Origin of the sequence: Campylobacter concisus, assembly GCF_003048675.2 — a bacterium.
Taxonomy (GTDB): domain Bacteria; phylum Campylobacterota; class Campylobacteria; order Campylobacterales; family Campylobacteraceae; genus Campylobacter_A; species Campylobacter_A concisus_F.
Genome location: NZ_CP060707.1, coordinates 980418 through 1095760, shown reverse-complemented (window position 1 = coordinate 1095760; position 115343 = coordinate 980418). Strand labels below are relative to the sequence as shown.

103 protein-coding genes, 3 tRNA genes and 3 rRNA genes (2 of these 109 cut by a window edge) are annotated in these 115343 nt (G+C 40.6%); 63 read left to right on the top strand and 46 right to left on the bottom strand.

What is annotated here, in order from left to right; all coding sequences use genetic code 11:
• Positions 1-195 carry the beginning of a Cys-tRNA(Pro) deacylase gene (gene ybaK, locus CVT00_RS05485; protein ID WP_103609568.1) on the bottom strand. Its footprint begins 288 nt before the window's first position, so the window shows 195 of its 483 coding nt (coding positions 1-195); its start codon is at positions 193-195; the stop codon falls past the left edge of the window.
• A gap of 58 nt (positions 196-253) precedes the next feature.
• On the opposite strand from ybaK, the gene fliL reads away from it, so the two are divergent.
• The 7 genes from fliL (at position 254) to CVT00_RS05450 (ending at position 3745) form a co-directional block, all read left to right on the top strand.
• Complete coding sequence (gene fliL, locus CVT00_RS05480; protein WP_002942267.1) at positions 254-790, top strand: flagellar basal body-associated protein FliL; 537 nt, start codon at positions 254-256, stop codon at positions 788-790.
• Positions 787-1131, top strand: a complete 345-nt coding sequence (acpS, locus tag CVT00_RS05475; protein ID WP_107915788.1) for a holo-ACP synthase — start codon at positions 787-789, stop codon at positions 1129-1131. The genes fliL and acpS overlap by 4 nt, the downstream gene beginning before the upstream one ends.
• Positions 1132-1277: 146 nt before the next feature.
• Positions 1278-1679 carry a hypothetical protein gene (locus CVT00_RS05470; protein ID WP_103558469.1) on the top strand — a complete coding sequence of 134 codons (402 nt, stop codon included), beginning with the start codon at positions 1278-1280 and terminating at the stop codon, positions 1677-1679.
• A gap of 122 nt (positions 1680-1801) precedes the next feature.
• On the top strand, positions 1802-2197 hold the full coding sequence (locus CVT00_RS05465; RefSeq protein ID WP_103558470.1) for a DUF6984 family protein: 396 nt from the start codon (positions 1802-1804) through the stop codon (positions 2195-2197).
• 583 nt (positions 2198-2780) lie between these two features.
• Positions 2781-2954, top strand: a complete 174-nt coding sequence (locus CVT00_RS05460; RefSeq protein WP_196376834.1) for a polymorphic toxin type 30 domain-containing protein — start codon at positions 2781-2783, stop codon at positions 2952-2954.
• A gap of 65 nt (positions 2955-3019) precedes the next feature.
• A complete protein-coding gene (locus tag CVT00_RS05455; protein WP_103559162.1) occupies positions 3020-3403 on the top strand; it encodes a hypothetical protein in 384 nt (127 codons plus the stop codon).
• Positions 3404-3607: 204 nt separating this feature from the next.
• Positions 3608-3745, top strand: coding sequence for a hypothetical protein (locus CVT00_RS05450; protein WP_181000526.1), 138 nt, complete (start codon positions 3608-3610; stop codon positions 3743-3745).
• Positions 3746-3767: 22 nt separating this feature from the next.
• On the opposite strand, the gene CVT00_RS05445 is transcribed toward CVT00_RS05450, so the two are convergent.
• The 5 genes from CVT00_RS05445 to CVT00_RS05425 form a co-directional block, all read right to left on the bottom strand.
• Complete coding sequence (locus CVT00_RS05445; RefSeq protein WP_196376833.1) at positions 3768-4055, bottom strand: hypothetical protein; 288 nt, start codon at positions 4053-4055, stop codon at positions 3768-3770.
• Between the two features lie 116 nt (positions 4056-4171).
• Entirely contained in the window at positions 4172-5512 is a 1341-nt protein-coding gene (gene radA, locus CVT00_RS05440; RefSeq protein WP_103559160.1) for a DNA repair protein RadA, read from the bottom strand.
• A complete protein-coding gene (locus CVT00_RS05435) occupies positions 5487-5849 on the bottom strand; it encodes a VanZ family protein (RefSeq protein WP_103559159.1) in 363 nt (120 codons plus the stop codon). Before CVT00_RS05435 ends, radA begins: the two co-directional genes overlap by 26 nt.
• Positions 5842-6708: a signal recognition particle-docking protein FtsY gene (ftsY, locus tag CVT00_RS05430; RefSeq protein ID WP_107916061.1), complete on the bottom strand. Its 867-nt coding sequence runs from the start codon at positions 6706-6708 to the stop codon at positions 5842-5844. The genes CVT00_RS05435 and ftsY overlap by 8 nt, the downstream gene beginning before the upstream one ends.
• Positions 6708-7343: a TlpA family protein disulfide reductase gene (locus CVT00_RS05425; RefSeq protein WP_107916059.1), complete on the bottom strand. Its 636-nt coding sequence runs from the start codon at positions 7341-7343 to the stop codon at positions 6708-6710. The genes ftsY and CVT00_RS05425 overlap by 1 nt, the downstream gene beginning before the upstream one ends.
• A 49-nt stretch (positions 7344-7392) precedes the next feature.
• On the opposite strand from CVT00_RS05425, the gene CVT00_RS05420 reads away from it, so the two are divergent.
• From CVT00_RS05420 to CVT00_RS05360, 13 genes are all read left to right on the top strand, one after another.
• Positions 7393-8037 (top strand): 5-formyltetrahydrofolate cyclo-ligase, encoded by a 645-nt coding sequence (locus tag CVT00_RS05420; protein ID WP_107916057.1) that lies wholly within the window; start codon positions 7393-7395, stop codon positions 8035-8037.
• Positions 7958-9511 carry a ribonuclease Y gene (gene rny, locus CVT00_RS05415; protein WP_034901872.1) on the top strand — a complete coding sequence of 518 codons (1554 nt, stop codon included), beginning with the start codon at positions 7958-7960 and terminating at the stop codon, positions 9509-9511. Before CVT00_RS05420 ends, rny begins: the two co-directional genes overlap by 80 nt.
• Positions 9512-9520: 9 nt before the next feature.
• A complete protein-coding gene (locus CVT00_RS05410; protein WP_107848356.1) occupies positions 9521-10117 on the top strand; it encodes a YSC84-related protein in 597 nt (198 codons plus the stop codon).
• The gene (locus tag CVT00_RS05405) at positions 10117-10683 is read left to right on the top strand and encodes a DedA family protein (protein ID WP_021085261.1); all 567 of its coding nucleotides are present in this window, start codon (positions 10117-10119) and stop codon (positions 10681-10683) included. The genes CVT00_RS05410 and CVT00_RS05405 overlap by 1 nt, the downstream gene beginning before the upstream one ends.
• Positions 10680-12020, top strand: coding sequence for a DUF945 family protein (locus CVT00_RS05400; RefSeq protein ID WP_012001843.1), 1341 nt, complete (start codon positions 10680-10682; stop codon positions 12018-12020). The genes CVT00_RS05405 and CVT00_RS05400 overlap by 4 nt, the downstream gene beginning before the upstream one ends.
• Positions 12021-12353: 333 nt before the next feature.
• Positions 12354-13864, top strand: a 16S ribosomal RNA gene (locus tag CVT00_RS05395).
• 94 nt (positions 13865-13958) lie between these two features.
• Positions 13959-14035 (top strand) — tRNA-Ile (locus CVT00_RS05390).
• A 12-nt stretch (positions 14036-14047) separates the two neighbouring features.
• Positions 14048-14123 (top strand) — tRNA-Ala (locus tag CVT00_RS05385).
• Positions 14124-14557: 434 nt separating this feature from the next.
• A 23S ribosomal RNA gene (locus CVT00_RS05380) occupies positions 14558-17463 on the top strand.
• Between the two features lie 133 nt (positions 17464-17596).
• Positions 17597-17715: ribosomal RNA gene (gene rrf, locus CVT00_RS05375) — 5S ribosomal RNA — on the top strand.
• The 16S, 23S and 5S rRNA genes sit together here with 2 tRNA genes alongside, the layout of an rRNA operon.
• A gap of 527 nt (positions 17716-18242) precedes the next feature.
• Positions 18243-18425, top strand: coding sequence for a hypothetical protein (locus CVT00_RS05370; RefSeq protein ID WP_141090396.1), 183 nt, complete (start codon positions 18243-18245; stop codon positions 18423-18425).
• Positions 18426-18516: 91 nt separating this feature from the next.
• A complete protein-coding gene (locus CVT00_RS05365) occupies positions 18517-19698 on the top strand; it encodes a Cj0814 family flagellar-dependent secreted protein (protein WP_107915711.1) in 1182 nt (393 codons plus the stop codon).
• 12 nt (positions 19699-19710) lie between these two features.
• A complete protein-coding gene (locus tag CVT00_RS05360; protein ID WP_103558008.1) occupies positions 19711-20502 on the top strand; it encodes a cell surface protein in 792 nt (263 codons plus the stop codon).
• A gap of 81 nt (positions 20503-20583) precedes the next feature.
• Here CVT00_RS05360 and CVT00_RS05355 read toward each other — a convergent pair whose 3' ends face one another.
• The 15 genes from CVT00_RS05355 to murJ form a co-directional block, all read right to left on the bottom strand.
• Positions 20584-20979 (bottom strand): hypothetical protein, encoded by a 396-nt coding sequence (locus CVT00_RS05355; RefSeq protein ID WP_181000474.1) that lies wholly within the window; start codon positions 20977-20979, stop codon positions 20584-20586.
• 285 nt (positions 20980-21264) lie between these two features.
• Positions 21265-21420 (bottom strand): hypothetical protein, encoded by a 156-nt coding sequence (locus tag CVT00_RS05350; RefSeq protein ID WP_181000473.1) that lies wholly within the window; start codon positions 21418-21420, stop codon positions 21265-21267.
• Between the two features lie 116 nt (positions 21421-21536).
• Positions 21537-22643: a Cj0814 family flagellar-dependent secreted protein gene (locus CVT00_RS05345; RefSeq protein WP_230853722.1), complete on the bottom strand. Its 1107-nt coding sequence runs from the start codon at positions 22641-22643 to the stop codon at positions 21537-21539.
• A gap of 103 nt (positions 22644-22746) precedes the next feature.
• A complete protein-coding gene (locus CVT00_RS05340) occupies positions 22747-23289 on the bottom strand; it encodes a tetratricopeptide repeat protein (protein ID WP_107915709.1) in 543 nt (180 codons plus the stop codon).
• A gap of 111 nt (positions 23290-23400) precedes the next feature.
• Positions 23401-24039, bottom strand: a complete 639-nt coding sequence (locus CVT00_RS05335; RefSeq protein ID WP_181000472.1) for a YggS family pyridoxal phosphate-dependent enzyme — start codon at positions 24037-24039, stop codon at positions 23401-23403.
• Positions 24036-25145: an RIP metalloprotease RseP gene (gene rseP / locus CVT00_RS05330; RefSeq protein ID WP_103558006.1), complete on the bottom strand. Its 1110-nt coding sequence runs from the start codon at positions 25143-25145 to the stop codon at positions 24036-24038. Before rseP ends, CVT00_RS05335 begins: the two co-directional genes overlap by 4 nt.
• 76 nt (positions 25146-25221) lie before the next feature.
• Complete coding sequence (locus tag CVT00_RS05325; RefSeq protein WP_103558005.1) at positions 25222-26118, bottom strand: hypothetical protein; 897 nt, start codon at positions 26116-26118, stop codon at positions 25222-25224.
• Between the two features lie 2 nt (positions 26119-26120).
• On the bottom strand, positions 26121-26666 hold the full coding sequence (pgsA, locus tag CVT00_RS05320) for a CDP-diacylglycerol--glycerol-3-phosphate 3-phosphatidyltransferase (RefSeq protein WP_103558011.1): 546 nt from the start codon (positions 26664-26666) through the stop codon (positions 26121-26123).
• Between the two features lie 34 nt (positions 26667-26700).
• Positions 26701-27489 carry an enoyl-ACP reductase gene (locus tag CVT00_RS05315; protein ID WP_103558004.1) on the bottom strand — a complete coding sequence of 263 codons (789 nt, stop codon included), beginning with the start codon at positions 27487-27489 and terminating at the stop codon, positions 26701-26703.
• Positions 27489-28358: a 4-hydroxy-tetrahydrodipicolinate synthase gene (gene dapA, locus CVT00_RS05310; protein ID WP_430516359.1), complete on the bottom strand. Its 870-nt coding sequence runs from the start codon at positions 28356-28358 to the stop codon at positions 27489-27491. Before dapA ends, CVT00_RS05315 begins: the two co-directional genes overlap by 1 nt.
• A 26-nt stretch (positions 28359-28384) precedes the next feature.
• A complete protein-coding gene (locus tag CVT00_RS05305) occupies positions 28385-29626 on the bottom strand; it encodes a M16 family metallopeptidase (RefSeq protein WP_103558002.1) in 1242 nt (413 codons plus the stop codon).
• 11 nt (positions 29627-29637) lie between these two features.
• On the bottom strand, positions 29638-30711 hold the full coding sequence (locus tag CVT00_RS05300; protein ID WP_103558001.1) for a quinone-dependent dihydroorotate dehydrogenase: 1074 nt from the start codon (positions 30709-30711) through the stop codon (positions 29638-29640).
• Between the two features lie 53 nt (positions 30712-30764).
• Positions 30765-32489, bottom strand: a complete 1725-nt coding sequence (locus CVT00_RS05295; protein WP_103558000.1) for an ABC transporter ATP-binding protein — start codon at positions 32487-32489, stop codon at positions 30765-30767.
• On the bottom strand, positions 32482-33876 hold the full coding sequence (gene cysS / locus CVT00_RS05290) for a cysteine--tRNA ligase (RefSeq protein ID WP_107915705.1): 1395 nt from the start codon (positions 33874-33876) through the stop codon (positions 32482-32484). Before cysS ends, CVT00_RS05295 begins: the two co-directional genes overlap by 8 nt.
• Positions 33863-35263, bottom strand: a complete 1401-nt coding sequence (gene murJ / locus CVT00_RS05285; protein WP_107915703.1) for a murein biosynthesis integral membrane protein MurJ — start codon at positions 35261-35263, stop codon at positions 33863-33865. Before murJ ends, cysS begins: the two co-directional genes overlap by 14 nt.
• A 122-nt stretch (positions 35264-35385) precedes the next feature.
• On the opposite strand from murJ, the gene CVT00_RS05280 reads away from it, so the two are divergent.
• The 7 genes from CVT00_RS05280 (at position 35386) to CVT00_RS05250 (ending at position 41855) form a co-directional block, all read left to right on the top strand.
• Positions 35386-37317 (top strand): flagellar assembly protein A, encoded by a 1932-nt coding sequence (locus CVT00_RS05280; RefSeq protein ID WP_107915701.1) that lies wholly within the window; start codon positions 35386-35388, stop codon positions 37315-37317.
• Positions 37317-37871, top strand: a complete 555-nt coding sequence (ruvA, locus tag CVT00_RS05275; RefSeq protein ID WP_021085097.1) for a Holliday junction branch migration protein RuvA — start codon at positions 37317-37319, stop codon at positions 37869-37871. The genes CVT00_RS05280 and ruvA overlap by 1 nt, the downstream gene beginning before the upstream one ends.
• Before the next feature lie 11 nt (positions 37872-37882).
• Positions 37883-38923 (top strand): D-alanine--D-alanine ligase, encoded by a 1041-nt coding sequence (locus CVT00_RS05270; protein WP_103557996.1) that lies wholly within the window; start codon positions 37883-37885, stop codon positions 38921-38923.
• 62 nt (positions 38924-38985) lie between these two features.
• On the top strand, positions 38986-39216 hold the full coding sequence (locus CVT00_RS05265; RefSeq protein WP_002942153.1) for a type II toxin-antitoxin system Phd/YefM family antitoxin: 231 nt from the start codon (positions 38986-38988) through the stop codon (positions 39214-39216).
• The gene (locus CVT00_RS05260; RefSeq protein ID WP_103557995.1) at positions 39206-39991 is read left to right on the top strand and encodes an alpha/beta fold hydrolase; all 786 of its coding nucleotides are present in this window, start codon (positions 39206-39208) and stop codon (positions 39989-39991) included. Before CVT00_RS05265 ends, CVT00_RS05260 begins: the two co-directional genes overlap by 11 nt.
• Positions 39988-41412 (top strand): Mur ligase family protein, encoded by a 1425-nt coding sequence (locus tag CVT00_RS05255; protein WP_107915699.1) that lies wholly within the window; start codon positions 39988-39990, stop codon positions 41410-41412. Before CVT00_RS05260 ends, CVT00_RS05255 begins: the two co-directional genes overlap by 4 nt.
• Complete coding sequence (locus tag CVT00_RS05250; protein WP_107915697.1) at positions 41409-41855, top strand: hypothetical protein; 447 nt, start codon at positions 41409-41411, stop codon at positions 41853-41855. The genes CVT00_RS05255 and CVT00_RS05250 overlap by 4 nt, the downstream gene beginning before the upstream one ends.
• Before the next feature lie 207 nt (positions 41856-42062).
• Here the strand turns inward: CVT00_RS05250 and CVT00_RS05245 are convergent, their stop codons facing one another.
• The 4 genes from CVT00_RS05245 to pta are packed head-to-tail and all read right to left on the bottom strand — an operon-like array spanning position 42063 to position 46199.
• Complete coding sequence (locus tag CVT00_RS05245; RefSeq protein WP_103557992.1) at positions 42063-42548, bottom strand: TM2 domain-containing protein; 486 nt, start codon at positions 42546-42548, stop codon at positions 42063-42065.
• Positions 42549-42569: 21 nt separating this feature from the next.
• Positions 42570-43634 carry a tyrosine-type recombinase/integrase gene (locus CVT00_RS05240; RefSeq protein ID WP_103557991.1) on the bottom strand — a complete coding sequence of 355 codons (1065 nt, stop codon included), beginning with the start codon at positions 43632-43634 and terminating at the stop codon, positions 42570-42572.
• Between the two features lie 2 nt (positions 43635-43636).
• The gene (locus tag CVT00_RS05235; RefSeq protein WP_103557990.1) at positions 43637-44830 is read right to left on the bottom strand and encodes an acetate kinase; all 1194 of its coding nucleotides are present in this window, start codon (positions 44828-44830) and stop codon (positions 43637-43639) included.
• A gap of 1 nt (position 44831) precedes the next feature.
• On the bottom strand, positions 44832-46199 hold the full coding sequence (gene pta / locus CVT00_RS05230; protein ID WP_103557989.1) for a phosphate acetyltransferase: 1368 nt from the start codon (positions 46197-46199) through the stop codon (positions 44832-44834).
• Between the two features lie 66 nt (positions 46200-46265).
• On the opposite strand from pta, the gene flgH reads away from it, so the two are divergent.
• The 16 genes from flgH to CVT00_RS05150 all read left to right on the top strand — a co-directional run bounded on the left by flgH (position 46266) and on the right by CVT00_RS05150 (position 62025).
• Positions 46266-46973, top strand: a complete 708-nt coding sequence (flgH, locus tag CVT00_RS05225; protein ID WP_087580128.1) for a flagellar basal body L-ring protein FlgH — start codon at positions 46266-46268, stop codon at positions 46971-46973.
• 340 nt (positions 46974-47313) lie between these two features.
• Complete coding sequence (locus CVT00_RS05220) at positions 47314-48459, top strand: hydrogenase small subunit (protein WP_107915695.1); 1146 nt, start codon at positions 47314-47316, stop codon at positions 48457-48459.
• Positions 48460-48468: 9 nt separating this feature from the next.
• Entirely contained in the window at positions 48469-50187 is a 1719-nt protein-coding gene (locus tag CVT00_RS05215) for a nickel-dependent hydrogenase large subunit (protein WP_107915694.1), read from the top strand.
• Between the two features lie 9 nt (positions 50188-50196).
• Entirely contained in the window at positions 50197-50877 is a 681-nt protein-coding gene (gene cybH / locus CVT00_RS05210) for a Ni/Fe-hydrogenase, b-type cytochrome subunit (protein ID WP_107915692.1), read from the top strand.
• On the top strand, positions 50877-51419 hold the full coding sequence (locus CVT00_RS05205) for a HyaD/HybD family hydrogenase maturation endopeptidase (RefSeq protein ID WP_012001820.1): 543 nt from the start codon (positions 50877-50879) through the stop codon (positions 51417-51419). Before cybH ends, CVT00_RS05205 begins: the two co-directional genes overlap by 1 nt.
• Positions 51416-52888 (top strand): hypothetical protein, encoded by a 1473-nt coding sequence (locus tag CVT00_RS05200; RefSeq protein WP_107915690.1) that lies wholly within the window; start codon positions 51416-51418, stop codon positions 52886-52888. Before CVT00_RS05205 ends, CVT00_RS05200 begins: the two co-directional genes overlap by 4 nt.
• Positions 52872-55097 (top strand): carbamoyltransferase HypF, encoded by a 2226-nt coding sequence (gene hypF, locus CVT00_RS05195; RefSeq protein ID WP_107915688.1) that lies wholly within the window; start codon positions 52872-52874, stop codon positions 55095-55097. Before CVT00_RS05200 ends, hypF begins: the two co-directional genes overlap by 17 nt.
• Positions 55098-55142: 45 nt before the next feature.
• Positions 55143-55556, top strand: coding sequence for a nickel-responsive transcriptional regulator NikR (gene nikR / locus CVT00_RS05190; protein ID WP_107849568.1), 414 nt, complete (start codon positions 55143-55145; stop codon positions 55554-55556).
• A gap of 366 nt (positions 55557-55922) precedes the next feature.
• Positions 55923-57185, top strand: a complete 1263-nt coding sequence (locus CVT00_RS05185) for a DUF2157 domain-containing protein (RefSeq protein WP_107915686.1) — start codon at positions 55923-55925, stop codon at positions 57183-57185.
• Positions 57182-57814, top strand: coding sequence for a GDYXXLXY domain-containing protein (locus CVT00_RS05180; RefSeq protein WP_107915685.1), 633 nt, complete (start codon positions 57182-57184; stop codon positions 57812-57814). The genes CVT00_RS05185 and CVT00_RS05180 overlap by 4 nt, the downstream gene beginning before the upstream one ends.
• 123 nt (positions 57815-57937) lie before the next feature.
• Positions 57938-58750, top strand: coding sequence for a hydrogenase nickel incorporation protein HypB (gene hypB, locus CVT00_RS05175; RefSeq protein WP_107915683.1), 813 nt, complete (start codon positions 57938-57940; stop codon positions 58748-58750).
• Positions 58750-58989, top strand: coding sequence for a HypC/HybG/HupF family hydrogenase formation chaperone (locus tag CVT00_RS05170; protein ID WP_103558480.1), 240 nt, complete (start codon positions 58750-58752; stop codon positions 58987-58989). The genes hypB and CVT00_RS05170 overlap by 1 nt, the downstream gene beginning before the upstream one ends.
• Complete coding sequence (hypD, locus tag CVT00_RS05165) at positions 58989-60077, top strand: hydrogenase formation protein HypD (RefSeq protein ID WP_103558481.1); 1089 nt, start codon at positions 58989-58991, stop codon at positions 60075-60077. The genes CVT00_RS05170 and hypD overlap by 1 nt, the downstream gene beginning before the upstream one ends.
• A gap of 8 nt (positions 60078-60085) precedes the next feature.
• A complete protein-coding gene (gene hypE, locus CVT00_RS05160; protein ID WP_103558482.1) occupies positions 60086-61078 on the top strand; it encodes a hydrogenase expression/formation protein HypE in 993 nt (330 codons plus the stop codon).
• Positions 61078-61419: a hydrogenase maturation nickel metallochaperone HypA gene (gene hypA, locus CVT00_RS05155; RefSeq protein ID WP_012001811.1), complete on the top strand. Its 342-nt coding sequence runs from the start codon at positions 61078-61080 to the stop codon at positions 61417-61419. The genes hypE and hypA overlap by 1 nt, the downstream gene beginning before the upstream one ends.
• Positions 61420-61611: 192 nt before the next feature.
• Positions 61612-62025, top strand: coding sequence for a hypothetical protein (locus tag CVT00_RS05150; protein WP_012001810.1), 414 nt, complete (start codon positions 61612-61614; stop codon positions 62023-62025).
• Positions 62026-62094: 69 nt separating this feature from the next.
• On the opposite strand, the gene CVT00_RS05145 is transcribed toward CVT00_RS05150, so the two are convergent.
• Positions 62095-64560 (bottom strand): AsmA-like C-terminal domain-containing protein, encoded by a 2466-nt coding sequence (locus CVT00_RS05145; RefSeq protein ID WP_103558490.1) that lies wholly within the window; start codon positions 64558-64560, stop codon positions 62095-62097.
• Positions 64561-64633: 73 nt separating this feature from the next.
• On the opposite strand from CVT00_RS05145, the gene mltG reads away from it, so the two are divergent.
• The 12 genes from mltG (at position 64634) to CVT00_RS05085 (ending at position 81168) form a co-directional block, all read left to right on the top strand.
• Positions 64634-65578, top strand: coding sequence for an endolytic transglycosylase MltG (gene mltG, locus CVT00_RS05140; protein WP_103558483.1), 945 nt, complete (start codon positions 64634-64636; stop codon positions 65576-65578).
• Positions 65579-65641: 63 nt separating this feature from the next.
• Positions 65642-67816, top strand: a complete 2175-nt coding sequence (locus CVT00_RS05135; RefSeq protein ID WP_103558484.1) for an NADP-dependent isocitrate dehydrogenase — start codon at positions 65642-65644, stop codon at positions 67814-67816.
• A gap of 3 nt (positions 67817-67819) precedes the next feature.
• Positions 67820-68713, top strand: coding sequence for a lactate/malate family dehydrogenase (locus CVT00_RS05130; RefSeq protein ID WP_103558485.1), 894 nt, complete (start codon positions 67820-67822; stop codon positions 68711-68713).
• A gap of 8 nt (positions 68714-68721) precedes the next feature.
• Positions 68722-69033, top strand: coding sequence for a 4Fe-4S dicluster domain-containing protein (locus tag CVT00_RS05125; RefSeq protein ID WP_009293870.1), 312 nt, complete (start codon positions 68722-68724; stop codon positions 69031-69033).
• The gene (locus CVT00_RS05120; protein ID WP_103558486.1) at positions 69030-70160 is read left to right on the top strand and encodes a 2-oxoglutarate synthase subunit alpha; all 1131 of its coding nucleotides are present in this window, start codon (positions 69030-69032) and stop codon (positions 70158-70160) included. The genes CVT00_RS05125 and CVT00_RS05120 overlap by 4 nt, the downstream gene beginning before the upstream one ends.
• Positions 70150-70995, top strand: coding sequence for a 2-oxoglutarate ferredoxin oxidoreductase subunit beta (locus CVT00_RS05115; protein ID WP_103558487.1), 846 nt, complete (start codon positions 70150-70152; stop codon positions 70993-70995). Before CVT00_RS05120 ends, CVT00_RS05115 begins: the two co-directional genes overlap by 11 nt.
• On the top strand, positions 70992-71543 hold the full coding sequence (locus CVT00_RS05110; protein ID WP_103558488.1) for a 2-oxoacid:acceptor oxidoreductase family protein: 552 nt from the start codon (positions 70992-70994) through the stop codon (positions 71541-71543). The genes CVT00_RS05115 and CVT00_RS05110 overlap by 4 nt, the downstream gene beginning before the upstream one ends.
• An 87-nt stretch (positions 71544-71630) precedes the next feature.
• Positions 71631-72005 carry a heat-shock protein gene (locus CVT00_RS05105; RefSeq protein ID WP_230853721.1) on the top strand — a complete coding sequence of 125 codons (375 nt, stop codon included), beginning with the start codon at positions 71631-71633 and terminating at the stop codon, positions 72003-72005.
• A gap of 441 nt (positions 72006-72446) precedes the next feature.
• Entirely contained in the window at positions 72447-74309 is a 1863-nt protein-coding gene (gene sdhA / locus CVT00_RS05100; protein ID WP_107915309.1) for an 8-methylmenaquinol:fumarate reductase flavoprotein subunit, read from the top strand.
• 9 nt (positions 74310-74318) lie between these two features.
• On the top strand, positions 74319-75284 hold the full coding sequence (sdhB, locus tag CVT00_RS05095; protein ID WP_107915307.1) for an 8-methylmenaquinol:fumarate reductase iron-sulfur subunit: 966 nt from the start codon (positions 74319-74321) through the stop codon (positions 75282-75284).
• 2 nt (positions 75285-75286) lie between these two features.
• Positions 75287-76144 carry an 8-methylmenaquinol:fumarate reductase membrane anchor subunit gene (gene sdhE / locus CVT00_RS05090; protein WP_103558032.1) on the top strand — a complete coding sequence of 286 codons (858 nt, stop codon included), beginning with the start codon at positions 75287-75289 and terminating at the stop codon, positions 76142-76144.
• Between the two features lie 320 nt (positions 76145-76464).
• Positions 76465-81168: a hypothetical protein gene (locus tag CVT00_RS05085; protein WP_107915305.1), complete on the top strand. Its 4704-nt coding sequence runs from the start codon at positions 76465-76467 to the stop codon at positions 81166-81168.
• Positions 81169-81269: 101 nt separating this feature from the next.
• Here CVT00_RS05085 and CVT00_RS05080 read toward each other — a convergent pair whose 3' ends face one another.
• The 15 genes from CVT00_RS05080 to murA all read right to left on the bottom strand — a co-directional run bounded on the left by CVT00_RS05080 (position 81270) and on the right by murA (position 94167).
• Complete coding sequence (locus tag CVT00_RS05080; RefSeq protein WP_103558034.1) at positions 81270-81884, bottom strand: thiamine phosphate synthase; 615 nt, start codon at positions 81882-81884, stop codon at positions 81270-81272.
• Positions 81877-83031 (bottom strand): 2-iminoacetate synthase ThiH, encoded by a 1155-nt coding sequence (thiH, locus tag CVT00_RS05075; RefSeq protein WP_107915303.1) that lies wholly within the window; start codon positions 83029-83031, stop codon positions 81877-81879. Before thiH ends, CVT00_RS05080 begins: the two co-directional genes overlap by 8 nt.
• Complete coding sequence (locus CVT00_RS05070) at positions 83031-83795, bottom strand: thiazole synthase (protein WP_085657385.1); 765 nt, start codon at positions 83793-83795, stop codon at positions 83031-83033. The genes thiH and CVT00_RS05070 overlap by 1 nt, the downstream gene beginning before the upstream one ends.
• On the bottom strand, positions 83796-84647 hold the full coding sequence (gene thiF, locus CVT00_RS05065) for a sulfur carrier protein ThiS adenylyltransferase ThiF (RefSeq protein WP_107915302.1): 852 nt from the start codon (positions 84645-84647) through the stop codon (positions 83796-83798).
• Positions 84648-84654: 7 nt separating this feature from the next.
• Positions 84655-84858, bottom strand: a complete 204-nt coding sequence (thiS, locus tag CVT00_RS05060; protein WP_087578788.1) for a sulfur carrier protein ThiS — start codon at positions 84856-84858, stop codon at positions 84655-84657.
• Positions 84858-86036, bottom strand: coding sequence for a pyridoxal phosphate-dependent aminotransferase (locus CVT00_RS05055; RefSeq protein ID WP_107915300.1), 1179 nt, complete (start codon positions 86034-86036; stop codon positions 84858-84860). The genes thiS and CVT00_RS05055 overlap by 1 nt, the downstream gene beginning before the upstream one ends.
• An 11-nt stretch (positions 86037-86047) precedes the next feature.
• The gene (gene speA, locus CVT00_RS05050; protein WP_103558040.1) at positions 86048-87883 is read right to left on the bottom strand and encodes a biosynthetic arginine decarboxylase; all 1836 of its coding nucleotides are present in this window, start codon (positions 87881-87883) and stop codon (positions 86048-86050) included.
• Positions 87880-89106: a histidine--tRNA ligase gene (gene hisS / locus CVT00_RS05045; protein ID WP_107915298.1), complete on the bottom strand. Its 1227-nt coding sequence runs from the start codon at positions 89104-89106 to the stop codon at positions 87880-87882. The genes speA and hisS overlap by 4 nt, the downstream gene beginning before the upstream one ends.
• Before the next feature lie 28 nt (positions 89107-89134).
• Complete coding sequence (gene tmk / locus CVT00_RS05040; protein WP_107915296.1) at positions 89135-89722, bottom strand: dTMP kinase; 588 nt, start codon at positions 89720-89722, stop codon at positions 89135-89137.
• Between the two features lies 1 nt (position 89723).
• Positions 89724-90194, bottom strand: a complete 471-nt coding sequence (gene coaD / locus CVT00_RS05035; protein ID WP_012001782.1) for a pantetheine-phosphate adenylyltransferase — start codon at positions 90192-90194, stop codon at positions 89724-89726.
• Positions 90191-90742: a UbiX family flavin prenyltransferase gene (locus CVT00_RS05030; protein ID WP_107915294.1), complete on the bottom strand. Its 552-nt coding sequence runs from the start codon at positions 90740-90742 to the stop codon at positions 90191-90193. Before CVT00_RS05030 ends, coaD begins: the two co-directional genes overlap by 4 nt.
• Entirely contained in the window at positions 90739-91545 is an 807-nt protein-coding gene (gene flgA / locus CVT00_RS05025; protein WP_021089076.1) for a flagellar basal body P-ring formation chaperone FlgA, read from the bottom strand. The genes CVT00_RS05030 and flgA overlap by 4 nt, the downstream gene beginning before the upstream one ends.
• A gap of 65 nt (positions 91546-91610) precedes the next feature.
• Positions 91611-91685: transfer RNA gene (locus CVT00_RS05020), tRNA-Gly, on the bottom strand.
• A 50-nt stretch (positions 91686-91735) separates the two neighbouring features.
• Positions 91736-92896 (bottom strand): molybdopterin molybdotransferase MoeA, encoded by a 1161-nt coding sequence (locus CVT00_RS05015; protein WP_107915292.1) that lies wholly within the window; start codon positions 92894-92896, stop codon positions 91736-91738.
• A gap of 2 nt (positions 92897-92898) precedes the next feature.
• Positions 92899-94167, bottom strand: a complete 1269-nt coding sequence (murA, locus tag CVT00_RS05010; protein ID WP_107915291.1) for a UDP-N-acetylglucosamine 1-carboxyvinyltransferase — start codon at positions 94165-94167, stop codon at positions 92899-92901.
• Positions 94168-94305: 138 nt separating this feature from the next.
• Between murA and CVT00_RS05005 the strand changes: the two genes are divergently transcribed.
• From CVT00_RS05005 to CVT00_RS04990, 4 genes are read left to right on the top strand one after another with little or no spacing between them, the layout of a single operon-like run.
• Positions 94306-94986 carry an NlpC/P60 family protein gene (locus CVT00_RS05005; protein ID WP_107915289.1) on the top strand — a complete coding sequence of 227 codons (681 nt, stop codon included), beginning with the start codon at positions 94306-94308 and terminating at the stop codon, positions 94984-94986.
• Positions 94970-95545 (top strand): rhomboid family intramembrane serine protease, encoded by a 576-nt coding sequence (locus tag CVT00_RS05000; protein WP_107915287.1) that lies wholly within the window; start codon positions 94970-94972, stop codon positions 95543-95545. The genes CVT00_RS05005 and CVT00_RS05000 overlap by 17 nt, the downstream gene beginning before the upstream one ends.
• Complete coding sequence (locus CVT00_RS04995) at positions 95532-96344, top strand: ferritin-like domain-containing protein (protein ID WP_107915285.1); 813 nt, start codon at positions 95532-95534, stop codon at positions 96342-96344. Before CVT00_RS05000 ends, CVT00_RS04995 begins: the two co-directional genes overlap by 14 nt.
• The gene (locus CVT00_RS04990) at positions 96341-96838 is read left to right on the top strand and encodes a SixA phosphatase family protein (RefSeq protein ID WP_107915283.1); all 498 of its coding nucleotides are present in this window, start codon (positions 96341-96343) and stop codon (positions 96836-96838) included. Before CVT00_RS04995 ends, CVT00_RS04990 begins: the two co-directional genes overlap by 4 nt.
• 749 nt (positions 96839-97587) lie before the next feature.
• Here CVT00_RS04990 and CVT00_RS04985 read toward each other — a convergent pair.
• The 5 genes from CVT00_RS04985 to CVT00_RS04965 are packed head-to-tail and all read right to left on the bottom strand — an operon-like array spanning position 97588 to position 104644.
• Positions 97588-98079, bottom strand: coding sequence for a flagellar protein (locus CVT00_RS04985; RefSeq protein ID WP_103558051.1), 492 nt, complete (start codon positions 98077-98079; stop codon positions 97588-97590).
• Positions 98080-98083: 4 nt separating this feature from the next.
• The gene (locus CVT00_RS04980; RefSeq protein WP_103558052.1) at positions 98084-99430 is read right to left on the bottom strand and encodes a TolC family protein; all 1347 of its coding nucleotides are present in this window, start codon (positions 99428-99430) and stop codon (positions 98084-98086) included.
• 1 nt (position 99431) lies between these two features.
• On the bottom strand, positions 99432-101360 hold the full coding sequence (locus tag CVT00_RS04975; protein ID WP_103558053.1) for a MacB family efflux pump subunit: 1929 nt from the start codon (positions 101358-101360) through the stop codon (positions 99432-99434).
• Complete coding sequence (locus CVT00_RS04970; protein ID WP_103558054.1) at positions 101361-102557, bottom strand: efflux RND transporter periplasmic adaptor subunit; 1197 nt, start codon at positions 102555-102557, stop codon at positions 101361-101363.
• Positions 102558-102610: 53 nt separating this feature from the next.
• On the bottom strand, positions 102611-104644 hold the full coding sequence (locus tag CVT00_RS04965; RefSeq protein WP_107915281.1) for an ATP-dependent helicase: 2034 nt from the start codon (positions 104642-104644) through the stop codon (positions 102611-102613).
• 65 nt (positions 104645-104709) lie between these two features.
• On the opposite strand from CVT00_RS04965, the gene pbpC reads away from it, so the two are divergent.
• The 4 genes from pbpC to CVT00_RS04945 form a co-directional block, all read left to right on the top strand.
• The gene (gene pbpC / locus CVT00_RS04960; RefSeq protein ID WP_107915279.1) at positions 104710-106878 is read left to right on the top strand and encodes a penicillin-binding protein 1C; all 2169 of its coding nucleotides are present in this window, start codon (positions 104710-104712) and stop codon (positions 106876-106878) included.
• A gap of 1 nt (position 106879) precedes the next feature.
• Positions 106880-112003, top strand: a complete 5124-nt coding sequence (locus CVT00_RS04955) for an alpha-2-macroglobulin family protein (RefSeq protein ID WP_107915277.1) — start codon at positions 106880-106882, stop codon at positions 112001-112003.
• A 121-nt stretch (positions 112004-112124) separates the two neighbouring features.
• A complete protein-coding gene (locus tag CVT00_RS04950) occupies positions 112125-114746 on the top strand; it encodes a valine--tRNA ligase (RefSeq protein WP_103558058.1) in 2622 nt (873 codons plus the stop codon).
• A 149-nt stretch (positions 114747-114895) separates the two neighbouring features.
• Positions 114896-115343: the beginning of a diaminopimelate dehydrogenase gene (locus CVT00_RS04945; protein WP_103558059.1), read on the top strand. 539 nt of this gene lie beyond the right edge of the window; the window shows 448 of its 987 coding nt (coding positions 1-448); the start codon lies at positions 114896-114898; its stop codon lies beyond the right edge, outside the window.

Sequence of the window (115343 nt, the reverse complement as noted above, 5' to 3'; positions counted from 1 at the left end):
TTGCAAGCAAGCAACGACAAAATTTTTAGGCTCGCACTGACAGACGATCGTCTTATAAATTTGCTTTATATCTTGCTTAGTGCTAGCTGCTACGTGAACGGCTGAAAGATCGTTTAGATTGACTTCGTATTCAAGTATATCATACTCTATTTTTAGCTTGTCTAAAAGCCTGGCGGCGTTGGTTTTATGTATCATCTTTTCTCATTTTTGTGAATTTTTTGTATAATTATAGCCAAAACTTAAAGGAGGAAAGATGGCTGAAGAAGTTGAAGAGAAAAAAGCAAAAAAAGGTGGCAATGGCGCTTTGATGATAATCATCATCGCGATATTTGTTTTATTGCTAGTTATCGGAGGGCTAGTGGCGTTTTTGATGCTTAGTTCTGACGAGCCAAAAGAGGCAAATATGGCGCAAACACCAGCTCAGACTCAAACTCAACCAGCACCCGCTCAAAACAAAGCAAAACGCGGTGGCAACGACTATTCAAACATGGGACCGATATATCCGCTCGATCAGTTTGTCGTAAATTTACTTAGTGAAAATGGATCAAGATTTCTTAAAACTAAGATAGATCTAGAGCAAAGCGACGAGCTACTAACTGCCGAGCTTGATAAGAAAAAGGCACTTTTAAGAGATATCATCATAAGAACGCTCTCTTCTAAAACTTACGAAGAAGTAAGCACTGCAAAGGGCAAAGATAGGCTAAAAGACGAGATCGTAGGCAAGCTAAATGAAGTGCTAAATGATGGCTACATCAAAAACATATTTTTTACTGATTTCGTGGTGCAATGATAGGCATCGATATCGTTAAGATAGATAGGATTTCAAGACTTAAGGCTCGTCACGGCGAGCTTTTTTTAAAGAGATTTTTAAGTGATAATGAGATCGCGCTAGCAAAAAATGATGCGACTTTGGCTGGATTTTGGGCAGCCAAAGAAGCAGCTAGCAAAGCCCTTGGTGTGGGCATCAGCAAAGAGTGTGGCTTTTTAGACATTATGCTCAGCAAAGACGCAAGAAACGCACCAAAGATAAAATTTAGCCCAAGAATTTATACAAGCTTTAATATCAAAGAAGCAAGCCTTAGCATAACTCACGACGGCGGATTTGCCGTAGCTGCAGTGATGATAGTCTGAAATTTATTTGCTTTAAGAATGATTTAATTTTATATATTTAATGGCAATATAATAAAAAGCGACAAACCGTCGGCATCTTTTGAAAGTCATATAGAATTGGAAAATTTTGACTTAAATATACTTAATAAGATTATGGAACAATAAATATGGCAGATTTAAATATTGAGAAAAAAATTTTACCATGGATTTATTATTGGATAAAAGAAGCTTCTGATATAAAACAACAAAAAATGCATTGGCTAAATGAGAACAATATTGATGGCGGAGTATCGTCTTATGTTGAATTGGTGTGCTCACTTTTTGATGATTTAAAATTTGATGACTTTGTGGAAAATACGGCATCCACTTTAGGTCTTTCAGATAAACTCATAAATTTATTGCGTGATTTTAGAGATGAACTAAGAAATTATATTGCAGAAGATGATAATGATGATGAAGCGATTATTAAAGACCCAAATTGGCAGATTGTTATTAAAAAAGCACAAAAAGTTATAGTTGCTTGGAGTAAATATAAACAAGTATCTAAAAATGACCAAAATTTACAATAACATCTTTAATATTTTTAGGAATAATAAATTTTGAAATACTTGGAGTGCGAAGCTCTTAGATGCTGGAGAACAAGATGGCACATATAATATTGGTACCATTATTGTTAAATAAAGACTGAATAATGAAAGAGATTTATGTATATAATAAAAAATTACGAGTTAGACATATAACTATGCAAATTAGACAAATGGTGGAAATTTTAATTAAAAATTCACAGAGTGAGAATAAAGAGTATAAATTTTCAGATGAAATTTTTTATTTTGAAGATGGTAAGATGGGAAGCTTTGGCTTTGTTTATGAAAGCAATGAGTATATTAGTGGCGGTAAGCATATTTCGGACGTAGAGTTTTATGATATTGATGGAATACTTTGTGTGGCTACCATGTTTGCATACGATAATAATTTTGTTGATAGTGTTGATATTTGGAAAGTTGATTTTTCTCCACTTATAAAGATACCAACAAATGAGAATGATTTTTTTATACCAAATGAAAAATCAAAAATAACTACCAGGTAAAAGATTTAGATATTTAATATTATATAAAAGAAGATGTAAATCCAAGAATATGGTGTGTGGTGTTAAAAAATATTTATCAGCTTGGTGATGTTAGAGTAGTAACTGAAAATAATGATAATATTATAATTAGTTTTATAAGAGCTAGCCAATGAAATGGATATATCCACAATTAATTGATGATTTGAAGTATTATTGTAATAGATTTATTAATGGCGATATTGATATTCAAACTATTCAAAATAAGATATATAAAACAGAAATGCAAATAGTTGCTATAGAGGAGCAATGGCTAAGAAAGATATTATCAATATAGAAAATAAAAATTGAATTATCTATGTTTACATTAGAAGATGCTGAATTAAAAAGAATGTACGTGAAAAATAGATAATTTATTAGACATATTGTATAAATTTGAAAAATGATATGAACTAGACAATATTATAAAAGGTGAAAAAAACAAATAAACCGTCTATGTATGCCCTGATAAAACAATAAATTCTTAAAGTTGGTTGGAGAATTTACAAAAACTAGAGGGAGCAACGGTAGATGAAATTATTTCAAGAGTTCCAAAAAGATTGGAAAAATGTTAGCGCAAAAAAATGGAAATGGTATAAGATTTATTGACGAGGCTGGCATTGAAAGAATTAAAGATCACGGACCTGATCCAAAAGCCCCAATTGGGACAAATTCAAATTCTAGTTGGATTTTAAGAATACAAGATAAAAATAAAAATTACTTAGATAATTTTTGGAAATAGTGGTGGCTATAAGGCCAATGAGACGCACATACCAATTTATGGAAATCCTATTTTGGAGAAATAAAATGCTAGTAGAAAAGGGATATTTTTTATTAAATTTATGCAGAATAGCTTCTTTATGGCATCAAGATAAGTATTTGGTTGATCCATCTGCGGATAAATATGAAACAGTAGAGGACTTGGTACAAGATATATATAACGCTTGCGAATATGCGTTATATCCTAGAAATAAAATATATTTTTCAAAGCGAGAGCTAGAAATCATAAGCCACTTCAAATCATTTATGGATAAGAATTTTGGAATAGATTTTTGGAATGAAATAGAAAAAATAGATAATAAAACCTTGGTTTATTCAAATAAAACTTGGATAAAAACAAGAGAATTTGCCGGTGCAATCATAAAAAGATTTGGTTTTAGTATAGAAAATTTTAATTATGAAAACTTTTAACCAGTTTTACAATAAATATTTGAAGATGATCTAAATTTTAGAGAGAAAGAGAAGAGGTATTGTTTTGCTTTTAGAAATTATCTGCTTGAATTTGCTGGTTTTATTGATTTTAAAATTTACAAAAGTGATTTTAGAAAAATCTTTAATGACTATCAAGACCCAAGTATCAAAGCTACAGGAGTAGATACACAAGCAGATGGCTATGTGGTTTGTCCGCATTGCTATAACGCTGAGCAGGTAAGCGCAGAACTAGGCGTCATAAAGTGCGAAAAATGCCACCAAGAATATAACAACCCACTTGCAAAAATTTGTCCAAGTGGGATATCTGTGCTTGATGATTAAAATTAAATGTTTTTATAAAAGCTCATATGCCCAAAAATTCTATTAGCTCATTTGCAATCAATAAAGTTTCTTTGCCAAAATACTTCTCAATTTTCTTATATTGTTCTTTGCTTGAAACATTTTGTATCGTCTCAATAAAGCCAATTAAAAATGCTGTGCTAATATAGTCATCGTTCTTAATATTTTTCTCAACTAAGTTAAAAATTTCTAGCTTATCTTGCTCACTTAGTTGATAAAAATTTTCCACCAAAATAACCGCAAAATCGACAAGCAATAGCTCTAAGCTAGGATAAAGTGGTAAATTTCGCATGAACTCTTTTTGATATTGGCTAAAAAATCTTTTATCTTTTGACACAAAATCATAAATTATCTCTTTATGGCTTTATAGTTCATTGCCATTTTGCGTAAAAATCATCTTTAAATTCTCTACATCCACTCAAGCACTTGCGTGATATCTTTGGCGTAAAAGCACTTTAGACCTTGCGTGTCAAGCGGTTTGTTTGGGATGATCGCATTTTTAAATTTCTGCGTTTTTGCCTCTTTTAGTCGCTGATCGAGGTTAAAAATTTCTCTTATCTCGCCGTTTAGGCTTAGCTCGCCGATGAAGACGCTGTCCTTGCTGATAGGGCGGTTTTTGAAGCTGCTGATTATCGCTGCGATGACGGCTAGATCGGCCGCAGTCTCGCTTATCTTAACGCCACCTGAAACATTTATGAAGACGTCGTAGTGCCCAAGTGGAATTTCAAGCTTTCGCTCAAGTAGAGCTAGCAGCATATCTAGGCGGTTTCTCTCAAAGCCAGTCGAGCTTCGCTTTGGATAGGCGCTCTCGCAAACAAGTGCTTGAATTTCGATGCTAAGTGCCCTTGAGCCTTCCATTATGATAGTGATCGCGCTACCACTCATCGCCCCGCCACGTGTGAAAAATTTACTCGATATCTCATTTGCGCTCACAAGTCCGTGCTGGCTCATCTCAAATATACCAACCTCGCTTGTCGAGCCAAAGCGGTTTTTAAACCCACGCAAAATTCTCAGCTCTCTGCTCGCATCACCTTCGAAATAAAGCACCACATCGACCATGTGCTCAAGCACTCTAGGACCTGCGATCGAGCCCTCTTTGGTGATGTGTCCGATGATGAAAACGCAGATATTTTGGCTCTTTGCAAGCCTCATAAGCTCAAATGTGATCTCGCGAACCTGCGTGATCGAGCCTGGCGCGGAGGTTATGTTTTGGCTATAAAGCGTTTGTATAGAGTCTATCACAAGCACCTTGTAGTCGCTTTTTTGCACTTCTAGCAGGATATCTTCTAGGCAAATTTCAGTTAGCAGGTATAAATTTTTATCCACCGCATTTAGCCTGTCAGCTCTCATTTTTATCTGGCTTTGGCTCTCTTCGCCGCTTACATAGAGTGTTTTTTTGCCGTCTTTTGCTAAATTTGAGCCGATTTTTAGAAGCAGGGTTGATTTGCCGATACCCGGACTGCCGCCTATAAGCACAAGTGAGCCCTCGACCACGCCACCACCAAGAACAAGGTCTAGCTCGCTATCTTTGGTGCTAAATCTCGTGAAATTTTGAATTTCAACTTCGTCTATACTTATGGCTTTGCTTGCTTTGCCGCTGCTTTTGGCTATCTCTTTACTTATCTTTATCTCTTGCTGGCTAAGCTCGACAAAGCTATCCCAAGCCCCACATTGTGGGCATTTACCCAGCCACTTTGCCTGCTGGTTTCCGCAGGCTTGACACTCAAAAACTGGCTTTGCTTTTGCCATAATATATCCTTTTTAAAATTTCAACTACCATCACTCCAAAGGCCGCTCCGATCGTATCTGCTACGATGTCAAACAGGCTAAAGCTCCTATTTGGCAAAAATGCCTGAACGAGCTCTATTTGCACTCCAAAGGCTAAAAGTAGGGCTAAATTCTTTAAAATTTTAAACTCATAGCCAAGGTAGAGCAGTATATAAAGGACGAAAAAGGCTAAAAAATGGTTTGCTTTGTCCCACGAATTTTCAATTATCGCAGGACTTTTTGGAGTAAATGCAAGAAAATCAATCGCCAAAAGAGCGACGAAAAAGCAAAATTTGGAGAGATTTTTTACCCTACTCAAAAATGGCGTCCATCAGCTCGTCTAAAAACTCGTCTGGGTTAAATTTGATGATATCGTCCATGCTCTCGCCAACGCCTATATAAAATATAGGTAGCTCAAGCTCCCTTGCCACGCCAAATAGCGCTCCGCCCTTTGCGGTGCCATCAAGCTTTGTGATGATGACGCCATCAAGCGAGACGATCTCGTTAAATGCCTTTGCCTGTGCGACACCAGCGTTGCCCTGCGTGCCATCAAGGATGAGGATCTTGCGGTGAGGCGCCTTTTCGTAGGCTTTTTTGCTGATACGAACGATCTTATCAAGCTCGTTGGCTAAATTTGTCTGGTTTTGAAGCCTGCCAGCCGTGTCTAAGATGACGCGGTCGATGCCTTTTGCAATGGCCGAGCTGATCGTGTCGTAGGCCACAGCTGAAGGGTCGTGGCCTTGCTGGGTGGCGACTATTGGCACATTTAGCCTGATTGACCACTGGCGCAGCTGCTCGATCGCTCCAGCTCTAAATGTATCACAAGCGCCTAAAATGACGCTTTTGCCGTTATTTTTATATAAATTTGCCAGCTTTGCGATGGTCGTCGTCTTTCCAGCGCCATTTACGCCAAGGATGAGATCGACAAATGGCTTGTCAGGCTCGATCACACGCTCTTTTTCGTAGATAAAATAGCTGCTCATAACGCGTCTTAGATCGGCTCTGCTCACTTCATCTTGTGGCGGCAAGTAGTATAAAATCTCCTCCACGATCTCGTAAGCCACGTCAGCCTCTAGTAAAATTTCCTCTAAACTCTCTTTGTCGATCTTTTTTGACTTCTTCGCCGAGCTTATCGCTCCAAAGGTCTTTTCAAAGCCTCTTTTTAAAAACTCAAGCATTATTTTATGGCCCTATTTATGTCAGTTTCAAGCATCTCTTCAGGCACAAGACCGATATAACCTTGAGCGTAGTCGCCATTTGCTTTAAAGAGCGCAGATGCAGGGAGTCCTTTGATGCCGCCCATCGCCTTTTCAAATAAGAAATTTCCCTCGCCAACTGCGATGTCGTATTTGATCTTATACTTTTGAGCAAATTCTTTGACTTCGTCCTCGCTCTTGTCTTCAAGCAAGATGGCAACGATGTTTAGCTCGTTTTTAAATTTCTCACTTAGGTTGTTTAAAGATGGGATCTCAGCCTTGCATGGTGGGCACCAAGTAGCGAAAAATACGTAAAGTGTCGCTTTTTTGCCATCTTTTACGTCAAAGCCGTTGCTTCTTTTTGTGATCTGCATAGTTGTGCCGTTAAGCAGTTTTAGGCTTATCTCTTTTATTTCGTCGCTTTGTGCGCTCTCATTCATTTTTGGAGTGAGCGTATCTTTGCTTAAATTTTCATCTTTGCTGGCATTTTCTTCTAAATTTTTACTTTGCACAGCTGGTTCGCTAGTGTTTTGCTCGCTCTTTTTGTTAGAGTCGTCACCGCATCCGAAAAATGCAAAAAGACAAAGTGATGTTATAATTACGCGTTTTAGTGTCATAAATTTCCTTTTGAAAAATGTTTCAGGATTATACAAGAAAGAGCATAAAATGAGCGTTAATTTAGAAAAAAATGAATTTAGAAAAAATGCAAGAGCAAATTTGATAAAGCTTACTAAATTTAGAGCAAAATGCACGCATTATAAGGCGGCAAAAACACTTTTAAATTTGATAAATTACACAAATTCTAAAAAGGTACTCTTTTACCTACCGCTTAACTACGAAGTCGATGTGCTTAAAATAAGACGAAATTTATCACATAAATGTGAAATTTTTGCCCCTTTTATGGTAGGTCTTAGCTTAGAGATGGTAAGATTGCGACTGCCATTTCTAACTTATAAATTTAATGTCAGACAGCCATCTGGCAAAAAAATGAATAATGTTAAACTCGATATGGCGGTAGTTCCAGCGATTGGGGTTGATGGAGCTATGGCAAGGATAGGGCACGGAAAAGGATTTTACGATAGATTTTTTGACACTTTGCCCATTAAGCCAAAACTGATAGTTTTCTTAGAGGTAAAAGACTTCTACACCAAAGATGTGCTCTCGCAGGCGCACGATGCGGTAGCAGACTTTTATATAACCCCAAGCAAAAATTATATAAAAAGAGGAATAAATGATAGAGGTTTTAATAGGCTTAGGGGCCGGTGTGGTGGGCGTTGGAGCAGGGTATCTCTACGCCAAAAAGATAAATGATGCAAACTACAACATATTTTTAGAGCAGGCAAAAGCAAAGGCAAAAGCTATCGAGTATGAAGCTGAGCTAACGCTTAAAAACTCTAAAATTTCAGTACAAGAGGCTGAATTTGAGGCTAAAAAAAGATACGACGACAAGACGACAAAGCTTCAAAAAGAGTATGCAAGTAAATTTGATGAGCTGACCAAAAAAGAGAAAATTTTGCTAAATGAGCAAGAGCTTTTAAACGAGAGTAAAGAGCTTTTTGAAAAAGATAAGCAAGATGCGAAGGTCACTTACGAAGAGGGTTTAAATTTAAAAGCGACTTATCAAAACAAAGTAGAAGAGGCGATAAGAGTGCTTGAACACGCTGCTGGCTTAACGGAGGAAGAGGCAAAAGAGGTCGTGCTTAAAAAGGTCGAAGAGAAGTCACGCGCCGACATCGCTCATATCGTTAGAAAATACGAAGAAGAGGCAAAAAGAGAGGCTAAAAAGAGGGTTAATTATATCTTGGCGCAGGCTACGTCAAGATTTGCCGGAGAATTTGCGGCTGAGCGACTAATAAATGTCGTAAATATCAAAAACGATGAGCTAAAAGGTAGGATCATCGGCAAAGAGGGACGTAACATCAAAACCCTTGAAATGGTGCTTGGCGTTGATATCATCATCGATGATACCCCGCATGCGATTATCTTAAGCAGCTTTAACCTTTACAGACGTGCGATCGCAACAAGAGTGATCGAGCTTTTGGTGGAGGATGGCAGAATTCAGCCAGCAAGGATAGAAGATCTTCATAAAAAAGTGACTGAAGAATTTGAGCAAAGCATACAAGAAGAGGGCGAAAACATCGTCATGGACCTTGGTTTAAATAAAATTCATCCAGAGATAGTAAAACTAATAGGCAAGCTTAAATTTAGAGCAAGCTACGGTCAAAATGCCCTTGCTCACAGCCTCGAAGTAGCTCACCTTGCTGGCATCATCGCAGCTGAGTGTGGCGGAGATGAGAAGCTAGCAAAAAGAGCTGGCATACTTCATGACATCGGCAAAGCGCTAACTCACGAGTACGAGGGCAGCCACGTCGATCTTGGAGCTGAAATTTGCAAACGCTATAAAGAGCATCCAGTCGTCATCAACGCGATCTATGCTCACCATGGCCACGAAGAGGCGACAAGTATAGAAAGTGCTGCTGTTTGCGCAGCTGATGCACTAAGCGCAGCTCGTCCAGGAGCAAGACGTGAGGTGCTTGAGAGCTTCCTAAAACGTGTCGAAGAGATCGAAAACATCGCAAAAAGCAAAGAGGGCATTAAACAAGCTTATGCGATCAACGCTGGCCGTGAGATCCGCGTCATCGCAAATGCTAAACTCATAAACGACGATGAGGCCGTGCTTGTGGCAAAAGAGATCGCTCAAGAGATCGAGAGCAAGGTGCAGTATCCTGGTGAGATCAAAGTGAGCGTCATCAGAGAAACTCGCGCTGTTGATTTTGCGAAATAACGGCAAGATATGAAATTTCTTTTATCATTAATAATATTTTTCTCGCTTGGCTTTGCCAGCGAGGAGCTCGTGCTAGACTCGGCAAATTCGTTTATAACGACGATGAGAGGCGCTAGAAACGCCCCTATAAAAGAGCTCATCGAACAGTCAAAAGCGACGATCATCTTTCCAAGTGTAAAAAAAGTCGGTTTTGTGGTCGGTGGCATGGGCGGAGATGGCATCATGGTCGTTGGCAACATCAACTCGCCAAGTGAAATTTTGCCAGTTAGTATAAGTGGCGGCAGTATCGGCATACAGCTTGGCTATGAAGATAGCTCGCTTGTGCTATTTATATTTAAAGATAGTATTATCTACGACATAAAAGACGCCAAGATCACGCTTGATACGAAGCTTTCAGTGGCATTTGGCGATATCGGGCGCAATTATAATAAAATAAGCGACTTTAAATTTTCAAGCGACATCTACGCATACGCTGCAAATGATGGATTTTTCGCAGGAGCAAGCTTTGGCGGAGCAGTGATTAGCGCAAAGGATGAAATTTTAAAACAAAGTGGCTACGCATACGAGCAACTAATATCTTCAGCTTCTAAACTTTTGGGGCAATGATGCAAGATATTATAAACTCAATTTCGACTTACGGCTACATCGTGCTATTTTTTTACAGCCTTGGTGGTGGCATGGTAGCACTTATCGCCGCTGGGATATTAAGCTTTGCAGGCAAAATGGACATCACTCTTAGCATAATCGTCGCTGCCGTGGCAAATACGATCGGCGATACTTTGATCTTTTACGTCGCAAGGTTTAATAAAAGTTCGCTTATGCCTTATGTGAAAAATCACAAAAGAAAGCTTGCCTACGCTGGAATTTTGGCAAAAAAGCATGGCGATAAGATAATATTTATCAAAAAATTTATCTACGGCGTCAAAACTTTGGTGCCTATCGCACTTGGACTTACAAAATACTCTTTTTATAAATTTAGTGTTATAAATTTGATCTCTTCAGTGCTTTGGGCAGTGATCGTCGGTCTTGCAAGCTATAAAGCAGGGGATTATTTTATGAGTGTGAGCAATTATCTTGGCGAGCATGGCTATATCATGCCACTTGCCATGGTAGGCTTGTTATTAGGTATCTGGTTATTTTTACAACACATTACAAAAAGGAGAAAAGCATGAAAAAGGTGATATCTGCTCTAATCGTAGTTATCGTGATCGTTGCAGGCGCTGTTTATTTCGCCTCAAACAAGGTCGAGGAGAACTATCAAAGGATAGTTGATAGACTAAATGATGTGAATGGCTTTAAAGTTTCAGAAAATAGCTATCAAAAAGGCTTTTTTGGCTCAAAAGGATCGTTTGATCTTATCGTTTCAAAAGATCTTTTGAAAAATTTAGCCGGCAAAGATGTAGATGAGGATCTAAATTTCAAGGTAGAAAATGAAATTTCTCACTCAGTGCTTGCATTTGTAAATGGCTTTGATATTGACTCAAAAATTTCTATACAAAATGAGGCGATAAAAAATATCGTAGCTTCATTTCTTGGGTCAAACGTCGTCGCAACGGCTAAAACAAAGGCTAGCGTGAGTGGTGATAAAGACGTAAATGTTAAATTTAGTGATATTGACTTTAGTGACAAGCAAACTATGAATGTTCATACAAAGGATGTGAAATTTGGTTTGAAACTGGACGCAAAAGATAATGTAAATAGCGCAAACTTGGGTCTTAAGAAAGTTTCATTAAAAGACCTTAATGAAGAAAATAAAGCAGAAGTTAATCTTGAAGGCGTCGATATAGATACAAGCTACACTGTGCCAGTTGAAATTTCAAAGATATTTGAGAGCAAACTAGCTCCTTACGTAGCAAAAGCTAAGATTAAAAAACTAGCATTATTAGATGAAAAAGATGGTAATGTTGCTTTAGACGATCTTGAGTATAGCTCGAAATTTGAAGTCTCAAATGATCTTGGTAGCTCAAATGACGTGGTGAAGATAGGTGCAGTTGCTGTTAATAAAGTGAAATTTACAGATTTTATCTTAGATAGCAAAATAGCAAATATCAACGTGCCAACTATAAATAATATACTTGATAGACTAAGTAATGTAAATGTTGATACAAATGAGAGTATCTTTGCTGGGTTAAATTTGGACGAAGTAATAGGTCAAATTTTAGAGAAAAATCCAAGTGTGAAAGTGGATACATTAAGCTTTAAAAATGGCAATAATGCGATAAATTTAAAATTAGATGCTGCTATCAATGGCTTTAAAAGCGGAGAAAGTCAGCTTGCGATCTTTGATAAGCTATCACTTAATGGCGAGCTAAGTGTGGATGAGACTTTGGCTAAATTTTTTGATACACTTCTCCCAGAGATGACTCTTATCGAGCCAACACTTATATCTGCTGGATATTTAAAAGAAGATGGCAAAAAAGTAGTAAGTAAATTTAAGTACGACCCAAATAAAAAAGATATTATTTTTAATGAAAAGGTTGGACTTCAAAATTTATTCATGGGCTTTTAAAAAATAGCCTGATTTTTATCTACTTTTAAGCATCACTTCTATATACTTCACTTTCTGTTTTGCAGAACGCAGAGCAGAAAGTTCTTTTAACTTACAATTGTTAAACTATTAGTCAATCTTTGAAATCTAAACAAGTGATCGATTGAGCCAGTCTATTATGATTAAATAATAGATTAGACAAACTAATATAAAAACTAAAAGTTTTTTTGATTAAAAACTTCATAATAAATACTAAAAGCAATTTTAGTAAAAACATTATTACTAGATTGCATTAGCAATCTTAGTCTTTAGTGTTGCTTCTTAGTAAAGCTCTGCTTTACGCTAAAGAATGTTAATATGGAGAGTTTGATCCTGGCTCAGAGTGAACGCTGGCGGCGTGCCTAATACATGCAAGTCGAACGGACAAGTAAGAGCTTGCTCTTATGAGTTAGTGGCGCACGGGTGAGTAATGTATAGCTAATCTGCCCTACACTAGAGGACAACAGTTGGAAACGACTGCTAATACTCTATACTCCTGTCTGACATAAGTTAGATAGGGAAAGTTTTTCGGTGTAGGATGAGGCTATATTGTATCAGCTAGTTGGTGAGGTAATGGCTCACCAAGGCTATGACGCATAACTGGTCTGAGAGGATGATCAGTCACACTGGAACTGAGACACGGTCCAGACTCCTACGGGAGGCAGCAGTAGGGAATATTGCTCAATGGGGGAAACCCTGAAGCAGCAACGCCGCGTGGAGGATGACACTTTTCGGAGCGTAAACTCCTTTTGTTAGGGAAGAACAATGACGGTACCTAACGAATAAGCACCGGCTAACTCCGTGCCAGCAGCCGCGGTAATACGGAGGGTGCAAGCGTTACTCGGAATCACTGGGCGTAAAGGACGCGTAGGCGGATTATCAAGTCTCTTGTGAAATCCTATGGCTTAACCATAGAACTGCTTGGGAAACTGATAATCTAGAGTGAGGGAGAGGCAGATGGAATTGGTGGTGTAGGGGTAAAATCCGTAGAGATCACCAGGAATACCCATTGCGAAGGCGATCTGCTGGAACTCAACTGACGCTAATGCGTGAAAGCGTGGGGAGCAAACAGGATTAGATACCCTGGTAGTCCACGCCCTAAACGATGTATACTAGTTGTTGCTAAGCTAGTCTTGGCAGTAATGCACCTAACGGATTAAGTATACCGCCTGGGGAGTACGGTCGCAAGATTAAAACTCAAAGGAATAGACGGGGACCCGCACAAGCGGTGGAGCATGTGGTTTAATTCGAAGATACGCGAAGAACCTTACCCGGACTTGATATCTAACAAATCATCTAGAGATAGAAGAGTGTCTGCTTGCAGAAATGTTAAGACAGGTGCTGCACGGCTGTCGTCAGCTCGTGTCGTGAGATGTTGGGTTAAGTCCCGCAACGAGCGCAACCCACGTCATTAGTTGCTAACAGTTCGGCTGAGCACTCTAATGAGACTGCCTTCGTAAGGAGGAGGAAGGTGTGGACGACGTCAAGTCATCATGGCCCTTATGTCCGGGGCGACACACGTGCTACAATGGCATATACAATGAGAAGCAATATCGCGAGATGGAGCAAATCTATAAAATATGTCCCAGTTCGGATTGGAGTCTGCAACTCGACTCCATGAAGCCGGAATCGCTAGTAATCGTAGATCAGCCATGCTACGGTGAATACGTTCCCGGGTCTTGTACTCACCGCCCGTCACACCATGGGAGTTGATTTCACTCGAAGCCGGAATACTAAATTAGTTACCGTCCACAGTGGAATCAGCGACTGGGGTGAAGTCGTAACAAGGTAACCGTAGGAGAACCTGCGGTTGGATCACCTCCTTTCTAGAGTACATATAGATATTCTCTCACAAGATATCTATAAGAAAGATATTCTCAATCATCCTTGTTTAGTTTTGAAAGATTGATAGACCTATAGGGGCCTATAGCTCAGCTGGTTAGAGTGCACCCCTGATAAGGGTGAGGTCACAAGTTCAAGTCTTGTTAGGCCCACCAGAGAATTTAATTGGGGAATTAGCTCAGCTGGGAGAGCGCCTGCTTTGCACGCAGGAGGTCAGCGGTTCGATCCCGCTATTCTCCACCATAAAATAGTTTAACAGTAAAAGTCTATATTAAGTGTTTTTAGAAACATTTACTTTAGACTTTTAAGCGTACTTAATCTTTATTGATGACAAAGTTGCCGAAAGCAACTTTGTGCTTTAGGGGTTTCTAAAGGGTGTAACTCTTTGGTCGTAAAGACTAGCTTGCTAGTCTGCGAAGTCTAAATGTTCTTTTAATTAATATTGTTAATAGTCACAAGCAAGTTTTAAAAACAATTTTACAGGACTTGTTAAAGATTTAAATTTCTATCATCTTTGCATTTAATGCAAAAGTTTGACATCACAATCTATTTAGGATTTAAAACTTATCTAAATAGTAGTCAATGCTTTCCGTCTTGAGAGCTAGAATTTAAATGTAGTAACATAAAGTTATCTTTAACAAGGAAGTGATGCGAATTAGAATAATCTAATATAGAAAAGGTAAGCTACAAAGAGCAAGTGGTGGATGCCTTGGCTAGTAGAGGCGATGAAAGACGTGCCAGGCTGCGATAAGTCTCGGGGAGCCGTCAAGGGGCTTTGATCCGGGAATTTCTGAATGGGGCAACCCAACTAATAGAGATATTAGTTACCGTATAACGGAGCAAACGAGGGGAATTGAAACATCTTAGTACCCTCAGGAAAAGAAATCAAAAGAGATTACGCTAGTAGCGGCGAGCGAACGCGTAAGAGGGCAAACCACTAGTTTACTAGTGGGGTTGTAGGACTGCAATATAGACTAAACTTAGCTAATAGAACGACCTGGAAAGGTTAGGCACAGAGGGTGATACCCCCGTATATGAAAGCTTTGTTTTACTTAGCAGTATCCTGAGTAGGGCGGAACACGTGATATTCTGTCTGAAGCTGGGTAGACCACTATCCAACCCTAAATACTACTACTAGACCGATAGTGCACAAGTACCGTGAGGGAAAGGTGAAAAGAACTGAGGTGATCAGAGTGAAATAGAACCTGAAACCATTTGCTTACAATCATTCAGAGCCCTATGATTTATCAGGGTGATGGACTGCCTTTTGCATAATGAGCCTGCGAGTTGTGATGTCTGGCAAGGTTAAGGAAACCCGGAGCCGTAGCGAAAGCGAGTCTTAATAGGGCGTTTAGTCAGACGTTGCAGACCCGAAACGATGTGATCTATCCATGAGCAGGTTGAAACCGGTGTAAGAGCCGGTGGAGGACCGAACCCGCTAGCGTTGAAAAGCTATGGGATGACTTGTGGATAGGGGTGAAAGGCCAATCAAACATCGTGATAGCTGGTTCTCTCCGAAATATATTTAGGTATAGCGTCATGTAGTAACACTAGGGGGTAGAGCACTGAATGGGCTAGGGCATACACCAATGTACCAAACCCTATCAAACTCCGAATACCTAGTGTGTAATCATGGCAGTCAGGCGGCGAGTGATAAAATCCGTCGTCGAGAGGGGAACAACCCAGACTAACAGCTAAGGTCCCTAAATCTCATTTAAGTGGAAAACGATGTGGAGTTACTTAAACAACCAGGAGGTTGGCTTAGAAGCAGCCATCCTTTAAAGAAAGCGTAATAGCTCACTGGTCTAGTGATTCTGCGCGGAAAATATAACGGGGCTAAAATGAGTACCGAAGCTTTAGACTTAGTTTTACTAAGTGGTAGGAGAGCGTTGTATTTGCGTTGAAGGTATACCGGTAAGGAGTGCTGGAGCGAATACAAGTGAGCATGCAGGCATGAGTAGCGATAATTGGGGTGAGAATCCCCAACGCCGTAAACCCAAGGTTTCCTACGCGATGCTCGTCATCGTAGGGTTAGCCGGGTCCTAAGCAAAGTCCGAAAGGGGTATGCGATGGAAAATTGGTTAATATTCCAATGCCAACTATAATGTGCGATGGAAGGACGCTTAGAGTTAGAGGAGCCAGCGGATGGAATAGCTGGTCTAAGAGTGTAGGTTGGAGTTCAGGCAAATCCGAATTCCTTTAAGCCGAGACTACGAAAGGTGCGTGAAGTTCTTCGGAATGAATCGTAATTCCTTAATACTGTCGAGCCAAGAAAAGTTTCTAAGTTTAGTTATAGTTGCCCGTACCGTAAACCGACACAGGTGGGTGGGATGAGTATTCTAAGGCGCGTGGAAGAACTCTCTTCAAGGAACTCTGCAAAATAGCACCGTATCTTCGGTATAAGGTGTGCCTAACTTTGTGAAGGATTTACTCCGTAAGCATTGAAGGTTACAACAAAGAGTCCCTCCCGACTGTTTACCAAAAACACAGCACTCTGCTAACTCGTAAGAGGATGTATAGGGTGTGACGCCTGCCCGGTGCTCGAAGGTTAATTGATGACGTTAGCTCTGCGAAGCGTTTGATCGAAGCCCGAGTAAACGGCGGCCGTAACTATAACGGTCCTAAGGTAGCGAAATTCCTTGTCGATTAAATATCGACCTGCATGAATGGCGTAACGAGATGGGAGCTGTCTCGAAGAGGGATCCAGTGAAATTGTAGTGGAGGTGAAAATTCCTCCTACCCGCGGCAAGACGGAAAGACCCCGTGGACCTTTACTACAGCTTGACACTGCTATTGGGATAAAAATGTGCAGGATAGGCGGGAGGCTTTGATCCATAGACGCCAGTTTATGGTGAGCCATTGTTGAGATACCGCTCTTTTTTATTCTGATAGCTAACTAGCTTGAGTTATCCTCAAGTAGGACAATGTCTGGTGGGTAGTTTGACTGGGGCGGTCGCCTCCCAAAATGTAACGGAGGCTTACAAAGGTTGGCTCAGAACGGTTGGAAATCGTTCGTAGAGTATAAAGGCATAAGCCAGCTTAACTGCGAGACATACACGTCAAGCAGAGACGAAAGTCGGTCTTAGTGATCCGGTGGTTCTGTGTGGAAGGGCCATCGCTCAAAGGATAAAAGGTACCCCGGGGATAACAGGCTGATCTCCCCCAAGAGCTCACATCGACGGGGAGGTTTGGCACCTCGATGTCGGCTCATCGCATCCTGGGGCTGGAGCAGGTCCCAAGGGTATGGCTGTTCGCCATTTAAAGCGGTACGCGAGCTGGGTTCAGAACGTCGTGAGACAGTTCGGTCCCTATCTGCCGTGGGCGTAAGAAGATTGAGGAGAGTTGACCCTAGTACGAGAGGACCGGGTCGAACCAACCACTGGTGTACGAGTTGTCCTGCCAAGGGCACCGCTCGGTAGCTATGTTGGGATGTGATAACTGCTGAAAGCATCTAAGCAGGAAGCCAACTCCAAGATGAATCTTCTTTTAAGAGCTCATATAGACTATGTGTTTGATAGGCTGGGTGTGTAATGGATGAAAGTCCTTTAGCTGACCAGTACTAATAGCTCGTCTGCTTATCTTTTAATAAGCATCACTTCCTTGTTAAGGATAAAAACTTAATAAGATATGTTTTTACAAAACTTTGTTTATGACTTTTAACTTTATTTAGTAGTGTTAAATAAGAGATTTAGCTAATATATCTTTTATTTAACACTGCCCGTGACTATACAGACGAGGAAACGCCTTGCTCCATCTCGAACCAAGAAGCTAAGCTCGTCCTGGCTGATGATACTCTCCCTTACTGGGATGTTGGAAAAGTAGGTCGTTGCGGGCTTTGTTGTTTATCTGCTTTAATTCTTATATTATTAATTCTGGTTTTTATTAGTGATACTTTCTATTTAAGTATAAAATATTGGTTTGTACTTTTTTAATTAGTTTTTATTGATTAAATGTAGTAAGGTCTTTATGTTTGTTCTTGTATTATTAGGTTATTCATTTTCATGTAGTGCTTATTTTTATAATTTTTATTTGAAATATATTATTTATCTAATGTTTACTTTATTACTTTTTAGTTGGTGTGGTTAAAAATGTAATACGTATAGTTGTTTTATAGTTTTAAATAAAAATGTATTTATTAAATAGTAAAGATATAGGTATAGTAAATTTATGCTTCAAGGTTAAAACTCTACAAAAAGCGCTATTTGATGACGCAAAATTTTAATCCAATACAAAAGACATAATAGATGCATGACTAAAAACACAAAAGCAGGTGGTGGTATAGCTATAAGTATTGGTGACAAGAGCTAGAGCGCGAGACAGCCAAAAGAGCATAAGCTTGGTATACTATCTTTAGTCTTGGCCGTGACGCCTGATGTTAAAAACCTCTCTGATAATTTTACAAGCAAATTCCTAATCGGACTTGAAAACGGCAAAAGCATCACCACCAAAGAAATTTATAACATCACCTACCTTGAAAACGACCTCAAATTTAAAGAACTATCTAGCAAAGATAGGCTTTATAAAAAGGTAGATACGAGAGTTTAGGAGTAAATTTATGCATACTAAAAACCCTTGGCAAAATAAAACTTTTCACAAAAAAGACGATATCTTTAGCATGAAGCCAAAAGGATATTAGATGATAAACGCACTTAGTAGTTACGCCTTAAATTTAGAGCAGAACATAAAGGTATCAACCAAAGTTTCTACCAACCAAACAAGCTCAGAGGTTTTAGGCTACAAGGTAGATAAAGATGGCTACTTTACAGATGAGTTTAATAAACAAGCTGGCATACCAAGTGATTATAAAATTCACTCAAGCACGCTGGAGTCATTAGTCAGGATAGAGACGCAGTCTGACTATATGCAAAGGGCTTTTGACAGCATCGATATACTAAAAACCGTAAATAATGCCTACAAAGTCCTCTCCCAAGTAGTTGGCGAAGACACACTAAACTCAAAAGATAGCTTTAGCTTAGATGAGATAAGAAATTTCCCTCAAGGCTTTTCTTATAACCGCCAAAGTATGCAAGTAACAAAAATTCATAACTCCATTCATGAATTTGGCTCGGCTGCGGCTGATTTTAACGGCAAAGAGTCAAATAAGCAGATGATAAGCACGCTTTTTTTCAACCCAAGCTTTAAAGGAGGAGACGGCAGACAGCCATTAAAACCAACAACTGATATCTTTAATAACAACAATGGCGGCAAAGAAAACACGGTCATTGGTATATTTATGGATCCGCATGGAGAGAAATACACTAATAAAGACGGCTCAATAACTAAAGGCGGACTTATAGCAGCCGTTATAAACAACAACCTTGATGTAAGAGAGGGCGAGACAACAGCACAAGGCAAAAGAGAAGGCTATGACAAAAGCATAGATAGTAAAGAATTTAATAGGGCATTTGAGCTGTTTGATCTAATGGGTGAGATGAAATTTGGACCTGGCTTTATAAATGCTACTGATAATGACATAGCTGGCATGCCTAAATATATGCAAGATCACATCAGATCTAAAAGAGACTTTGTCTATATCGACTTAGAAAGTGGCTTTGTCAGCACTCCTGAAGATAGACGTAGGGGATATGAAGAAGACGAACTCTCATTTAAAAAGATGATGGAGCATAATCTAAAAATGCTAAAGCTACTCTTTGGTGAGATAGACAAAGACGGCAAAAAAAGCAAAGACTTTATGGATAGCTTTTTAAAATTTAGCATGCCACCTTTAAATTTAGTAAAAGAGCTAAACGAAAACCCAGCTGGAAAATATCTAGTAGATATGCTTGGCATAAAAAAAGATGTTGATATAAAGGCGTAAGGGGAACTTGAAGTGATAACTAGCATAAACGGACTTAGCAATACACCAATACAAGATAACACTATCCAAAAAGAAAATATCCCTAAAGATACCAAAGATGATGAAAAGGCCAAAATAGAAGCTTTATGGTATGGTCCAGTTGGAAAGAGCATAAAAGAGATTATTGACATAGACGAAAATGAAGATAATTGGGTTGCAAAAACGATAAGCAAAATAGATAATATGCTTTCTAAGCGTTACAATACCGAACAAGATCGCAACGCCATGTCGATGAAACAGCCAAAAACTTTAGAAGAAGCAAAAGATCAAGTCCTTATAATGTATTCTGATATATTAAAGGAAAACTCTGTTGATGGCAAGCCAACCATGATGGGCAAACTAATAGGTCTTGGCACAAAAGAAGAGGAGGCTGACCTAAGAGCTTTTATGGATAGCATGTCTTCTCTTTATCCAAATGAAAACAAGGAGTCGCTTAGTCTTTTAGATAGAACCGACCTAAGCATAGATGAATTTAAAACATTATTTGCCAAAGCAAGAGAAAAAGCAACAAAGGATGTTGAAGAGCAAAGAAAGCAGATAATCAAAGAAGAACAAGAATACAATGCAAATTTTGCCAAAGAGCAAAATGAGAAGAAATTTAAACCTATGCAGGTTAAGAAGAAGTATGAGACTTATGATATAAACAAGGATCAAAAATTCCTCTATGCAAGAGAGCTTTTAAATTTCAAAGAAAAAAGAGGCATAGACGTCTTAGAGCTTATGCAAAAGATAGATAAGAAGCAAATTTTAAATAAGATGGCTTGATAAATAAAGCAGAACGAGGATCATCCTCTATCTTGTCATAGGATAACTTAGTGGCGGCTTGCGCTAAATACAAAGATAAATTTAAACCTTTTTATCGACAATTTTTTTACCATTTTCTTCAAGCTTTTGCATAATGCGAAGCACATCGATGCCTCGTTCTCTCTCAAGCTCTTGAAGCTTGAGTAAATATGAAAATTTCTCATCCTTAGTAATGTCATAAGTTTCAGTGTTTTTGCTTTCAGCTTGGATAGGAGTAAATTTTTTCTCTTTGGTGTCGTCTTTTTCTTCTTCAACGCTCTCTATATCCTGAATGCCCTTTTCATTCATCTCTTTTAGTATATTGACAGCATTTTTAGCATCTTCGCCAGATAAAGTTATATTAAACCGCTCTTTTAATGTATATTTAGCCCACTCCTCTTTAAACTCATCAACGCTCATATCGCTATCAAGCAGATCAACAGTCCTTGAGTTTTGCATAAATAGCAGCTGGCGATTGCCACGATACTCATTTAAAAATTCATTTACAGTGTATGGGGTATCTCTTAAAATTTTTGGCTTATCATTGTCTGGTTTTGCTTGCTGACCTTGTATGTATTCTACAAATAAACCTTTGCTTTCATTTATGAAATTTTTAAGATCTGATAACTGCTCGCTTGTAAAGTCAGGATCATAGCCTCTAAGCCTTCCTATGATAGTGACTTTTGCTTCATCGCCTTTTGTAAAGCCAGATAGCGGATATATGTGCCTATCATAAGCCGCAGCTTAAGCTTTTCTATCAAGCCTTGCGTATTTAGGAAAGCTCATACCATATCCCATATTGTTATCAAGGATCTCGTTTATATCGTTAAATTTAAACCCCATCTCACTAGCTATGTGCTCTCTAGACAGATAAGGATACGGCGAGCTAGAAATTTGCATTTTACTATCCTTAGTAAGTTTTAAACTACTCAACTATTTTTCAAAATTTGTTTGAGTGAAAATTTCTTAATTGGTAAATCGACCTTTTAACAATTTAGTTTATATATGACTTATCTCTACACAAAACTCTTACTAATAGAACTTATCCTCTCACTCCAAGATTTTGCTAGAGAATTTATATCCTCTCTAGTTGGCTTAAATTTCTCATATTCGTTTGAGGCAATACTTTCTGTGCTAATGTTCTTTGATCTTGCATACATTAAAAGGGTTAGCTCTTTAAGCCTTTCTTTTATGAGCGCCTTTATACTCTCATTGTCCTTACCCATTTTTTCAAAATCCACAAAGTACTCTTTATGTTCTCCAGTGCTTGAGATATTATTTAGCGCAGCGCTACTTAGCTTAGTCTTTGCACTATTATCACTAGGTAGCGGCCTAGAACTACGTAAAAATCCCATAAAAAGAGCCTCTTTACTATAACCTTCATCTAACTTATAAAAAGAGATATCAGGATTAAAACTAAACTCGTCACCTGCCTCGCTCATCGTAAAATCAATCTCTTTTACTATGAGCCTAACGCCTGTACTTGAAAGCTCTTTGCTAAGAGTTTTGGCGCTATTTAGCTCATCGGTGCTAGAGTAGATGATTGAGATAGTAGAGTTTGATAGATCTTTTAGTAAGTGTCCTTTGGCATCATAGTGAGTGCCTTTTGTGCTGTAGCCTTTTGGTAGTTTGCCTATATCTGCAAGGGTGTAGCTCTTTTTATCATCACCTAAAGCGCTAGACGTCATTTGGTCAAATAGTCTGTAGTAGTGCTTGATAGTGTCGGCCATATCGATGTTATCAAAGATCTTTATCTGCTCGTCTTTGCTCTTGATGCGGTTTAGCACATGGTTGCGCTCGGCAAATCGACTAAGCTCATCAAGTGTGCTTTTGTGGATTTTAAAGTCTTGCGGCAAGTCTGCAGCTTTGTTAAAGTCAGCTCCCATAAAGCCAGCTTTATCCACTGTGTAGCCATAAGCTTGAAGATCACTGAAATTTAAAGAGATAAGGCTGTTTTGCGAAGAAGTGGTATAAGTAAATTTAGCAGGCTCTTGGCTTGGCTTACTACTCTCTTCTTTGGTCTTTTGGTTAAAGATATCACTAAAATTTGCAGACCTGCCTTGTTTGTGTTGTTGCTTGGTGTATGAATTTACATTTGTGCTTAAGATGCTAATATCATTCATGGCTTGATCTCCTAGCTTCTTTTATAGTTTAAAGCAAAAGGTGTTCCAGTAAAATTTGAGTTTAAGAAAATGTGGGGAGATATGTCCCCACAAAAAATGTTATTTATTTTTTATCTTCGCCTACTTCTTCGCAAGCTACTTTATAGCGGTATTTGCACGCTAGCTCTAGGTAACTTTTTTGAGTGGCTGCATCGTTTTTTTCGCCGTAAAAGTCAGCTAGTTTATAGCAAGCAAGACCAAATCTTTGTTCGCATGATTTTGCAAATAGCTCATTTGCTTTGCCTTGCATTTTTGGGTCATCTTCGTAGTATTCGCCAAGTTCAAAGCAAGCTTTTGGTGTGCCAAGATCGCATGATTTGGTTAATGATTTTACGATCGTTTCATTATCTTTTTTTGAGTTGATTGATTTTGAGTTTAGTAAAACCGCAAGTCTATAGCAACCCCTTTTATCGCCTAGATCGCAAGCTTTTTGATAGTACATGACACTTTTGTTGATGTCTCTTCTGGCATATGTTTTACCAAGCTTTAAACACCAAACAGCTTCATTATTTGCACATTTTTGCTCGATCCTAGCTATCTTTTCAGCTCTACCGCAACCAGAGATAAACAAGATCGCAACAGCAGTTAGAATAAAATTTTTAAACACATTTACTCCTTTATCGTTAAAAATTTATTTAACTGCATTATAAAATCATATAACTTAGATTAAAATTTAAAAAAGGAGTAGAAGGGTAAATTTGCCCAAAAATGGACAAATTTATAGATATAGCATTGTTCCAAGGCGGATCATATTTGAGCCGCATTTTATCGCTAGTTCGAAGTCGCTACTCATGCCCATCGAGCAGATAGTTGCGCCTTTTGGCTTTAGGCTCTCATAAATTTTATATGTTAGCTCAAAGCTCTTTTGCACCTCTTTTGGCTCATCCACATGCGCTCCGATGCTCATCACGCCTTTTAAATTTATATTTTTGCACTCGCTTTGGATGCGCTCATAAATTTCAGCCGCATTTGCGACGCTCACACCTTGCTTTGTATCTTCATCGGCCGAGTTTATCTGAAGTAAAGTGTCTAGTTTGTAGCTAAGCCTTTTATCGACCTCTAGGGCTCTTTCGAAGCTATCACAGCTTTGCCAAAGCACTGGTTTTAGGCTTATCATTTGATTGATTTTATTATTTTGCAGGCGGCCGATCATGTGCCATTTGATGTCAGTGAAATCTTGCAGCTCTAGCTCTTTTTTGGCTAGCTCCTGGACTCTATTTTCACCAAAATTTCTCTGCCCTTGTGCGTAAAGCTCCCTTACTTCAGTACATGTCACATTTTTGCTAACGGCTATCAGCGTCACATCTTTGCTTAAATTTTCTATCTTTTCAAGTAGATCTTTTAAAACTATCATCATAAACCTCCGCTTAATCTCATAATGTCATTAAAGGTCGCGAGCACCATGATGCCAAGCAGCAGCGCCCAGCCGCAGTAGGTGAGTACGACAAGCACCCGCTCATTTACCTCGCGTCTAAAAATTAGTTCGTAAATGTTAAATAAAATGTGTCCGCCATCAAGCGCAGGGATCGGAAAAAGGTTTAGCACGCCTAAATTTACAGAGATGAGCGCTACGATGGTTAAAAGCACGCTAAGGCTGATCTTAGCGGCCTTTGAAGTGACATCAGCGATCTGCACGATACCGCCGACCTCTTTTAGTGGCACGGCTCCAACGACTAGCTTTTCAAAGCTTTTAAAGATGAGTTTTGAAGCCTCGATCGTCTCACTAAAGGCAAATTTTAGGCTCTCTAAACCTGTGTGATAAATTTTCACCACTTCGCCATTTGGCTGGATGCCGATCAATGGGCGCTGCACATTTTCATTAAATAAATTTACCGTTTCGCCTATCTTTGGTGTTAAATTTATAGTCATTTGCGAGCCGTTGCGGTCTATCAAAATGGCGCTAGGTTCAAGCTTTACGTTCTTGCTGATCTCATCCCACTCGTTTATTTTTACGCCATTTATCGCTAAAATTTTATCGTTTTTAACTAGTCCAGCGCTCGCAGCTGCCGAGCCCTCAGTTATGTGGCCGACACTTGGCGCAAGCCTCTCAACGCCGATAAATCCAAGCAAAAGGTATATAAAAAACGTCAAGATAAAGTTAAAAAATGGCCCTGCAAAAAGGATGTAAATGCGCTTTATGGGACTTAGCACGTTGTAGCTGTCGGCGTCGTAGTTTTTAGCCTTTGGGTCAGTGTCGTCTTGCCCTTTTAGCTGCACGTATCCGCCAAGTGGGATAGCGCTTAGGCAGTAGTCGGTGCCGCCAACGTTTTTGGTGTAAATTTTCTCGCCAAAGCCGATGCTAAAGGTATTTACCTTTACTCCAAGCGATCTTGCTGCCAAAAAGTGGCCAAGCTCGTGAAAAAATATGAGAAAACTAATGGCTAAAACGGTCACTAAAAAATAAAACGAATACGCATAGAGCCCAAGGCAAAGCAGGGCTAGCGTGAAGAGAATACCTTTCAAAACTTACCTTTTTTTGAAAAAATTGATGAGATTTTAGCCAAAGTTTATAAATTTACTCTCAAATTTGCCTTACCATTTAGGCGAAAATTTCTCTTAGCCAAGAGAGTATTTTGGCTCTATTTAGCCCTTTGCTGACGCTAAAATAACTTTTGTCTTTATCGTCTAGATCAAATTTCACATTAAAACGTGACTTCACTTGACCAACAAATGGCTGTAAATTTAGTATATCAGGGCAGGGCAAAACGTCATTTGGCAGCTCTTGCAAAAAGCTCAAGCCACCATCGTTAAAATTTATTCTAGCCTTTGGCACAGCGTCGTTTCTAAGCTCTATCTCAAATGTGTGATCATACACAAATGGTGCAAAAAGGCGAATTTCTAAGTGAAATTTGCTAGCTAGCTCCTCATCGCTTAAGCCTTGGTTGCTAAACCAGTAACCAAAATTTACAGCATTTAGCGATATATTAAAATCATAAGGATCAGCAGGGCTCACGCCTATACGGCACAAAAGCTCATATATAGGCAGTTTTGCTTGCAAGTCATCATAATAGTCATAAAGCTTTGCAAGTAGTGGATGCGAACGGCCAGCCTTCTCTTGCAAGCGTAAAATTTCAAAGATATATCTGTGGGCAAACGAGCGGTGCGATACCGAGCGAGTTGCTTGCATGCTCAGATAGTCTAAAATGTCAGGGCTTTTTGAAAAGCTCATCGCACTCCAAATGCCACGCAAAGTCTCAACGTCGTTATCAAACGTATCAAATTTATCTGCATGGGCTTTGTCGTATTCTAAAGCGCAGCTTAGTAAAAACTCATTTAGCTCAGGGCTTATCACGCTGCCGATCTTTTCTAAATTTTTGGCATTATGATAAAAAGATGTATTGATGATCTTTTGATTTAGTTTTTTGGCTTGTTTTTGCAGCGCTGGCTCTAAATTTGCAGTGCGTTTTAAAATAATCTCTTGCAGGTCACAGCTCAAATTTAACTCTTTTTCATCGCTTTTACGTAGGCAAAAATGTACTCAAACCCAGAATAAAGCGTGAGCGCAACAGCGATCCAGAGCAAAAGCTCGCCACCAGGCCAGCTCATCAGTAAAAATCCAACCGCAAACATCTGCGAAACGGTTTTAACCTTGCCAGCCATCGAAGCTGCAACCTCTACGCCGTCACTTGCCATCACGACACGAAAGCCAGTTATAAAAAACTCTCTTACCAAGATAAGATAAACAGCCCAAGCGCTCGCTCTGCCAAGCATCATGAGACCCAAAAATGCCGCAAGTATCAGCATCTTATCAGCTAGTGGGTCGAGGATAGCGCCAAGCTTGGTCTTTTGATCCCAGCACCTTGCGATATATCCGTCAAAAAAGTCAGTGACCGAGGCGATCACAAAGATGAGAGCCGCGAAGTAGTTTATCCAGCTTATATGAATTTGCGCAAAAATTTCTGGTGCATTTACGAGCATAAAAAACATAAGTGGAGCTAGCAATATCCTAAAAAATGCCAGTGTATTTGGTAAATTTAAACTCACAAATATGCCTTTATGCCTATAAATTTCAAATTTCTCATTTAAAAGTCGTGCCACCATCTATTATAAATGTATGTCCAGTCACCCAGCTAGCCTTAGACGAGCATAAAAATAGACATGCTCCTGCTAGATCAGTCGGCTGTCCCATGCGGTTTAGAGGGCTAAGCTTTGCCGTCATATCGCGTACCTCTTCGTAGTTTGTAAAGGCTCTTAGCGCGTCTGTCTCGATAGGGCCGCCACTTACGACATTGACGCGGATGTTTTTATCACCAAGCTCGGTCGCAGCGTATCTTGCCATCGCCTCAACAGCTGCTTTTGCTGTGCCGTGGCCTGCGTAGTTTTCGATATAGACCAAATTTCCAGTTGAGCTTAGGCTGATTATGCTACCGCCACCCACTTTTTCCATGCGTTTTGCAGCTTCTTGTGCGCCTACGACAAAGGCATTTACGGTTGCTGTGAAGATATTGTTTATACCTCTTGGCTTTAGCTTCATAAATTTAGTGTATCCACCAGCTACTGCGCGGCCTGAGATGATAGCATTTGAGATGAAAAAATCAACCCTGTCAAAGTCCTCATCTATCTTTAAAAATAGCTCCTTATAGGTTTCTGGCTCAAGGATGTTTAGCGCGTAGGCTCTAGCTTTTATCTTGTAAGTAGCCTCAAGCTCTTTTGCCTGCTCTTTGGCAAGCTCTTCGTTTGAGTTATAGGTAAATGCTATATTTACGCCAGCTTTTGCAAATTCTTCGACTATGGCTCTGCCGATGCCTCTAGTGCCGCCGCTAATAACTAGCGTTTTACCTTTAAATTCGTTTAGTGTGTCCTTCATTAAAATCCCTTTATTTCGTAATTTTTAATAACATCTTCGATCTTTTTGAAATTTTCTTTGCTCGGTTTGCAAAGTGGCAAGCGGTACTCCAAAGAGTCGATGAGCCCAGCTAGATACATCGCCGCTTTGATCGGTATCGGGTTGCTTTCGCAAAAGAGCGTTTTATTGATCGTGTAGAGGTTGTCATTTATCAGTTTTGCTTTTTTGTACTCTTCGTTCATCGCAAGGTGCGTAAGCTGTGAAATTTGATCTGGTAAGAGGTTTGCAGTGACTGAGATGACGCCCTTTCCGCCATTTGAGAGGATAGGGTAGTTTATAGCATCTTCGCCGCTGATGACTACTAAATCAGGCTCGTGAGCTAGTAGATCGACACATCTATCGATACTTCCTGTCGCCTCTTTGATGCCGTAAATGTTTTGGCAATATTTAAAAAGTCTAAAAACGGTCGCTGGCAAGATATCTACGCCAACTCTGCCTGGGACGTTGTAAAGAAGCACCGGAATTTCTATGCTATTTGCGATGGCCTTGTAGTGCTCGTAAAGCCCCTCTTGAGTTGGTTTGTTGTAGTAAGGAGCGACTGATAGGATGCCGTGAGCGCCGTGAGCTTGGGCAAATTTAGCGATACCTATGGCCTCGTGAGTGGCGTTGCTACCAGCTCCAGCGAGCACCTTGACATTTGTGCCTTTACATGCATCTACTGCGATCTCGATGCAAATTCTATGCTCATCATGTGTTAGTGTCGCGCTCTCGCCAGTAGTTCCCACTGGTACAACGACGTCTATGCCGTGTTTTATCTGTCTTTTTATCAGTTTTTCAAAACTGGCTTCGTCTAATTTTTGATTTTTAAATGGCGTAATTAGTGCTGTCATCGCACCTTGAAGCGAATTTTTCACGTCTATTCCTTTTTTAAGATTATTGTCGTGCTAGTTTTTTCATTGAAATATCTGTTTGCTATCTCTTTTAAAAGCTTGGCATCTATCTTATCTATGTTTTTTTCAAGCTCGTAAAGTGGCTTTATGTCGCCTCTAGCAAGGTATGAGCCGTATAAATTCGCCACCTTGCTTGCGCTCTCAAATGAGTAGATAAAATCAGTTTTTATCAAATTTTTAACTCTTAAAACATCCTCTTTGTCGATCGGCTTTCTCTTTAGATCATCTATGATCTTTAAAATTTCAGCCTCAACCGCGCTCGCCTCGACATCTGGGTTGCAAACTGCTAAAAATATAAATAAATTTTCATCAACGCAGCTCATATTGTAAGCATAAATTTGATTTACAAGCATGAGCTCATCGACAAGCCGTTGCTGTAAAATGGAGCTTTTGCCAGTGGCTAGATATTCGCTTATCGCATTTAGCCCCACTTGATCAGCATGCCTAAAGTCTGGAATTTTATAAGCGATAGCTAGCATTTGCGTTTGGCTATCTTTGTAGATGATAGCCCTTCTTGCGCCGTCTTGCTCAGGCTCTTTGCAGTGTAGTTTTGGGATAGCTCTTTTGTTTTTTACGCCGCCAAAGTTTTTCTTAGCTAGCCTAAATGCCTCGTCTTTGCCGATGTCGCCACTTATCATCAAAATGGCGTTTTTTGGCTGATAATATGTAGCGTGAAATTCTTTTATATCAGCGATCTTCCAGTTTTCGATATCTTTTATAAATCCTATCGGCGTCCAGTGGTATGGGTGGTAGATAAATGCGTGGTTGTAGAGCCTAAAGTAGAGATATCCCATAGGGTTGTTGTCTGTTCGCCACCTGCGCTCCTCATGCACCACCTCGCGCTCTGGCTGAAATTCTTTATCTTTTAGGCTTAAATTTTTCATAAGCTCGGCAAAAAGACCAAGCGTTTTGTCTAAATTTTCATTTGAGGCTTTTATGAAGTAGTGAGTGTAGTCAAAGCCCGTGCTTGCGTTATTTACGCCGCCAAAGCCCTTTACTATCTCATCAAACTCGCCTGCACGTAAATTTTTGGTTGATTTGAAATTTAGATGCTCTAGCATGTGAGCGATGCCGCTTTTACCCATCACTTCGTTTCTGGAGCCAACTTTATAAAAAACATCGACGCTTATCACCTTCGAGCCAGGATTTACTGGCACGTGATAAATTTCAAGTCCGTTGTCTAGTTTAAATTTATTAAATTTTATCAATCTCTTGCCCTCTATTTTTTAACGTTTGCGCCGACTGCTTCGCTGATAGAGGCAAAGCCATCTCTTTTTAAAAGCTCTAAAATTTCTAAATTTATATCTCTTGCGATCATCGGCCCTTTAAAGATAAAGCTTGTAAAAATTTGGACCAAATTTGCCCCCATTTTTATGCGCTCATAGGCGTCAGCTCCGCTATCTATGCCGCCACATGCGATAAGTGTCGTCTTGCCATAAAGCTCGTCTGCCACGGCTTTAAATATCTCTTTTGACTTTTGAGCGATCACCTTGCCACTTAGTCCGCCAAAATCTTTTAAATTTGACGAGTGAGAGAGTGAGTAATCAACGCTTGTATTTGAAACAAGCACGCCGCTAGCGCCGTTTTCTACCGCGCAGCTACAAAGCCTGATCGCATCTTCGTGGCTCATATCGGGAGCTATTTTAAAGATGATCGGCTTTTTAGTAAGTGGCAAAATGACGCTAAAAAGCTCTTTTATAAAGCTCTCATCTTGCAAAGCTCTTAAATTTGGCGTGTTTGGCGACGAAACATTTATGACAAATGTATCGCAAATTTCGCTAAATTCTCTTACTAAAATTTCATAGTCTTTTATCGCATCCTCATTTGGCGTAACCTTGTTTTTACCGATGTTTGCCCAGATCGGTATGGTAAAAGGATATATCTTTTTTACTCTATTTTTGATAGCTTCGCAACCTTCATTGTTAAAGCCCATTGCATTTTGAATGCTCTCTTCGTCTATGAGCCTAAAAAGCCTAGGCTTTGCGTTGCCGGGTTGTGGTTTTGGCGTAAATGTGCCAAATTCTAAATGCCCAAAGCCAAGAGCCGTTAGCGCCTCAAACATCGTGGCGTTTTTATCAAAGCCGCCAGCTATGCCAACTGGGTTGTGGTAGGTGCTTGAGAATAAATTTTGTTTTAGCGCATTGTCATCGACCACGCATTTGTGCGCTAAAAAGCTTAGCGAGCCAGGGAATATTTTATTTGCTCCGACCATCGCGACTTCAGCGATCTTGTGGGCAGTTTCAGGATCAAATTTGAAAAATATAGATTTTAAAGTATCGTAGTTTAAGCTCATTTTAACCTCTTTAAAATGCCTAAAAATTTACGCAAATCTTAGCAAAAATCGCCTTAAACTAAGGCTTTGCCCTTAAGTTTTGCATAAATTTCATTTCTCTTACTAAGCTCCTCGTCGCTTCCGCTATCAATGATCTTGCCATCACTTAAAACTGCGATTTTATCGGCATTTTCAACTGTGCTTAGGCGGTGAGCGATGACAAAGATGATCTTTTTGCTTCTAAGGTTGTTTATGGCCTTTGTGATCTCTTTTTCACTCTCGTTATCAAGTGCTGATGTAGCCTCGTCAAAGATGAGGATTTGCGGGTTTTGATAGAGTGCTCTTGCTATGGCGATACGCTGTCTTTGACCGCCTGAGAGGTTGGTGCCAAATTCATTTAAGATAGTGTTTATGCCATCATCAAGCTTGCTTACAAATTCGTAAGCATTTGCTAGTTTTAGTGCGTTTATCACGGCATCTTCATTAAATTCTCTGCCGTAAGCCACGTTTTTAGCAACTGTGTCGTTAAAGATATAGACGCGTTGGGTTACAAGTCCGATATTTTGGCGAAGTGAGTGAATTTTGATATCTTTTAAATTTGTGCCGTTTATCAAAATTTCTCCGCCATTTACATCGTAAAATCTCATAAGCAAATTCATAAGCGAGCTTTTTCCGCCACCACTTGAGCCAACAAGGGCTATAAATTCTGACTTATTTGCCTCTAAATTTATCCCTTTTAAGACCTCTTTGTCGCCGTAGCTTAGGCGGACGTCGTTAAATTTGATCAAATTTATCTCTTCGTTTAGCTCATTTTGGCCATCTTTTATCTGGCTTACCTTATCCATCAAGAAAAACGTCCTCTCGCTCGCTGCGATGGCATCTTGCATCTTATTATAGATATTTACGATGCGTTTTAGCGGGGTGTAGAGCATGAAAAGCGCTGTTAGAAATGAAAAGAATGCGCCCATGTTTATATGCCCGTCTATGACGTCTTTGCCGCCTATGATGATTACTGCTGCCACGCCTATTGAGCCTATGGTCTCCATTAGCGGGCTTACTAGCTGCTCGATCTTGACGCTTTTTAAATTTAGCCTAAAAAATTTGTTATTTTCATCAACAAAGCGTGAATGCTCGTATTCTTGGGCGTTATTTGCTTTGATTATCTCGATATTTGTAAAAATTTCACTAAGCGCAGAGGTGATGTCTGATGTTTTTTCTTGCGACTGCTTTGAAATTTTCTTCATCCTTTTAGCAAGGCGCGAGATCGGATAGATCGCCACTGGCATGACGACAAGGGCGAAAAACGCCAGCTTTGGACTTTGATAGATAACGACGCAAAGAAGCCCAATGATGGTGACTGACTCTCTTGTTAGCTCAGGTATGATGCTTGATACTATCGATCTTATGCGGTCGATGTCGTTTGTTGTTCTGCTGATTAGCTCGCCAGTTCTAAATTCATTGAAAAAATCCATATCTAAATTTAAAAGGTTTGCAACCATCTTTTCGCGAAATCTTCTAATCGTATCTTGCCCGATATATGCCGTAAAATAGGCCTGCATAAAGGTTCCGATGTTTTTTATCACGTAGATTGCGATGATGGCGCAAGGCAAGATGTAAAGTAGCTTTTCGTTTTTCTCAACGAAAATTTTATTTAGCACAGGCTCCACAAGATAGGCACTTACCGCCGTTCCGCCACTGGCAAGCCCCATGCCGATGATGGCAAAGATGAAGTGTGGGATGTAGTCTTTAAAATAAGGACCAAAGCGCTTTAGCACATCTTTTAAGCCAAAATTATTCATTATTTCTCTCCCAAACTGCGCCATTTGGCGTATCCATGATAGAGATATTCATTTTTGCTAGCTCGTCTCTTATCTCATCAGCCCTTGCGAAATTTCTCTCTTTTTTAGCTACCGCGCGCTCATCAAGAAGCCTCTTTATCTGCTCTTTTTGCTCGTCACTTACGCCAAACTGAAAATACTCCAAATAGTTTGTGACAGCAATGCCTAAAATTTCACCTATAAGACCCAAATTTGCCACCACTTCGGCCTTATATGCTTTATCTTTTGGGTTGTTATCAAGTCTTTCATTTGCCGTTTTTACAAACTCATCGACGCTTGCAAGCGCTTTTGAAGCGTTTAGATCATCGCTTAGCGCTTCAAGTAGCTCGCTTTTAAAGCTCTCATTTGCCATGCCAGCCTGCACGCCATCAACTCTTTTTTTGAGGCGATAAATTTTATCAAGTCTCTTTTTTGAAGCTACTAGATCTTCATCTGAATAGTTAAAATGAGCCCTATAATGGCTCGTAAGCAAGTAATATCTAAGCACTTCGCCATGAACGTTTTTTAGGGCATCCTTTACGAAAAAGCTGTTGTTTAGGCTCTTGCTCATCTTTTCGTTATTTACTTTTATAAATCCGTTGTGCATCCAGTATTTGCTCAAATTTTTATGATAGGCACATCTGCACTGGCTTGCCTCATTTTCGTGGTGCGGAAAGAGCAGGTCGATACCGCCAGCGTGGATGTCGATCTCAAATTCCTCGTTCTCTTTATCGCTTAAAAACTCCCTTATCATCGCCACGCACTCAGTGTGCCAGCCAGGGCGACCCTTGCCAAATGGGCTCTCGTACCATTTCTCGTCAAATTTCCAAAGCACAAAGTCTTTTTCATCTCTTTTCTCGCAAAAACATACTACGCGTGCGATTAGATCGGTGTTGTTATCCTTGCCACTAATACTAAAATAGCCACTATCCTTGCTCGTGTCAAAGTAAATTCCATCGCTCGTTTTATACGCCACACCTCTATCCATAAGCACTTTGATGTAGTTAATGATCGCCTCCAAGCACTGCGTAGCCTTTGGTTTAAAGTCTGGATCAAGCACGTTTAAAGCGCCCATGTCGCTCTCATAGTGCGCTATATATTTGTTTGTGATCTCCTCTAGGCTTTGTCCGGTTTGCGCCATTTTATTTAAAATTTTATCGTCGATGTCGGTGTAGTTTCTTGCAAATTTGACCTTGTAGCCAAGCGCTTTTAAGACCCTTCTTAAAAGATCAAAGCTAACGGCTGACTTTGCGTGCCCCAAATGCGCGTCGTCATAGACTGTTGGACCGCACAAATAGATGCTAACTTCGCCATCTTTAATAGGGCTAAACTCAACCTTTTCTCTTTTAGAAGTATCAAAAATTCGCATTAAATATATCCTTTAAAAATGTTAAACCAAAATAGAGCAAAACCGCCGCAACAGCGATAGCGGCTATAAATTTAGGCTCGATTATAGCTAAAAATCGCTTAGCTCCAAAGGCTCTTATATATAAAATAAGCTGCAAAAATCCCCCAAGCGAGCTTGCAAATGCAAGGCCAGCTGCTCCAAATTTCTGCATCAAAATGACAGCTAGGATCAAATTTATCACAAGGCAGATGATAGAAATTTTGGCTGCCTCTTTTTGCTTCATATTTGCGTAGAGCCAAAGTGAGAAAATTTTAGCCAGTCCAAATGGCGTGAGCCCCACCAAATAAGCGCTTAGCACCTTGGCGCACTCAATGGTATTTGCCTTTACGAAATTTCCTCTTTCAAACAAGAGCCAGATGATAAACTCGCTTAGCACAACGCCTACGATCGTGGCTGCTAGCAGGGCGCAAAGTAGCAGGTAAAAGCTCTTTTTTGTCCAAACTAGGGCGTTGGCTTCGTCTTTTTGCTTTAAAAGTCTGGTGATCTTTGGAAAGAGTGCCTGAGAGAGCGCGATAGCAAAGATAGCAAGTGGGAGCTGAAAAATTCTATTTGCATAAAAAAGGTAGCTTATCGAGCCACTTACCAAAAAGCTAGCTAGCCAAGTATCCATAAATGCGCTTATTTGCATCGCACTTGAGCCAAGTAAGCCATGGTAGAAATTTATAAAAAAGCCTTTGCTCTGCGCTCTTTTGCCTTTAAAATATCCGCTTAGACCACCCCAAAAAATTTTATTTAAGGCGTTAAATTTCATAGCGATTAGATGCACTAAAACCTGCAAAATGCCGCCTGCAACGACGCCAAAGCTAAGATAAAGTGCGACCACGCTCTCGCTCTTGCCACGAGCCAAAAGTAGTGAAGCTATCATGGCTAAATTTAGTAGCGCAGTAGAAAATGCAGTTGTGGCAAAGTGCCCTTTATACTGAAGTAGCGCACCCATGAAAGTTACGATATAAACAAGTGCTAGATAGTAGAAATTTATACGCACAAGTGGCACTGCGTCTGTGATATTTTGCTCGCTCAAGCCGCTTGCGATGATCTTTATAAAGTAGGGCGTAAATAAATTTACAAGAAGCGTCAAAACGCCTATAAAAAGTAGAAATTTGATAAAAATTTCAGCTTGAAAGATCGCTTTTTTCTTGTTATTTGCAAAATTTGGCAAAAACGCCTGCGTAAAAGCCCCCTCGCCAAAGATGCGGCGAAATAAATTTGGTATCTTAAATGCTATAAAAAAGAGGTCGCTAAATATGCCAGCACCAAGAATAGAAGCCGTTAAAAGATCTCTTATAAGCCCTAAAATCCTTGAAGTCATGATGCCAACTGAGTTTGAAAAAAAGCCTTTTATAAACATCGCCCACCTAGTAAATTTAAAAACGCAATAGTAACAAAAGATGCTTTAAAGCTTACATAACCCAAATTTAATAAAGTTTTAGAGATAATAAGAGCCAAAATTTTATGTGAAATGGATCAAATTTGAGCGAAAACGTGCAAGAAAACGAGAGATTTTTACCGCCAACGCAAATTCAAACTTCAACACCTTATCTATCGCTTAAAGAGCTAAGCAAACAATACAGCGTGCCGGTAGAATTTATAGATTTTAAACTCTCAAATATCTTAACTTACTATAAAAATAAAGATAACGTCGAGCCAGTTTTTGTCCCTGAAGAAAATTTAAGCTTTTTTGATGACAACACATTTTATCTTGACGAGACGCTAGAGATCGAGCAGGTCTATGACGTGGAGTTTTTTGACGTGAGGCTAAATGCCACGCCAAAGCTACCAAAGATTGATATAGGCGTAAATTCAACCATCACAAAGGTTATCGCAAAGGTTAGAGCGAGCAAAGAGTGCGAATATGAGCAGCACTACGAAGATAAGCTTTATGAATACATCGCCAAACAGCTTATGAAGGCTCAAATTTTAATAGGCATAAGGATCGGCAAGCTAAAAGAGGAGCTAAAGCAAATCGCCTCGATAATCCACGTAAAAGGCGAGCTTGACAAGGACTACACGCTAAATTTAACCCAAGGCATCAACCCTAAAAAGGCGATCGATGCTAAGATCATCTACTACTACAAAGATAAACTTGATGATATAAAAGAAGAAGATAAGGTTGATTACGCTGATAGGGGCTTTGTCTTTGGCGTGGCAAAAGATGAAGTGATAATGGAGGAGAAAAAGTCTCACGAGGGGGCAAATGGACGCGACGTAAGAGGCAAGCTCATAGAGGTGCCAAAACCACAAGAAGATAGCGGAAAAGAGATCAGTATAAGCGAAAACATAGAGCGTGTTGAAAACGACGAAAGTGTGAAATACATCGCTAAAAAAGCAGGCTACGTGGTCGAGAAAAACGGCTCTTTTGACATCGAAGAGCGCATAGAGATAAATGAAGCAAATTTTAAAACGACTGGCTCTATCCAAGCAGGCACCGACACAAACGTCACATTAGTAGTTCGTGAGACTGACACGATAAAAGACGCTATCGGCACTGGCATCATCGTTGAGGCTGATGAGATCGAAGTAAAGGGAAATGTCGGCGCAAATGCGATGGTCAAGGCAAACGATGTAAATATCGGCGGTCAAACTCACCAAAAGGCTAAAATTTACGCCAAACACGCCAAAATTTCTATCCATATAGGCAAGGTTGAGGCTGAAAGCGTCGAGATAGATAGGCTAGAAGGTGGCACGGTCATAGCAAAAAGAGTAAAGATAAATAGCGTAGTTGGTGGCTCGATAACGGCTCAAAACATCCAGATAGACACGCTTGGCTCAAACTGCACCATCACAGCCTCGCACCTAATCGACGTTAGATATCTAAAAGGCACTGATAATAAATTTATCATCGACGCTAGTAAGATGCCTGAGAGTGCGGAGGCTACGCAAGATCAGCTAAGCAAGATAGAGAGCACCAAGCTTGAACTCTCAACACTTCTTAAAAATATAGAGAGCAAGAAAAATGTCATCAACGAGAACAAAGACTCGATATATACGATAAAAGCTAAGATCGAAGAGCTCTCAAAAGCCAAAGTGATACCGCCAGTTACATTTATGAAAAAGTTAAAAGAGTATCAAGGGCTCGTTAATGAATACAACACCTTGCTTAGAATTTTTAAAGAGAAAAAAGAGCTGCTTTCTGATCTAAAAGATGAGCTTGAGATGATGCAAAATGGCATATTCTCAGCCAAAGTGATAAACAGAGGCAACTGGATCGAGCTAAATGAGATAAGATTTGTCATCGTCGATCCTCCACAAAACGTCACCTACGTCTCGAAGCAAAACGAGACCGCTCACGTCATCACGCTAGATAAATTTGATAACGGCGGCGAGGTCGAATACAAGATCAAAAAGTCAAACAAACTTGAAGACTACGCGGATATAAATTTCATGGAACAAAAGGTTAAATGATGATAAAAGCAATCGAAGGCGTCGTTACAAAAAAAGAGCCTGCATTTGCCATACTTAAGACAAATAGCGGCGTAAGTTATGGGATTTTCATCTCGCTTTTTTGCTCAGCAAAACTTAGTAAAGGCGAAAAAGTCGAGCTTGCCATAACGCAGATCATAAGAGAGGACGCAAATTTACTCTACGGCTTTTTAGACGCAAACGAGCAAAAGATGTTTGAGATGCTTATCAAGCTAAATGGGATAGGGGCTAGCACAGCGATGGCGGTTTGCTCAAGCCTTAGCTCGCAGGCATTTACAAACGCCATAATAAGCGGCGACGCAGACACTTTTAAAAGCGTGCCAGGCATCGGACCAAAGACAGCTAGGCGCATAATAGCCGAGCTAAGTGATGCAAAACTAATAAGCGACGAGAGCGTGCCAAGCTACCAAAATGAGGCACTTTTGGCACTTGAGGCGCTTGGCTTTAAGCGTGAGAAGATAGTAAAAATTTTGCCTGATTGTAAGAGTGAAAACACGAGCGATCTTATAAAAGAGGCACTTAAAAAACTAGGATAAGGATAAAAAAGATGAATTTAGGCGTGATATTTGGGGCAAAGAGTTTTGAGCATGAGATAAGCATAGTAAGCGCGATAGTTTTAAAAAACGTCCTAAAACAGGAGCTGAAATTTATATTTTGCGATGCAAACAGGGACTTTTACCTGATCGAGCAAAAAGATATGAGGGCAAATTTCTTTAGCTCTGGCAAATACAAAAGCTCAAAGAAGCTATCTTTAGCAAAGGGCGGCTTTTATGCGCACTCACTTTTTGGCGCAAATAAAGTTGAATGTGATGTCGTTATAAATTTGATCCACGGCATGGACGGAGAAGATGGCAAGATAGCGGCACTTTTTGACTTTTACGGGGTCAAATATATAGGTCCAAGGCTTGAAGCAAGCGCGCTTAGCTACAACAAAGAGCTTACTAAATTTCTAGCACAAAAGGCTGGTGTAAAGGCGCTTGACTATGAGATGCTAACTCGTCAAAGTGAGCCAAAATTTCACTATCCTATTATATTAAAGCCAGCAAGGCTAGGCAGCAGCATCGGCGTGAGCGTCGTGCATGATGATAGTGAGCTTGCCTACGCAAAAGACGTGGCGTTTGAATTTGACAAAGATGTTTTAGTAGAGCCCTTTATAAAAGGCGTCAAAGAGTATAACTTAGCTGGCTGCAGGATCGATGGAAAGATCAAATTTTCTATCGTCGAAGAGCCAAAAAAGAAAGAATTTCTTGACTACGAGCAAAAATATCTAAGTTTTTCAAATGAAAACAAGGTAAAAGAGGCAGAAATTTCTGAAGAGCTAAAACAAAAGCTTAAATTTAACTTTTCTAAAATTTATGATTGTGGATTTGACGGAGCGATCATTAGATGCGACTTTTTCGTGATAGATGACGAGGTCTATCTAAATGAGATCAATCCAAACCCAGGCAGCCTTGCAAACTATCTATTTGAGGACTTTGAGAGCACGCTAAATGCCCTTGCAAACTCACTTCCAAAAGAGCGTGAGATAAAGATTGATTATAAATTTATAAACTCTATCACTTCGGTAAAAGGTAGCGGCAAGCTCTAGTATTTAGCGATATATAAAGTAGTTTGTGATATTTTACGTAAAATTTTACATAAAGAGTGACAATGGTAACTTTTACAAAAGATGAAATTTATACAGCAACCGAGGTTGTTAGAAATTTTAGCTCAGTGCTTTCACGTGTGGGAGCTAGCGAGCTAAAGCGCGCTGTCATCGTTAAAAACAATAAATTTGAAGCAGTCCTTTTAAATATGGAGGAGTATGAGCGCCTTTGCGAAGCTGTAAGCGTGCTTGAGAGCATTTACGCTGCTAAAAAGAGAGAAAACGATGGCGAGTAGGGCAGTCAAATACGGCTCAGACGAGTACGAGATCAGCTACGAAGTAGTAAATCCAAAATGCAAAAAAGTAGTGCTCTTCTTGCACGGCTGGGGCGCAAACAAAGAGATAATGAAAAAGGCTTTTGGCTCATATCTAAGCGAGTTTTGTCACGTATATATCGACATGCCAGGCTTTGGCAAAAGCTCCATTTTTAAGCCTTTAAAAACAAGTGACTACGCAAAAATCATTGCAAATTTCTGTGACGAGCTTGGCATAAAACCAGACATCATCGCAGGACACAGCTTTGGTGGTAAGGTCGCAACACTTCTAAAACCACCATATCTAGTGCTTTTAAGCTCTGCTGGTATAGTCGTCAAAAAGCCATTTATCGTGCGAGCAAAGATAGCAATTTTTAAAATTTTAAAGATATTTGGCTTTGGTAAATTTTATAAACTCTTTGCCACAAAAGATGTGAGCGGTATGAGTAGAGTTATGTATGAAACCCTAAAAAACGTCGTTGATGAGGATTTTACAAAGCATTTTGCTGACTTTGGGGGCAGGGCTTTTATATTTTGGGGAGAAAATGACAAGGCAACGCCTGTAACAAGCGGCGAGAGCATAGATAGGCTTATCAAAAATAGCTCATTTTTCCCACTTAGTGGCGATCATTTTTTCTTTTTGCTCCACGCTAAATTTATAAGTGATGAGATAGAAAAAGGGATAAATTTTGAGCCAAATGAAGCAAAAAATGTCGTGCTAGATGACGATGAGAGCGGGATCGAGGAGATAAGATGAGTATATTTTTAAGTCTAAGCACAGTTTTATTTATCTTTGCACTTGCTTTTTATGTGATCACTTGCTTTCAGTGGTTTTCATATAGGCCTGAGCGCGTGCTCTTTCACTTCACAAAGCCCGCTTGGCATGTCTTTTTCTTCATCGTGCCGCTGGTGCTATTTTACACGACTGGCAAGTGGTTTTTTATCTACTTTTACTTTGCGCTTTTGCCAGCTCTTTATCTGTGGCATAAAAAACTTGATAAAAAGCTAGTCTTTACTGGTAGGATCAAGCACTTTTTTGTGATCCTTGCTTGCGCCATCATCTTAAATTACGCTTTAAATTTCATCATCCACAAGGCGTTTTTGGCTCCTATGCCGCTTTTTGTCTTGGTCGTGAGCCTATTTTTTAGTGAAATTTTAGAAAAAATCAAATTTCAAGGCTTTAAAAACAAGGCGCTTAAAAAACTAGGCGCAAACAAAGAGCTAAAGATCATTTTGATCACAGCAAGCTACGGCAAAACGAGCATCAAAAATTTCTTATTTGAAATTTTAAAAGATAGCTTTGCCTGTTATAAAACGCCTCGCAGCGTAAATACAATGGCTGGTATCATCAAAGATATCAATGAAAATTTAAGCGAGCAAACGCAAATTTACATCGCAGAAGCAGGCGCTAGGCTAAAGGGCGACATCCTAGAGATCACTAAATTTCTAAATCCGCAAATCGTCATCGTTGGCGAGATCGGCGCTCAGCACATAGAGTACTTTAAAACGCTTGATAATATCCGCGCGACAAAGCTCGAGGCGTTGCAAAGCGCTCGCTTACAAATGGCATTTTTACATAGCTCGACAAAAAAAGAGGCAAGCGAAAATGTGGAAATTTACGATGAAAGTCTAAAAGAAATAAATGCAAATTTAGATGGAATTTCATTTACGCTTGATGGCAAGAGCTACGCTTCGCCGCTTCTTGGCAAATTTAACGCTACAAATTTAGCCGTCTGCGTCAAAGTCGCAAGATACCTAAAAATGAGCGATGAAGCGATAAATAGTGCGCTATCTAAGATGAAAAACGTCGAGCACCGCCTAAGCAAGATCGAGGCTGGCGGCAAGCTGATAATCGATGATAGCTTTAATGGAAATTTCTCAGGAATGAGCGCAAGCTACGAGCTAGTAAGTACTTACGCTGGCAGAAAAGTGCTGCTAACGCCTGGTATCGTCGAGAGCGATGCAGAGCAAAATGCAAATTTAGCCAAGGTGATAAATGAAATTTTCGACCTTGTCATCATCACAAGCTCACTAAACGCCGAAGTCTTGTTAAAACACATCGTAAAACCAAAGATCATCATCCTAAAGGACAAGAATAAAATGCAAGAAATTTTAGCCCAAAACACGCACGCTGGCGATCTTATACTATTTTCAAATGACGCACCGAGTTTTATATGAAAAAGATAGTTTTTTTAGCTCTAATCTTAAGCTTAGCCTCAGGCTTTGACATCGACGACTATGACAGGGGCAACGAAGCCCTAAACACCGGAGACTACGCAACTGCGTATGAAATTTTTTATGATGGTTGCGAGCAAAAAGATGTTCTTTCTTGCGAGGCTTTGGGTGATATGTTTGTAAATGAAGAGATAAACGAGCAGATGGATAATGATCTAAAAAAGCACTCAAATATCGAGCTTGGAGTGAGTTATTTTATGAAAAGCTGCGATCTTGGCTATCAAAACGCCTGCGATGACGTACTAAGCCTAAAGGACGATCTAAACATCACTCTGCCTTCTGGCGTCTATGAAAATGCCAAGGCTAGATATGATGAGCTTTTTGAAGAGTTTAAAGAGCAAGAAGCGAATAAGACAGTAGAAGATGAAGAGCCAGCTAAAAAGTAAATTTGAGCTTGCGAGATTAAATTTAAACTAATTTTTTCGTGGCATAGAAATTGATCTATTTGCAATAAATTTAATCGATAAATTTACTTGAATGCTAGAGCAAAGTTATTTTGCGTTGCGAACATCTACCGCAAATTTGGCTTTGCTCTAACGATTAGTCAAACAAGCATAAAAACGAAAATTTTACTGCTTTCTTCATGATAAATTTCACTCGTCTATCGCCTTTGATATCTTTTCTAAATTTTGCTTTCTTACGCTCTTATCAGTGATAAAAAGATCGATGACCCACCATATGATTATAATAATTTCAAAAATGCTGATAATCTTAGAATATGTTTTAGCCAAATCCATTAAATATAGCATTTCTTCAGGGGTTATCCATTCGTCTACAGAAATTATTACCTTAGAAAATAAGAAAATAAAAACTATATATAAAATAAAAAGAGCAAGCTTTGCTAGACCAAGGGCAGTTTGTCCTATCATAAAGCGATTTACGCCAAGCACTCCAAAGACGAAGCTACCCACCCAAAAGACAATCGTAGGTGATTTTAAGTTAAGCTGTGGGATTTTTGAAACCAGATCATTTATTTTTGTTTCATCAAAAGAGTTGAGCTTGTCTTCTAATGTTTTTAGCTGAGCATGATTTTTTGGTAGCTTGTCTTGCAGCATTGCTATAACAGAACTTGCGTTCATTCTCTCTCTTTTTTGTAAATTTTACTCGCCAGCCAAGTCTTCAGCCACTTTTGCAGCAAGTTTTAGCTTATCACTATCAAAGTGCGTGTAAATTCTTGAGGTATTTAGGCTTGCATGTCCAAGAGCTTCTTGCACTAGCACAAGGTCTTTTTGCTTTTTATAAAGCATCGTTGCAAAGGTGTGGCGCAGCATATGAGCGCCGTTTTTCTCTTTTCTGATACCTGCTTTAAATAAAATTTGCTCCACTATGCGGCTAACATAAGCCTGCGTGAGCCTCGTGCCTTTTTTATTTATAAAAAGGTAGCCCTCTTTATTGATGTAGTTTATGGCGATTGCGTTTAGGTGAGCTTCGATTAGGTGGCGCTTTATCATAACGATGCGGTATTTGTTGCCTTTGCCACGAATTCTAATGATAAAAAGATCGCCATCTTCGGTGATATCTTTTCTCTTTAAATTTAGTGCCTCGCTCACACGAATGCCAGTAAAGATAATGACCTTGATGATGAGCTTGTTGCGGTTTGAGTTTTGCTTAAAGTCGCTCTCCTCGATTGCATCAAGAAATTTCTTAACCTCCTCTTCGCCCATAAACTCAGGCAGCTTTTGCCCTTTGTTACCACTAACGCCGCCCCAGTTTTTTAAATTTATATCAAAAACATGAGCCTTGCCGTCTTCTTCGTTTTGCTTGTCTAAAAAGGCAAAGAAATTTATCACTGAAATTCTGTAGTTTTTCTTGCTCGCATCGCTTAGTCCGCCAGTTGTGCTTGCTAAAATTTCACTTAACAGCTCTTCATCTATCTGTTTTAGGCTGCCAAGCTCATAAAATTTCATCGTCTCGTATATCTTTTTAAGCGGATTAAAGTAGGTATTTATGCCAGTTAGTCCTGCATTTCTAGCGCTTTTTACCAGCCCATCAAGCTGCTCTATGTTTTTTATCTCGCGGCTTAGGGCGAAATTTACACTTGCAAGCGCTTTTGGGTCCCTTAGCTCCTTGTTTGAAAGCGAGCTAAGCTTAAATTTGACATAGCGAGTTAGCCAAAATATAAATGAGCTCTCAAAACTATCTTTGCAGTCAAGTGGAAATTTCATGCTTAAAGCGTTCTCTCTTTTATCACTCTGGCTGTCTCTATGGCGATCTCAAGCTCTTCGTTGGTTGGGATGATGAGCGTTTTTATCTTAGCGCCTTCTTCATCTATGCACCTCTCGCCTCGCTCGTTTGAGAAATTTAGCTCGTGGTTGATGTGGATGCCAAGATGCTTTAGATCGTCACAAATTTTTTGCCTTGTATTTGGCGCATTTTCGCCGATGCCGCCAGTAAATATAAGCGCATCAACGCGCCCCAAAATGGCGTAGTATGAGCCGATATACTTTTTCACTCGGTAGCAAAACATATCAAATGCAAGCTTTGCGCGCTCGTCGTTTTGCATCTTAGCTACGACCTCTCTCATGTCGCTTGAGCCACAAATTCCAAAAAGTCCGCTCTTTTTATTTAAGAAGTTATCGATCTCGTTCCACTTTAAAACGCCGATATTTAGTAGGTAGATGACTACGGCTGGGTCCATATCGCCGCTTCTTGTGCCCATTATGAGACCTTCAAGTGGACTAAGACCCATCGAGGTGTCGATGCTTTTGCCATTTTGCACAGCACAAGCTGAGGCGCCGTTGCCTAAGTGAAGCGAGATAGCGTTAAATTTATCAAACTCTATGCCAAGCATTTTTGCCGCTTGCTTACAGACATATCTGTGCGATGTGCCGTGAAAGCCATATTTTCTGATGTGATGAGCCTTGCAAACATCGTAGGGTAGGGCGTAGCGGTAGGCGTACTCTGGCATGCTTTGATGAAAAACTGTGTCAAAAACGACCACGTGAGGGACATTTTTACTCTCTTTCATCGCATTTTTGATGCCAGCAAGGTGACCTGGGTTGTGAAGTGGGGCAAGAGGGCTTATCTCCTCGATCTTTTTGATGACGCTCTCATCAACTATCATCGAGCTAAAAAAGCTCTCGCCGCCGTGCACTATCCTGTGTCCGATGCCGTCAAGCTCACTTAGATCGTGCAAGGTGTTTGAAGTGACAAATAGCTCGTTCATCGCTTCAAGTCCGTCGTGGTGGTCTTTTATAAAGCGTTTTATCTCATAAACTTCGCCATTTGCTTTTAGCACTGCCCTTGAGCTAGAGCTGCCGATTTGCTCGACTAGACCGCTTGCTAGGCTTGTTTTTGTCTGCATTTCAAAAAGTTGAAATTTTATCGAGCTGCTACCTGAGTTTAAAACTAAAATTCTCATATCACTCTCCTGCTTGTATCGCGCTTATTAAGATGGTATTTACCACGTCTTCGACGAGACAGCCGCGGCTTAGGTCATTTACTGGTTTTTTTAGCCCTTGAAGGATTGGGCCCACAGCTAGGGCGTTTGCGCTTCGTTGGACTGCTTTGTAGCAGATGTTTCCGCAGTTTAAATTTGGAAATATAAATACATTTGCCTGCCCAGCGACATCGGAATTTGGCATCTTTTTACTAGCCACGCTTAGATCAACCGCCGCGTCAAACTGAATTGGCGCTGCGATCTTTAAATTCGCATCAAGCTCGCTCGCCTTTTTGGCAGCCTCTTTTACAAACTCCACGTCAGCCCCACTGCCACTATCAGCTGTTGAGTAGCTTAGCATAGCAATCTTTGGGCTAAGACCAAAGGCACTTGCCGTTTGAGCGCTACTTAGCGTGATGCTAGCTAGCTCATCGCTGCTTGGATTTGGCGTGACGGCGCAGTCTGCAAAGAGTAAAATCTCCTCTTCAAGCGCCATGAAAAATGCCCCGCTTACCACACTTACATTTGGCTTTGTTTTTATGATCTGAAGGGCTGGGCGGATAGTATCAGCCGTGCTCATCGTAGCGCCACTTACAAGCGCGTCTGCTATGCCTTCATGTATGAGCATAGTGCCAAAGTAAATTTTGTCTTTCGCAAGCGCGTTTGCCTTGGCTTCATCGACACCTTTATGCTTTCTTAGCTCATAAATTTTCTTTGCAAACTCTTTGTTCAGCTCATTTTGCGCAGGCTCTATCACCTTTGCTTTGCTTAAATTTAGCCCCAAAGTGGCTGCCTTTTTTGAAATTTCGCTCTCAAGCCCTAGCAAGATGATATTTGCCGCACCTTTTTCTAGCACGATGTGGGTTGCTTTTAAAATTCTCTCATCATCACTCTCTGGCAAAACGACGGTCTTGTTTGCCATTTTGGCTCTTTTTAGAAGCAAGCTTTGAAATTTAAATGGCGTGATGATCTCGTGCTCATAGCTTAAAATTTCATCAAATTTATTAGTTACTAGAAGTTTTGAGTTTAAATTTAGCGCCCTTAGCTCGTTTGCGTTTTCATCAAAGATTGGAGCGTTTAAATTTCTAGCTAGCTTTAAATTTAGCTCGCTCTTGCCAAAGACGCTAAAGCCCTCACAGCCAACGACTACGACAAAGTCGCTCTTGGCCTTTAACTCTTCAAATTTATCTATAAATTTTAAAAAAAACTCTTTTTCATTTAAATTTATTAGATTTTTTTTGTCATTTTCGTCTGGAGTTATCTTAAAGATCTCAACTTTTTTGAATTTTGTAGCTATAATTTCCTGCAAATATGCTAGATTTTTGTCTGAAAAAATGTAACAACTTTTCATTTGTGACCTTTTTGGGAACTTAAATTGCTTAATCTTAGCACAAAGATACTTATTTTAAGGCATTTTATGAACTATAAAAAGATTTGGCTCGTCACATTTGCGGGCATTTTTTACACAGGTTGCACCCCAAGTGCAGATCCTCACATCAATATGAAACCTCCAGTGTATGTCGAGCAACTCCCTTCAAAAGACAGTGGTAGCGGTCAAAGTAATGCTGGTAGCCTCTTTGGCAAGGGCGACAACCCTCTATTTTCAGATAGAAAGGCGATGAATGTAAATGACATCGTAACCATCGTCATCTCAGAAAATGCAAGTCAAATTTCAAGCGGTAGTAAAAGCACCAACAAAGATAGCACCATTTCGCTTGGTGGCGGCGTTTTCACAGCTGGAGCCGCGCCGCTCTCAACCGTGGCTGAAAATCTGAACAAATACGGCGACATCGGCTTTAAAGCAGGTGGCGGCAATAAATTTACAGGTAGTGGCACGAGCAACAGAAGCGAGAAATTTACCGCGACCATCTCAGCTAGGATCATCAAGATCCTAAATAACGGCAACTACTTCATCGAGGGCAGCCGCGAGCTACTTATAAACGGCGAAAAGCAGATCATGCAAGTAAGTGGCGTCATCAGACCTTACGACATCTCGCAAAACAACGAGATCGACTCAAAATACATAGCTGATGCCAAAATTTTGTATAAAACTGAGGGCGAGCTAGACAAATCAACCAAAAAACCTTGGGGCACAAGGCTTATGGAGGCTATCTGGCCATTTTAATGTAAATTTAAAAGCCTAAATTTAACCAATTTAGGCTTTTGTAATTTTTACCTTAAATTTCACTCTTCTTAAAAACACTAAATTATTTTTAAAATTATTAAAAATTTAATTGATATTTACTTTCAGAAAAATAGAATTTTTGCCATATCATTTCTCAAAATAGGATAAATTCTCACTAAATATTATTTTTTAACATATTTTAAGATTATTGATTTCAAGGCATTTAAAATTTTATTTTAAAATTTATTTAAATATAACTACTAATATCATAAAATAATTTTACTCTTTTTAAAACAAAGATACTATACATATAAAACAAATTTCTAACGAAGGAGCTTATATGAATAATGACTTGCGTCAAAAGATAGATAGACGCTTAAGCGAACTTAGTGCATTGCCTAAGATGAAAAATGACACTAGTATTGCGCAGCTTTTAAAAGATAAGGGCTTTACTAGGCGTGATTTTATGAAGTGGGCTGGTGCGATGACAGCCTTTATGGCATTGCCAAGTGCGATGACGCCGATAGTTGCTCGCGCTGCTGAGCTAAGCGATAGGCTCCCAGTGATATGGCTTCACATGGCAGAATGCACTGGCTGTAGCGAGGGCTTGCTAAGAACTGACGCTCCAAGCATAGATAGCCTTATATTTGACTACATAAGCCTTGAATACCACGAAACTATTATGGCGGCTGCTGGCTGGCAGGCTGAAGAAAATTTAGAGCATGCGATAGAAAAATATAAGGGCAGATACATCCTGCTAGTTGAAGGTGGCGTCCCAACGGGAGCTACTGAGCACTTTTTAACAGTAGGACCTCACGGCACAAGCGGCAAAACTCACGCCGTAAATGCCTCTGCTAACGCTGCTGCTATCTTTGCCATTGGCACCTGTTCTAGCTTTGGCGGTATCCAAGCAGCTAAGCCAAATCCAACAAATTCAGTCGGCCTTTCAAAGGTGACTGATAAGCCAGTCATAAACGTGCCAGGCTGTCCTCCAAGCGAGAAAAACATCGTTGGCAACGTGCTTCACTTCTTACTTTTTGGCACTTTGCCTGCACTTGATGTTTATAACAGACCAAAATGGGCTTATGGCTTAAGAATTCACGATCTTTGCGAGAGACGTGGTCACTTTGATGCAGGCGAGTTTGTCCAAAGCTTTGGTGACGAGGGCGCAAAAAATGGCTACTGCTTATACAAAGTAGGCTGTAAAGGTCCATATACATTTAATAACTGCTCGCGCGAGAGATTTAATCAACACACATCATGGCCAGTTCAAGCAGGTCACGGCTGTATAGGTTGCTCAGAGCCAGACTTCTGGGATACGATGGGGCCGTTTGAAGAGCCGATGGCTGATAGGCTATTTGACACTGTTTTGGGGCTTGGCGCTGATAATGTAAGTGATAAGATCGGCATTGGAATTTTAGCACTTGCTGGTGTTGGCATAGCGGCTCACGCTGCACTAGCTTGTATGAGTAAAGATAAAGAATAAGGCGAAAAAATGAGTGAAAAAAGAATAGTAATAGACCCTATAACACGTATCGAAGGGCACTTAAGAATAGAAGTCGTAGTCGATGAAAACAACGTTGTAAAAGAGGCTTACTCTGGCTCAACTCTTTGGAGGGGCTTAGAGCAGATAGTAAAAAACAGAGACCCAAGAGATGCTGGCTTTTTCATGCAAAGAATTTGTGGCGTTTGCACATACTCACACTACCGAGCAGGCATAGTCGCAGTTGAAAATGCCCTTGGTATCAAGCCTCCGCTAAATGCAGAGCTAACTAGAACGCTCATGAATGCAGCTTTATATCTTCACGATCACATCGTGCACTTTTATCAGCTTCACGGCATGGACTGGGCGGACGTCGTCTCTGCACTAAGCGCAGATGTGCATAAAGCTAGCGAAGAGGCGTTTAAATACACAAGCACGCCATTTGCAACGGGAGCTGACAAGCTAAAAGAGGTAAAAGAGAGGGTTGAAGCCTTTGTTAAAAAGGGCAACCTTGGACCATTTGCCAACGCATACTGGGGACATAGCACATATAAATTTACTCCAGAGCAAAATTTAATCGTCCTCTCACACTACTTAGAGTGCCTTAGAATCCAAAGAACAGCAGCTCAGATGATGGCTATCTTTGGCGCGAAAAACCCACATCCACAAAGCCTAACAGTTGGTGGCGTGACCTGCGTGATGGATCTTATGGATCCAGCTAGAATGGGCGAATATATGAGTAAATTTGCCGAGATAAAAGAATTTGTCGATAGAGCTTACTATCCAGATATTTTGATGGCGGCTAAAGCTTATGCAAACGAGCCAAGCGTTCTAAACGACGTTGGCGTATCAAATTTATTCTGCTACGATGAGTTTTTGATCGGCAAAAATGACCATCTATTTAAAGGTGGCATCATCTTAAATGGCGATCTTAGCAAAGTCTATGACATCGATGAAGAGAAGATCACAGAAGAGGCGACAAGATCTTGGTATAAAAATGACAAAGCGCTTCATCCATATGATGGCGAGACAGAGGCAAACTACACTGGCCTTGTTGATGGTGAGAGCATAGACGGCGAGGGCAAGCTAGCTCACAGCAAGCTTTTTGACACAAAGGGTAAATATAGCTGGATCAAAGCGCCAAGATATGATGGCATGCCTATGCAAGTAGGACCGATCGCAAGCATCGTCATAAACTACGCTAAAGGCAACGAGAGAGTTAAAAAGGTAGTCGATGAGTTTTTAGCAAAGAGTGGCTTGCCGCTAAGTGCAGTCTTTTCAACTCTAGGCAGAACCGCCGCTCGTATGCTTGAAGCAAAGGTGGTAGCAGAGCACACAATGGACGCATTTAATGCCTTGATCGAAAATTTAAAGACAGATCAAGAGACCTGCACAAAATATGTAATAGATAACAAAAAAGAATATAAAGGAAATTTTCAAGGCAACGCTCCAAGAGGCGCGCTAAGCCACTGGTGCCGCATAAAAGATGGCGTCATCTCAAACTGGCAAGCAGTCGTGCCAAGTACCTGGAATGCCTCGCCAAAAGATGCTAAAGGTCAAATGGGAAGCTATGAAGCATGTCTGGTTGGTATGAAGATAGCTGATCTTTCAAAACCACTTGAGATAATACGAAAAATTCACTCTTACGACCCTTGCATCGCGTGTGCCGTGCATGTTATGGATACGAAGGGAAATGATTTGAGTACTTATAAGATAAATCCAAATTTGTAAGGAGAAAAGATGTCACATAAAAATCCTGACAGGATCAGCGAATACGAATTCTCCATCGGCGTTAGGCTGACACACTGGATTAGATTTATAGCTATCACGCTTTTGGTTGTGAGCGGCTACTACATCTCTTATGTCTTTATGAGTCCAGAGATCACAAGCGAGCCTACAAATTTCATGCAAGCAAAGTGGCGTTTGGCGCACCAGGTCGCTGGCTTTGTGCTAATAGCGGTATTTATCTTTAAATTCTATCTATTTGTCTTTGATAAACACAGCAAAAAAGAGTGGATGAGCGTGCTTGACTTTTTAAGTCCAAAAGTTTGGATAGCGCAGATAAAATACTACATCTTTATGGGACCGCACCCGCATTTAAGGGGCGTTTATAACCCATTGCAGTTTGCCTCATACTTCTTCTTTTACGTCATCTTAGCGCTCATCTGCCTAACTGGCCTTATCCTTTACGCTCACGTTTATCACGAGGGGCTTGGCGGAGCGATCTATGAGCCAGCGAGATACTTTGAAGAGCTTATGGGCGGACTAGCAAATGTTAGAACGATACATAGAATTTGCATGTGGATCATCATTATATTTGTGCCAATTCACGTTTATATGGCGATATTTAACGCCGTTAAAGGCAAAAATGGAGCGATGGACGCCATCGTTAGTGGCTATAAATTTGTAAAAGAACATTGATGAGAGTGCTAGTTCTTGGCATCGGCAACGTTATGTTTGCTGATGAGGGCATAGGTGTTCATTTTGTAAATTTGATGGCCAAAAACTATAAATTTACAAGCTCTAAAAACGAGCTTACTCTAATGGACGGGGGCACTTTAGCCCTCGCTCTAACTCATATAATAAGCGAATTTGACTATCTTATCGTCGTTGATTGCATTAGCGCAAATGGCGCAAGCGTGGGCGATGTTTATTTTTTTGATTTTCTAAACGTGCCAAATTTTATCAGCTGGGACGGCTCGGCTCACGAGATCGAGATGCTTCAAACCCTTCATCTAATGGAGCTTGCAGGCGATAGACCGACAACCAAAATTTTAGGCATCGTGCCTAGCCGCATAGAGTCATCAAATTTTAGCCTCTCAGATGAAGTGATAAAAGCTTCTAACATCCTAGAAAAAACGCTACTTGATCACTTAAAAGAACTTGATTTTAAGTGTGAAAAGGTAGCAAATTTCACCTTAAATGACACCCTCGATGACTACGCCAAAAAAGGTTTAAAATGATACTTGCTTTTAAATTTGACTGCTTTAAAGACCCAGCATTTTTGGCGCCATTTTTACGCTCATTAGCTGGGGAGCTTAAGCACTCTATAAGCTGTAAAAATGATCAAATTTGCCTAAAAGTAAGTGGCTCAAATGGGGAGCTTAGCGCCCTAGCAGACAGAGCAAGCGCCATTTTGCCTTATAGCCTTTTTATAAAGCATAGTGAGGTTGATGTGGCAGATGAGCTTGACGAGGCAGATGAGATTAAAAAGATAAAATTTGGTACGCTTAGCCCGTCTCAAGCGGCGGCATTTTTGGCTAACGGCAAGGCTATCTTAAATGAAAATGGCGTGCTTGCTTGGAGTAAATTTGATGGCGAGATAACGCTTGAAAATTTTAATGAAAAGCTAAAAACCTGCCTAAATTTATTAAAAAACGGCAAGGGCATTTGCGTAGAGCAAGATGAAAATTTATATGATATTTCTCTTGGGGTGAAATTTGATGCAAATTTCTTGATGCCTGTAAATTTAAAACAGCTACCAAAAATTTTCATAGCCGATGATAGGGTGCAGATCGCGCTTGCTAGCTTTGAAAAGCCACTTTTGGCACTAAAGACGACAGCCATTTATAGGCAAAACCACGAGAGCGCACCGCTATTTTTTGACGTAATGGCGCCAAATGATCTTTTTCTTTACGCCCTTTGCGAGCAGCTAAACAAAGAGGACTTTAGCTTTTTAAGCGTTACTGTAAAGGAGCAAAATAGCGCCCTTTCAAGGCTAATTTTGCTTGAAAGTAGCGCACTTTTAAGCCCATTTTTTTATACAAAAGATGAGGAATTTGAGCTTGAGAGTTTGGGCGAAGTGGCTTTGGGGCTTAAATTTAGCAAATTTAGCGATGATGAAATTTGTCTGCTTTCAAAATCAAGTAAAACACAGCTTCTATTTTTGCCAAAATTTAGCAGCTTTGAAGAAATTTATGAGCTCATAAGAGCTGATGAGAGCGGCGAAAGACTACTTGAAAACTTTAGTAAAGAGCGCGCCCTGCCAAGCGGTAAATTGAGCTCAAACGCTAGCTTTTTCTCGCTATTTTGCATAGCTGGACGCTTGCTTGGCTTAAGTGATGAGTTTAAAAAAGCAGGGGAGAATTTACTCCTTATGGCAAGCGATTTTAGCGGTCAAAAGGGCGTTAGGATCGATTATAAAATGAAAGATGACTTTGGTTTAGACGGGGTTAAGTTTGTAAAAAGTATCATTTCATTTATCCTTGCTGGCGCTGGAGAGAAGAATATCAGCTTTGGTTGCACCGAGTCTTTGGCGCATTTTTTGAGCGATTTTAGCTATGAAAAACGAGATAAATTTAACATCAAAAATGTTACTTTAAGCGGGGATTTATTTTATAATAAGGTAGTTAGTAACTTGATAAAAAAGCACCTAAACCCAAATATAAAAACAAATTTTGACCCCGGATTTGGCGTTGAGATCAAGCTTTAGATATGAGATCAAAGGCTTAGTTCAAGGCGTTGGTTTTAGACCCTTTGTCTATACTTTAGCGGACAAATTTAAGCTAGTTGGTGAAATTTACAACGATGATGAGGGAGTGAAGCTAAATTTTAGCGGCGAAGAGGCCAGCTTTTTGGCTTTTGAAAAAGAGCTTTATGAGAAGCTACCAGCCCTTGCTAGGATCGATGAGCTAAAGAAGATTAAGATAGATCAAATTTATGAAAAGCTTGAGATCATCGCCTCAAAATCAGCCACCAAACAAGCGCCTATCTTGCCTGATTACGCACTTTGCGATGACTGCTTGCGTGAGTTTTATGACCCCACAAATCCACGCTACAAATACCCATTTATAAACTGCACCAACTGCGGGCCGAGATTTTCCATCATCAAAGCATTGCCCTATGACAGGGTAAATACGACGATGAGCGAGTTTAAGATGTGCGAGTTTTGTGAGAGCGAGTACAAAGACCCGCTTAATCGCCGCTACCACGCAGAGCCGATCTCTTGCCCAAACTGCGGGCCAAAACTCTATCTAAAAGATAAATTTGGCAAAGTCTTGGCTAGTAAAAATGAAGCAGCCAAAGAGGCGGCTAGGCTCATAAACGAGGGCAAAATTTTAGCCATTAAGGGGCTTGGTGGCTTTCATCTGGTTTGCGACGCGACAAATGAAGACGCAGTTTGCGAGCTAAGAGCTAGAAAACACCGCCCAAGCAAGCCCTTTGCTCTGATGAGTAAAAATTTACAAAACGCTAGAAAAATAGCACAAATTTCAGAGGCGGAGGCCAGGCTTCTTAGCTCAAATTTAAAGCCGATCGTCCTACTAGAGGCAAAAAACGGCTCAAATATCGCAAAAAGTGTCGCTCCAAATTTAAATAAGCTTGGCGTTATGCTCGCATTTAGCGGCATACATCTTTTGCTATTTGATTATTTAGAGCATGACATCATCGCAACTAGCGCAAATATCTCAGGCGAGGTTGTGATAAAGGACGAGAGCGAGCTAAGAGAGAAACTAGGTGAAGTTATAGACTTTTACCTTGATCACGACCGAGAAATTTACTCACCAAGTGACGATAGTATCGCATTTTGCGTTGGCGATGAAGTGATTTTTACAAGGACAAGCCGTGGGCTAAATCCAAATTTCATCCATACAAATTTCAAGCAAAAAGGGACGTTTTTGGCCCTTGGAGCGGAGCTAAAGAGCTCATTTTGTATCTACAAAGACGGACTTTTGATGATCAGCCCATATATCGGTGACCTAAAAAACGTGGCGACTTTTGATAGGTTTAAGGACATTTTCACCCTTTTTGAAACGACTTATGATCTAAAAATAGACAAGGTCATAGCCGATCTGCATCCAAATTTTTTAAATACAAAATGGGCGAAAGATCAGGGCTTTGAGCTAGTTCATCTGCAGCATCACTACGCGCATTTGCTAAGTGTCATCTTTGAAAATGAGCTAGCAGACAAAGAGTATCTTGGTTTTTGCTTTGACGGTACTGGATATGCAGAGGATGGCAAAATTTGGGGTGGCGAGGTTTTTAGGCTAGATAAAAAAAGCTACAAAAGAGTTTATCACTTTGATGAATTTAGCTTATTTGGCGGCGAAAATAGCATAAAAAATATCTATCTCATCGCTTATTCTATTATTTTGAAGTATGAGCTTGAGGACGAGGGGCGTAAATTTTTAGTAAATTTTGATGAAAAGGTGCTTCGAAATTTCAAGATAATGGAGCAAAAGGGGCTAAATTTAGTAAAAACTAGCTCGGTTGGTAGGATATTTGACGCATTTGGTGCGATAATATGTGGCATATCTCACTCTAGTTTTGAGGGCGAAAGCGGCATGAGGCTTGAGGCGCTTTATGATAAAAATTTAGATGCGTGTTACAAATTTAGCCTAAATGACGGAGTTATCGGCTTTAAAGAGGCCTTTAAAAGTGCTTTAAAAGATGAGCCAAGAGTGGCTGCAACGGCATTTATAAATGGCATGGCTGATATTATTTTTGAAATTTCTAAAAATGAGAAAAAAGAGATTTTGCTAAGCGGTGGAGTTTTTCAAAATAAGACTTTGCTTGAGCTTATTTACAAAAAATTTACTGAAGCAAATTTGAAATTTCATATCAATAAGAAATTCTGCAGTAACGATTCTAACGTAAATTTAGGGCAAATTTATTATTATTTATCCACATTTTCTAATAAGTGATGTATAATTATTTTAAACGGTAATCAAACGAGAAAGGAGCAAAAAATGGATAGTGTTATACGTTTTAGTGTTTCTTTGCCTAGTCAATTACTAGACGAACTGGATAGAAAAGTTAGCGAACAAGGCTACGCTTCTAGGAGTGAATTTACAAGGGATTTGATCCGTGAAAAGATCGTAAGCGACAGCTGGAAGGACGCTAACGAGGAGTTGATTGGGGTTTTGACGCTCATTTATGTGCATCATCACAACGATTTGGTGAATAAAAAAATGGATATCGAGCATGACTCTGATGTGAAGATCATCTGCACAAATCACGTCCATGTCGATCACCACAACTGCTTAGAAACAATCTCTATAAGGGGCGAAGCGGAGAAGATAGAGCGCTTTGCTGACAGGATTGCTGGCTTAAAGGGTGTTAAGTTTTCTAAACTTACAAAGGCTGCTGTGCCTAAATTTTAAGCTAAAAGCTTTTTTGGCTGTTAATTTAGGATTTTTATAAATAGCTAGCAGTGCTCTTGGCTGCGGAGCTTGTCTTATTTTGTCTTTTTGTTAGTTTTTTAGCAGTTTTTGTGATCCATTTTTGCAAATTTATAGCAGGGTTTTGCTGCATTTTTTTGCGCATGCCATGTATCTTTTTGGTAAAAATAGTTTGATGACCGTTTGTTTTTTGCTTGGGCTTTGGCTAAAGCTAAATTTGCAAAAGCCCGCCCAAGTTCTTTTTTGGCTTTTTAAGTTTCTCTCTTTTTTGCTTCATTTTATTCTGGCATTTTTGGCGCTTGTATGCTATCATTAGCCACAAAAAATGTCATTTAAAGAGAATGAAAGATGAATTTTTACAATAGAAATTTTCTGGCCAAAGAGCTAGATCGCTGGCAAAAAGAGGATGTGGTCGATAAGGCCACCGCTTTAAAGATAGCAAATTTATATGAAATAGATCTAAACGCTCATAGCGAAAAGACTAGCTTTATCTTAAAGTTGGTTGCTTATCTCTTTTTCGCGCTGGCATTTTTTACCCTAGTTGGAGCCTACTGGGAGGAGATACCAAGGATGGGGCGCCTTGTCATCATCTTTGGAGTGCTTGCTCTTTTAAATTTTGGAGGAGTTTATTATCTCAAAAAAGGCAAAGATAAGCTTGGCACGGCTACGCTCTTTTTGGGAAATTTCTGCTACGGCGCAGCCATAGCGCTTATCGCTCAAATTTATAATATTAGCGACGAGCCAAGTGGCGGAGTTTTGCTCTGGAGCATTGGAGCGTTTGTGCTCTCTTTTGCTAGCAAAAAGGCCTTGCTAGTGGCTCAAAGCCTCGTTTTTGCTACGATCTGGTTTATTTTAAAGGGCATGGGCGGCGAGTTTGCTTATGAATTTATCGTCTTTATAGCCCTTGGTGCCTACACGCTTTATAAAAACGACTCAGTATTTCTTGCGATTGTGCTTTTAGCGGATATATTTTTCTACATCGTTTCACTTTGCGCTAGGATCAGTGGGTTTAACGAATTTTATGGCTATGATCTTATGTTTAGAGCGCCGATGGCTGCTACTTTATCGCTCTCATACGCGCTTTTACTTGTCGCGCTCTTTAGCACATTAGCTAGCTTTAGAGATAGGCTAGCACACCTTGTAAAAGGCTTTGGCAAGTATCTTGGCATCGTTATCTTAATCGTTTGCCTGATAGCTTATGCAAATGGCGATATCTACGAGCTAGAAGAAGATAAATTTTGGTTTGCAAAAGCATTTTTTTATAGTAGCTTTGGCAAGGTTTTTGCCGTATTTAGCATCGCTAGCATTGCGCTATTTTTCAAAGAGAAAAACAAAAGTGGCTTGTTTCTTGGCTTGATACTCTTTGCGTTGCCATTTGTCTTTAGTCTGGGTGTGGGATATGCAAATATATTCTTCTCGCTAGCAAACATCATCGTTGCAGCCGTGCTTATCAAAAATGGTGAGCTTGCACTTGGACTATGCATGATATTCTTAGTTGCGGTGGTTAGATACTTTGAGCTAATAGGCGATTATTTAGGGGCTACGGCGCTATTTATCATCTTTGCCTTCGTCGTGCTCGCAGTTGCTGCTAAAAAAGGAGGCAAAAAATGAAGATAAGATCACTAATACTAGCCATAATTTTTCAAATTTTACTAATAATTGCGATGCTCGCATACGCACTCATGCCACTTTATCTTGGAAAAGAGATAAAAGTGAGGGTAAATCTTTACGATCCAAGGGATCTCTTTCGTGGAAACTACGTGAGCTTGAGCTATGATTTTTCAAATCTGCAGCAGTCTAAATTTGATGAAAAAACTGGCGCTGAGATATATATATATGATAGAAATTTCTCAAAAAATGATGAAATTTACGCCGTTTTGAAGCAAGATGCTAATGCCACTTACGCTTTTGATAAATTTAGCTTTACTAAGCCAAAAGATGTGCTTTTTCTAGCTGGTAAATTTGATGGATATTCATTTGTAAAATACGGCATCGAAGAGTTTTATATGCCAACTAAAAAGGCTCAGCAAACCGAGCGAGAGATGATGGATCAAGATGTGGATGCTGTTGCTGTTTTGATGGTGATGGATGATGGTAGGGCAAGGCTAAAAGATCTCATCATCACGCCAAATGGCAAAAAAAGAAATAGCGATGAAAATTTTGATGAAAATAGCTACACAGATGATAACGAGAGCCTTGAAGAGCTAGATAAAAACATTCGTTTGCAAGATCAAAGGTAAATTTAAAGGATGATTAAAAAATGGGTTAATTTATCTCATTTGCATAAAATGCCCTTAAATTTTAATTTTATTTTTAAATTTAAGCGTTAAAATCTCTGGAAATTAATAAAAAAGGATAAAAAAATGTGTAAAGACTGCGGTTGTTCAATGGGTAATCACGCCCACGCCCACACTCACGCTGATGGCACTACTCACTCACACCCACACACCCACGATGGGCATATAGACCACGCTCATGACGCACACGAGCATAGCCACGAGGCTCACGCACACCCTGTGCTAAACGAGAGCAAAACCATAGACGTGATAGAGAAAATTCTATCTGAAAACGACAAAGAGGCCGCTCACAACAGAGCGCATCTTGATGAGAAAAAGATACTTTGTGTAAATTTGATGAGTAGTCCCGGCGCTGGCAAGACTACGCTTTTAGAAGCTACGATAAAGGCTGGCAAATTTAAAATAGGTGTTGTCGAGGGCGATTTAGAGACCAATCAAGATGCCGACCGCATAGTAAAAGCTGGCGCAAAAGCTCATCAGATAAGCACAGGTCAGACCTGCCATTTAGACGCTTTTATGGTGCATGAGGGGCTTCATCATCTGCCACTGAACGAGCTTGATCTAGTCTTTATAGAAAATGTTGGAAATTTAGTCTGCCCTGCAAGCTACGACGTTGGCTCGCACTTTAACGCTGTGCTTCTTTCAGTACCAGAGGGCGATGACAAGGTTAGCAAATATCCAGTGATGTTTAGGGCTGCTGACGTGCTTTTGATCACAAAAGCTTCGCTTGCGCCGCACTTTGACTTTGATATCGAACGAGTGAAAAACGACGCTAGAAAGCTAAATCCAAAGGTTGATATCTTTGTAGTAGATAGCAAAACAGGCGAGGGCATCGATAAGTGGATAAGTTATTTGGAATTTAAAAAAGAGCTAAGATAATGTGCCTCTCGATCCCTTCAAAAGTAATAGAAATAGACGAAAACAACGTTGCTACCGTTGAGACTCTGGGCGTTACTAGAAAGGTAAGCCTAGATCTCATCTCTGAAGAGGTGAAAGTTGGCGAATACGTGCTAATCCACGTTGGATACGCGATGCAAAAGATCGATACGCAGTTTGCGCTGGAGAGCTTGGAGGTCTATAAAAAGATCGCTGAGGATATGGATGCGGGGAAAATTTGATGGATCTTATCAATGACTTTCGCGATAAAAATTTAATCCTAGCCCTTTCAAAACTGATACAAAAAGAGAGCGTAAAACCGCTAAATATCATGGAAATTTGCGGTGGCCACACGCACAGTATTATGAAATTTGCACTGCCAAGCTTGGTTGGAGAGCATATAAATTTCGTCCACGGCCCAGGCTGTCCGGTCTGCGTGATGCCAAAGAGCCGCATAGATGAGGCCTGTAAGCTTGCTAGCATGGATAATGTGATCTTTTGCACGCTAGCTGACATGCTAAGAGTGCCTGGCTCAAAGACAAGCTTGCAAAAGCTTCGCGGCGAGGGACACGACATAAGGGCACTTTACACGCCACTTGATGCGCTAAATATCGCTAAGCAAAATCCAGACAAAAAAGTCATATTTTTTGCCATTGGTTTTGAGACGACGACGCCGATGAGTGCAAATTTAGTTGAAAAAGTGGTGCAAGAGGGCATTAAAAATTTATATTTTCATATAAATCACGTAACCGTCCCAGCTCCAGTTAGAGCTATAATGAGCGATGAAAATGTAAGGATAGATGCATTTTTGGGACCAAGCCACGTGAGCGTCATCACTGGAAGTAAAATTTACAAAGAACTAGCAGATGAGTTTAAAAGACCGATCGCCATTAGCGGTTTTGAGCCGCTTGACATCATGGCAAGTGTGCTAAATTTAGTCCGTCAGCAAAACGCAGGCACCTATGAAGTCTATAACGAGTACGCAAGGGCGGTCAAAGAAGAGGGCAACTTAAGAGCAAAAGAGCTCATAGCTAAGTACTTTGAGCCGTGCGACTTTGTCTGGAGAGGCCTTGGCGAGATAGCACAAAGCGGCATGAAACTAAGAGACGAGTTTGCCTATCTTGATGCTAGAGTGCAGTTTGACTGCAGCGTAGAGAGCGCTGGCGAGAGCAAGGCTTGCATTTGCGGGCAAATTTTAAGAGGACTGGCAAAGCCGACTGATTGTAAGGTCTTTGGCAAGGTCTGCAACCCGCAAAACCCGTTAGGATCGTGCATGGTTTCAAGCGAGGGCGCTTGTGCGGCATATTTTAAATACGCAAGAGTTGGTTAAGGAATTTAATGAAAAAGATAATGCTAAGCCACGGCGGTGGCGGCGAGGAGATGAACTCGCTTATAAACGAGACGATATTTAAAATTTTTGATAATGAAATTTTAAGGCAGAGCAACGACTCAGCGATATTAAATTTAAACGGCAAGATCGCATTTAGCTCCGATAGCTTTGTGGTAACTCCCATTTTTTTTAATGGCGGTGACATCGGCAAGATCGCAGCTTGTGGCACGATAAACGACCTTGCGATGGTTGGAGCAAGCGCAAAATACCTAAGCTGCTCGCTCATCATCGAAGAGGGGCTTAGCATAGAAGAGCTCGAAAAGGTGCTTGGCTCGCTTGCAAAAACATGCAAAGATAGCGGTGTGAGCGTAGTTTGTGGCGATACCAAGGTCGTGCCAAAGGGCAAATGCGATAAAATTTTCATAAACACAGCAGGCATCGGCGAGATAGTTTGCGAAGGCGTGGAGCTTAAAAATTTAAAAGTAGGGGCTAAAATCTTAATCTCTGGAGATGTTGGCAGACACGGCGGCGTGGTGCTAGCAGCAAGAGAGGAATTTGAGCTTGGGCTTGATCTAAAAAGTGACTGCAAGAGCCTAAAAGAGGTTGTCTTAAAGTTACTTAGCTCTGGCATAAAGCCGCAGTGCATGCGTGATGCGACAAGAGGCGGACTAAGTGCGGTGCTAAATGAGTGGGCTAAATTTAGCAAATTTGACATCTTGGTCTTTGAAGAAAATATCAAGGTCGCAGACGAAGTGATGGGCGTTTGCGAGCTATTTGGTTTTGAGCCTTACGAGCTTGCAAATGAGGGCACTTTTGTGATGGCTGTCGATGAGAGCCAGGCTGAAAAGGCACTTAAAATTTTAAGAGAATTTGATAAAAACGCGATGATAATAGGCGAAGTATTGGAGGCTAAAAACGAGCGTGTCATCATCGAAAACGCCTATAAATCAAGAAGATTTCTCGAGCCGCCAAAGGGCGAGCTACTACCAAGGATCTGCTAATGCACGAGCTTAGTATCGTTCAAAATTTAGTCAGCCTTTGCGAGAAAAATGCTGCCAAAGAAAACTCCAAAGAGATAAGTAAGATCGAGATAAAAGTTGGCCGCTTAAGCGGAGTGGAGCCACACTATCTGGAGAGCGCCTTTGATGTTTATAAGGCTGGCACGATCTGCGAAAACGCCGAGCTTGTCATAAATTTACAAGGCATTGTCGTAGAGTGTTTGGATTGTGGATTTGGCGGGGAGCTTAGTGAAAATGACTTCACCTGCCCAAAGTGCAAAAGCCAAAATTTAAAGGTGACTGACGGCGAGGATATGTATCTCATGCGCCTTGAGATGAAGTAAAATTTTACGTATTATAATGCGTAAAATTTTATGAATTTATTGATTTTTTATGGGTAACATTAAAATTTCAGCCACATGCCCAAGTAGTTACAAAAACGAGCAAGAGCATAAAAGAAATTTTGCTAGTACAGGCTGGCTTAAAAGCTTAGTATTTTAGAAATTGCCACTAGAAATTTATCTTTTAAGGCTTTAGTGGATAATAACAAGGTAGATATTTTAAGCTCTTTTGGCGGCTACTTCAAGCTAGATGATCTCTTTGTCTCAAAGCAAACTTTTGGATTTTGGGCAAAAATCATCGATGAAGCCAAAATCCACAATGATATCGTCAATCTTGATAAGCTTGATTTTAAAAAGTATTCTAAATTTAACCGCAAAAATAAACTTTTAAACTATCAAAAAGTAAAGATTTTATATGACCTTGCTGTTAAAATTCGAAACCGAGCATTTCATTTTGAAAATCTTTATAAGCTAAATGACGATCAAACGCCGAGAATTTCAACTCGTGTTGGTAAAACTTTAGTAGGCATTGACCCGCAAATGTTAGAATATTTTATTAATGATGCGTTGTTTTGTTTTGATGAGTATCTGGCAAGATACTTAGAATGAGTGGCGGATAATAAGCTCCGCCGTAAAATTCGCAAAAGTTTATACTAAGCAATATTTTTGCGTAATACTTTACTCAAATATCAAAAACGGAGCTTGCAGGACGTTTCTTATTATCTTTAGTGGCGAGAGCAGGGCATCTTGCAAGATCTGCGTCGAATACTCTGGCTTTTCAGTCGTGCCACGTATAGCGATGACGGTTGAGAGCGAGCGGTCTTTGCCAAGGATGATTTGGTTGATAAGTGGGATCTTGTCGATGATGCCGCTTGCGTCTTTTAGTATCTTTAGCTCAAGGTCGATGTTTATCTTTTTGCTCTTTAGATCGATCGTGCCGCGTCCGCCGATATCTGCGCTCGTGCCTATCATCTCAATCGCTAAAAACTCGATCACGTCGCCCTTTCTTGTAAGTAAAATTTTGCCGTTTTTAACAGTAAAACCCTTGTCGTTAAAGTCAGGCGTTTTAAAGCTAAGAAGCGATGGCACCGAGTTTAAAAAGCTTAAAAGCCTTTGATAAAAGATGTAGTCTTTTAGATACGTGCCAAAAAATCTGACCTCAGCCTTGAAATTTTTCGAGCTCTCTCCAAGCATTTTTAGGCGAAATTTACCGCCCTCAAAGCTCTTGGTGCCTAAAAGACCATTTATAAACTCGCCACTTATATCAGTTGCGTCTAAATTTATGCTTTTCTCATCGCTAAAATATCCAACTCTGCCTTGCTTTGCTAGTCCATTTAGCGAGGTGCTTTTGCCTTTTTTCTCGGCGCTAAAGCTGGTAAATGGCAAGGTTTTGTTAAGGTCTTGCAAAATGATGTCGCCATTTTTTGCAAAAAGCTCAAGTGGCGTGCTTTGCTCTTTTGTGCTGTTATCATCAAGCACTAACAAATTTAGGTCGTTGCTCTTAGCTTCTATACCTTTTTCGGTGATATTTAAAGAGAGTTTTTTGCTCGCACTTTGCACTTTTACGCCAGCCTTTGAGACCGTGATCAAAAAGTCGTCACTATCATATTTTGAGCCATTTTTATCCAAAAACGGCATGTCAAATTTAAGCCCTTTTGCCAAAATTTCAAGATTAGTAAAGTCCTTGCTCTTTATGCTCACATCATCAAAGCCAAGCATGCCATTTTGCTTTAAAAGTGGGGAGTTTTGCATGATGAAGTTGCTATTTTTCGTAGCTATCACGCTCTCATCGCCAAAGCTTAAATTTATCCCAAAAGGCTCAATGCTAAGCGTGGTCTTATCTGGCTTACTAAAGTCAAGAAGTGCAGTAAATGGCTCATTTTTAAAGGCTAAAATTTCATCATTTTTCTCTTTTAGATCAAAGCTTTCTATGACGCCTTTTATCTCGCCGGTGCTTTTTTGTAAATTTATATCTACTTTTGCATTTGCTCTGAAAAAATCAAGCCCAAAGCCGCTTGCATCGATGTTTAGCACAGAAGTATTTATGAGCTTTACAAGGGCGCTTTTAGCGTTAAATTTACTCCCAGCGATATCTAAAACCGCATCACTTATCTTAAAATCGCCATTTGCGATAACGCTTTTTTCATCAAAATTTTCTAAGCTCTTCTCATCAAGCTTTATCAAAATTTTTAGGCTAGCGTCCATTTTGCCGCTTAACTGCTTAACTGGCACGATGATCTTATAAGCTCTTAATATATCATTTATCGCCTCATCGTAAATAGAATTTGTCTTTATAAATAGCTCTAAATTTGCGCTCTTTTCATCAAAGATATTATTTATCGCGACATTTGAACCATCAAGCTTTTTGCCCTTATAAATGGGAGCTGTAAGGTCAAATTTAAGCGTTGAGTTATTAAGCGTGATGTTTGCCTCAGCTACATTTATGGCTGGTAAGCCTTTATCAAATTTAACAAGTAAATTTTTGGCATTTGCAGTCGCATTTAGGTCGTTTAGATAAAAGTCGTTTTTAGCTAGATCGACCTTGCCGTTTATCTCATTTAGGTGATAGTCATCGGCCACGATGTAGCCATATATCCAGTTTTTAACCTCGCTGTTTAGGTGTATGCGGCTATCAAGCTCAGCGATGAAGTCCTTTATGCTGCCAGCATTTACGTCATAGGCTTTGTAGGTTAAAAGCGTATCTTTTAAGGCAAAGCTAAGCTTGCCATTTAGCTCGTGCGAGGTGAAATTTCCATCAAATTTATAATCATCCTTGTCAAAATTTGCACTGCCCTCGCCGCTAATGCTTACATTAAAATCTTTAAGGCTTAAATTTCTTACTATGAAGCGGTCTACGCCATTTTGTTGCTCGTTTTGAAATTTGATATCGATGTTTAGATAAGGGCTATCAACGAAAAATATATCGTCTAAAAATAAAATTTTGATCTTAAAATCATCGCCGATTTGCACGCTCTCAAGCGAAATTTCTTGAAAAAAGGTCTCAAGATAATCAACGCCTTGACTAAGGTTTAAAAGCTGCTTGTCGCTGGCTTTTTGCTCTGCGTTTTGTTTAAATTTAGGTAGCTTGATCTGCTTTGCTCTTACAATTATTTTTTTATCTAACTTTATATATAATTGCTCCAATTTTACGCCGTAAAGCTCGAAATCGTTAATTTTTATGCCGTATTTTAAAAGCAAAAGAAGCGAAAGAATCAAAATGATAAAAAATTTTATAAAAAAGCCGTATCTGGATATTTTCTTTGATATCGTACTCATCGTTGTCCTAAGTGTATTTGTTTATTTGGCACGCCCCATAAACACGAGCAAGGTCGTCTTTGTGCCAAAGGGAAGTGTGGGCGAAATTATATCTTATTTAGCTAATCGCAACTTTAACTTAAGTGCGATCGACAAATACGCCATGCGCTTTATCGGCTCGCCTCAGTCTGGCTGGATCGAGATAGGCAAAGATAAAATTTCAAGGATTGATTTTTTAAAAAAACTTGCCAAGGCAAAGGCAGCGATGACCGAGATCACGCTCATCCCTGGCGAAACTACGATCGTTTTTTTAAACCAGATAGCAGCCCAGCTAGGACTTGACGGAGCTAAACTAAATAGCGAGTATAACGCCCTTGCGCCAGTTAGCGACGGCTTTTTGATGCCAAATACTTATAAGATCCCAGTTGGCATCAGCGAAAGACATCTGGCATATTACCTCGTAAATTCATCTAAAAAGGCGCAAAGCGAGATCAGCAGAAAAATTTTTGGCGAATACAACGAGAAAAAGTGGTTTAAAATTTTAACCATCGCTTCAATCATCCAAAAAGAGGCCGCAAACGACGCTGAGATGCCACTTGTCGCTTCAGTCATCTATAACCGCTTAGATAAGGGCATGAGGCTGCAGATGGACGGCACGCTAAACTATGGCATCTACTCGCACGATGTGATCACGGCTGAGCGCATAAGAAGCGACATGAGCGAGTTTAACACATATCTAAACGACGGCATACCGCCAAGTCCAGTCTGCTGCGTCTCTATAAGTGCGATAAAAGCGGCGATAAACCCTGCAAAGAGCGATTATCTATACTTTGTGCTTGATAAAAAGGCGAAAAAACACATTTTTTCAAAAACATTAAGCGAGCACAATCAAAATATCGCAAAATAGGGCTAAAATACAACTAGCTTTAATAAAAAACGTGATAAATTTCAAAAAATCAAAAGGGCTAAAATGAGTGACATTATCTGGACTAAAACCGACGAAGCACCGCTATTTGCAAGCTACTCTCTCTTTCCTATCGTTAAGAGCTTTTTATCACGCGCTGGCATTAGTATAACTAGGGCTGATATAAGCCTAGCAGGGCGAATTTTATCTCTTTTTAGCAAAGAGCTTGGGCTAAACAAGGCCGATGAGCTAGAGCTTTTGGGTGAGCTAACCGCGCACAAAGAGGCAAATATCATAAAACTGCCAAACATCTCAGCCACGCTTGTTCAGCTAAAAGCAGCTATTGAGGAGCTAAGAAGCAAGGGCATAAACGTGCCATTTTACCCAGACGAGATCATCACAGACTACGACGAAGAGATCGCTAAAAAATATGCAAAAGTGCTTGGTAGCGCTGTTAATCCAGTGCTAAGACAAGGAAACTCAGATAGAAGAGTTTTGCCGCCGGTTAAAGAATTTGCCAAAAAACATCCTCATAGCAACGGCAACTGGGACAAGGCAAATAAAACTAAAATTTGCTACATGAAAAAGGGCGATTTTTATGAAAATGAGCGCTCAATCATCGCTAGCAAAGATGAGAAATTTTATATAAATTTCATAAGTTTAGATGGCAAAAAAGAGCTTTTAAAAGAGCTTAATGTTCAAAGCGGCGAGATCGTAGATGCTACCTTTTTAAGCGCAGATGAACTGAATAAATTTTATGAAAGCTGTTTTGACGAGGCAAAAAAAGAGAATTTGACCTTGAGTTTGCATCTAAAATGCACGATGATGAAGGTTAGCGACCCAGTCATCTTTGCTCACGCGATAAAGAGCTATTTTAAAGAGGTTTTTGAGCTATTTGGTGAAGAGTTTAAAACTCACGGCGTTGAGGCAAAAAATGGCTTAAAAGATATGTTTTCTAAAATTTCTCAGCTTAAAAATAAAGATGAAATTTTGGCTAAATTTGATGAAATTTTGAGCAAAAAGGCAAAAATTTGGGCACTAAATGAAAGTGCCAGCAACTTTGACGTGCCAAATGACGTCATCATCGACGCCTCAGTGCCTGCGCTCATTAGAAACTCTGGCAAGGTAAAAGATAAGGACGGCGAGCTAAATTTCTCACTTTGCATGATCCCAGATAGGACCTACGCTAGGGTTTATGAGGCCTGCGTGGCGGACTTTAAGGAGCATGGCGCGCTTGATGTGAGCAACATTGGCAGCGTGGCAAATGTGGGGCTTATGGCTAAAAAGGCCGAGGAGTACGGCAGCCACGATAAGACTTTCATCGCAAAAGAGGACGGAGAATTTGTTGTTTGCAACGAAGCTGGCGAGAACATCTTTAAATTTAGCGTTAAAAGTGGCGACATTTTTCGGATGACGCAGGCTAAAGAAGATGCGATAAATGCGTGGTTTGAGCTTGCTTTAAAAAGAGGCGAAATTTCAAAAGATGAGCTTATATTTTGGCTAGATAGTAGCCGCGCTCATGATAGAAATTTGATAGCTAAATTTGAAAAATTTAGAGATAAATTTACTAGTGCTGGCGTGAAATTTGAAATTTTAAACTACGAGCAAGCAACTAAAAAATCACTTGAAGCAATAAGAGCTGGCAAAGACGTCATAGGCGTCACTGGCAACGTTTTAAGAGACTATCTAACCGATCTTTTCCCGATATTTGAGCTAGGTGGCAGCTCAAAAATGCTCTCAGTTGTGCCACTACTTGCTGGTGGAGCGATGTTTGAGACTGGTGCTGGTGGAACGGCTCCAACACTTGTAAAAGAGCTAAAGGAGAAAAATCACCTGCTTTGGGATAGCTTGGGTGAGTTTTTGGCACTTAGTGCATCGCTTGAACATCTAGCATTTTTTAGGCAAAAAAAAGAGGCAAAAGAGCTAAGTGATGCGCTAAATAGAGCTGTTGCTAGCTATTTGGACGAAAACAAAACGCCAAATGCCACTCTTGATACCAGAGAGTCGCACTTTTATCTGGCACTTTTTTGGGCGAGAGAGATGGCAAAAAGTGGCGGGGTTTTAAGCAAAATTTTTGAAAATTTAGCCCAAGAGCTAGAAAAAAATGAGAGTGAAATTTTAAAGCAGATCAGAGAAAAAGATGGTGCAAGCGTGGAATTTGGCGGATACTACCTGCTAGATGAAGCAAGAGCTAATGAGGTCATGAGACCAAGTGAAATTTTAAATCAAATAATAGGATAAGAGATGAAAATAAGTGTAGTTGGAGCTGGAAACGTCGGTGCTAGCATAGCTTATGCGCTTTGTATGAGAGAGCTTTGCGATGAGATAGCGCTTGTAGATATCTTTGGAGACGTGGCGCGCGCAAAAGCGATCGATCTAGCGCAGTCAAGCTGCGTCTTTAACGCAAAAACTAGCGTTTGTGGTGGCGATGATTTTGTGCTAATTGAAGGCAGTGACATCGTCATAGTCACTGCTGGAAGCCCAAGAAAAGAGGGTCAAACCAGAGAAGATCTGCTACTTAAAAACGCCGTTGTCGTAAAACAAACTGCGCAAAATATCGCTAAATTTGCACCAAATGCAGTGATAATCGTAGTCACAAATCCGCTCGACGTGATGGTCTGGACGGCACATAAATTTAGCGGTTTTAGCAAAAACAAAGTGATCGGCATGGCTGGTGAGCTAGATAGCGCAAGGTGCAGATATGAGCTAGCGCTTTTAAAAGATAAGGACGCCAGTAAGCTAAGAGCAAAGATCGTCGGCGCTCACAATGACGAGATGATCGTATCAGCCAGCAATATCAGTGAAAATTTAAATGAAAATGAGCTAGCAATCCTTAAAAAAGAGACAAGCACTGGCGGCGCAAAGATCGTTAAACTGCTTGGCACTTCGGCTTACTACGCACCAGCGGCTGCAGCTGTGAAGATGTGCGAGATGATCGTTGGTAAGAGTGATGAGATAATAAGCGCTAGCGTGCTAATCGATGATGAGCTAAGCTGTGGCAGGCTAGTAAGGCTCGGACGTGATGGCTTAAAAGAAATTTTAGAGCTAAATTTAGACGAAGACGAGCAAGAGCAACTAAACAAAAGTGAAGCTGAAATTAGAAAAAATATCAAATTTTTAAAAGAAAACTTAGAGTAGGAAGATATATGATCGTAAAAGAAAATGTCCCAGTTTGGGTCGATGAGAGCAGGTGTAAGGCCTGTGATGTCTGCGTGAGCTACTGCCCAGCAGGCGTGCTAGGTATGAGGCTTGAGCCAAAGGCGGTGCTTGGCAAGATGATAGAAGTGGTCTATGCTGACTCATGCATAGGATGCCGTGACTGCGAGCTTCACTGTCCTGATTTTGCCATCTATGTGGCTGATAAAGGCTTTAAATTTGCAAAGCTAACGCCTGAGAGCAAAGAGCGAGCTGCGGCTGTAAAGGCAAATAAATTTGCCAAGCTTGGAGAGAGCGCATGAGAGAGGTAGTATCAACTGGAAATGCCCTAGTAGCAAGGGCTGCGGTCGAGTGTGGCTGTAACTTCTTTGGCGGATATCCTATCACTCCAAGCAGCGAGATCGCCCACGAGCTAAGCGTGCTTTTGCCAAAACATGGCGGCACATTTATACAAATGGAAGATGAGATAGCTGGAATTTCAGTAGCTCTTGGCGCAAGTGCGAGTGGCGCTAAAGCGATGACTGCTAGCTCTGGTCCAGGAATTTCACTAAAGGCTGAGCAAATAGGGCTTGGCTTTATCGCTGAGATACCGCTTGTCATCGTAAACGTCATGCGTGGCGGCCCTTCAACTGGCCTGCCAACCAGAGTCGCACAAGGCGATATCTTGCAGGCTAAAAACCCAACTCACGGCGATGTAAATATGATCGTCCTTGCGCCAAGCAGCCTAGAGGAGTGCTACACGCAGACGGTGCGTGCCTTTAACCTCGCAGCTAGGTTTATGACGCCGATTATGCTGCTGCTTGATGAGACGATAGGTCACATGCAAGCTAGAGTGCGCCTGCCAGAGATTAGCGAGCTTGAAATTTATAAAAGAAAAGAGTTTAGCGGCGAGCCAAAAGAGTATAAGCCTTACGAGGCAGCCCACGACGAGCCAGCCACGCTAAATCCTTTCTTTAAAGGCTACCACTACCATATAACAGGGCTTCATCACGGTGCTACTGGTTTTCCAACAGAAGATGGCAAGATCGTTGAAAACTCGATGAATAGGCTGTTTGATAAGATAAATTTACACACTGACGAGTGCGAGAAATTTGAAGAGTTTATGCTAAATGATGCTGAAATTTGTATCATCGCCTTTGGAAGTGTCGCTCTTTCAGCCAAGCAAGCGATCTTAAATTTACGTGAAAAAGGGCTAAAAGTAGGGCTATTTAAGCCACTCACACTCTTTCCAGCTCCAGCTAAAAAACTAAAAGAGATATCAAATAAATTTAATAAAATTTTAGTCTGCGAGCTAAATTTAGGTCAGTATAGCGGCGAAATTTCAAAGATCATCTTAAGAGATGACTTTGCAAAACTGCTAAAAGCAAACGGCAGACCGATAAGCCCAAGCGAGATCGAGGCGAAGATAGGAGAAATTTATGGCTTTTAATTATGATAAATATTTACGAACAGATAAAATGCCTACTCTTTGGTGCTGGGGCTGTGGCGACGGCGTCATACTAAAGGCGCTCATCCGCGCTATCGACACGATGGGCTGGGACATGAACGACGTTTGCGTGGTCTCAGGCATAGGCTGCTCTGGCCGCTTTAGCGGATATCTAGACTGCAACACCATTCACACGACGCACGGCAGAGCCATAGCCTACGCCACTGGCGTAAAGATGGCAAACCCAGACAAGCATGTCATCGTAGTAACTGGCGATGGCGACGGACTGGCGATCGGAGGCAACCACACGATACACGGATGCCGCCGAAATATCGGGCTAAATCACATCTTAATAAACAACTTCATCTACGCACTAACAAACTCGCAAACCAGCCCAACAACGCCAAAGGGCATGTGGACGGTCACGGCACAGTATGGCAATATCGATCCTAGCTTTGACGCCTGTAAGCTCGCAACCGCCGCAGGCGCTAGCTTTGTCGCACGTGGTAGCGTCATCGAGCCTGAGAAGCTCACAAAGCTCTTTGTAGAGGGCTTTAGCCACGATGGATACAGCTTTTTTGATGTATTTTCAAACTGCCACATAAATTTAGGCCGCAAGAACAAAATGGGTGAGGCGGTGAAAAATTTAGAGTGGATAAAGGGTCGCACGACGAGCAAGGTCAAATTTGACATGCTAAGCGACGAGGAGAAAAATGGCATTTTCCCACTTGGTGTGCTTCATAAAGATGAAGAAAAGATCGAATACACCAAGGCTTACGACATGGTAAGAAAGGCTGCTATGAGCGGCGAGGCGATAAATTTTGAGGAGCTAGCATGAAGTCACAGCTAAGATTTGTCGGCGTTGGCGGACAGGGCGTCATACTAGCAGGCGAGATCCTCTCAGCTGCTAAGATAAAGGCGGGCGGATACGGCGTCAAGGCCTCTACCTACACATCTCAGGTGCGTGGGGGTCCAACGAAGGTCGATATCATACTTGATGAGAAAGAAATTTTATATCCTTATGCAAACGATGGCGAGATAGATTTCATGCTTGCCACTGCGCAGATAAGCTACGATGCCTTTAAAAATGGCGTGAAAGAGGGCGGCGCGATCGTTATTGAGCCAAATTTGGTAAAAGTAAGCGATGAAGATAAAAAGCGCTGGAAAATTTATGAAATTCCTATCATCTCTATCGCAAAAGACGAAGTCGGAAACGTCATCACTCAAAGCGTCGTGGCTCTTGGTGTGGCTGTGGCGATGAGTGGCTGCATGGATGAAAATTTAGTGCGCGAAGAGATGCTAGCAAGCGTGCCAGCTAAGGTCAAAGAGGCAAATGCTAAAGCTTACGAGCTAGGTCTAAAATATGCAAAAGAGCTTTTGAAATAAATTTTTTGGCTAAATTTGATTTAGCCAAAACCTCACAATATGGATCAGATAAAACTAGAAAATTTCCGCAAAGAATATGGCTTTAAGATGCCTATTATTAGGAGCTTGCCATACGATGAGTGCTTAAAGATAAGAGAGAATTTACTTCATAAATTTAGCCTAGATGATGTAGATGAGTTTTTTAAGATAGATAAATTTAGCAGGCTTGATGGCTTTAATGCGGACGAAGAAAATTTTGATCTCAAGGCTGTTTTTGGAAAGCTTAACATCGCCACGCCAAATGAAATTTGCATAAATTTTAATAAATTTGAGAGCATTGATATTTTGCATTTTGATGATCTATCTAAATTTTTTAGCGATGTCTGGTATCCGTCACTTGATGATATTGAGATATTTGATATAAATTTAAGTTTTATTATTTCAGTCAGACACTATGGTGCTATCTATCATTTTACTTTCTAGCTATCAAAAATTTACAAATTTATATGATTTTTGATAATCATACGATTTTTATCTCATTTAAATTTATTAGTTTTTAATTATTTATTTAGTTTTAAGAAATATCCTCAAAAGATACGTAAAATTGGCTATTTTTATAACATTTTTATCTATTTTCATTAATATATTGCGAGATAATATTATTTTTTTATCTTTTATCAAAATAATAAAATTTATAAGTAGTAGCCACAAATACGATAAAATGGTCTTTTTGCCAAATGATTTTAGCTATCAAATCTCACTATACAACCTAAAAATAAATTCTTATGTTTCTTTTTAAGTAAATTTTATGTAAAGTTACATCATTAATTTTTAATTAATCTACTTATTTTTAAAAATATTAAGAAATAAACTTGCGGTGCGTCTTAACGCTAATAAACTTATTAAAAAAATAGGAAGTTATCAATGAGTGAAAAATTTACCAGAAGAGAATTTCTACAAAGCGCCTGTATCAGCGTAGGTGCGCTAGCCACAACAGCTGGTGCGACCAATGTTTTTGCTGGCGAGTTTCCAAAGGGCAATGAAAATGGCTTGCCATCTGTTGATGTGCTAATAATCGGCTCTGGCGGTGCTGGACTTCGTGCAGCAACAGCCGTTCGCAAGCAATATCCAAACTCAACCGTCGTTGTCGCTACAAAGATGATGCCATCACGTAACGCGACTTGTATGGCAGAGGGCGGTATAAACGGCGTTACTGACTTTAGTAACGGTGACAGCTTCAAGCTTCACGCGTATGACACAGTTAAAGGTGCGGCTTATCTTGCTGATCAAGATGCAGTTGTGAAATTTTGCGAGGCAGCAGGCGCAGTCATCCACGAGCTAGATTACAACGGCATGCTCTTTTCTCGTATAGACAATGGCGACGTGTCCCGTAAAGATAATGGCGATGTTGCATTTCGCTTCATGGGTGGCGCTAGCAAAAAACGCTGTAACTACGCAGCTGATAAAACCGGTCACGTTTTGATGCACGCCTGTCTTGACGACGCTATCACAGCTGGCGTTAAATTTCTAATGGATCACGAGCTACTTGAGATCGGTCTTGAGGACGGCAAGGTCGAAGGCGTCGTTCTTCGCAACATTCAAGATGGTCAAATTTACCCAGTTCTTTGCAAATCTCTAGTCATTGCAACTGGCGGATACACTAGAATTTTCTATAACCGCACATCAGTTCCATTTATAGCAACAGGCGATGGCATCGCTGCTGCGCTTAAAGTAGGTCTTGGTTTTGAAGACCCTGAGATGCTTCAGTTTCACCCAACTGGCGTTCAAAATGGTGGCACGCTAATCACAGAAGCCGCTCGTGGCGAGGGCGGATACTTGTTAAACAACAAGGGCGAGCGCTTTATGAAAAACTATCACGAAAAGATGGAGCTAGCTCCACGTGACGTCGTCGCTCGTGCGATCGAGACAGAAATTCGCGAGGGTAGAGGCTTTGGCGAGGGTATGAGCGCTTATGTACTTTGCGATGTTCGTCACCTTGGCAAAGATACTATCATGAAAAAGCTTCCAAAAATTCGCCACACAGCTATGCTTTTTCAAGACATCGACCTTATCGAACAACCAGTGCCTATCCGCCCAACAGCTCACTACTCAATGGGTGGTATAGAGGTAGCTAAATTTGATGATATGAGCACAAAAATCCCTGGAATTTATGTAGGTGGCGAGGCCTCATGCGTATCTATCCACGGTGCAAACCGCCTTGGTGGTAACAGCTTAACTGACGCAGTTGTAACTGGCGATCTAGCTGGCAAAGGTGCTGGTGCTTACGCTCAAAATGCAAAATTTGCAAGCGGCAAGAAAACTTCTGAGCTAGCAAAAATGTGGCAAGATAAATTTAAAGCCATAGCAACAGGCGAGGGTGGCGTAAATGATATGTACGCACTTCGTGAAGAGCTTGGTAAAAACAACTGGGATCTAATGGGTATCTTTAGAACTGGTGCAAAACTAGATCAACTCTCTAAAAACCTAGAAGCTATCCAAGCAAAATATGACACCCTTAAAGTGCCAAATCAAAACCCAGTCATGAACACAGCATTTACTGACTATGTCGAGCTTGGCAACCTTATACTTCTTTCTCGTGCAGCATGTCTTGCAGCGCAAAATCGTCTTGAGAGCCGTGGCGCTCACACAAGAGAGGACTATCCAAAAAGAGATGATGTAAATTTCTTAAAACACAGCATAGTCACACTAAAAGACGGCAAGCTTGAACTTAGCTACAAAGACGTTGTGACAGGCATATTTTCACTTGACGGCAAGAAGCCAGAGTAAGGAGCTAGGATGAAAATTATTATCGACCGTTTTGACGGAACTAAAAAATATGAATCAACTTATGAGCTAACAAATGAAGAGATCAAAGGCAAAACTCTTTTAACAGTGCTTTTTGACATCAAACAAAAAAAGGATGCGACGTTAAATTTCACAGCATCTTGTCGCTCAGCGATATGCGGTGCGTGCGCTGTTAGAGTAAATGGTCACTCATATCTAGCTTGCGATACAAAGATGAACGAGCTTTTGGCTGAGTTTGGCAACCCAGATACTATTAGAATTTCACCACTTGGAAATTTCAAGGTTATCTCAGACCTTATGGTCGATTGGGAGCCAAGTATAGAAAATTTACGCAAGATCAGACCAAGCATCACTGCTAAGTCAGAATTTAGCGCTGCAAAAGGCTGTAAGCAAAGTCAAAAAGAGTACGACAAAGTTGCACTTGAATGGGACTGCATACTTTGTGGTGCGTGTGCTAGCGAGTGTAATAAGCTTGAAGCAGATGCGAGCGACTATATGCAGCCATTTGTATTTGTTCATGCTTATAGAGCCGCTTTTGACTCACGTAGCAAAGATCCTATGCCACACCTAAAACCAGCTATCGACAACGGACTTTGGATGTGTGTAAAGTGCCAAGAGTGTGCTGACCGCTGTCCAAAGGGCATAAGCGCATGCGGTGACATAACTGATCTTCGTATCATGGCTATACAAAAAGGCTTTAATGAGGGCATGGGGCCAGATCACGCTGAGGCATTCTTAACTGATCTGGTTGATGGCTCAGGCAGACTAAATGAAATTAAGCTTGCACTTCGTTCAGAAGGCGTTATCAAAAATATGGGCAAAATGGATATCGCGGCAAATTTAATGCTTGCTGGTAAGATGAATCCGCTTCATATTTTTGGTGAAGAGGATATTGAAGGACATGATGATCTAGTAAAAATGATAAATGCGGCTCGCAAAGCTGCTAGTAAGGAGTAACTATGCAAAACGAATTCGCTTTTTTCCCAGGATGCGTACTCTCTCAAGCAGCTAAAGAGGCTAAGATGTCGCTTGAGGCTATCGCTCCAGTACTTGGATGGAAGCTTCACGAGATAAAGGGCTGGAGCTGCTGTGGTGCTCAACAAGCACAAGACGTCGATCCTATGGCAGCACTTGTGGCAAATGCTAGAAATATAGCGCTTGCAGAGCAGATGAATATGCCGATGCTTACGACATGCTCAACTTGTATGCTAACTCTAACAAGAGCTAAAAGCACGCTTGATAAGGGCGCAAAAGATCGTATAAATACCTTTTTAGCTGAAGGCAATATGAAATATAACGGTTCAACCGAGATCACAAGCCTTCTTTGGGAGCTTTATCAAAATGTCGATACGCTAAAAGCAAAGGTTGTTAAACCACTTAGCGGCCTAAAAGTAGCGCTATTTTACGGCTGCCACAGCCTAAGACCTGAAAAAGATCTGCACAATAGAGAAAGTTCAGTCAATCCAAAGAGTTTTGAAACCGTCGTAAGCGCACTTGGCGCTACTATCGTACCATTTGAGAAAAGACTTGACTGCTGCGGCTTCCACGCTAGCTATCCAGCTGGAAAATCAGTAAGAAAAATGTCAAGCCAGATCGTAAATAACGCTGATCAAAATGGTGCAGACGTAGTTGTAACTCCGTGCCCACTTTGCCAAATGCAACTTGACATCTATCAAGAGAGATATCAAGATGAGAACCACTCAGATGTTAGAAAGCCTATCATCCACCTATCTCAGCTTGTAGGTCTTGCACTTGGTCTATCTGTTGAAGAACTAGGTCTTGATCTAAACATCATCGACGCTAGCAAGATAGCGTAAATTTTATCCCACGTCTTTTGGCGTGGGAGATTTCAAACATAAATTTTTCAAAATAAATAAAATTTGATAACAAAATAGTTTTAAAATTTACTTTGTGACATAGAAATTTGCCTGCAGCTAAAATTTATTTAAATTTGCTCTTTTATATCATCGCAAAAATAGCGTTATATCAGGTAATTACAATAAATTTTAAATATAAAAAAGAGCGGCAAAATGACAATTTTTTATATAAAATCACTTTATTTATTTTGTAATACTTTTGGCTATAATCGCGTGAAAATTTAAATGGATGTTTTAGTTTTAAATTTAAAGGAAGAAAGATGCAAAGCGTTGGTGTCGTCGCAAAGATAAGTGGAAAAGTTTTTGTAAAACGAAACGGAAAGTTGATCTTGCTAAAGCAGGGCGACGAGATATTTTTGGGCGATGAGATCATCACGCAAAGCGGCAACGACACTATCGTTATAAATTTCGACCACGCTGCACCTATCACGCTACTTGAACCACAAACTATCATCATCACAAAAGAGCTATCAAATGCAAAATTTGACACCCAAGGCAATGAAGCGCAGGTAGAAGAGGACAAGAGAAGGATTTTTGGCGAGAGCGAAGAGTCTAGTAGCAAAAGTAGCGACGAAAATGCTCAAGGCTCTAGCCACCACTCTCACGGTTCAAGTCATGGTAGCGACGCAGCAAGCATAAATGGGTCAAATTTTGACACGCAAGGGCACATCTCAAACGTAGTTTGGTTTGACGGCGGTACGCTAGAACTGCCAGCTATCATCTCAAGCGAGCCAACAATGCCGGTTAGCTCTATTAGCGGTGCAGCGCCAGTGGTGGCAGAGCAAAAAGAGAGCGCTCCAGCTATCCTAGCACCAAGCATTGCGCTTTTAAAAGACCTTGATGGCGATGGCTATATCAATATCGCAGAAGCAGGCGGCGATCCTAATCACACAAGCATGGCTGTTGCTTTTAACAACGACTTTAGGCCAGGCGACAAAGTGACGCTAGAAGTTGTAAATAACGGCACAAAGACCACGCTTTCTTACAAAGTAGATCCTGCAGGCACAAGCGTGATAAATGAAAACAATCCAAGCGAAATTTTGCCTATCACACCAAGTGCAATAAATCCAGAACAAAAAGAATTTATCATCCCAAGCGTTGCTATCACGCCAAATGCCCCGTTTAATGTAAGCTCCAGCATCACACTAGCAAATGGCGCTAGTTCAGCTCCAGCAAAGGCGGCCGCGAGCGTTGATACTATTACGCCAGCTCTTAGCTTTACAAAGGTGATTTTAGGCAAAGACCTAAACGGAGACGGCGTGATAGATGCTAGCGAAAATGGCTTTAATCCAGCCAGCAGTACGCCAAGCGACGATGCGAAGATCGTTTTATCACCAAATATGAAAATAGGCGACAAGATAAAGCTCACTACAACTGATCCTGACGGCACTTTGCATGAAAAGACGCTCGTTAAAACATCTAGTGGCACGCTTGTGGATAAAGATAGTGGCGAGAGCTATCCACTCACAAGTGAGAGCGGCGGAAATGTCGGCTTTAACGTGGCAAGCGCTGTTAAAATTTCATCATCAACGCCAACAAATGTAAATATCCAAATGATAAGCAAGTCAGGCAACCCAGGTGCGACAGATACGGTAACTATAGCAAATAATAACGATCCGATCGCCGTTTTTACCCTTGATGAGAACAAAGACGGCATTATAAATGCAGCCGAACTAGCTAAAAGTGGTGGCACGGCGTCGCTTATAGATATCTACGTGCCAAACAACGCCGCAGTTGGCGACAAGATCCGCATAAAGGTCGATGACCCAGCTAGCACACCAACAAGTGTCACAAAGACCTATACTATCGCACCTGACGGACTTACTGCCACGCTTGATGGAGGTAGCGAGACTATCTCTATCCAAAATGGTAAGATCACAGTTACTGACCCTACAAGCTCAACTGATCCAAGCAGAAAAAAGCTAAGCACGACGATCATTGACGGCACGACTGGAGCTTTAAAAGCTTCAAGTGTGAGTGAAATTTCAAGCGATACGGTCGCACCTGTTAGGTCTCCGCACGTGCAGTTTGCAAAAGATAGCGATAAAGACGGCGTGCTAACTAGTAAAGAGAGTGGCTTTAGCCCTGATGGTGCGAAGACCTCTATAAAGATGAAAATTCCAAACGACGCAAGAGATGGCGATAAATTTGAGATAGATATCGCAGGAAGCGACGGCAAAACAGATAAGATAACCATTAAAATTTCTCAAAACGCATCCGGCACATATAGTGCCACAAGAGATGATGGCGTAGCCATTAGTGTAAATAATGGCACCATAGAGACCACTACAAAACTTTATGGCGTTACGACAAATTTCACGACCACATTTACCGACAAAGCTGGCAACAAAGCAGACCCAGTCACAGACGAGATCACCGTAGATAACAGCATAAAGGTGCAGTTTGCAAGGGATAATGACGGAGACGGGCTAATAGATAGCATCACCACCCCTTCTGGCTCACCTTCAACCCAAAGCGACCTTGATATCTACGTACCTAGCAACGCAAAACCAGGAAGCAACGTAAGCGTCACTATCTCAACTCCGACCATACCAGCTGTAACCACAACGGTCAAATACACAATAAGCGACGATGGACTAACTGCCTTGCCAAGCGACGGCTCGGCGCCACTTCCTATAGTAGATGGCAAATTTAGCATACCAAATGTCCCTATCTCGGTCGATCACTCTACGCCTGTTAGAGCCACTATCACTACACCAAACGAGGTCACCACAACTGATGGCGTTCGCGGTAGGCTCTTTGACTTTGGAATTTTAAGCTACATAGATGACGTCAAGCTTGCCACGCAGATAGATGGAGGAGCTATAAATATCGCTAAATACCTTAGGGTAGAGGACTATGAGAAGGTTATCCAGAAAAACAACTTTGACGATGAGACAAAAACTATAAAAGAGTACAACATCTCACTTACTAATGACGAACAGCCAAATATTGTATTTGGCGTGGACCGCGACCCTGGCACAAAGCTTCGTTTAGCACTTGAGGATGATCATGGTAATACCAAAATTTTACCAAGCGGGCAAACATATATAGATCTAACAGTCGGCGCAGATAAACGTGTAAATATGGACTTTGAGGCCCTTGGTATAAAGCTAGATGAGAGATACTCAAACATAAGAGCGACCGTTTTAAAGAGTGATGACACAAAGGATGATGATCTGATGGTTCACGTAGATCTAGACGCCACCCCTGATGCGATCGGCACTCCAACGGCAACTTCACATGTAACTAGCGTAGATATCTCAGGCAGTGTTGGCACCGATGCTAGTGGCAACAACACGCTAAATAAAAACACCATAAACAAAGTAGATCTTTATGATCTGCTAAATTCCGTCCATAAAAGCTCAGCTCTTGATGATACGCACAGCTACTCTGAAAATTTTGCCCTGCCAGCAAACAGCACCGGAGCAAATTTCATGATAAAAAATGCCGACACCGCAGGAAACGTCTCTGTTAGCACGGTGACATTTATCGGTAACAGCGGCCTTGATGCTGATATGTGGTTTTATAACTATGTAGATCCATCTTGGACGGCTAGGGTAGGCAGTAACAACTCTGGTGTTTACTCGCAGCGAGGGGGCAAATCCATCTATAAAGACTATATCAAAATTTACTCTCCAAGCGCCTCTACTACATATGACGTTGTGCAGTTTGCCTCTGGGACGCACTATAAGACCCTACGTGACCAAGGCAATATGCATGCAGAAGATCTAGCAAGAGTGGGTAGATATGGCAGTGATGCCTTGTATAACGCATCTAATCCATACGCACCAAAGAAATTTAGAAACGGCGTAGATACGACTGCTGGTACGGGAGAAAATATAGGCTTTGCAAATGGCATACTAAAAGGCAAGCCTGGCAACTACACGCTTGGAGAGTCAAACCCTGTTGGCTCTGACCTTGTCATGAAAATGGATGGTTGGATATATGTAAATGCTCCTGGAAAATACTCTATAAGAGCAGCAGATCTACACAACTACGCAGAGCTAACCATAAATGGTAATACGCTAAAATTTGGAAGTGCAACAACATTTATACAACCATCTACAGAGGTATCATATGGCAAAAATGGTCAATGGTATAGCACTGATTATACTTTTAATAAGGCTGGCTTTTATAAATTTGATTTAGAGTATATGGACGGAACTGGCGAGATGAATTTATCTTTGTATATAATGCAAAAAAATAGTGCACCAGCTAGTGGACCATATCCATCAGATACTTTGGTGGGGTCAGAACATAGTGGTACTCGCCTCTTTAGTAACAACTACGTTGAAGCGCTCATTCAAAATGATTTTATAAAAAAGATAGGCACTACAAATTCTTACGAGATAAATACGAGCAAATATAGCGAGGCAAATTTTGGAGACCCAATCTATCTAAAACAAGAAGGCGACGTAAAAGGCGGTAACCTAGATGATGCTTTTGTTTATAGTAAGGGCAGGGCGATAGATGGCAAAGGTGGTGTAGATACGCTTATAGTGGTTGATGATGTGGATTTTTCAAATTTAGACAATGTTAAAAAGATAAATAACTTTGAAAAAGTACAACTTGGCAGCGCAGATCAGGCTGTTTCTATAAAATTTAGCCCAAATGGTATCTTTGATATCGTAGATAGTAGAAATACAAGAGATGCGAGCAATAGTGCGGCCAGCGAGAGCGTAAATACCGTGCTAAAAGTTATAGGCGATAGTAAAGACCTGGTACAGCTTACACATGATTTTGTAAAAGCCACAAAAGCAGATATCACCACGCTAAATAATAAACATAGCGTCGTTGGCGATACTTATAACAAAGTAGATGTCACAAGTGATGGTGATGCGGTAAATCAAGTCTATAAAGCGACCTTTAATCGCCAAGAAGTTATCAATGGTAACACAATAAATTCAAAGCATACTGTATATGTCGAGATCCAAGACGGCGTGCAAGTTGATCTGTTGTAAAGCTCATCTTGGTTCTTGCAAGAGGAGCAAGAATAGTCTGTAAATTTAATTTTATGTAGTTTTATATATAAAATAATATGTAAAATTTTATGCAAATAAAGCTAAATTTGCTCGTTTTTGCTCTTTGCTATCTTTTTTATAAGCTCCATATCGCCGTTCATTGCTAAGCTCATAAAACAAACTCCGTTTGCGCCTGCTTTTATGGCCTCTTTGTAGCTCCCGCTATCTAGTCCGCCAAGTGCATAAATTTCTTTATCAAGGCTTTTTAGCTCGCTTATAAAATTTAGCCCTTTTGGCTCTAAACCCGCCTTGCAAGAGGTGGCAAATATATGAGAAGCTACGAGTACGTCAGCGATTGTAGCTGAAATTTTAGCCTGCTCTAGGTCGTGAGCTGGGGCGTAAATTTTAGCTGTTTTTCTAAAATCATCCAAAAAAACGCCGTGATTTTTAAAAAAATCAAGCTGCGCTGAAGTGAGCCAAAAGTCGCTCTTTAGCTTGCATGCTACGTCAAAAAATTGATTAATGATAAATTTCTTGCGGTAGTTTTCACAAATTTGAGCCACAACCATAGCAAGATCGTAAAAATGAGCTTCGCTTAACCCCTTTGCACGAAGCAAAATTTCATCCACGCCAGCCTTGCAAAGTAGCTGAATTCTCTTTAAAAAGTCATCACCATCATAGCTTTCAAAGTCAGCCACGCAGAGAATTTTAAACATAGACATACTCGCTCATCAAGGGCTCTAAGCCGTTTGCTTTTATCATTGCTTTTATCTCATCCACGCTTCTGTCGTCACTTATCTCAAACTGCTCGTCGCCCTTTTTCTCTTCACCGTGAGCGCCGATACTTACTTTTACGCCAGCGCTTATCTTATTTGCGGCGATCTTTACGGCGTTGTCGCGAAATTTCGCCTTTTCTCTGGTTGAGATCGTTATGCTAGCTGTTGGCATGAAAATTCTATAAGCGCAGATCACTTGCAAAAGCTCGCGCTCGCCCACGTCACGCGGATTGATGCGGTCGTTGTTGATGATAGGGCGAAGTCTTGGGCATGAAAATGCGATCTCGGCGTGCGGATATTTTTTTTGAACTAAGCTTGCGTGAAGTGCCGTAGCAAAGGCGTCAAGTCTAAAGTCATCTATGCCAAGAAGTGCTGCAAAACCAACTCCTCTCATACCTCCAAGAAGCGCTCGCTCTTGCGCATTTAAGCGGTATGGAAAAATTCTTTTATTGCCACCAAGGTGGATTTTCTCATATTTTGTGGGATTGTAGGTCTCTTGAAAGACGGTCACGTAGTCTGCGCCACTTTTGTGAAGCAGGGCGTAGCCCTCAGAGTTTAGTGGGTAAATTTCAACACCAACGACTTTAAAAAATTTCTTTGCCAAAACGCAGGCGTTTGCGATGTAAGCGACACTTGAGTTGGTCTCGCTCTCGCCAGTTAGTATTAAAATTTCTTCTAAGCCACTCTTTGAAATTTCTCTTAGCTCCCTTGTAATCTCCTCGTCGCTTAGCTTTGCCCTTTTTATATTGTTTTTAGCATTAAAACCGCAATAAACGCAGAGATTATCGCAGTAGTTTGCTATGTAAAGCGGTGTAAAAAGCGTGATGTTTGAGCCAAAATTTGCTCTTGTTTTTGCCTGAGCGAGCTGGGCGATTGGCTCTAAAAATGGCGCTGCAGCAGGCGAGAGCAGGGCTTTTAGATTTTCTAGCGAGCAGTGCTTTGCATTAAGAGCTGCTTTTACGTCCGCTTCTGTGTAAATTTCTGGCTTGTAGCTAGCACGCTCTTTTAAAATCTCATCCATGATCTCACTGCCAACGTCCTGCATGTGAGGTAGCAGCTGCATGTGATCGGTTCTAGAAAATTTCATCAGTCTAAAAATCCAGTGAGCGGTGATGAGGCGTTTGCGCTTTTGCTTTTTGCGCCAAGCCCTGCTAGATAGGCGTTGCGACCAGCGATGATCGCCTCTTTGAAGGCTCTTGCCATGAGCGGGATATTTTTAGATGAGGCGATAGCTGTGTTTGCCATGATCGCAGCCGCTCCCATCTCCATCGCTTCGCACGCTTGTGATGGCCTGCCTATGCCAGCATCAACTATGATCTGCGTATCAAGCTCGTTTATCAAAATTTCAATAATATCTTTAAAAACTAGCCCTTGGTTTGAGCCAATGGGCGCAGCTAGAGGCATTATGCAGCTTGCTCCTGCACTTAGCATCGCTCTTGCGGCGTTTAGATCTGGAAACATATATGGCATTGGCACAAAGCCGTCATTTGCCAAGGCTTCACAAGCTTTTATGGTTTCAGCATTGTCTGGAAAGAGAAATTTAGAGTCAGTGATGATCTCTATCTTAACAAGCTCGCCGCATCCAAGCTCACGTGCAAGCTGGGCGATACGAACGGCCTCTTTGGCGTTTCTAGCGCCACTTGTGTTTGGCAAAAGCGTCACACCTTTTGGGATAAAGTCAAGTATATTTCGCTCTTTGCTCTCGTTTATGCGCCTAAGAGCAAGGGTTAAAATTTGCGCTCCAGCCTCGTTTATGGCTGAGTCGATGAGCTCGTGCGAGTACTTGCCAGAGCCAAGGATAAAGCGGCTTTGAAATTCCTTGCCGCCAAGGGTCAAACTATCACTTTGCACTTACGCCTCCAAGCCCATAAGCAGTCTAATGGCTAAATTTGCCTCGTGGTTTGCGCAGACTGCGACGCGCGGCGCCATGAGCCCTTGACCGATCTTCGCCTCATTTGTGAGGTCGCCGCAAAGATAGACATTTTTGGCAAATTTTATGGTTTTTATGAGATTTGAGCTAAAGTATCCTGCCATGCCAGAGGCGCCAATGATCTTTTTATCTTTTAAGCTTGCCCCAGCTTCGTTTAGTATCATCGCCTTGCCAGCGACGTTGTCAAAGGCTTCGCATAAAATTTCACACTCGCCAAAGACGCTAGCCACGTTTTTTTCATCTAAAAATATATCGTGAGTTTCGACCTCGACAAAGGGATTGACGTCATTTATCAGCTCTTTAAGCGCCTGCGTCTTTTTTAAGCCGATGTGGCGGACAAAATACTGCTGGCGGTTTAGATTGCTTGGCTCAACAACGTCAAAGTCGGCAAGCACTAGCTTTTTTACGCCAACTCTTGCAAGACTTAGCGCGATATTTGAGCCAAGGCCACCAAGTCCAGCCACGCCGATCACGGCTTTACTTAGGGCTAAATTTAGCTCAGGGCTGTTTCGTGAGGCGATCATCGCGCGTAAAACTTCACGCTCAGGCATCACGCCGCGCCTTATAAATACGACGTTTGAGCCATCTTTTAGCTCGCTATCTTCTTTTATAGCAAAGCCATCAACGATAAAAATGTCTGGCTTGGTTGCGTTAAATTTCTCTAAAAATTTATAAATTTCACTCTCTTTATCGCCAAGCGCAAGCTCTTTTAGCTCGTTAAGGCTTTTTACTGGCACCTTAAATTTTGCGCCATTTAAAACTATCTCTATCATTTTCTCCTCATCCACCGCCAACTAAAGTGACGATCTCATAAGCTTTGCCCTCGCTCATGAAGCGCTCACGCCAAAGCTTTTTTGGCAAAATTTCTCCGTCTCGCTCAAGGGCTATAAATTTAAGCTCATAGCCATTTTGAGCTAAAAATTCATAAACATTTATATCGTTTTCAAGCTCGAAAATTTTGCCATTTACGCTAAATTTGATCATTAAATTTTGTAGCTTTTTACAAAATTTGCGATCCTCTCGATCGCTTTTTTTATGCTCTCGATGTCTGTCGCAAAAGAAATTCTAAAGTATCCATCCATACCAAAGCCAACTCCTGGCACGGTTGCTACGTTCGCCTCTTCAAGCATCTTTTTGCAAAATCTAAGTGAGTCGCCATCTACATCTTTGCATTTTACAAATAGATAAAACGCGCCATCAGGCTTAACTACGCTTAGCCCAGGGATAGCATTTATCATCTCAACTGCTACGTCGCGTCTTCTTTCATACTCTTTTCTCATGTTTTCGATGTCTTCGTCGGTTTCGCCAAGAAGTGATGGGATAGCGCCTATTTGCACGATCGAGCTAATATTGCTTGTGCTTTGACTTTGAAGCTTTTTGATGCCAGCAATGAGCCAGTCCATCGAGCTTGCGATATAGCCAAATCTCCAGCCAGGCATCGCGCCACACTTGCTTAGACCATTTATCGTGACCGTTCTTTTAAAAAGATCTTCGCTCACTGAGGCTACTGCGTGAAATTTCTTGCCGTAGATCACTTTTTCATAAATTTCATCGCTTGTGATGATGATGTCAGTGCCCTTTAAAACCTCGCCAAATGCCGCGATCTCCTCTTTTGTATAGACAGCTCCAGTTGGATTTGTCGGGTGATTTAGCGAAAAGACTTTTGTTTTTGGTGTGATCGCTTTTTTTAGCTGCTCGGCTGTGACTTTAAAATTTGTGCTCTCGTCTGCTTCGATAAAGACAGGCACGCCGCCACAAAATTTAACGATCTCAGGGTAGCTCACCCAGTATGGAGATGGGATGATGACCTCGTCACCTGGGTTGATAAGCGCTTGAAATACATTAAAAAGTGAGTGTTTTGCACCGATGTTTGTGACGATTTGATTTGCTTTGTAGTCAAGTCCGTTATCTCTTTTTAGCTTTGCTCTAATGGCATCAATGACCTCAGGCAAACCTGGTACTGGCGTGTATTTGCCGCTTTTGCTATCGTTATCAAGTGCGTTTTTTACAGTTTCTCTTATCTTTTTTGGAGTCATAAAGTCAGGCTCACCAGCTGAAAGTGAGATCACGTCGATGCCAGCAGCCTTCATCTCTTTGGCCTTTGTGCTGATCGCGATTGTGATTGACTCGCTCAATGTTTGCATTCTGTTTGCTAGTTGCATTTTCGTCCTTTTTAGTTGATTGTCTTTAAGTAGCTATTGTCATTTAAAAATAGATAAAGTTCGCCCAAAATTTGCTTCTTTTGTGTTTCGTTTATCAGAGTTGATTTCTCTAAGCGCTCATTTAGAGTGTCTTGGATCTCGTAGATATCGTAGTCCATGTCCTCCATGATATCAAGGATCGACTGGCTCTCTAGTAAATTTGTGATCTTGTAGCCATCGCTTGTTATCTCCACGGTAGCTTCTGTTGGATGAGTAAAGAGGTTGTGCTTCATGCCGATCACCTCTTGATATGCGCCAACTAGGAAAAATCCCAAGAAATAATCCTCCTTCTCCACATCCACGTCGTGCAAAAGCAGTGGGTTTTTCTCGTCGTCATAGCTGATCTCGCCGTCGCTATCGCAAGTGATATCCCAGATCGAAGCTGGCAGAGTAGGGCGCTCATCGAGCCTATCAAGTGGCATGATAGGGAAATTTTGCTTTAGTCCCCAAAAGTCTGGCAAGCTTTGAAAGATCGAGAAATTTAGCAGGTATCTTTCTTGAACCTCTTTTTGAATTTTGGTTAGATCGCTTGAGTTGCTCTTGTTGCCAAGCATCACGACAGCTTTTTTGCTAATGAGCCTTAAAAGCACCTCTGCGTTTGATCTATCTTGCAGATCGACATAGCCTAGATCAAAGAGCGTGAGGATGCTTTCTGTGTGGTGGATGGCGTCATGCAGGTATTCTAGGGCGTTTGAAGGCTTGATTGACTTGTAAAGATCAACTAGCTCGGTTATTAAATTTGGATTATTTTTCTTTAAATTTAGCTTCTCTTCGGTGTATTCTTGAGAAAATAGCTCAAGCACAGGAGCGACCAAAAGCGCGTGAGAAGCGGCGATATAGCGACCTGACTCTATGAAAATATCTGGCTCGATCTCCTTTTTTTGCTCGCTTATGGTTTTAAGCATATAAACAACGTCGTTTGCATATTCGTTTAGCGTGTAGTTTCTGCTGCTCTCCTCTTTAAACTGCGAGTATTCAATCGCTAGACCGCCGCCCAAATTTATCGCTTTTAAATTTGTTGCGCCCATTTTTCTAAGCTCAGCGTAGATGTTGCCAGCCTCGATGAGTGCTTTTTTGAGCGGATGGATCTCGCTTATTTGAGAGCCGATGTGAAAGTGTATCATCGTGAAGTTTTCAAGCAAATTTGCCTTTTTTAGCATCTTTACGGCTTCTATAAGCTCTGTTGATGTTAGGCCAAATTTAGAGTGTATGCCTCCACTTTTTGCCCAGAGTCCTGAGCCTGTCGAGTGCAGTCTTACTCTAAGTCCGATCTTTGGTTTTGGTTTAAAGCGCTCTTTTGCGATGGCGATTATCGCTTCAAGCTCGTTTAAGCCCTCGATCGTTAACGTGATGTTATGCCCCATTTCAGCGGCAATAAAGCCTATATTTATCATCTCTTTATCTTTAAAGCCATTTACCGTTATGGGCGCTTTGTCGTTGTTATAAGCCATAGTTAGAAGTAGCTCAGCCTTGCTACCAGCCTCAAGGCCATAGTTGTAGGGCTTGCCAAGGCGCACTAGGTTTTTTACAAAGCCTGGATATTGATTGACCTTAAGCGGGAAAACGGCGTTGAAGCTGCCTTTGTAGGCAAATTCTTTCTTTGCCTTTGCAAAGCTTGCGTGGATCTGCTCGATCTGTTTTTGGATAAGGTGCGGAAAACGAAGCAGTAGCGGTCCTCTGTAGCCATCGTCTCTTATCTCTTTTACGATGTCGATGATCGCTGGCTTGCTAGCTTCGTTTATGCAGACTTTGCCATCTTCTATCACAAAATTTGAATTGCCCCAAATGCTAAGTCCAAAATCATTCATCTCAGCTCCTTTTCAAGCTCATCTAAATTTATCGTTTTTTCGTCTTTGGTCTCTAAATTTTTATACCAAATTTTATTCTCTTTCATCTCATTTTCGCCCACGCAAAGGAAAATTTTTGCATTTTTATTGTCGGCATTTTGCAGATGTTTTTGAAGTTTTTTAGCTTCATAAGAAATTTCAACCTGATATTTCTTACGAAGTTTTGAGCCAAGATTATAGATAAAATCAACATTCGCCGTATCAAGCGCACAAAGATAAACTCCCTCTCGCTCGTCCCCAGCTTCACCTAAAATTTCCATTATCCTCTCAACGCCCATCGCAAAGCCAACGCCATAACTTGCTCTACCGCCAAGGTACTCGACCAGCCTATCGTATCTGCCGCCACCTGCGACTGCACTTTGTGAGCCGATCTCGTTGCTGATAAACTCAAACGCCGTCTTGCAGTAGTAGTCCAGCCCACGAACGAGCTTAGTGTCTATCTCAAATTTAACGCCATTTGCCATTAAAATTTCTTGCAGTTTTGCAAAATCAGCCTGTGCCTCATTGCTTAGGCTATTAGTGATAACTGGAGCGTTTTTATAAATTTCTTGACAGCTCTCGACCTTGCAGTCAAGCACGCGGATAGGGTTTAAAAGCTTGCGTCTTTTGCAGTCTTCGCAAATTTTATCGTCATTTTCATCTAGAAATTTGACAAGTTTTTCTTTGTAAGACTTCATCGAGCTCTCGTCGCCAAGTGAGTTTATTTTTAGGGTTGTTTTTATATTTAGTCTATTAAAAATTTCGCTCACCATCAAGATAATGCTCGCATCCTCATAGACGCTGCCCTCGCCAAAGCACTCACAACCAAACTGGTGAAACTCTCTCAAGCGGCCTTTTTGTGGGCGCTCGTAGCGAAACATCGAGCCGTGATAAAAGCAGCGTTTTGTCACATTTGCCCTGTCAAGTTTTGCCTCGATAAAGGCTCTAACCACGCCAGCCGTGCCCTCAGGACGCAAGCAAACGTCGTTACCGCCCTTGTCTTCAAACTGATACATCTCTTTGCCCACGATGTCACTGCTCTCGCCGACACTTCTTTTAAAAAGCGCCGTCTCCTCAAGGTGTGGGGTCAAAATTTGCTCATATCCGTAGTTTTTTGCGACTTCCTCGCAGGTTTTGATTATCTGTGCGTAAAGTTTTGCGCGAGCTGGAAGCATATCTTTCATGCCACGAAGTGCCGTTATCATCGCATTATCCTTTTTATTTTTTGTGATTTTACTTAAAATTTATAAAATTTTCTATCTCTTTTGAAATTAGCTCTATGCTTTTAGATGCGTCTACAAAAAGCGTTTCAAAGCCATTTTTGATGAGAATTTGCTTCATCAGGCTTTGCACTTTTAAAAGATACTCTAGCCCTCGAGCCTCGATCTTATCGCTTGTGCCTCTTGCTTTTAGACGCGAGCTTATAAGCTCATGGCTTGCTTCAAAAAAGACTATCTTATCTGCAAATTTATCATTTAGTGCAAATTTATTAAGCTTTAAAAGCACGTTTTCATCTAAGTTTTCATCATTTGCCAAAGCGTAGGCAATACCAGAGATAAAGCCTCTGTCGCTTAAAATGAGCTTATCCAAATTTGGAGCGACCAGCTTTTCAAAATGCTCAGCCCTGTCAGCCAAAAAGAGTAAAATTTCAGCCCTTTTGCCTATTTTTATGCTTGAGCTTAGTAAAATTTCACGTAAATTTTCACCAAGCTGCGTGCCACCTGGCTCTTTTGTGACGATAGCATCACTAAATTTAGAAGCTAAAATTTCTATCTGCGTGCTCTTGCCAACGCCGTCAATACCCTCAAACAAAACATACATTTTACGCCTTTAAATTTTTAAGAATTTTTGCTGGCACTAGGTTGCTCACATCGCCGTCGTGGCGCAAGACTGAGCGGACGATAGAGCTTGAGATGAAGGCGTTATTTAAGCTTGGCATAAGATAAACCGTCTCAAATTCGTCCCAAAGTGCAGCGTTTGCATAGCCGATTTGTAGCTCATACTCGAAGTCACTAACCGCGCGAAGACCCCTGATGACGGTATTTATGCCGTGCGACTTAGCAAAATCAACAAGCAAGTTATCAAAGCCAAGAACGCTTACATTTTTTAGCTCACAAACTGCCTCTTTTGCCATCTCTATGCGCTTTTCATGTGCAAACATCGGCTGTTTGCTGTCACTTTTTGCAACTGCGACGATTACCTTGTCAAAAATTTTTGTAGCTCTTATGATGACGTCTAAATGGCCGTTTGTGATGGGGTCAAATGTCCCTGGATAGATGCAAGATTTTTTCAAATTTGCCACCTTTTGTAAAGATTATTTTCGATTTTTAAGGCATCAAGCCACTTGCCGATGATGAAATTCTCCATATCATGAAGGCTCTTTATGCCTGCGTAGTAGCCTAAAACTGGCGGAGCGATGGTAGCTCCAAGAGATGAGAGCAGCTGCATCTGAGAGAGCGCAATGGTAGAAAATGGCATCTCTCTAACGCCCAAAACTAGGGTTTGTCTCTCTTTTAACGCGACACTTGCGGCCCTTGTGATGAGCGTGTCACTTATGCCGTTTGCGACCTTTGCCAAAGTATTAGTAGAGCAGGGCGCTATGATCATAACATCCGTGCCAAACGAGCCAGAAGCTGGACCTGCGCCAAGGTCTTGATCATCATAAATTTTTACACCAAGATCATTTAAATTTAGCTTCAAATTTTCTTCAGCTTCTAAAACCTTCATAGCATTTTTACTAACTATGACATGCGCTTCGCAACTATCTTTGGCGGCATTTACTAGCTTTAGAAAAAGCCCAGCCCCGCTTGCTCCAGTGGCTGCAAAAACTACCTTTTTCATCTAATAACTGCCTCGTCTTTGCCTGAAACTGTGGCCTGTAAAATTTTATTTTCTCTTGTTCTTATTTTTATCATATCGCCTAAATTTCCATCTTCAAGCGCCTTTACCTCGGCGATTATCTTGACGCCACCCTCGCTTAAAACTGCATTTAGCATTTGACCTTTTTTGACTAAACTTATGGCATTAAACTGGCGTTTGGTTAAAATTTCACCGCTTCTTATCTGCACTTTTGTGACAAGAGTTGAGGCGCTAAGCCCAAAGAGTGCGTCACGTGGCCATTTGCTAAACTCGATCATCGTTGGTTGGTAGTCAAGCAAGCTTAAAATGTGGTTTGTATTCATTGAATTTATAGCGATAAAAACTGGCATTTTGGCGTTAAAGCTAAATTTAAAATAAAGGCTTTTTAAACTTAGATCAACGTCCTCAAATGAGGCTCTAAAGACGCCTTTTTGGCTATTTTGATCGTTTAGAAAGATATTTTTAAAGACTAGATCCTTAAAATTTGCAGGAAGTTTGTTTTGCGGACTGATGCTAAGATCGCTCACGCTGATGCCTGGATACTCGTTGCTGATCTCTCTTAGAAATTGCATCTGAATTTCATCCATGATAGAGCAGTTTTTTACAAAAGCAACGCTGCCGCCGCTTTTGTCATTATATGTTTTAAAATTTGCTGTTAGAATTTCATAGAGCTTTTTACTATCTATCTTGGCAGCTCTTTTGCCCTCTAAGTTTAAAATTTCATTGTCTTCGCCTTCAAAGCCAAAAGTGCTAAGCGAAATTTGATCATTTACGACACAATACATCGGATAGATGCTGACTTCATTTGCAAAAAGTTTTGTGGAAAATAAAAAAATGAGTATAAAAAAGATGGAGCGGGAAACGAGATTCGAACTCGCGACCCCAACCTTGGCAAGGTTGTGCTCTACCCCTGAGCTATTCCCGCAATCAAAATGAAGTCCGCATTTTATCAAATTGTTTTTCATTTGTCAAGAATTATGGAAGTTTTATGAGTGAAATTTCACTATTTTGTAAAATTTCACCTTGATCAGGGCTAGTTATCAACACAAAATCGCTCTTTAATATATGATTTATCATGCCTGAGCCATATTTTCCGCCATCAGTTGCTATAAATTTGCCATCAGCTACATTGCCAAATACCGCATTTGCTCTGCCTGATTTTACCTTTAAATTTTCGCTATTTATAGCTTTTTGCGTTACAAAACACTCGCTTTTTAGAAGTGGCAAAACAAGCATCATCGTACAAAGATAGGCAGCCATAGGGTTGCCAGGCAAGATAAAAACAAGCCTGCCATCTTTTTCATAAGCCTTGCAAGGTCTGCCAGGTCTTATGTCAAGGTGCGAGAAAATTTCGTTGTATCCAAGCTCACTTAGGGCTATCTTCATAAAGTCGGCCTCACCAGCGCTTGCTCCACCAGAGCAGATAACAATGTCGTAGTTTGCAGAGTTTAAAAATGCCTGTTTTACAGCATTTAACTCATCTTTTATGATGCCAAGATATGAGCTTTTTTGACCGATTGAGCTTAAAAGTGCGGCGATGCCAAGTGCGTTTGCGTTGTAAATTTCATCCTCGCTCGCTCTTTGCCAAGGCTCGATGATCTCATTTCCGCTTGAGTAAATTCCAACACTAGGCTGCTTTTTCACATTTATAAAGCTTATGCCCTGAGCTGCTAGCATCATCACGCTTCTTGTGTTTAAAATTTCGCCACTTTTTAGCAAAATTTCACCAACTTTTGTCTCTTCGCCTTTAAAGCGGTAAGCTTCGCCTTTTTTAAGCTTAGCTGGCGCTTTTACAAACTCACCTTCAACCACACAATCTTCAAATCTCATGACCGTGTCAGAGCCTTTTGGCATCTTTGCGCCAGTCATTATCTTCACGCACTCGTTTTTGCCGATAGCTAGCTGTTCTTTATCGCCTGCAAAGGCACTTGCGATTATCTTATAAGGTTCATCTTTTTCATCAAATTTAACAGCAAAGCCATCAAGCGCTGAGTTATCAAAGCAGGGCAGGTCTTTGACCGCTATCACGTCATTTGCTAAGGTTTTGCCAAGAGTCTCACTAATGGGTAAAATTTCGCTCTCATTTTTTGGTTTAAATTTAGCTTTTAAAGCCTCAAGTGCGTCATTTACTAGCATTTTTACTCCTCAAGCCTAACTATTTTTGCCCCAAGGCTTTTAAATTTCTCCTCCAGCCTTTCATAACCTCTATCAAGGTGGTAAATTCTATGCACCAAACTCTCGCCATTTGCGATGAGAGCGGCTAGTATCAGCGCTGAGCTTGCTCTAAGGTCAGTTGCCATGACATCAGCTGCATTTAAATTTGCAGGAGCATAAACGCTTGCGATGTGACCATTTAGGCGGATATCAGCGCCCATTCTAGCTAGCTCACTAACGTGCATAAATCGGTTCTCAAAAAGTCTCTCATCTATCGTACTAACGCCATTTGCTGCTAGACAAAGCGCCATAAACTGAGCCTGCATGTCGGTTGGAAAGCCTGGATACTCAGTCGTTCTTATCTCGACTGGTTTTATCTCGTTTGTCGGCAAAATAGTGATCTTATCGCCACTCACTTCGATGCCAAAGCCCATCTCTTCAAATTTATTTAAAATGGCTGTCATGTGCGCAGCATTTGCCCTTGTGACTGAAATTTTGCTATTTGTGATAGCTCCAGCGCAAAGGTATGTGCCAGCCTCGATCCTATCTGGGATGACCTCGATATCGCAAATTTCAAGTAGTTTTTGACCGCTACCAGTGATCTTTAGCTCGCTTGTGCCGATGCCTTCGATCTTGACGCCACTTTTTGCCAAAATTTCACAAATTTGCACCACTTCAGGCTCAAGTGCGACGTTAAAAAGCTCTGTCGTGCCGTGCGCTAGGGCAGCTGCCATGATGATGTTTTCGCTGCCAGTTACGGTGATCTTATCAAAAACGATCTTTGCGCCTTTTAGTCCATTTGGCGCGGTTGCGACAACGTAGCCTTGCTTTATCTCGATATTTGCGCCCATTTTCTCAAGTGCGCTTAGGTGCAGATCTATTGGTCTTTGTCCGATCGCACAGCCTCCAGGAAGGCTCACTTCGCAGTGTCCAAAGCGCGCTAGAAGCGGACCAAGCGTTAATATAGAAGCGCGCATCTTTCTAACGATGTCGTAGTTTGCCGTGGTCGAATTTACGCTGCTCGTGTCGATACTTAGTGAGTTTTCATCTTTAAATTCACACTTTGCGCCAAGATTAACCAATAACTGGCAAAGCGTCTTTATGTCAGCGACATTTGGGATATTTGTTAAATTTATCTTATTTTTAGCAAGTAGGGTTAGGGCGATGATAGGTAGGGCGGCATTTTTAGCTCCACTGATCTTTACTTCGCCGCTTAATTTGGCATTGCCTTCTATTTTTAGATAGTGCATCATTATTTTTTGCCTTAAGAAAATATATTTTTTGCCGATTATATTGTTTTTAAACTTAGAGTAAAGAAAACAGGGCGCTATTTTCGCTTTATTTACATTTAAGAGTTAAAATTACGAAAATTAATTATTTTGGATAAAAATATGTTAAGTTTAATAAATAAAAGAATATTTTTTGCACTTTGTATCACACTTTTTACAGGTTGTTCTTTCACCTCAAATGAGCCTAAAATCCCACAAAATGACTACAATCAAACCGCCTCTACAAACGAAGACTTTAGCAGACAAACTTCAAGTGAGCTTTTAGGCGAAGATGACGGCAGAGCAGATAAAGAATTTGGTTCATTTTTTAAAAAATACTTAAACACTAGAGCAGGGGGCGACTGCTCAGGCTTTGTATCTATCGTAAATGCAAAATATAAAAATATGTATTTTGATGAAAAAACCATCAATAACTATTACAGCAAGGGTGGTAGAAAGTCAAAAGCCATCTACAACTTCTATGAAAGCCAAAATTTGATCACTCATAAAAATCCAAAAAAAGGCGATCTTATCTTCTTTTCAAACACCCTTGGCAAAGGCATACAAAAAAATAAAGACAAGAAAAATGTTACTCACGTTGGCATTGTAACAGCTATACTTCCAGATGAGACGGTGAAATTTATCCACAACTCTGGCGGTAGGATCATCCACAGCTATATGAATTTAAAACAAAAAAACACGCATCTAAAGGGCGACAAAGAGATAAACAGCTACGTCGTAAGATGTTCAAACGCTAGCTGCCTTGCGGCAAATAGATTTGCTGGATATGGCAAAGCTAAGTAGCCCAGCTACATTTGCACTTATCCTTTTAAATTTAGCTGCATTTTTTGGTGCCACCTTTCTGCACTCGCGTGAGTTATGGCTCGCGCTTGGTTTAAACATCTATTTTTTAGAAAAATTCTATCTATTTCAGCCCCTCACATCTATCTTTGTGCACGCAAGCGCAGGTCACCTGCTTATGAATATGCTCTTCTTATATCAAGTTGGCACGATGAGCGAGCTATATCTTGGCACGAAAAGATTTATCATTTTTTATATCGTTGGTGGCGTTTTGACGCAAATTTTAAGCTTTATTTATATATATTTTGCATTTGAAAATAAGAAATTTATAAATTTAGTCGGTGCAAGCGGCGCTTTGTGTATGCTCTTTGGTATGCTGGCGACCTCGATGCTATACTCTGATAAAAAGGCGTGGTTTGGCTACTTTGCCATCGTTGTTGCCATGAGCTTTTTGCCACTACTTATGGGTATAAATGTCGCATGGTACGCGCACTTTATAGGCTGGGCTGTCGGCTGTTTGTATGCTAAATTTTACTTAAAGAGAGCAGATGAGATTTTTTGATGAGATCTGGGATATTTTAAACGAAGGCGACGTGGAGCTTAAATTTTTAAAATTTGAGCTATTTTACGAGAAATTTAGATCAAATTTGGATATTTGTTTTGATGAAATTTCTGCGCCAAATGAGCTAACTACACCATGCTACGCTAAATTTTGCGACGTCGTTAGTATGAAAGAGCTAAACAAAAAGGTAAAGCCAAAAGATAAAAACTTAAATTTCATCCACTCAGTCGCTCACATCGAGTTTAGTGCCATTGACATCGCGCTTGATGCTTGTTATAGATTTAGAGGGCTGCCAAGGGAGTTTTACGAGGACTGGCTGGAGGTGGCTGAGGATGAGATCAGGCACTTTTGCATGATAGAAAATTTACTCACAAAACAGGGCGGCAGATACGGCGAGCTAAGCGTGCATGACGGCCTTTTTATCGCACTTCAAAAGACCTCAGATAGGCTAACTAGCCGCATGGCGCTACTACCAAGGTATATGGAGGCAAACGGGCTTGATGCAAACGCTCACATCATCAAAAGGCTAGAAGCTGAAGGCGGGCAAGAGGAGCTCATTGAGTGCTTAAAAGTCATCTTAGAAGAGGAGGTCTCTCACGTTTATAAGGGCGATAAATGGTTTAAATTTGCCTGCAAAAAAGAGGGCGTCGATGAAAAAAGCTATTTCGACATCATATTAAATTTATATCCAAATTCCTTTAAAAGCATTAGAGAGATCAACGAAAAAGACCGCTTAAAGGCAGGTTTTAGCGAGGAAGAGCTTAGCTGGATAAAGAATTTCTCAAAGGAGAGATCATGAGCAAAATTTACTTCATAAGGCACGCAAAAGCAGTTGATGAGAACAAAGACGGCGCAAAAGATGTTTCAAGAGAGCTTAGCCCAAAAGGAAAAGAGGACGCTAAATTTATGGCTAACAGGCTAAAAATGTATGATGTGATGCCAGGAGCTATCTTTTCAAGTAGCGCTAAAAGATGCGAGCAAACAGCAAAAATCATCGCCAAAACTTTAAAATTTAAAGAAAAATCCATAGAGATAAAAGATGAGCTTTATGACATAAGTTTTGAGGATCTTTTAGAGTTTGTAAGAAATTTAGACAAGAGTTTAGATGAAATTTTTATCATCACGCACAATCCTAGCATAACTGAAATTTGTGAATACCTAAGCGACTCATCGATCGATAATATCCCAACTTCTGGAATTTTTTGCATAGAGTTTGAGTGTAAATTTAAAGAGCTAAAAGAGGGCAGTGCAAAAGTTCTCTTTTTTGACCACCCAAAGAAACATCAGAGATAAGTTTTAGAAAAAATCGCAAATTTATCTATTGTGATCTGACAGGCATAAAGATTTGATTTTTCAAATGCAAGTTTTGCTTTTGAACCAAAAACATTTTCTACTCAAATTTTAAAATTTATCACTCCAGTTTTGAAAATTTAACCATTTCAAGCTCAAATCACCAGACATAAAAGCAAATTTAAAATCAACCATAATTGCAATACCAAAATATGATAAAAGGTAAAATGCAAGATATTTTATATATTTTGTATTGAAAACTGTAATTTTCAAATTGATATTTTAAAATATTTATTCTGCTCTTTTTAAAGTTTTAAATAGCTATATTTGGCTAGGTTTTGCATTTTATCTTTTGTGTGATCTAAATTTATCCATTAAATTTGGCGTAAAAAAATTTGTAATAAAATGAGTTAAATTTTACACTTTTCAAAAATTGTGAAATTTGCATTTATCTTATATATAACTTAAAATTTGATCTACCCTATTTTGAAAATGGTGAACGAGAGTTACCTTGAGTGCTTCTGGTTCTTGCTCTAAAAAGCAAAGCAGCAGCACCCACCTTATAAAAGCGGCGATAAATGTAAATAAAGTGCTTGCTTGAGATAGCATTTTTTGAGGCAAATTTAATCCAAAGCGAGTGTTCTTCCAAAAAACTGATAAGGTGATCATATGCGTGCTAAATTTAAGAGCTAGTATTTAAATTTACTATGAAAATACGCCTGAAAACTATTTTTAAAGCTAAAGTGCATTAATTAAAATTTATCGTCAAAGAGTGTGCGGATATCTAGTGTATAGTTTTTGGGCATAAAGATCGGTGAGTCTAAAATTTCAAGTACACCGTCATCAAATGAGAGAAATTCCACTACTCTTTTGCGTTTGTTGTCAGTTTTTATGCTCATATCGGCTAGGCGAAGTATCTTTACGATCTGCATTTTATCTGCCGTCCATTCACAAAAAGCTAGAAATTTAGAGTCGTCTGAAAACAAAAAGCAAGCAGCCGCTCTCTCGCTAAGTAAAATTTGATGGGTGCTGCCATCTTTAACTAAATTTTGATCCAAATTTGATAGCGTTTTTGCGTGGTTTAAGAGCTTGTTTTTTAAATTTAGATAGTGCTCGCCATTTATAAAAAGTCGTAGCTCGCCAAGAGTTGGAGCGCCCATAGCGACCTCATAGCCTTCAAATTTGGCACTAAATTTGCCATCCTTGCTGCACGCGTTTGCCTCGTAGTCCCAAGCTAAGCTCATAAATTTACCTATTAAATTTGCCAGCCATCGATTTATAGATATTTAGCTCGTCTTGTAAAAGTGTGTATTTTGCTTTTAGTAACCCTATTTTGGCCTCTAGCTCGCTATTTTTAGCCTCTAAAAACTGCTTTAGCTCGACCTTGCCGTAGGAGTATTTTAGCTCGTAAATTTTTGAAATTTCTTCGTAGTTTTTTATCTGCTCTTGGTAGTTTGCAAGCAGTGCTTCGTCATTTAAGTAGTCTTTGTAAAATGCGTCTATCTCGTTTAATGCGCTATTTAGTGTGCTTATGTAGTTTATCTTTGCAAGCTCGAAATTCGCCTCGCTAACCTTTAAATTTGACTTTAGCTTGTGGTAGTTTAAAAATGGCAAATTCAAAGCGATGTTGCCATTTAGAAATTTAAGGCTAAACGCTTCCTCTTTTTTGTCGGTGCTACTTTTGAGGCTGGCTCCTAGTGTGATGCTTGGATAAAACTCTTTTTGGCTCGCTTTGTAGTTTAAGATACCCTCTTCTATGCGGAAAATGGCCGCTCTTAGATCAGGTCGGTTTGCTATGGTGCTTGTTGGCACATCTAGATCAACGCCCACTCTTTTAACGGGACTTAGCGTGAGAGCTTCAAATTTAAGCTCAAATTCTGGCCTCTCATTTAGTAAAATCCTAAGCGTTTTTTTAGCACTCACTAGCTCTTTTTTAGCACTTTCTATCTTATTTTGAGCGTTTAGTTGCTGTGAGTTTATCTGCTTTAGACTTAGCGCATCCTCTTTGCCAAGCTCAAATTTAAGCTCAACTATCCTATTTAGCTCATTATAAATTTCTAAAATTTGCTCATAAGTTTTTATGCTCTCGTTTAGATATAAAATTTGAAAATAAGCGTCTGCTACGGAGTTTATCACGCTTAGTTTGCCAGCTTCCAGATCAAATTTGCTAGCATCTGCTTCAAACATCGCTGCGTCTTTGCTATTTGCTAGCTTTTGCCAAAGATCAAGCTCGTAGCTAAGCCCTATGCTTGAGCCAAAATTTCTACTAGAAGCGCCGCCCTCTTTTATGTTTTTGCTACTTGTTGCCTCGACGCCAGCGTTAAAGCTTGGTATTAAATTTGCCTGCAAAACACCAGCTTGAGCGAGCGCTTTATTTACATTTATCGCAGCTTTTGCAAGGTCGGTGTTGTTTTTAAGCGCAAGCGCTACAAGCTCATCAAGATAGCTTTGCTCATACTGCTTCCACCAAGAAGTGTCTAAATTTAGCTCGCCACTAGCGTTATCTTCAAGTAAAATTTGCTTATAGTTTTCATCTATATTTTTAACAGCGCAACCGCTTAAAACGAGCACTAAAGCTAGGCTTAGAAATTTCATATTACTCCCTTGAAAGCGCATCTATTGGATTTAGTTTTGAGGCATTTTTAGCTGGCATGTAGCCAAAGATGATGCCAATAGCCATCGACGTGACAAGTGCAAGCACGATCGAGCCGTTTGAAAAGATCATGCTAAAGCCGTTTAAGAAGTTGTTAAAAACGTAGCCGATAGCGTAGGATAGGACGATGCCGATGGCTCCGCCGATAAGGCAAAGTAGCACCGCCTCTATCAAAAACTGCTGCAAGATGTTGCTCTGTCTGGCTCCGATCGCCATTTTTATGCCTATCTCTTTGGTGCGCTCTGTGACTGAGACTAGCATGATGTTCATGACGCCTATGCCCCCAACTACGAGCGAAACGACGGCTATGCTTGAGATGAGAAGGCGCATTGTAGAGATGGTCTCTTCGATAGTTTGCTTGATACTGTCTGAGTTTCTTGTAAAAAAGTCCTTTTTGCCGTGCTTGATCTCTAAAAGCTCGCTTAGGCTCTTTTCGGCGATTTGCGCATTGACACCTTCATTTACTTTAGCTGTGATCGAGCTTATAAATTTATCCCCAGTGACCTTGTTTAGCACAGTCGTGTAAGGGGCGTAAATTTTAAGCGTGCTTGAATCTCCCATCTTAAAATCATCCTTTTGCAAAACGCCGATAATGCGAAGTGGCTTTTTGTTAAAAAGTATGATCTTGCCGATAGGATCATCATTTTTAAAGATACTATTTTTGGTGTTTTGATCGATTAGAGCGACTGAATCAGAGTTTAAAACCTCGTCATCATCGTAAATTCTGCCCTCTTCTAGCTTTAGCCCATTTACGTCAAAGCTCCCTACTCCACCACCCTTTAGGCTTGCACTTAACGAGATATTTTCATAGGTTAGCACGCCTGAGGTGCTTGTATTTGGCGTGACTGAGTCCAGAAAGGACTGCTTAGCAAGCATATTTGCATCGCTTATGGAGAGCGTTTTTACCTTGCCTGAGAGCATATCGCCAAAGCCTTTACCAGGCATGATGTCGATCGTGTTTGTGCCGATCTTTCTGATGCCAGCTAAAATTTGCTCCTGCGAGCCTTTGCCAAGGGCAACGACGCTAATGACCGCTGTAATGCCAATTATAATGCCAAGCATCGTTAAAAGCGATCTTAGTTTATGCGCTAGCATCGCATTTACCGACATTTTAAAGCTTTCAATTAGCTGGTCTTTATAGTAGGTAAATTTGCTCTTTTCTGGCTGAGTTTGCTTGCTGGCTTCATAAATTTTGCTATTTTTGACATTGTCACTTACGATGTTGCCATCTTTTATCTCGATCACACGGCTTGCATACTCTGCGATCTTTGGGTCGTGCGTAACGATGATGATAGTGTGACCTTTTTTGTAAAGATCAACTAAAATTTCCATCACCCTTAGCCCACTTTTGCTATCAAGCGCGCCAGTTGGTTCGTCTGCTAAAATGATCTCGCCGCCATTCATCAGCGCCCTTGCTATGGAGACCCTTTGCTGTTGTCCGCCTGAGAGTTTATTTGGTAAATTTTTCGCCTTTTCGCTAAGTCCAAGAGAGCCAAGAAGCTCATTAGCTCTTTTCTCTCGCTCGCTCTTGTTTGCCCCTGCGTAGATGCTTGGTAGCGCTACGTTTTCAAGGGCGTTCATCGTGCTAAGAAGGTTATATCTTTGAAAGATAAAGCCAAATTTATCCCTTCTAAGCTTAGCAAGTGCATCGCTATCAAATTTTGATATATCTTTGCCGTCCAGCAGGTACTGCCCACCACTTGGGCTATCAAGGCAGCCAAGGATGTTCATCAGGGTAGATTTACCAGAGCCAGACTGACCGATGATGGCTATAAATTCGCCCTTTTTTATCTCTAAATTTATGCCATGCAAGATCTCTATCTCATTGTCACCTAGCTTAAAGCTTTTAGTGATGTTTTTTAGGCTTATCACTTAAAACTTCTTATGTTCTTTTGCGATCATCTTAGCGATCTCGCTTGATGAGCCTTGAGATGTGATGATCTCGTCACCCTCGTTTATGCCGCTGATGATCTGCGTATCGAGGTTGTCTTTTATGCCAGTTTTGACCGCTGTTTTTACTGGCTTGCCATCTTTTAGCACATAGACAAAAGTGCCATTTTCATCTTTTTTGATGCCGATGCTTGGCACGATGATGGCGCCCTCGACGTTTGCTATTAAAAGCTCGTTTTGTGTGGTCATGCCTATTCTTAAAATTCCATCTTTATTATCAACGATGCTTTGCGCGTAGTAATAAACCGCCGAGCTGCTGCTAGAGCTACTCGAATATGAAGACTTACTGCTGCTGCTTGAGCCGTAGCTGCCATCACTTAGTGTGGTAAGCCCAGGATCGATCGAGCTAACAGTCGTTTGAAATTTCTTCGTTGGCTCAGAGAGGATCGAGTATTCAACTGGCGTGCCGACTTTGATCTTTGTGATATCGCCCTCTGCTATTTGCATCTTCATCTTTACATGGCTAAGATCAGCGATATTTACGATAGTTGGCGTAGTTTGGTTGGCATTTACAGTCTGACCCTCCTCAACTTGCACGCTTACTACGGTGCCGTCTCTTGGTGCGGTGATCTTTGTGTAGCCTAAATTTATCTTAGCGGTGCTTAGCTCGATATTTGTCTGCTTGATCTGCGCTTCAAGCTCTTTTATCTTGGCGCTATTTGCACTATATGTGTTTTTTGCGCTTTCAAATTCTTGCTTTGAGGTGGCGTTTTTAGAAAAGAGTGCATTTTCTCTATCAAACTGCGTTTTAGCGATATTTAGAGCCACTTTTGCGCTTTCAAGCTGGGCTTTATAGATGGCTAGCTGAGCCTCTTTATTATCTATGCTATTTTGCTGGGTCGAGCTATCGATACTTGCGATCATATCGCCCTTTTTTACCTGATCTCCAAGCTTAACATAGAGCTTTTTTATCTGACCGCTCACCTGAGCTCCCACGTCGATTAGCTCGGTGGCGAAAATTTCTCCAGTCGCATCGACTTTCTTGCTAAATGAGCCCTTCTTTGCCTTTTTAGTGATAAACTCCACCTTTTCATCTTTTATATTAAAAAATTTATCATAGACGAAGTATCCACCGACGCCTAAAATAAGCAGGATTATTAAAATTTTAGTTTTTTTCATCGCTTCTCTTTGTAAAAAATTGGTAAATTCTACTTCACAAGAGTAAATACTCTCTAAGCTTCCTCTTTTGCCATGCCAGCCTCTATCAAAAACCTGCTTGGCTGATAATTCACCTTCTTTATCTTGTCGTATTTTGCATAGCTAAGATATAGCTCGTCTTTAGCCCTTGTTACTGCTACGTAAAAGAGCCGCCTCTCTTCTTCTAGGCTACCGCCCATGCTCATTAGCTTTAAATTTGGAAAGCGGTTTTGCGCGAGATCGACGATAAAAACTTGGTCAAATTCAAGCCCCTTGCTCGCATGCACGCTAAGCAAGCTAACGCCCTGCCCTTCGCTCATCTCGTTGCTTCCAAGGGCTAAGAAGTTATAAAATTTACTTATGTCTTGATATTTTTTAGCTAGCTCGCTTAGCACCACGCTCTTTGCCATTATGCGCTCTTTGACCTCTTCTTTGAGCGCCAGATCGACGTTGCCATTTTTTAGAGTTGCCCTTTTTGTGCTGATGTTTTCGACGATAAGTGAGTAAATTTTGCTAGTTTTTATCTCATTTATCATCGTAGCTGGCTTTGAAATATTTCTCATGCCTCTTAAAAAGTTGTAAATTTCATATAAAAACTGCGCCCCACTCTCGCTTAGCTTTTGTAGTTTTAGCACAGGGTGGCCCAGAAATTTATCGCTAAAGCCAAGCTTAGAAAACCTTGAAACCTCGGCAAATTCGTCAAGATCGTCAAAAAGGCCTAGCTGGTAGTTTCGCCTTTTGTTTGATGAGATATTTACGCTCTCATCTGGCTCAACTATCCCTTTTATCAAATTTCCATGTCCAAGCTTAAGTAGCGCGTCAAAAATTTCTTTGCTAACTGCGCTGCCAACGCCCTTTGCGTATTCGCAGATGTGGATAAATGCCATTATATCTTTTGGATTGACATAAATTCCCATGATGTCGATGAGTGCCTTGATCTCGCGGCTCTCAAAGAAGCTCACCCCACCCTTTCGCTTTGAGCCGATGCCTCGCTCTTTTAACGCGACCTCGATGCCGTCCGCTGATGAGTTATTTCTAAATATTATGGCGATATTTTCTCTATTAAATGGCGAGAGCGAGATGATATCAGCGATGTTTTGATACTGATCAAAAAGCTCGTTATAGACAAGCAGCCTTGGAGGCTTGAAATTCCCCTCGCGACTAACTGTTAGGTGCTTTTCATAAAGCCTTGGGTTATTGTTTATGACCTTATTTGCAAGGGCAAGTATGCTCGAGCTTGAGCGGTAATTTACATTTAAAGCGTAGATATTTGCGTTTGGGAAGCGATCTTTAAATGAGCCTATGATCTCGATATTTGCGCCGTTAAATGCGTATATGCTCTGGTCAAAATCGCCCACGCAAAATAGGCTCTTTGTCTTAAATGCGTCTATTAGGCTGCCTTGAAGCGTGTTTGTATCTTGATACTCGTCGATCAAAATTTCATCATAAGCTAAATTTGCCCCCTTTTTTAGCTCATCGCGCATTTTTATGAGAAGATCGTTAAAGTCAGCATAAGAAAATTTAGCCTTTTCAGCTTCAAACTCCTCTAAAACATCTTCATAAATTTCAGCATAAACGCCCTGCTCTTCGCTCTTGTCACTTATCCATTTGCCAAATGTTGTGCCTTGTTCGCTGTTTTGAAAGAGCGAGTAAAGATCGTATAAATAGGCTCCGCCGTAAGGCTTGACGTCGCTTAAATGGTAAAATTTACGCCTCTCAACAAGACTTTTTAAAAGCGTCTTTAGCTCGCTTGGCTGCTTTAGCGTGACGCCTTTATCAAGGCTTTTTAAAAGCGAAAATGAGACCGAGTGAAAGGTACCTGCGGTGATTTTGGAAGTTATTGATTTGTCAAAATACCTATTTAAACGCTCTATCATCTCGCTGGCTGCTTTGTTGGTGAAAGTTAGAAGCAAAATTTTCTCTGGCTTTACGCCTAAATTTAAAAGATGAGCGATGCGAGCGACAATCGTACTAGTCTTGCCAGTGCCAGCTGAAGCGATGATGAGATTGTGTCCAAATGGCGCAGTTGCGGCGGTGTATTGTTCTTTGTTTAACCTAGATAAGGGCATTGTTTCCTCTTTTTTAAAAAGGCCTAATTATAGCTACTTAAACTTTAACAGCTATAATCACGCCGATGAAAAAGTTTAAATTTTTAAAATTCCTTGCCCTATTTTTGGCTTTAGTGGTCGCTATTTTTTTGATACTTGATCAAATTTATCCACTAAATTTAGACGCACTCAAAAAAGACGAAGCTAAAATTTTACTTGATAAAAATGGCGAGATCATAAATATGAAGCTTAGTAGCGATGGAATTTGGAGATTTCACGAGCAAAGCTTTCCAAATTCGCTAAAACAATGTGTCGTTCTCTTTGAAGATAGATACTTTTACTACCATTTTGGCGTAAATTTTGCCTCCATTTTTAGAGCATTTTTCCACAACCTAAGAAGCGACAACCGCATAGGCGCTAGCACTATCACGATGCAAGTGGCTAGGATGCTTGAGCCAAGTGATAGGAGCTATAAAAATAAGATAAGAGAAATTTTTAGAGCATTTCAGCTTGAACTTCACTTTAGCAAGGATGAAATTTTAAATTTATACCTAAATTTAGCCCCGTATGGCGGCAATATCGAGGGTGCAAAGGCGGCAAGCTTCTTTTACTTTGGCAAGGAGCTAAACGAGCTTAGCTACGCTCAGGCCGCACTTTTAAGCACGATCCCTAAAAATCCAAATAAAAATAGACTTGACCGCGTCTCAAACATAAACGCCCTAAAAAACAGGGTCATAAAGATGCTTTATAAGGCAAATTTAATCGATCTTAGTGCATTTAAAAGAGCGCAAGCTGAGCCATTTAAAAATGTAAGGATAAGAGCCGTCGTAAATGCAGGCGACTACGCAAATGTCGCTTTTAAAAACCAAATTTCAAAGGCGAACTTGGATCTAAATTTACAAAAAGATATACTTAAAATTTTAAAAGACGCGATGTTTTCGCTAAAGGCCAAAAACGCAAATAACGCAGCAGCCGTGGTCATTGATAATAAAAAAATGAGCGTTGTTGCTTTTATAGGCTCGCACGATGAGCGCGCACGCGACGGCAAAAACTCAGCCTTAAATATGAAGCGAAACACCGGCAGCACGCTAAAGCCTTTTATCTACTCGCTTGCCCTTGATAGCGGGCTTATTACACCAAATTTACAACTAATCGATACGCAAATTTATCTGAATGAATATGTGCCAAAGAACTTTAGTAACGACTTTTTGGGGCTTGTAAGCGCAAAGGACGCTCTAAATTTTAGCCTTAATATCCCAGTTATAAATTTAGACTTAAAGCTAAAAGACAACTCGCTTTACGAGCTACTTGAAAAGGTAAATTTAGTTGATGAAAACAAGGAGTTTTACGGCTCTTCGATAGTTTTAGGTAGCGCTGAGATGAGTCTGATTGATCTTGCGCATCTTTATACGATATACGCAAATGGCGGGGTTTATAGGCCGCTTGAGTTTGCGGGCAAAAACTACAAAAATGAGGACAAAAACATAACCCTCATCTCGCCTCAAAGTGCATATCTAACTGCTAAAATGATGAGCGAGGCCTCAAGGTCGTATCTAAAAAATGCTTGGCAATACGCGCAAAACACGCCAAAAATCGCCTTTAAAACAGGCACAAGTGCAAACTCACGCGATCTTTACGCCATTGGAGTTGATGAGGACTACACAATAGCCGTCTGGGTGGGCAACTTTAACGCCGAAAAAACTGACAAACTAACTGGGCTAAATGACGTCTCAAAGATCGTTTTTGATATGTTTAAGATCACGGCGCAAAGGCAAAATTTAGAGTTTATGAGCGAGCCAGAGGGCATTGAAAAAGTGCCAACCTGCCTTGATGCTTTTAGTTATGAGACGTGCAAAAAAACGGCGCTTGATGATAGGATAGTTGGAGTTAAACTGCAAGATAAATGCGAGAGTTTAAGGGGCGAGGAGCTTGAGTTTTTGATAAAAAATGGCTTTTTAGACAAAGACGAGGTTAAAAATAGCCCTTGTGCTTCAGTTTTTAAAGATAAAAAGCCAGTTTTTGCCTATCCATATGATGGCGAAGAGATCGTGACAGATGAAAATGTAACACAAATTGTGCTAAAATGCTACGCGTTTTTAGGTGATGAAATTTACCTAAAAGTGGATGATTTGAACTTTTCTAAGATAGAAAATGCAAGTGAAAAAAGGCTAGATCTAACTCTTGGCGAGCACACTTTAAAGTGCCTTGATCAAAACTCAAATCAAAGTGAAATAACAATAAAACTAAGGAGATAAAATGCAGCAAAAAGCGCTACTTCTAGCACTTTTAGGAGCAGTAAATTTATATGCTTTAAGTCTAAATGGCAATGTCGAGGTGAAGTCGCCTTTAAGCGTGGAATTTGGGCTAGAAGATGATGTTAGCAAAAATCTCATAGGCACGCTAAGCGAGAAAAAGCTTATCTCGTGCGAGCCAGCACTAAGCGGCACGGTGAAATTTAACGCTCAAAGCCTTACACTTTTTACAAAAGATATGCACGCAGGTGCTGAATACAGCTGTAAGTTAGAAAATGGCAGTAGCGCTAGCTTTGAGACGAAAGAATTTGCGCTTGAGAAGATAGAAAAGCTCACTGATAGCAAATTTATCCTTAAATTTAATGACGAAGTTAGTGAAGAGCTTGTGAAAAAAATAGCCGTAAAAGGCGCAAGCTTTAACGCCTTGCAACTCTCTCAAAACAGCTTTGAGCTTGATCTTGATAAAAATATAAGCGAGCCTGTTTTTGAGTTTGGAGAAAATTTTGAGAGTAAATTTGGCGCTAAACTTGCAGGCGATGGCGTGGTGAAATTTAGTGAGCAAGCAAGCAGTGAGAGCGTAAATATAAGCGCTGAAGCTAAAAGCTTTGAGATAGCTAAAATCTATCCAACAAGCCTAGATAATGGGATCTTAGCATTTAGAATTTATCTAAAAGAGTGGCTAAGTGATGATAATAGTCTAAAGAAATTTATAAAGATAAAAGGCGTTAAAAGCTTTAGCATAAGCGACGTGTCATATAAAAATGATGATGAAAATGGCGCGCCAAATTCTGAGCTTGATGGGTATGATTATTACATTGATATCACAAGCGATGAGTTTAAGCCACAAAATAGCTACGAGATCACGATAAAGCCAGGCTTTGGAGACGATAGAAATGTTGTAAGGGAGGCTAAAACCTACGAGGTGATCGCTAGCAACTTCACTCCATTTGCAAATTTCACAAATGAAGAGCCTTATATCTCAAGCGTTGGGGAGATCGGCATTAGAAGTGCAAATTTACCTGAGCTAAATGTGAGCGTTGAAAAGTTAAGCGATCAAAATTTTAGATACTTTTTAAATTTCAACGACAATAGCGAAGATCTAAGCAATTTTAGCTCAAAAGTAGCAAGCAAAAGCTACAAGCTAGAAGGTGCGCTAAACGAAATTTCACTAAATAAGATCAAGCTAGACTTTGCAGGAGCAGGAGACGGAGTTTATAAGATAAGCTTAAACTGCGGCAAAGATAAGAGCGTCTCAAAGGTCGTCTATCTAAGCGACATCGCCATAAATGCAAAGCTTGGTAAGGACGAAATTTTCGTCTTTGCAAACCGCCTTGGCGAAAACACAATGCTGCCAAACGCAAATGTAAAAATTTATGGCAAAAGAAACGAAGAGATCGCAGTTGGCGCGACAAATGACGTTGGCGTCTTTAAATTTAACAAAAAAGATATCTACAAAGAGATCTCATCGATCGTCGTCTCACTTGGCAAAGAGCAAAATTTCCTCATCATAAAAGATGGCGAAGCACTAAATGAGGCAAAGCTCATCAGTCAAAATCCAAGCGAGAGTATCGATGCTTACACGCATTTTGCCTCAAATATAATAAGACCAAACGAGAGCTTAAAAGGAGCAATTTATCTAAGAGATAGGGACTTTAACCCGCTTAAAAATATGCCAGTTAAGATCAAATTTATCGATCCGCAAGGCAAAAGTAGTGCCCAGATCACGCAAAATACAAATGATGTTGGCATGATAAATTTCGAAAAAGAAATTTTAAGCGATCTAAGCGGTAGATTTAACATGCAGATAATCTACGCTAGCAAGGTGATAGCAAGCGTGCCATTTTATGTCGAGAGCTTCGTGCCAAACAAGATAAAAAATGACATAGCCATAGACGCGGACAAATTCTTTGCAAACGAGCTAGTAAAGGTAAATTTAACAAGTAGTTATCTCTTTGGCGGAGCAGCTAGCGACTTAGCTGGTAGTATGCAGGTTAGCTTCTTTGATGATGAGTATAAAAATAGCGAATTTAAAGAGTATAAATTTAAAAACGACACCCTAAAAGCGGCTGCCTATCCAAGCATAGAAAATGATCTAACTCTTTCAAAAGATGGCAAATCAAGCCAGATGATAGATCTTAGCTTTAACACCAAAAACGCACCTTCAATAATAAAAGGCGTCATAAATTTCAACGTAAATGACGATGGCAAAAACGTAAGTGACGCAAAAAGCTTTACGCTCTATCCTTATAAAGATATGGTTGGCATCGCTGCTAGCACGGCATTTGCTGATCCAAACGAAGATGTAAAGATAAGAACAGTCGTTGTTGATATGCCAAGCCAAAAGGCAGTGAAGTCAAATTTGAAATTTGATATAAAACGTGTTTCATGGCAGTATCAAAGAGACGCAAATGGCTATATAAAATGGATCCAAACGCTTGAAGATGTGGATAGTTTTTATAAAAATAGTGGCGAGTTTAGCTATAAATTTACGCAAAGTGGCTCATACGTCATCACAGCTACAAATTTAGTAAGTGGCGCGAGCACGAGCCTAGACATCGACGTAAGCGGCTACAACTACTCAACTCTAGCGCCTACAAAAGAGCTTAGCAAGTCTCAGATAAAGCTAAACAAAAGCGTCTATAAAAAAGGCGACGAGCTAAGCGCAGACATCAGCTCAGCCATAAAAGAAGGCATCGCACTTGTCACGCTTGAAGACGCAGGTGTCAAAGCCTACAAGGTCGTCAAGATCAAAAACAACTCAGCAAATGTTAAATTTAAACTTGACTTTGACTTTAATGGCCTTTACGTGAGCGCAAATATCTACCGCATGACTGACGCTGGACTAACTCCATTTAGAACCTACGGCAAGGTCTATGCAAACGGCGATAAATCTTCAAGAAGGATAGAACTTAGCTTAGAAGCGCCAAAAAGCGCAAAGAGTGATGAAAATATCAAAATTTCACTAAAAACAAAGCCAAAAGCATATCTGAATTTATTTATCACAGATGTTGGCGTGCTTGATATCACTTCACAAAAACCAGCCGATCCGCTTAAGTTTTTTGACAAAATTTTACCTGATGGGGTCTTTGACTACGACATCTATAATATGCTCACAAACTACAAGGTCGAGGGCAAAACGTTAAGCTTTGGTGGTGATGCTGCAGCAATGGCCGTGGCGGCAAAAATGGAAAAGCATGCAAGCCCAGTTGATAGCAAAAATGTAAAAACTTATGCAAATTTAGTGAGCCTTCAAGCCGACGACAAAGGCGAAATTTCATACGAGTTTAAAACGCCAAATGGCTTTAACGGCGCCATTAGAGTAGATGCTGTGGCAAATGACGCAACTGCGATGAACGCCGTAAATAGCGAGATAAAAGTAAAAGATGATGTGATCATTAAGCCAAGTGCTTTGATCTATCTTTTAAAAGGCGATGAATTAAATGCAAACTTAAGGCTTATAAATACGACAAATGCCGACAAAAACCTTACGATAAATGTAGCATCAAGTAAAAATTTAAACATCAAAACGCAAGAAAATGCCAACCTTAAGCCGTTTGAAAACAAAGCATTTGTGCTTAAAATTTCAGCCCTTGAAACAGGTGCTGGCGAATACAATATAACAGTAAGCGACAAAAATGGCTCAAAAACGCTTCAAAATTTACTAGATGTCGTTAGCCCTTATACGATCAGCACCTACGCAAAGAGCAGCGTCTTTGACAAAGAGAGTAAAATTTCACTACCAAAAGGCTATCACGATGTGAGCGTTGATGCCTCAAGCTCTGTCTCAAGCGTGCTTTTAGCAGCTTCAAAGAATTTAGTCGAGTATCCTTACGGATGTGCGGAGCAAAGGAGCTCAAGACTGCTTGCGCTTTTAAATTTAAAACCAAAAGATGAGCTTGAAAAAAGCGATCAAAAGAGATTTATCGCAAGCGGCATAGATGAGCTAGTCAAGATGCAAAAAACAGACGGCAGCTTTGGCTACTGGAGCGATCTAGGCGAGACAAATGCATTTGCAAGCATCTTTGCAACAGACGTGCTTCTTGACCTTGAAGAGGCTGGATACGAGATAAGTAAAGGCGTCAAACAAAATGCTCTAAATTCGCTCTTAAAATACGCAAACAACGACCTTGAGGCACTTTACGCCCTTTATGTAAGCTCACGAGCAAATATGGCTGATAGATCGATCTTAAATAAAATTTATGACGACAAAGTCTACAACAAAACAGCACTAAGTAAATACCTAATGGCGGCAGCTTTAAAGCTAAACGGCCTAAATAACGAGGCAAAAGTCGCGCTAAAAGATATCAAAAATGCTAAAACAAGCGAAGAAAATGCATCTGATTTTAGCTCAAAAGTAAGAGATAACGCCTTTATCTTATACTTGCACGCAAAATACTTTGAGAAAAACGACTACTCAGACGACCTTGCAAATTTCTTGATAGTAAATTTAAATGAGCTAAGCTCAACGCAAGAGCGTGCATTTACGCTAAGAGCGCTAAATGCCTACTTTGGCAAAGATAGCGGCGAGAAAAATAACAAATTTAAGCTTAGCTACAACGGCGAAAGTAAAGAATTTGACGGCCTTTTAAGTACCTCTTTTACTACAAAAAATGGCGAATTTAGCATCACTCCACTAGGCTCAAATAAGCTTTATGCGACTATCTTAAGCTACGCTTATTTGCCACTTGAGATCAAACACAAAATCGAGCCAAAAGAGCTTGATATCTACCGCGTTTTTGTCGATGAAAGAGGCAAAGAGCTGGGTCTTGACAGCCTAAAAGTAAATGACGTCATCTACTCAAAAGTAGTGATAAACTCAAAAACAATGGTTAAAAATGGCGTTATTAACGAGATCGTAAGCAGCTGCTTTGAGCCGATAAATGAAAATTTAAGCAACTTTAGCAAGAGCTTAAAAAACAGCTTGCAAGTTGAGTATAAAAGCATAAAAGATGACCGCGTGCTAAGCTTTTACACACTAAGTGGCGACGAAAAAGACGCCGTGCTTTACACACCTTATCGCGTAAGACTTGGCGGTAAATGCTCACTTGGTGCAGTCACAACTGAAAATATGTACAACGAAAGACAAAACGACTACGACTTAGCCCAGCGAAGCTTTAACGTCAAATAGCTATCTAAACTTCGGGGCGTTTAACCGCCCCAAGCCCATATTTCCCCACTTTTGCAAAGATTTTTTTAAACAAATTTTAGATAACATTAAGCATTTTTTAAACGAAACTGAGGAGAGAAAAGTGGCAGAATTTTACAATGCAAAAGAGATAGAAGATAAATTTTATAAAATTTGGGAAGAACGCGGATACTTCGAGATAGACGCAAACAAAGATATCCAAAAAGATGGACGTAAATTTTGCATTATGATGCCACCTCCAAACGTGACTGGCTCGCTTCACATCGGACATGCCCTAACCTTCACACTTCAAGATATCATGACTCGCTACAAGAGGATGGACGGCTACAAGACACTTTGGCAGCCAGGACTTGACCACGCTGGTATCGCTACTCAAAACGTCGTTGAAAAGCAGCTTCTAGCACAAGGGATCAAAAAAGAAGAGCTTGGACGTGAGAAATTTGTAGAAAAAGTGTGGGAGTGGAAAGAAAAAAGTGGCGGAATGATAGTCCATCAGATGCGAAAGCTTGGCATCACTCCGGCTTGGTCACGCCAGAGATTTACTATGGATGAGGGCTTAAGAAAAGCTGTGAAAAAAGCCTTTGTAAATTTATACGACAAAGGGCTAATAGTCCAGAAAAACTACATGATAAACTGGTGTACGCATGATGGCGCACTCTCTGACATCGAGGTTGAACACAAGGAGAACAAAGGCAAGCTTTATCATTTGAGATACTACTTCGCAGACAAGCCAAGCGAATTTGTTGTTGTTGCGACCACCAGACCAGAAACTTACTTTGGCGATACGGCTGTAATGGTAAATCCAAACGACGAGCGCTATAAAAATTTAATCGGCAAAAAAGTGGTGCTACCTATCATAAATAGAGAGATCGAGATCATCGCGGATGAGCACGTCGATATGGAGTTTGGAACAGGCCTTGTTAAGGTCACGCCTGCGCACGATCAAAACGACTACGAGGTAGGCAAAAGGCACGACCTTGAGTTTATCACCGTATTTGACGAAAAGGGCATCTTAAACGACAAGTGCGATAAATTTGCAGGTCTTGAAAGGCTTGAGGCTAGAGATATCGTAGTGGCCGAGCTTGAAAAACTCGGCAATGTTGAAAAGATAGAAGACTACGAAAATCAAATAGGCTACTGCTACCGCTGCAAAAACGTCGTCGAGCCATATATATCAAAGCAGTGGTTTGTCAAAAAAGAGATCGCAGACGAGGCGATACAAAAAGTATCAGATGGCCTTGCTAAATTTTACCCGCCACACTGGATAAACAGCTTTAACGCATGGATGAGAGAGCTAAGAGATTGGTGTATCTCACGCCAGCTTTGGTGGGGACATCAAATTCCAGTATTTTACTGCGACGAGTGTGGTCATATGTGGGCTGACGAGGACGAGCCATGCGAGTGCAAAAAGTGTAAAAGTAAAAACATCCACCAAGACCCAGACGTGCTAGATACGTGGTTTAGCTCTGGCCTTTGGCCATTTAGCACGCTTGGCTGGGGCAATGAAAATGAGCTAAAAAATGAAAAGTGGTTTGAAGGCGATTTGGCTGAGTTTTATCCAAACAACCTTCTCATAACTGGCTTTGATATATTATTTTTCTGGGTTGCTAGGATGATGTTTCAGGGTGAAAATGCCCTTGGCAAACTACCATTTGACGACATCTATCTACATGCGCTTGTTAAAGATGAATTTGGCAGAAAGATGAGTAAAAGCCTTGGCAACGTCATCGACCCACTTGATAGCATAAATGAGTATAGTGCCGATATATTACGCTTTACGCTGACACTTCTAGCCGTTCAAGGACGCGATATCAAGCTAAGTGATGCTAAGATGAAGCAGGTAAGAAATTTCACCAACAAGCTTTATAACGCTAGTAAATATCTAATGCTAAATGAGAGCAAATTTCCAAATTTAGAGGATATCAAGCTTGAAACAAAGCTTGGAATTTATATGAATAGCCGCTTTAACGAGTGCGTGAGAGAGGTGCGCGAAAACATCGACGCCTACCGCTTTAATGACGCGGCAAACACACTTTATAAATTCCTTTGGGATGAGTTTTGCGACTGGGGCATCGAGCTTAGCAAGGCTGACAAAGCGAGCGTAAAAGAGCTTGGAAGTATATTTAAAGAGGCGATGAAACTACTAAATCCTTTCATGCCGTTTCTTTCAGAGTATCTATTTCAAGAGCTTAGCGGTACACAACTTGAAAATGCAAAGTCAATAATGGTAATGAGCTATCCAGAGATAAAAGAGCGAAATTTAGAGGTTGAGAAGAAATTTGAGCTAGTTATAGAGGCGATCGTCGCTATTCGCCGTGCAAAAGCGACCATCGATCTTGGTAACTCAAAGATAGCAAAAGCCTTTGTTAAATTTAATGAAAAAATAGACCTTGAAGAGGTAAAAGAGTATATCAAACTGCTTGCAAAATGCGAAGAGATCGGCTTTGTAGATGAAAAAATAGAAAACTCAATAAGAGATGTGAGCGAAAATTTAGAGGCATTTGTCCCGCTTGAAGGGCTTGATATGAGCGGTATCATCACAAGGCTAAGGTCTCAAAAGACAAAGCTTGAAAAAGAGATAGCCAAACTCTCAGGTATGCTAAATAACCAAAATTTCGTGGCAAACGCACCAAAAGAGGTTATAGAGACAAACAAAGAGGCTTTAGAGAGTGCTGAGGCTAAATTTAAAAAAGTATGCGAGGAGCTAAAGGCTCTTGGCGAGTAGGTTTTGCGGTAAAAGTTGAGGGGTGGCGTTTTATCTTTGGCAGCTTGTAGTTGCCACGCTACCCTGGGTACTAATATATTGTCTTATTAAAGTGAAATTTATCGCCCTGCACTATCTTGCATGTAAATTTAAAATTTAAAGGATCAAAAATGAGTGAAAAAATAAAAATAGCAGTTTTAGGATATGGAAATTTAGGTCGTGGCGTCGAGCTTGCGGTGCGAAATAGCAAGGATATGGAGCTTGTGGCAGTTTTTAGCCGCAGAGACCCAAGCAAAGTAAAAACGTGTGGCGCGCCAGTTTTTAGTGCGGATCAAATTTTATCGCACAAGGGCAAATTTGACGTTTTAGTACTTTGTGGTGGTAGTGCGACAGACTTGCCGACACAGACTCCAGAATTTGCACAAAATTTTAACGTCGTCGATAGCTTTGACACGCACGCTAAAATACCTGAGCACTTTGCCGCAGTGGACGCTGCTGCTAAAAAAGGCGGCAATGTAGGCGTCATCGCTGTTGGCTGGGACCCAGGACTATTTTCTCTAAATAGACTATACGGCGAGAGCGTGCTTGAAAATGGCAGCAGTTATACATTTTGGGGCA

Bases quoted from the DNA above. Each gene is read 5' to 3' on its own strand.
- fliL (WP_002942267.1), top strand. From the start codon at position 254: ATGGCTGAAGAAGTTGAAGAGAAAAAAGCAAAAAAAGGTGGCAATGGC.
- acpS (WP_107915788.1), top strand. From the start codon at position 787: ATGATAGGCATCGATATCGTTAAGATAGATAGGATTTCAAGACTTAAG.
- CVT00_RS05470 (WP_103558469.1), top strand. From the start codon at position 1,278: ATGGCAGATTTAAATATTGAGAAAAAAATTTTACCATGGATTTATTAT.
- CVT00_RS05465 (WP_103558470.1), top strand. From the start codon at position 1,802: ATGAAAGAGATTTATGTATATAATAAAAAATTACGAGTTAGACATATA.
- CVT00_RS05460 (WP_196376834.1), top strand. From the start codon at position 2,781: ATGTTAGCGCAAAAAAATGGAAATGGTATAAGATTTATTGACGAGGCT.
- CVT00_RS05455 (WP_103559162.1), top strand. From the start codon at position 3,020: ATGCTAGTAGAAAAGGGATATTTTTTATTAAATTTATGCAGAATAGCT.
- CVT00_RS05445 (WP_196376833.1), bottom strand. From the start codon at position 4,055: ATGCGAAATTTACCACTTTATCCTAGCTTAGAGCTATTGCTTGTCGAT.
- radA (WP_103559160.1), bottom strand. From the start codon at position 5,512: ATGGCAAAAGCAAAGCCAGTTTTTGAGTGTCAAGCCTGCGGAAACCAG.
- ftsY (WP_107916061.1), bottom strand. From the start codon at position 6,708: ATGCTTGAGTTTTTAAAAAGAGGCTTTGAAAAGACCTTTGGAGCGATA.
- CVT00_RS05425 (WP_107916059.1), bottom strand. From the start codon at position 7,343: ATGACACTAAAACGCGTAATTATAACATCACTTTGTCTTTTTGCATTT.
- CVT00_RS05420 (WP_107916057.1), top strand. From the start codon at position 7,393: ATGAGCGTTAATTTAGAAAAAAATGAATTTAGAAAAAATGCAAGAGCA.
- rny (WP_034901872.1), top strand. From the start codon at position 7,958: ATGATAGAGGTTTTAATAGGCTTAGGGGCCGGTGTGGTGGGCGTTGGA.
- CVT00_RS05410 (WP_107848356.1), top strand. From the start codon at position 9,521: ATGAAATTTCTTTTATCATTAATAATATTTTTCTCGCTTGGCTTTGCC.
- CVT00_RS05405 (WP_021085261.1), top strand. From the start codon at position 10,117: ATGCAAGATATTATAAACTCAATTTCGACTTACGGCTACATCGTGCTA.
- CVT00_RS05400 (WP_012001843.1), top strand. From the start codon at position 10,680: ATGAAAAAGGTGATATCTGCTCTAATCGTAGTTATCGTGATCGTTGCA.
- CVT00_RS05365 (WP_107915711.1), top strand. From the start codon at position 18,517: ATGATAAACGCACTTAGTAGTTACGCCTTAAATTTAGAGCAGAACATA.
- CVT00_RS05355 (WP_181000474.1), bottom strand. From the start codon at position 20,979: ATGCAAAACTCAAGGACTGTTGATCTGCTTGATAGCGATATGAGCGTT.
- CVT00_RS05350 (WP_181000473.1), bottom strand. From the start codon at position 21,420: ATGCAAATTTCTAGCTCGCCGTATCCTTATCTGTCTAGAGAGCACATA.
- CVT00_RS05345 (WP_230853722.1), bottom strand. From the start codon at position 22,643: ATGAATGATATTAGCATCTTAAGCACAAATGTAAATTCATACACCAAG.
- CVT00_RS05335 (WP_181000472.1), bottom strand. From the start codon at position 24,039: ATGATGATAGTTTTAAAAGATCTACTTGAAAAGATAGAAAATTTAAGC.
- CVT00_RS05315 (WP_103558004.1), bottom strand. From the start codon at position 27,489: ATGAAGGACACACTAAACGAATTTAAAGGTAAAACGCTAGTTATTAGC.
- dapA (WP_430516359.1), bottom strand. From the start codon at position 28,358: ATGACAGCACTAATTACGCCATTTAAAAATCAAAAATTAGACGAAGCC.
- CVT00_RS05300 (WP_103558001.1), bottom strand. From the start codon at position 30,711: ATGAGCTTAAACTACGATACTTTAAAATCTATATTTTTCAAATTTGAT.
- CVT00_RS05295 (WP_103558000.1), bottom strand. From the start codon at position 32,489: ATGAATAATTTTGGCTTAAAAGATGTGCTAAAGCGCTTTGGTCCTTAT.
- cysS (WP_107915705.1), bottom strand. From the start codon at position 33,876: ATGCGAATTTTTGATACTTCTAAAAGAGAAAAGGTTGAGTTTAGCCCT.
- murJ (WP_107915703.1), bottom strand. From the start codon at position 35,263: ATGTTTATAAAAGGCTTTTTTTCAAACTCAGTTGGCATCATGACTTCA.
- ruvA (WP_021085097.1), top strand. From the start codon at position 37,317: ATGATAAAAGCAATCGAAGGCGTCGTTACAAAAAAAGAGCCTGCATTT.
- CVT00_RS05270 (WP_103557996.1), top strand. From the start codon at position 37,883: ATGAATTTAGGCGTGATATTTGGGGCAAAGAGTTTTGAGCATGAGATA.
- CVT00_RS05265 (WP_002942153.1), top strand. From the start codon at position 38,986: ATGGTAACTTTTACAAAAGATGAAATTTATACAGCAACCGAGGTTGTT.
- CVT00_RS05260 (WP_103557995.1), top strand. From the start codon at position 39,206: ATGGCGAGTAGGGCAGTCAAATACGGCTCAGACGAGTACGAGATCAGC.
- CVT00_RS05255 (WP_107915699.1), top strand. From the start codon at position 39,988: ATGAGTATATTTTTAAGTCTAAGCACAGTTTTATTTATCTTTGCACTT.
- CVT00_RS05250 (WP_107915697.1), top strand. From the start codon at position 41,409: ATGAAAAAGATAGTTTTTTTAGCTCTAATCTTAAGCTTAGCCTCAGGC.
- CVT00_RS05245 (WP_103557992.1), bottom strand. From the start codon at position 42,548: ATGAACGCAAGTTCTGTTATAGCAATGCTGCAAGACAAGCTACCAAAA.
- CVT00_RS05240 (WP_103557991.1), bottom strand. From the start codon at position 43,634: ATGAAATTTCCACTTGACTGCAAAGATAGTTTTGAGAGCTCATTTATA.
- CVT00_RS05235 (WP_103557990.1), bottom strand. From the start codon at position 44,830: ATGAGAATTTTAGTTTTAAACTCAGGTAGCAGCTCGATAAAATTTCAA.
- pta (WP_103557989.1), bottom strand. From the start codon at position 46,199: ATGAAAAGTTGTTACATTTTTTCAGACAAAAATCTAGCATATTTGCAG.
- flgH (WP_087580128.1), top strand. From the start codon at position 46,266: ATGAACTATAAAAAGATTTGGCTCGTCACATTTGCGGGCATTTTTTAC.
- CVT00_RS05220 (WP_107915695.1), top strand. From the start codon at position 47,314: ATGAATAATGACTTGCGTCAAAAGATAGATAGACGCTTAAGCGAACTT.
- CVT00_RS05215 (WP_107915694.1), top strand. From the start codon at position 48,469: ATGAGTGAAAAAAGAATAGTAATAGACCCTATAACACGTATCGAAGGG.
- cybH (WP_107915692.1), top strand. From the start codon at position 50,197: ATGTCACATAAAAATCCTGACAGGATCAGCGAATACGAATTCTCCATC.
- CVT00_RS05205 (WP_012001820.1), top strand. From the start codon at position 50,877: ATGAGAGTGCTAGTTCTTGGCATCGGCAACGTTATGTTTGCTGATGAG.
- CVT00_RS05200 (WP_107915690.1), top strand. From the start codon at position 51,416: ATGATACTTGCTTTTAAATTTGACTGCTTTAAAGACCCAGCATTTTTG.
- nikR (WP_107849568.1), top strand. From the start codon at position 55,143: ATGGATAGTGTTATACGTTTTAGTGTTTCTTTGCCTAGTCAATTACTA.
- CVT00_RS05185 (WP_107915686.1), top strand. From the start codon at position 55,923: ATGAATTTTTACAATAGAAATTTTCTGGCCAAAGAGCTAGATCGCTGG.
- CVT00_RS05180 (WP_107915685.1), top strand. From the start codon at position 57,182: ATGAAGATAAGATCACTAATACTAGCCATAATTTTTCAAATTTTACTA.
- hypB (WP_107915683.1), top strand. From the start codon at position 57,938: ATGTGTAAAGACTGCGGTTGTTCAATGGGTAATCACGCCCACGCCCAC.
- CVT00_RS05170 (WP_103558480.1), top strand. From the start codon at position 58,750: ATGTGCCTCTCGATCCCTTCAAAAGTAATAGAAATAGACGAAAACAAC.
- hypD (WP_103558481.1), top strand. From the start codon at position 58,989: ATGGATCTTATCAATGACTTTCGCGATAAAAATTTAATCCTAGCCCTT.
- hypE (WP_103558482.1), top strand. From the start codon at position 60,086: ATGAAAAAGATAATGCTAAGCCACGGCGGTGGCGGCGAGGAGATGAAC.
- hypA (WP_012001811.1), top strand. From the start codon at position 61,078: ATGCACGAGCTTAGTATCGTTCAAAATTTAGTCAGCCTTTGCGAGAAA.
- mltG (WP_103558483.1), top strand. From the start codon at position 64,634: ATGATAAAAAATTTTATAAAAAAGCCGTATCTGGATATTTTCTTTGAT.
- CVT00_RS05135 (WP_103558484.1), top strand. From the start codon at position 65,642: ATGAGTGACATTATCTGGACTAAAACCGACGAAGCACCGCTATTTGCA.
- CVT00_RS05130 (WP_103558485.1), top strand. From the start codon at position 67,820: ATGAAAATAAGTGTAGTTGGAGCTGGAAACGTCGGTGCTAGCATAGCT.
- CVT00_RS05125 (WP_009293870.1), top strand. From the start codon at position 68,722: ATGATCGTAAAAGAAAATGTCCCAGTTTGGGTCGATGAGAGCAGGTGT.
- CVT00_RS05120 (WP_103558486.1), top strand. From the start codon at position 69,030: ATGAGAGAGGTAGTATCAACTGGAAATGCCCTAGTAGCAAGGGCTGCG.
- CVT00_RS05115 (WP_103558487.1), top strand. From the start codon at position 70,150: ATGGCTTTTAATTATGATAAATATTTACGAACAGATAAAATGCCTACT.
- CVT00_RS05110 (WP_103558488.1), top strand. From the start codon at position 70,992: ATGAAGTCACAGCTAAGATTTGTCGGCGTTGGCGGACAGGGCGTCATA.
- CVT00_RS05105 (WP_230853721.1), top strand. From the start codon at position 71,631: ATGCCTATTATTAGGAGCTTGCCATACGATGAGTGCTTAAAGATAAGA.
- sdhA (WP_107915309.1), top strand. From the start codon at position 72,447: ATGAGTGAAAAATTTACCAGAAGAGAATTTCTACAAAGCGCCTGTATC.
- sdhB (WP_107915307.1), top strand. From the start codon at position 74,319: ATGAAAATTATTATCGACCGTTTTGACGGAACTAAAAAATATGAATCA.
- sdhE (WP_103558032.1), top strand. From the start codon at position 75,287: ATGCAAAACGAATTCGCTTTTTTCCCAGGATGCGTACTCTCTCAAGCA.
- CVT00_RS05085 (WP_107915305.1), top strand. From the start codon at position 76,465: ATGCAAAGCGTTGGTGTCGTCGCAAAGATAAGTGGAAAAGTTTTTGTA.
- CVT00_RS05080 (WP_103558034.1), bottom strand. From the start codon at position 81,884: ATGTTTAAAATTCTCTGCGTGGCTGACTTTGAAAGCTATGATGGTGAT.
- thiH (WP_107915303.1), bottom strand. From the start codon at position 83,031: ATGAAATTTTCTAGAACCGATCACATGCAGCTGCTACCTCACATGCAG.
- thiF (WP_107915302.1), bottom strand. From the start codon at position 84,647: ATGATAGAGATAGTTTTAAATGGCGCAAAATTTAAGGTGCCAGTAAAA.
- thiS (WP_087578788.1), bottom strand. From the start codon at position 84,858: ATGATCAAATTTAGCGTAAATGGCAAAATTTTCGAGCTTGAAAACGAT.
- CVT00_RS05055 (WP_107915300.1), bottom strand. From the start codon at position 86,036: ATGCAACTAGCAAACAGAATGCAAACATTGAGCGAGTCAATCACAATC.
- speA (WP_103558040.1), bottom strand. From the start codon at position 87,883: ATGAATGATTTTGGACTTAGCATTTGGGGCAATTCAAATTTTGTGATA.
- hisS (WP_107915298.1), bottom strand. From the start codon at position 89,106: ATGATAACGGCACTTCGTGGCATGAAAGATATGCTTCCAGCTCGCGCA.
- tmk (WP_107915296.1), bottom strand. From the start codon at position 89,722: ATGTATGTTTTGTTTGAGGGTATTGACGGCGTTGGCAAGAGCACGCAG.
- CVT00_RS05030 (WP_107915294.1), bottom strand. From the start codon at position 90,742: ATGAAAAAGGTAGTTTTTGCAGCCACTGGAGCAAGCGGGGCTGGGCTT.
- flgA (WP_021089076.1), bottom strand. From the start codon at position 91,545: ATGTATTGTGTCGTAAATGATCAAATTTCGCTTAGCACTTTTGGCTTT.
- CVT00_RS05015 (WP_107915292.1), bottom strand. From the start codon at position 92,896: ATGCTAGTAAATGACGCACTTGAGGCTTTAAAAGCTAAATTTAAACCA.
- murA (WP_107915291.1), bottom strand. From the start codon at position 94,167: ATGATGCACTATCTAAAAATAGAAGGCAATGCCAAATTAAGCGGCGAA.
- CVT00_RS05005 (WP_107915289.1), top strand. From the start codon at position 94,306: ATGTTAAGTTTAATAAATAAAAGAATATTTTTTGCACTTTGTATCACA.
- CVT00_RS05000 (WP_107915287.1), top strand. From the start codon at position 94,970: ATGGCAAAGCTAAGTAGCCCAGCTACATTTGCACTTATCCTTTTAAAT.
- CVT00_RS04995 (WP_107915285.1), top strand. From the start codon at position 95,532: ATGAGATTTTTTGATGAGATCTGGGATATTTTAAACGAAGGCGACGTG.
- CVT00_RS04990 (WP_107915283.1), top strand. From the start codon at position 96,341: ATGAGCAAAATTTACTTCATAAGGCACGCAAAAGCAGTTGATGAGAAC.
- CVT00_RS04985 (WP_103558051.1), bottom strand. From the start codon at position 98,079: ATGAGCTTAGCTTGGGACTACGAGGCAAACGCGTGCAGCAAGGATGGC.
- CVT00_RS04980 (WP_103558052.1), bottom strand. From the start codon at position 99,430: ATGAAATTTCTAAGCCTAGCTTTAGTGCTCGTTTTAAGCGGTTGCGCT.
- CVT00_RS04970 (WP_103558054.1), bottom strand. From the start codon at position 102,557: ATGAAAAAAACTAAAATTTTAATAATCCTGCTTATTTTAGGCGTCGGT.
- CVT00_RS04965 (WP_107915281.1), bottom strand. From the start codon at position 104,644: ATGCCCTTATCTAGGTTAAACAAAGAACAATACACCGCCGCAACTGCG.
- pbpC (WP_107915279.1), top strand. From the start codon at position 104,710: ATGAAAAAGTTTAAATTTTTAAAATTCCTTGCCCTATTTTTGGCTTTA.
- CVT00_RS04955 (WP_107915277.1), top strand. From the start codon at position 106,880: ATGCAGCAAAAAGCGCTACTTCTAGCACTTTTAGGAGCAGTAAATTTA.